114 protein-coding genes and 1 pseudogene (2 of these 115 only partly in view) are annotated in these 109902 nt (G+C 66.0%); 58 read left to right on the top strand and 57 right to left on the bottom strand.

The features are described from left to right. From ACFQPB_RS04490 to ACFQPB_RS04480, 3 genes are all read right to left on the bottom strand, one after another. Positions 1 to 352, bottom strand: partial view of a Bug family tripartite tricarboxylate transporter substrate binding protein gene (locus ACFQPB_RS04490; RefSeq protein ID WP_382220093.1) — the 5' portion only. 623 nt of this gene lie to the left of the window's left edge; 352 of the gene's 975 nt are visible here — the first part of the coding sequence; the start codon lies at positions 350 to 352; the stop codon falls past the left edge of the window. A 76-nt stretch (positions 353 to 428) separates the two neighbouring features. Beyond that, positions 429 to 770, bottom strand: coding sequence for an AtuA-related protein (locus ACFQPB_RS04485; RefSeq protein ID WP_382220091.1), 342 nt, complete (start codon positions 768 to 770; stop codon positions 429 to 431). Continuing rightward, positions 767 to 2107, bottom strand: coding sequence for an acyclic terpene utilization AtuA family protein (locus ACFQPB_RS04480; RefSeq protein ID WP_382220089.1), 1341 nt, complete (start codon positions 2105 to 2107; stop codon positions 767 to 769). The genes ACFQPB_RS04485 and ACFQPB_RS04480 overlap by 4 nt, the downstream gene beginning before the upstream one ends. Positions 2108 to 2193: 86 nt before the next feature. Between ACFQPB_RS04480 and ACFQPB_RS04475 the strand changes: the two genes are divergently transcribed. The 4 genes from ACFQPB_RS04475 (at position 2194) to ACFQPB_RS04460 (ending at position 7319) form a co-directional block, all read left to right on the top strand. Further along, positions 2194 to 2574 carry a rhodanese-like domain-containing protein gene (locus ACFQPB_RS04475; protein ID WP_382220087.1) on the top strand — a complete coding sequence of 127 codons (381 nt, stop codon included), beginning with the start codon at positions 2194 to 2196 and terminating at the stop codon, positions 2572 to 2574. Positions 2575 to 2582: 8 nt separating this feature from the next. After that, the gene (locus ACFQPB_RS04470) at positions 2583 to 4379 is read left to right on the top strand and encodes a diguanylate cyclase domain-containing protein (protein WP_382220085.1); all 1797 of its coding nucleotides are present in this window, start codon (positions 2583 to 2585) and stop codon (positions 4377 to 4379) included. 98 nt (positions 4380 to 4477) lie between these two features. Next, positions 4478 to 6280 carry an ATP-binding protein gene (locus tag ACFQPB_RS04465; RefSeq protein WP_382220083.1) on the top strand — a complete coding sequence of 601 codons (1803 nt, stop codon included), beginning with the start codon at positions 4478 to 4480 and terminating at the stop codon, positions 6278 to 6280. 19 nt (positions 6281 to 6299) lie between these two features. Further along, on the top strand, positions 6300 to 7319 hold the full coding sequence (locus tag ACFQPB_RS04460; RefSeq protein WP_382220081.1) for an HD-GYP domain-containing protein: 1020 nt from the start codon (positions 6300 to 6302) through the stop codon (positions 7317 to 7319). Here ACFQPB_RS04460 and ACFQPB_RS04455 read toward each other — a convergent pair. The 3 genes from ACFQPB_RS04455 to ACFQPB_RS04445 form a co-directional block, all read right to left on the bottom strand. Further along, positions 7300 to 7677, bottom strand: coding sequence for a SirB2 family protein (locus ACFQPB_RS04455; protein WP_382220079.1), 378 nt, complete (start codon positions 7675 to 7677; stop codon positions 7300 to 7302). The two genes, ACFQPB_RS04460 and ACFQPB_RS04455, sit on opposite strands and share 20 nt — an antisense overlap. Positions 7678 to 7687: 10 nt before the next feature. Beyond that, the gene (locus ACFQPB_RS04450; protein WP_382220077.1) at positions 7688 to 8341 is read right to left on the bottom strand and encodes a trimeric intracellular cation channel family protein; all 654 of its coding nucleotides are present in this window, start codon (positions 8339 to 8341) and stop codon (positions 7688 to 7690) included. Between the two features lie 146 nt (positions 8342 to 8487). Next, positions 8488 to 9423, bottom strand: a complete 936-nt coding sequence (locus ACFQPB_RS04445) for a LysR family transcriptional regulator (protein ID WP_382201363.1) — start codon at positions 9421 to 9423, stop codon at positions 8488 to 8490. A 211-nt stretch (positions 9424 to 9634) separates the two neighbouring features. Here ACFQPB_RS04445 and ACFQPB_RS04440 point away from each other — a divergent pair, with 211 nt between their 5' ends. Together ACFQPB_RS04440 and ACFQPB_RS04435 are read left to right on the top strand one after the other, a co-directional pair. Then, a complete protein-coding gene (locus ACFQPB_RS04440) occupies positions 9635 to 10048 on the top strand; it encodes a hypothetical protein (protein WP_382201361.1) in 414 nt (137 codons plus the stop codon). Between the two features lie 202 nt (positions 10049 to 10250). Next, positions 10251 to 10412 (top strand): pirin-like C-terminal cupin domain-containing protein, encoded by a 162-nt coding sequence (locus ACFQPB_RS04435; protein ID WP_382201358.1) that lies wholly within the window; start codon positions 10251 to 10253, stop codon positions 10410 to 10412. A gap of 3 nt (positions 10413 to 10415) precedes the next feature. On the opposite strand, the gene ACFQPB_RS04430 is transcribed toward ACFQPB_RS04435, so the two are convergent. From ACFQPB_RS04430 to ACFQPB_RS04335, 20 genes are all read right to left on the bottom strand, one after another. Then, a complete protein-coding gene (locus ACFQPB_RS04430; RefSeq protein ID WP_382220075.1) occupies positions 10416 to 11198 on the bottom strand; it encodes a GntR family transcriptional regulator in 783 nt (260 codons plus the stop codon). Next, on the bottom strand, positions 11195 to 12163 hold the full coding sequence (locus ACFQPB_RS04425; RefSeq protein WP_382220073.1) for a Bug family tripartite tricarboxylate transporter substrate binding protein: 969 nt from the start codon (positions 12161 to 12163) through the stop codon (positions 11195 to 11197). The genes ACFQPB_RS04430 and ACFQPB_RS04425 overlap by 4 nt, the downstream gene beginning before the upstream one ends. Positions 12164 to 12176: 13 nt before the next feature. After that, the gene (locus ACFQPB_RS04420) at positions 12177 to 13949 is read right to left on the bottom strand and encodes an acyclic terpene utilization AtuA family protein (protein WP_382220071.1); all 1773 of its coding nucleotides are present in this window, start codon (positions 13947 to 13949) and stop codon (positions 12177 to 12179) included. After that, a complete protein-coding gene (locus ACFQPB_RS04415; RefSeq protein WP_382220069.1) occupies positions 13946 to 14719 on the bottom strand; it encodes an enoyl-CoA hydratase-related protein in 774 nt (257 codons plus the stop codon). The genes ACFQPB_RS04420 and ACFQPB_RS04415 overlap by 4 nt, the downstream gene beginning before the upstream one ends. Before the next feature lie 19 nt (positions 14720 to 14738). Then, positions 14739 to 15956: a CaiB/BaiF CoA transferase family protein gene (locus tag ACFQPB_RS04410; RefSeq protein ID WP_382220067.1), complete on the bottom strand. Its 1218-nt coding sequence runs from the start codon at positions 15954 to 15956 to the stop codon at positions 14739 to 14741. A 115-nt stretch (positions 15957 to 16071) separates the two neighbouring features. Then, the gene (locus tag ACFQPB_RS04405) at positions 16072 to 17649 is read right to left on the bottom strand and encodes an MFS transporter (protein WP_382220065.1); all 1578 of its coding nucleotides are present in this window, start codon (positions 17647 to 17649) and stop codon (positions 16072 to 16074) included. Between the two features lie 96 nt (positions 17650 to 17745). After that, the gene (locus tag ACFQPB_RS04400; RefSeq protein ID WP_382220063.1) at positions 17746 to 18036 is read right to left on the bottom strand and encodes a muconolactone Delta-isomerase; all 291 of its coding nucleotides are present in this window, start codon (positions 18034 to 18036) and stop codon (positions 17746 to 17748) included. A gap of 7 nt (positions 18037 to 18043) precedes the next feature. After that, complete coding sequence (locus tag ACFQPB_RS04395) at positions 18044 to 18913, bottom strand: isocitrate lyase/PEP mutase family protein (protein ID WP_382220061.1); 870 nt, start codon at positions 18911 to 18913, stop codon at positions 18044 to 18046. A 10-nt stretch (positions 18914 to 18923) separates the two neighbouring features. After that, positions 18924 to 20327 (bottom strand): FAD-dependent oxidoreductase, encoded by a 1404-nt coding sequence (locus ACFQPB_RS04390; protein ID WP_382220059.1) that lies wholly within the window; start codon positions 20325 to 20327, stop codon positions 18924 to 18926. Then, positions 20324 to 20824 (bottom strand): LeuD/DmdB family oxidoreductase small subunit, encoded by a 501-nt coding sequence (locus tag ACFQPB_RS04385; RefSeq protein WP_382201338.1) that lies wholly within the window; start codon positions 20822 to 20824, stop codon positions 20324 to 20326. The genes ACFQPB_RS04390 and ACFQPB_RS04385 overlap by 4 nt, the downstream gene beginning before the upstream one ends. Further along, positions 20821 to 22113 carry a 3-isopropylmalate dehydratase large subunit gene (locus ACFQPB_RS04380; RefSeq protein ID WP_382220057.1) on the bottom strand — a complete coding sequence of 431 codons (1293 nt, stop codon included), beginning with the start codon at positions 22111 to 22113 and terminating at the stop codon, positions 20821 to 20823. Before ACFQPB_RS04380 ends, ACFQPB_RS04385 begins: the two co-directional genes overlap by 4 nt. A 13-nt stretch (positions 22114 to 22126) precedes the next feature. Then, positions 22127 to 22918 carry a GntR family transcriptional regulator gene (locus ACFQPB_RS04375; protein WP_382201333.1) on the bottom strand — a complete coding sequence of 264 codons (792 nt, stop codon included), beginning with the start codon at positions 22916 to 22918 and terminating at the stop codon, positions 22127 to 22129. A 16-nt stretch (positions 22919 to 22934) separates the two neighbouring features. Continuing rightward, positions 22935 to 24362, bottom strand: a complete 1428-nt coding sequence (locus ACFQPB_RS04370) for an acyclic terpene utilization AtuA family protein (RefSeq protein ID WP_382220055.1) — start codon at positions 24360 to 24362, stop codon at positions 22935 to 22937. Further along, positions 24359 to 24685 carry a DUF4387 domain-containing protein gene (locus ACFQPB_RS04365; protein WP_382220053.1) on the bottom strand — a complete coding sequence of 109 codons (327 nt, stop codon included), beginning with the start codon at positions 24683 to 24685 and terminating at the stop codon, positions 24359 to 24361. Before ACFQPB_RS04365 ends, ACFQPB_RS04370 begins: the two co-directional genes overlap by 4 nt. Position 24686: 1 nt before the next feature. Further along, positions 24687 to 25448: an SDR family NAD(P)-dependent oxidoreductase gene (locus ACFQPB_RS04360; RefSeq protein WP_382220051.1), complete on the bottom strand. Its 762-nt coding sequence runs from the start codon at positions 25446 to 25448 to the stop codon at positions 24687 to 24689. A gap of 5 nt (positions 25449 to 25453) precedes the next feature. Continuing rightward, positions 25454 to 26155, bottom strand: coding sequence for an ABC transporter ATP-binding protein (locus ACFQPB_RS04355; protein ID WP_382220049.1), 702 nt, complete (start codon positions 26153 to 26155; stop codon positions 25454 to 25456). Further along, the gene (locus ACFQPB_RS04350; RefSeq protein WP_382220047.1) at positions 26148 to 26900 is read right to left on the bottom strand and encodes an ABC transporter ATP-binding protein; all 753 of its coding nucleotides are present in this window, start codon (positions 26898 to 26900) and stop codon (positions 26148 to 26150) included. Before ACFQPB_RS04350 ends, ACFQPB_RS04355 begins: the two co-directional genes overlap by 8 nt. Then, on the bottom strand, positions 26900 to 27886 hold the full coding sequence (locus tag ACFQPB_RS04345; RefSeq protein ID WP_382220045.1) for a branched-chain amino acid ABC transporter permease: 987 nt from the start codon (positions 27884 to 27886) through the stop codon (positions 26900 to 26902). The genes ACFQPB_RS04350 and ACFQPB_RS04345 overlap by 1 nt, the downstream gene beginning before the upstream one ends. Further along, positions 27883 to 28752: a branched-chain amino acid ABC transporter permease gene (locus ACFQPB_RS04340; protein ID WP_382220043.1), complete on the bottom strand. Its 870-nt coding sequence runs from the start codon at positions 28750 to 28752 to the stop codon at positions 27883 to 27885. Before ACFQPB_RS04340 ends, ACFQPB_RS04345 begins: the two co-directional genes overlap by 4 nt. Positions 28753 to 28858: 106 nt before the next feature. Beyond that, positions 28859 to 30076: an ABC transporter substrate-binding protein gene (locus ACFQPB_RS04335; protein ID WP_382220041.1), complete on the bottom strand. Its 1218-nt coding sequence runs from the start codon at positions 30074 to 30076 to the stop codon at positions 28859 to 28861. Between the two features lie 125 nt (positions 30077 to 30201). Between ACFQPB_RS04335 and ACFQPB_RS04330 the strand changes: the two genes are divergently transcribed. The 11 genes from ACFQPB_RS04330 (at position 30202) to ACFQPB_RS04280 (ending at position 39784) form a co-directional block, all read left to right on the top strand. After that, on the top strand, positions 30202 to 31101 hold the full coding sequence (locus tag ACFQPB_RS04330; protein WP_382220039.1) for a polysaccharide deacetylase family protein: 900 nt from the start codon (positions 30202 to 30204) through the stop codon (positions 31099 to 31101). A gap of 10 nt (positions 31102 to 31111) precedes the next feature. Then, positions 31112 to 32473, top strand: a complete 1362-nt coding sequence (locus ACFQPB_RS04325; RefSeq protein WP_382220037.1) for an MmgE/PrpD family protein — start codon at positions 31112 to 31114, stop codon at positions 32471 to 32473. Positions 32474 to 32568: 95 nt separating this feature from the next. Further along, positions 32569 to 33255: an isochorismatase family protein gene (locus tag ACFQPB_RS04320; protein ID WP_382201309.1), complete on the top strand. Its 687-nt coding sequence runs from the start codon at positions 32569 to 32571 to the stop codon at positions 33253 to 33255. Positions 33256 to 33257: 2 nt separating this feature from the next. Continuing rightward, on the top strand, positions 33258 to 34175 hold the full coding sequence (locus tag ACFQPB_RS04315) for a polysaccharide deacetylase family protein (RefSeq protein ID WP_382220035.1): 918 nt from the start codon (positions 33258 to 33260) through the stop codon (positions 34173 to 34175). Beyond that, positions 34172 to 35110, top strand: coding sequence for a polysaccharide deacetylase family protein (locus tag ACFQPB_RS04310; protein WP_382220033.1), 939 nt, complete (start codon positions 34172 to 34174; stop codon positions 35108 to 35110). Before ACFQPB_RS04315 ends, ACFQPB_RS04310 begins: the two co-directional genes overlap by 4 nt. 13 nt (positions 35111 to 35123) lie before the next feature. Beyond that, complete coding sequence (locus ACFQPB_RS04305) at positions 35124 to 35684, top strand: nuclear transport factor 2 family protein (protein ID WP_382201303.1); 561 nt, start codon at positions 35124 to 35126, stop codon at positions 35682 to 35684. Next, complete coding sequence (locus ACFQPB_RS04300) at positions 35681 to 36577, top strand: polysaccharide deacetylase family protein (protein WP_382201301.1); 897 nt, start codon at positions 35681 to 35683, stop codon at positions 36575 to 36577. The genes ACFQPB_RS04305 and ACFQPB_RS04300 overlap by 4 nt, the downstream gene beginning before the upstream one ends. Continuing rightward, positions 36574 to 37251 (top strand): cysteine hydrolase family protein, encoded by a 678-nt coding sequence (locus tag ACFQPB_RS04295; protein ID WP_382201299.1) that lies wholly within the window; start codon positions 36574 to 36576, stop codon positions 37249 to 37251. The genes ACFQPB_RS04300 and ACFQPB_RS04295 overlap by 4 nt, the downstream gene beginning before the upstream one ends. Beyond that, a complete protein-coding gene (locus ACFQPB_RS04290) occupies positions 37244 to 38029 on the top strand; it encodes an aspartate/glutamate racemase family protein (protein WP_382220031.1) in 786 nt (261 codons plus the stop codon). The genes ACFQPB_RS04295 and ACFQPB_RS04290 overlap by 8 nt, the downstream gene beginning before the upstream one ends. Before the next feature lie 11 nt (positions 38030 to 38040). Next, entirely contained in the window at positions 38041 to 38862 is an 822-nt protein-coding gene (locus ACFQPB_RS04285; RefSeq protein ID WP_382220029.1) for a phytanoyl-CoA dioxygenase family protein, read from the top strand. A gap of 64 nt (positions 38863 to 38926) precedes the next feature. Further along, complete coding sequence (locus tag ACFQPB_RS04280; protein ID WP_382220131.1) at positions 38927 to 39784, top strand: pirin family protein; 858 nt, start codon at positions 38927 to 38929, stop codon at positions 39782 to 39784. Here the strand turns inward: ACFQPB_RS04280 and ACFQPB_RS04275 are convergent, their stop codons facing one another. Beyond that, positions 39785 to 42727: an L-glutamate gamma-semialdehyde dehydrogenase gene (locus ACFQPB_RS04275; RefSeq protein WP_382220027.1), complete on the bottom strand. Its 2943-nt coding sequence runs from the start codon at positions 42725 to 42727 to the stop codon at positions 39785 to 39787. 91 nt (positions 42728 to 42818) lie between these two features. Between ACFQPB_RS04275 and ACFQPB_RS04270 the strand changes: the two genes are divergently transcribed. Both ACFQPB_RS04270 and ACFQPB_RS04265 read left to right on the top strand, forming a co-directional pair. Beyond that, complete coding sequence (locus tag ACFQPB_RS04270; protein WP_382220025.1) at positions 42819 to 43280, top strand: Lrp/AsnC ligand binding domain-containing protein; 462 nt, start codon at positions 42819 to 42821, stop codon at positions 43278 to 43280. 48 nt (positions 43281 to 43328) lie between these two features. After that, positions 43329 to 43898: a DUF3617 domain-containing protein gene (locus ACFQPB_RS04265; RefSeq protein ID WP_382220023.1), complete on the top strand. Its 570-nt coding sequence runs from the start codon at positions 43329 to 43331 to the stop codon at positions 43896 to 43898. Between the two features lie 19 nt (positions 43899 to 43917). Here the strand turns inward: ACFQPB_RS04265 and ACFQPB_RS04260 are convergent, their stop codons facing one another. From ACFQPB_RS04260 to ACFQPB_RS04250, 3 genes are read right to left on the bottom strand one after another with little or no spacing between them, the layout of a single operon-like run. Next, a complete protein-coding gene (locus ACFQPB_RS04260) occupies positions 43918 to 44214 on the bottom strand; it encodes a BrnA antitoxin family protein (protein WP_382220021.1) in 297 nt (98 codons plus the stop codon). After that, positions 44198 to 44467, bottom strand: a complete 270-nt coding sequence (locus ACFQPB_RS04255) for a BrnT family toxin (RefSeq protein WP_382220019.1) — start codon at positions 44465 to 44467, stop codon at positions 44198 to 44200. Before ACFQPB_RS04255 ends, ACFQPB_RS04260 begins: the two co-directional genes overlap by 17 nt. A 43-nt stretch (positions 44468 to 44510) precedes the next feature. Then, positions 44511 to 45206: a YggS family pyridoxal phosphate-dependent enzyme gene (locus tag ACFQPB_RS04250; protein WP_382220017.1), complete on the bottom strand. Its 696-nt coding sequence runs from the start codon at positions 45204 to 45206 to the stop codon at positions 44511 to 44513. 42 nt (positions 45207 to 45248) lie between these two features. On the opposite strand from ACFQPB_RS04250, the gene ACFQPB_RS04245 reads away from it, so the two are divergent. The 10 genes from ACFQPB_RS04245 (at position 45249) to ACFQPB_RS04200 (ending at position 55678) form a co-directional block, all read left to right on the top strand. Beyond that, a complete protein-coding gene (locus ACFQPB_RS04245; RefSeq protein WP_382220015.1) occupies positions 45249 to 46292 on the top strand; it encodes a type IV pilus twitching motility protein PilT in 1044 nt (347 codons plus the stop codon). Between the two features lie 5 nt (positions 46293 to 46297). Then, a complete protein-coding gene (locus tag ACFQPB_RS04240) occupies positions 46298 to 47434 on the top strand; it encodes a PilT/PilU family type 4a pilus ATPase (protein ID WP_382220013.1) in 1137 nt (378 codons plus the stop codon). A gap of 181 nt (positions 47435 to 47615) precedes the next feature. After that, positions 47616 to 48218, top strand: a complete 603-nt coding sequence (locus tag ACFQPB_RS04235; protein WP_382220011.1) for a GspH/FimT family pseudopilin — start codon at positions 47616 to 47618, stop codon at positions 48216 to 48218. After that, positions 48184 to 48810, top strand: a complete 627-nt coding sequence (gene pilV, locus ACFQPB_RS04230; RefSeq protein WP_382220009.1) for a type IV pilus modification protein PilV — start codon at positions 48184 to 48186, stop codon at positions 48808 to 48810. Before ACFQPB_RS04235 ends, pilV begins: the two co-directional genes overlap by 35 nt. 53 nt (positions 48811 to 48863) lie before the next feature. Continuing rightward, positions 48864 to 49838, top strand: coding sequence for a PilW family protein (locus ACFQPB_RS04225; RefSeq protein WP_382220007.1), 975 nt, complete (start codon positions 48864 to 48866; stop codon positions 49836 to 49838). Further along, entirely contained in the window at positions 49838 to 50332 is a 495-nt protein-coding gene (locus tag ACFQPB_RS04220; RefSeq protein ID WP_382220129.1) for a pilus assembly PilX family protein, read from the top strand. The genes ACFQPB_RS04225 and ACFQPB_RS04220 overlap by 1 nt, the downstream gene beginning before the upstream one ends. A 28-nt stretch (positions 50333 to 50360) precedes the next feature. Beyond that, entirely contained in the window at positions 50361 to 53951 is a 3591-nt protein-coding gene (locus ACFQPB_RS04215; protein WP_382220005.1) for a pilus assembly protein, read from the top strand. 9 nt (positions 53952 to 53960) lie between these two features. Continuing rightward, positions 53961 to 54416 carry a type IV pilin protein gene (locus ACFQPB_RS04210; protein WP_382220003.1) on the top strand — a complete coding sequence of 152 codons (456 nt, stop codon included), beginning with the start codon at positions 53961 to 53963 and terminating at the stop codon, positions 54414 to 54416. Between the two features lie 14 nt (positions 54417 to 54430). Further along, positions 54431 to 54724, top strand: coding sequence for a hypothetical protein (locus ACFQPB_RS04205; RefSeq protein WP_382220001.1), 294 nt, complete (start codon positions 54431 to 54433; stop codon positions 54722 to 54724). A gap of 39 nt (positions 54725 to 54763) precedes the next feature. After that, complete coding sequence (locus ACFQPB_RS04200; protein WP_382219999.1) at positions 54764 to 55678, top strand: NAD(P)-dependent oxidoreductase; 915 nt, start codon at positions 54764 to 54766, stop codon at positions 55676 to 55678. A 438-nt stretch (positions 55679 to 56116) separates the two neighbouring features. On the opposite strand, the gene ACFQPB_RS04195 is transcribed toward ACFQPB_RS04200, so the two are convergent. The 5 genes from ACFQPB_RS04195 to ACFQPB_RS04175 all read right to left on the bottom strand — a co-directional run bounded on the left by ACFQPB_RS04195 (position 56117) and on the right by ACFQPB_RS04175 (position 58565). Then, positions 56117 to 56767, bottom strand: a complete 651-nt coding sequence (locus tag ACFQPB_RS04195; protein WP_382219997.1) for a BON domain-containing protein — start codon at positions 56765 to 56767, stop codon at positions 56117 to 56119. Next, positions 56764 to 57372: an SIS domain-containing protein gene (locus ACFQPB_RS04190; protein WP_382219995.1), complete on the bottom strand. Its 609-nt coding sequence runs from the start codon at positions 57370 to 57372 to the stop codon at positions 56764 to 56766. Before ACFQPB_RS04190 ends, ACFQPB_RS04195 begins: the two co-directional genes overlap by 4 nt. A 74-nt stretch (positions 57373 to 57446) precedes the next feature. Further along, positions 57447 to 57815: a HepT-like ribonuclease domain-containing protein gene (locus tag ACFQPB_RS04185; protein WP_382219993.1), complete on the bottom strand. Its 369-nt coding sequence runs from the start codon at positions 57813 to 57815 to the stop codon at positions 57447 to 57449. Continuing rightward, positions 57812 to 58102 carry a nucleotidyltransferase family protein gene (locus ACFQPB_RS04180; RefSeq protein WP_382219991.1) on the bottom strand — a complete coding sequence of 97 codons (291 nt, stop codon included), beginning with the start codon at positions 58100 to 58102 and terminating at the stop codon, positions 57812 to 57814. The genes ACFQPB_RS04185 and ACFQPB_RS04180 overlap by 4 nt, the downstream gene beginning before the upstream one ends. 40 nt (positions 58103 to 58142) lie before the next feature. Continuing rightward, positions 58143 to 58565, bottom strand: coding sequence for a YraN family protein (locus tag ACFQPB_RS04175; protein WP_382219989.1), 423 nt, complete (start codon positions 58563 to 58565; stop codon positions 58143 to 58145). Between ACFQPB_RS04175 and rsmI the strand changes: the two genes are divergently transcribed. Beyond that, complete coding sequence (rsmI, locus tag ACFQPB_RS04170) at positions 58565 to 59494, top strand: 16S rRNA (cytidine(1402)-2'-O)-methyltransferase (protein WP_382220127.1); 930 nt, start codon at positions 58565 to 58567, stop codon at positions 59492 to 59494. The two genes, ACFQPB_RS04175 and rsmI, sit on opposite strands and share 1 nt — an antisense overlap. On the opposite strand, the gene ACFQPB_RS04165 is transcribed toward rsmI, so the two are convergent. Beyond that, positions 59495 to 59830, bottom strand: coding sequence for a hypothetical protein (locus ACFQPB_RS04165; RefSeq protein WP_382219987.1), 336 nt, complete (start codon positions 59828 to 59830; stop codon positions 59495 to 59497). 141 nt (positions 59831 to 59971) lie between these two features. On the opposite strand from ACFQPB_RS04165, the gene ACFQPB_RS04160 reads away from it, so the two are divergent. From ACFQPB_RS04160 to ACFQPB_RS04135, 6 genes are all read left to right on the top strand, one after another. Continuing rightward, positions 59972 to 60568 (top strand): DUF502 domain-containing protein, encoded by a 597-nt coding sequence (locus tag ACFQPB_RS04160; protein ID WP_382201241.1) that lies wholly within the window; start codon positions 59972 to 59974, stop codon positions 60566 to 60568. Continuing rightward, a complete protein-coding gene (locus tag ACFQPB_RS04155; protein ID WP_382219985.1) occupies positions 60565 to 63240 on the top strand; it encodes a bifunctional acetate--CoA ligase family protein/GNAT family N-acetyltransferase in 2676 nt (891 codons plus the stop codon). Before ACFQPB_RS04160 ends, ACFQPB_RS04155 begins: the two co-directional genes overlap by 4 nt. A 46-nt stretch (positions 63241 to 63286) precedes the next feature. Further along, entirely contained in the window at positions 63287 to 63913 is a 627-nt protein-coding gene (locus tag ACFQPB_RS04150; RefSeq protein WP_382219983.1) for a dioxygenase family protein, read from the top strand. 44 nt (positions 63914 to 63957) lie between these two features. Further along, positions 63958 to 64974 (top strand): metal-dependent hydrolase, encoded by a 1017-nt coding sequence (locus ACFQPB_RS04145; protein WP_382219981.1) that lies wholly within the window; start codon positions 63958 to 63960, stop codon positions 64972 to 64974. Between the two features lie 175 nt (positions 64975 to 65149). Further along, entirely contained in the window at positions 65150 to 65680 is a 531-nt protein-coding gene (gene phaP / locus ACFQPB_RS04140; RefSeq protein WP_382219979.1) for a TIGR01841 family phasin, read from the top strand. Positions 65681 to 65835: 155 nt separating this feature from the next. Further along, positions 65836 to 67593, top strand: coding sequence for a carboxyl transferase domain-containing protein (locus ACFQPB_RS04135; protein WP_382220125.1), 1758 nt, complete (start codon positions 65836 to 65838; stop codon positions 67591 to 67593). A gap of 2 nt (positions 67594 to 67595) precedes the next feature. Here ACFQPB_RS04135 and ACFQPB_RS04130 read toward each other — a convergent pair whose 3' ends face one another. Both ACFQPB_RS04130 and ACFQPB_RS04125 read right to left on the bottom strand, forming a co-directional pair. Continuing rightward, positions 67596 to 70955, bottom strand: coding sequence for a tetratricopeptide repeat protein (locus tag ACFQPB_RS04130; RefSeq protein ID WP_382219977.1), 3360 nt, complete (start codon positions 70953 to 70955; stop codon positions 67596 to 67598). Positions 70956 to 70974: 19 nt separating this feature from the next. After that, a complete protein-coding gene (locus ACFQPB_RS04125) occupies positions 70975 to 72639 on the bottom strand; it encodes a sensor histidine kinase (RefSeq protein WP_382219975.1) in 1665 nt (554 codons plus the stop codon). A 143-nt stretch (positions 72640 to 72782) separates the two neighbouring features. On the opposite strand from ACFQPB_RS04125, the gene ACFQPB_RS04120 reads away from it, so the two are divergent. Next, positions 72783 to 73514 carry a M48 family metalloprotease gene (locus ACFQPB_RS04120; protein ID WP_382219973.1) on the top strand — a complete coding sequence of 244 codons (732 nt, stop codon included), beginning with the start codon at positions 72783 to 72785 and terminating at the stop codon, positions 73512 to 73514. A gap of 24 nt (positions 73515 to 73538) precedes the next feature. Here the strand turns inward: ACFQPB_RS04120 and ACFQPB_RS04115 are convergent, their stop codons facing one another. After that, positions 73539 to 75035 (bottom strand): FAD-linked oxidase C-terminal domain-containing protein, encoded by a 1497-nt coding sequence (locus ACFQPB_RS04115; RefSeq protein ID WP_382219971.1) that lies wholly within the window; start codon positions 75033 to 75035, stop codon positions 73539 to 73541. 161 nt (positions 75036 to 75196) lie between these two features. On the opposite strand from ACFQPB_RS04115, the gene ACFQPB_RS04110 reads away from it, so the two are divergent. Then, positions 75197 to 75619 carry an Hsp20/alpha crystallin family protein gene (locus ACFQPB_RS04110; RefSeq protein ID WP_382201225.1) on the top strand — a complete coding sequence of 141 codons (423 nt, stop codon included), beginning with the start codon at positions 75197 to 75199 and terminating at the stop codon, positions 75617 to 75619. 30 nt (positions 75620 to 75649) lie between these two features. On the opposite strand, the gene ACFQPB_RS04105 is transcribed toward ACFQPB_RS04110, so the two are convergent. Together ACFQPB_RS04105 and purU are read right to left on the bottom strand one after the other, a co-directional pair. Further along, positions 75650 to 76519 (bottom strand): LysR substrate-binding domain-containing protein, encoded by an 870-nt coding sequence (locus tag ACFQPB_RS04105; protein WP_382219969.1) that lies wholly within the window; start codon positions 76517 to 76519, stop codon positions 75650 to 75652. Further along, on the bottom strand, positions 76519 to 77367 hold the full coding sequence (gene purU / locus ACFQPB_RS04100) for a formyltetrahydrofolate deformylase (protein ID WP_382219967.1): 849 nt from the start codon (positions 77365 to 77367) through the stop codon (positions 76519 to 76521). The genes ACFQPB_RS04105 and purU overlap by 1 nt, the downstream gene beginning before the upstream one ends. A gap of 182 nt (positions 77368 to 77549) precedes the next feature. Between purU and aptA the strand changes: the two genes are divergently transcribed. Continuing rightward, positions 77550 to 78890, top strand: a complete 1341-nt coding sequence (gene aptA / locus ACFQPB_RS04095; RefSeq protein ID WP_382219965.1) for an omega-aminotransferase AptA — start codon at positions 77550 to 77552, stop codon at positions 78888 to 78890. Here the strand turns inward: aptA and ACFQPB_RS04090 are convergent, their stop codons facing one another. Then, positions 78891 to 79460 carry a ChaN family lipoprotein gene (locus ACFQPB_RS04090; RefSeq protein WP_382219963.1) on the bottom strand — a complete coding sequence of 190 codons (570 nt, stop codon included), beginning with the start codon at positions 79458 to 79460 and terminating at the stop codon, positions 78891 to 78893. A gap of 70 nt (positions 79461 to 79530) precedes the next feature. Next, positions 79531 to 79647, bottom strand: a pseudogene (locus ACFQPB_RS04085) (ChaN family lipoprotein); the annotation flags it as partial. A 162-nt stretch (positions 79648 to 79809) separates the two neighbouring features. On the opposite strand from ACFQPB_RS04085, the gene ACFQPB_RS04080 reads away from it, so the two are divergent. Continuing rightward, on the top strand, positions 79810 to 80892 hold the full coding sequence (locus ACFQPB_RS04080) for an AbrB family transcriptional regulator (protein ID WP_382219961.1): 1083 nt from the start codon (positions 79810 to 79812) through the stop codon (positions 80890 to 80892). A gap of 55 nt (positions 80893 to 80947) precedes the next feature. Here the strand turns inward: ACFQPB_RS04080 and ACFQPB_RS04075 are convergent, their stop codons facing one another. Both ACFQPB_RS04075 and ACFQPB_RS04070 read right to left on the bottom strand, forming a co-directional pair. Beyond that, the gene (locus tag ACFQPB_RS04075) at positions 80948 to 81229 is read right to left on the bottom strand and encodes a BTH_I0359 family protein (protein WP_382219959.1); all 282 of its coding nucleotides are present in this window, start codon (positions 81227 to 81229) and stop codon (positions 80948 to 80950) included. A 125-nt stretch (positions 81230 to 81354) separates the two neighbouring features. Beyond that, positions 81355 to 82425: a DUF3108 domain-containing protein gene (locus tag ACFQPB_RS04070; protein ID WP_382219957.1), complete on the bottom strand. Its 1071-nt coding sequence runs from the start codon at positions 82423 to 82425 to the stop codon at positions 81355 to 81357. A 41-nt stretch (positions 82426 to 82466) separates the two neighbouring features. Here ACFQPB_RS04070 and ACFQPB_RS04065 point away from each other — a divergent pair, with 41 nt between their 5' ends. The 6 genes from ACFQPB_RS04065 to ACFQPB_RS04040 are packed head-to-tail and all read left to right on the top strand — an operon-like array spanning position 82467 to position 89444. Continuing rightward, positions 82467 to 83480, top strand: coding sequence for a fumarylacetoacetate hydrolase family protein (locus ACFQPB_RS04065; protein ID WP_382219955.1), 1014 nt, complete (start codon positions 82467 to 82469; stop codon positions 83478 to 83480). A gap of 46 nt (positions 83481 to 83526) precedes the next feature. Next, positions 83527 to 84567 (top strand): SPFH domain-containing protein, encoded by a 1041-nt coding sequence (locus ACFQPB_RS04060; protein ID WP_382219953.1) that lies wholly within the window; start codon positions 83527 to 83529, stop codon positions 84565 to 84567. A gap of 15 nt (positions 84568 to 84582) precedes the next feature. Beyond that, entirely contained in the window at positions 84583 to 86079 is a 1497-nt protein-coding gene (locus ACFQPB_RS04055; protein WP_382220123.1) for a DUF4178 domain-containing protein, read from the top strand. Between the two features lie 32 nt (positions 86080 to 86111). Then, a complete protein-coding gene (locus ACFQPB_RS04050; RefSeq protein ID WP_382219951.1) occupies positions 86112 to 86333 on the top strand; it encodes a DUF350 domain-containing protein in 222 nt (73 codons plus the stop codon). After that, positions 86326 to 87870, top strand: coding sequence for a polyamine aminopropyltransferase (locus tag ACFQPB_RS04045; RefSeq protein WP_382219949.1), 1545 nt, complete (start codon positions 86326 to 86328; stop codon positions 87868 to 87870). The genes ACFQPB_RS04050 and ACFQPB_RS04045 overlap by 8 nt, the downstream gene beginning before the upstream one ends. 8 nt (positions 87871 to 87878) lie before the next feature. After that, complete coding sequence (locus tag ACFQPB_RS04040) at positions 87879 to 89444, top strand: FAD-dependent oxidoreductase (protein ID WP_382219947.1); 1566 nt, start codon at positions 87879 to 87881, stop codon at positions 89442 to 89444. Here ACFQPB_RS04040 and ACFQPB_RS04035 read toward each other — a convergent pair. The 4 genes from ACFQPB_RS04035 to ACFQPB_RS04020 are packed head-to-tail and all read right to left on the bottom strand — an operon-like array spanning position 89434 to position 91072. Beyond that, complete coding sequence (locus ACFQPB_RS04035) at positions 89434 to 89814, bottom strand: S-adenosylmethionine decarboxylase family protein (protein WP_382219945.1); 381 nt, start codon at positions 89812 to 89814, stop codon at positions 89434 to 89436. The two genes, ACFQPB_RS04040 and ACFQPB_RS04035, sit on opposite strands and share 11 nt — an antisense overlap. Positions 89815 to 89821: 7 nt before the next feature. Continuing rightward, entirely contained in the window at positions 89822 to 90244 is a 423-nt protein-coding gene (locus ACFQPB_RS04030) for a VOC family protein (RefSeq protein WP_382201195.1), read from the bottom strand. Between the two features lie 31 nt (positions 90245 to 90275). Further along, entirely contained in the window at positions 90276 to 90653 is a 378-nt protein-coding gene (locus ACFQPB_RS04025; protein WP_382219943.1) for a hypothetical protein, read from the bottom strand. A gap of 32 nt (positions 90654 to 90685) precedes the next feature. Further along, complete coding sequence (locus tag ACFQPB_RS04020) at positions 90686 to 91072, bottom strand: TraR/DksA family transcriptional regulator (RefSeq protein WP_382201190.1); 387 nt, start codon at positions 91070 to 91072, stop codon at positions 90686 to 90688. Positions 91073 to 91232: 160 nt separating this feature from the next. On the opposite strand from ACFQPB_RS04020, the gene ACFQPB_RS04015 reads away from it, so the two are divergent. After that, a complete protein-coding gene (locus tag ACFQPB_RS04015) occupies positions 91233 to 92228 on the top strand; it encodes a PhaM family polyhydroxyalkanoate granule multifunctional regulatory protein (protein ID WP_382219941.1) in 996 nt (331 codons plus the stop codon). A 1-nt stretch (position 92229) separates the two neighbouring features. Continuing rightward, entirely contained in the window at positions 92230 to 93513 is a 1284-nt protein-coding gene (locus ACFQPB_RS04010) for an FIST signal transduction protein (RefSeq protein ID WP_382219939.1), read from the top strand. A 22-nt stretch (positions 93514 to 93535) separates the two neighbouring features. Here the strand turns inward: ACFQPB_RS04010 and ACFQPB_RS04005 are convergent, their stop codons facing one another. Further along, a complete protein-coding gene (locus ACFQPB_RS04005; protein WP_382219937.1) occupies positions 93536 to 93814 on the bottom strand; it encodes a cupin domain-containing protein in 279 nt (92 codons plus the stop codon). A gap of 125 nt (positions 93815 to 93939) precedes the next feature. Between ACFQPB_RS04005 and ACFQPB_RS04000 the strand changes: the two genes are divergently transcribed. From ACFQPB_RS04000 to ACFQPB_RS03990, 3 genes are all read left to right on the top strand, one after another. Beyond that, positions 93940 to 94806, top strand: coding sequence for a transglutaminase-like domain-containing protein (locus ACFQPB_RS04000; protein ID WP_382219935.1), 867 nt, complete (start codon positions 93940 to 93942; stop codon positions 94804 to 94806). A gap of 63 nt (positions 94807 to 94869) precedes the next feature. After that, entirely contained in the window at positions 94870 to 95148 is a 279-nt protein-coding gene (locus ACFQPB_RS03995; RefSeq protein ID WP_382201182.1) for a YlcI/YnfO family protein, read from the top strand. Beyond that, positions 95148 to 95465, top strand: a complete 318-nt coding sequence (locus ACFQPB_RS03990) for a type II toxin-antitoxin system RelE/ParE family toxin (RefSeq protein WP_382219933.1) — start codon at positions 95148 to 95150, stop codon at positions 95463 to 95465. The genes ACFQPB_RS03995 and ACFQPB_RS03990 overlap by 1 nt, the downstream gene beginning before the upstream one ends. Positions 95466 to 95494: 29 nt before the next feature. Here ACFQPB_RS03990 and ACFQPB_RS03985 read toward each other — a convergent pair whose 3' ends face one another. Next, positions 95495 to 96493 (bottom strand): GNAT family N-acetyltransferase, encoded by a 999-nt coding sequence (locus tag ACFQPB_RS03985; protein WP_382219931.1) that lies wholly within the window; start codon positions 96491 to 96493, stop codon positions 95495 to 95497. 36 nt (positions 96494 to 96529) lie between these two features. After that, positions 96530 to 98551: an alpha/beta hydrolase family protein gene (locus ACFQPB_RS03980; protein ID WP_382219929.1), complete on the bottom strand. Its 2022-nt coding sequence runs from the start codon at positions 98549 to 98551 to the stop codon at positions 96530 to 96532. A gap of 96 nt (positions 98552 to 98647) precedes the next feature. Between ACFQPB_RS03980 and ACFQPB_RS03975 the strand changes: the two genes are divergently transcribed. The 3 genes from ACFQPB_RS03975 to ACFQPB_RS03965 all read left to right on the top strand — a co-directional run bounded on the left by ACFQPB_RS03975 (position 98648) and on the right by ACFQPB_RS03965 (position 101282). Beyond that, positions 98648 to 99304, top strand: coding sequence for a response regulator (locus ACFQPB_RS03975; protein ID WP_382201174.1), 657 nt, complete (start codon positions 98648 to 98650; stop codon positions 99302 to 99304). Then, positions 99301 to 100764 carry a sensor histidine kinase gene (locus ACFQPB_RS03970; protein WP_382219927.1) on the top strand — a complete coding sequence of 488 codons (1464 nt, stop codon included), beginning with the start codon at positions 99301 to 99303 and terminating at the stop codon, positions 100762 to 100764. The genes ACFQPB_RS03975 and ACFQPB_RS03970 overlap by 4 nt, the downstream gene beginning before the upstream one ends. A 137-nt stretch (positions 100765 to 100901) precedes the next feature. Continuing rightward, complete coding sequence (locus ACFQPB_RS03965; protein ID WP_382219925.1) at positions 100902 to 101282, top strand: cyclic nucleotide-binding domain-containing protein; 381 nt, start codon at positions 100902 to 100904, stop codon at positions 101280 to 101282. 1 nt (position 101283) lies between these two features. On the opposite strand, the gene ACFQPB_RS03960 is transcribed toward ACFQPB_RS03965, so the two are convergent. The 5 genes from ACFQPB_RS03960 to ACFQPB_RS03940 form a co-directional block, all read right to left on the bottom strand. Next, complete coding sequence (locus ACFQPB_RS03960; RefSeq protein WP_382201168.1) at positions 101284 to 101430, bottom strand: hypothetical protein; 147 nt, start codon at positions 101428 to 101430, stop codon at positions 101284 to 101286. 515 nt (positions 101431 to 101945) lie between these two features. After that, the gene (locus ACFQPB_RS03955) at positions 101946 to 102266 is read right to left on the bottom strand and encodes a helix-turn-helix domain-containing protein (protein ID WP_382219923.1); all 321 of its coding nucleotides are present in this window, start codon (positions 102264 to 102266) and stop codon (positions 101946 to 101948) included. Positions 102267 to 102271: 5 nt separating this feature from the next. Continuing rightward, positions 102272 to 103600: a type II toxin-antitoxin system HipA family toxin gene (locus tag ACFQPB_RS03950; protein WP_382219921.1), complete on the bottom strand. Its 1329-nt coding sequence runs from the start codon at positions 103598 to 103600 to the stop codon at positions 102272 to 102274. Positions 103601 to 103679: 79 nt separating this feature from the next. Further along, positions 103680 to 104363, bottom strand: a complete 684-nt coding sequence (locus tag ACFQPB_RS03945) for a ProQ/FINO family protein (RefSeq protein ID WP_382219919.1) — start codon at positions 104361 to 104363, stop codon at positions 103680 to 103682. A 208-nt stretch (positions 104364 to 104571) separates the two neighbouring features. Beyond that, the gene (locus ACFQPB_RS03940) at positions 104572 to 105303 is read right to left on the bottom strand and encodes a helix-turn-helix domain-containing protein (protein ID WP_382219917.1); all 732 of its coding nucleotides are present in this window, start codon (positions 105301 to 105303) and stop codon (positions 104572 to 104574) included. A 122-nt stretch (positions 105304 to 105425) separates the two neighbouring features. Here ACFQPB_RS03940 and ACFQPB_RS03935 point away from each other — a divergent pair, with 122 nt between their 5' ends. The 4 genes from ACFQPB_RS03935 to ACFQPB_RS03920 form a co-directional block, all read left to right on the top strand. Beyond that, positions 105426 to 106187, top strand: a complete 762-nt coding sequence (locus ACFQPB_RS03935; RefSeq protein ID WP_382203053.1) for a sterol desaturase family protein — start codon at positions 105426 to 105428, stop codon at positions 106185 to 106187. 29 nt (positions 106188 to 106216) lie between these two features. Continuing rightward, complete coding sequence (locus ACFQPB_RS03930; protein WP_382219915.1) at positions 106217 to 108166, top strand: MFS transporter; 1950 nt, start codon at positions 106217 to 106219, stop codon at positions 108164 to 108166. 170 nt (positions 108167 to 108336) lie between these two features. Continuing rightward, a complete protein-coding gene (locus ACFQPB_RS03925) occupies positions 108337 to 108885 on the top strand; it encodes a hypothetical protein (RefSeq protein ID WP_382219913.1) in 549 nt (182 codons plus the stop codon). 135 nt (positions 108886 to 109020) lie between these two features. Then, positions 109021 to 109902: the 5' portion of a serine endopeptidase gene (locus ACFQPB_RS03920; protein WP_382219911.1), read on the top strand. It continues 204 nt past the right edge of the window; the window shows 882 of its 1086 coding nt (coding positions 1-882); its start codon is at positions 109021 to 109023; the stop codon falls past the right edge of the window.

Below are 109902 nucleotides of genomic sequence, written 5' to 3'. Positions count from 1 at the left end.
CAAACGCGGTGTCCTGGTCGTAGGGCAGTTGTTTCATCAGGAACTTGAGTGCCGCGTTGGTGCTGTTGGTGCCCAGCAAAAAGGTGTAGCCATCGGGCGCGGCCTTGGCCACGTCGGCCGCACCCAGCATGCCGTTGACGCCCGGCTTGTTCTCCACCACCACGGTCTGTCCCAGGGTCTCGGAGACCTTGGCCATGAAGGCGCGACCGATCTGGTCGGTGGCGCTGCCAGGGGCAAAGGGCACCACCACCCGGATGGGTTTGCTGGGGTAGCTCTGGGCCTGGGCCAGTGGTGCAGCGAAACAGGCTGCAACGGCGGTGGCCATGGCGAGGCGGCGGGTCAACTGGGGCATGCGTGTGTCTCCGTGTGTTTTTGGTGAAAAATTCACATTTGAGTGTAGTGGCTGCCGAACGTGTGTGCTCTCATGGTTAGTGCGGAGGCCCATCGCCGATGGTGATGGCCATCGCCAGCAGCAGAAAGCCAAATGACTTGCCGTGGGCGTCGAGGTTGAGCGACGCGTTGACGCCGCCCTCCAGCGCCTCGTGGAACACGAAGTTGATGCCGTGCAGGTGGGGCAGCTCAAAGCGCTCGATGGCACCGCGCCACAAGCTGGGGTGCGTGGCCTTCAGGCGTTCCACGGTGAGCGCGGCCTTGACCGCTTCATAGTGGTGTGGCTCGTACACCCACACGCACACGTTGGAGATGTTGCCTTTGTCGCCGGAGCGCGCGCCTGCAATCTCGCGCAGGGCCACGGTGTGTGTGTGGGTCATGATGTCAGCACCTCGATGTTGAGCGCGATCGCCTCGCGGTCCACGTACATGGGTTGGGTGGTCACCGAGGGCGTGATGTGGCCCCGGTAGCCACCGCCGCCGGCCGGGCCGCCCAGCCACAGGCTTTCCACCTCTTCGAGCAGGTTCTCGGCCATGGCGCGCGAGGGGGTGCGCAGCGCCGCCCGCAGGCGCACGTCGGTGCACAAGGCGGCGTGGGCGGGCAGGCCGTTCATGGCCGTGCCATGCAGGGCGTTGAGGCCGATGAGGTCCAGCCGCAGCGGCTCGGTGTTGCCATGCACCTGGGCCATGCGTTCGCGCACGATCTCGGCCGCCAGCTGCGCGCGGGCGGCGGCACCCGGGCCGGCGTAGCTGATCTCGCCCTCGACCAGAAAACCGCCGTCAAAGCCGACGATGGCCTTGAGCTGGCGCGGCCGTTCGCGCCCGCCCACGCCGCGCACGGCCACGCGGTCGGCACCGACCTGCGCGATGCGCGCGGTGGAAAAGTCGGCCGCCACATCGGGTGTGAGGTAGGCGGCCGGGTCGTGCACCTCGTACATCAGTTGCTCCTTCACGGTCAGCTCGCTCACCAGGCCGCCGGTGCCGTCGAGTTTGGTGATGACCGCGCTGCCATCGGCCGCCACCTCGGCCAGCGGAAAACCCAGCTGCGCGATGTTCGGCACCATCTTGTGCGGCGGGTCGGCAAAGTAGCCACCGGTCACCTGCATGCTGCACTCCAGCAAATGCCCCACGGCCGTGCCTGCGCCCAGGCGCGCCCAGTCGTCGCGCGCCCAGCCCAGGCGGTGCACCAGCGGCGCCAGAAACAGCGAGGGATCGGCCACACGTCCCGTGATCACCAGGTGCGGCTGCTCGTCGAGCGCGGGCAACAGGGCATCGATGCCGAGGTAGGCGTTGGCGCCAACCACGCGCTGGCCGTGCTCGCGCAAGGTCTTGCCCATCTCGGGCAGCCAGGTGTCGCCGTTCACCTGCGTGGTCACGTCATCGCCCGTGACCACCGCGATGCGGATCTTCAGGCCCAGCCGCTGCGCCAGTGCCTGGGCGGCGTGCCCGGCCGCGCGCGGGTTGGCCACGCCCATGTTGGTGACGATGGTGGTGCCGTGTTGCACACAGGCCGGCAGCACCGCGCCCAGGCGTTTGTCGAGCGCGGTGTGAAAACCCTTGTCCGGGTCGGCCGCGCGTTGCAGGTGGCCGTAGGCCAGGGTGCGTTCGGCCAGGCATTCGAAGGCGATGAAGTCGAGCCGGCCACGCTCGGCCAGGTCGCGGGCGGGGGCGATGCGGTCGCCGGCAAAACCGGCGCCCGCGCCAATGCGCAGGGTCATGGGGCGTCCTCTGGGTGTGCCTATGGGGGTATGCACCGGCATTGTGCCTGCCCACCTAGAATGTCAAAAAAACATTGGAGATCCACATGAAGTCTGCCCACGATCTGGTGGTTGCCGCCAAAAGCCGAGTCATCGAAGTGCCGCTGGAGCAGGCGGAGCAGGCCATCCGCGAGGCCGATGTGCTGATCGACGTGCGCGAGGCCGACGAATACGCGGCCGGCCACCTGCCCGGCGCGGTCCACATCTCGCGCGGTTTGCTGGAGTTCAAGCTCAGCGGCACGCCGGCCCTGGCCGCGCGCGACCAGAAGGTGGTGCTGTACTGCAAGACCAGTGGCCGTGCCGCCCTGGCCGCTTGCGCCATGGCCGACATGGGTTACCTGAACGTGGTGTCGCTGGCCGGGGGCTTTGACGCCTGGCTGGCGGCAGGCAAGCCGGTGCAGCGGCCGGTGCCGCCGTCCTTCGATTGAGCCCGTCTGTGCTGGTGCCGCGCTTGCGCTTGTTGCCTGCCCGGTGGCTGGCCTGGGTGGTGGGGTGGTGCCTGGGGGCCGCGCTGTGGGGTGTGGCGGCGTCGGCCGTGGCACAAACCCCGACGCCGTCGGTGCAAGGGCCTCCGGCCGAACTGGTGCTTGGGCCCAGCGCGCCTTCGGTCGCCGTGTGGCCGGCGCTGCGCCGCTACCAGGGCGACACGCCCTTGCGCGACTGGACGCAGGCCAGCCTGTTGCGCGACAACTTTGTGCCCATGCCAGGCACCAATGCCACGCTGGGCCTGCAGCCGGAGCCGGTGTGGCTGCACCTGCCGCTGCGTGTGTTGCCCGGCGCCGAGGGCGTGTGGGTGCTGGACATCGACTACCCGCCGCTGAACCAGGTGTCGGTGTACCTCGTGCGCAACGACATGGTGGTGGCGCAAGACAAGATCGGCAGCCGCATCCCACGCGATGAACGGCGGCAACCCGCGCGCTCACCGACCACCCAGCTCACCCTGAGCGAAGGCCAGTACGACCTCTGGCTGCAAGTGCAGACCAGCGGCGCCATGGTGCTGCCCATGACGCTGAGCCGCCCGGCGGTGTTTTATGCCCGCGCGCTCGACGAGCAGATGCTCCAGGGCCTGCTCACCGGCCTGGCCCTGTGCCTGCTCTGCTACAGCCTGGCGCAATGGCTTTCCTTGCGCGACAGCCTGTTCCTCAAATACGGGTTGCTGTTGAGTGGCAGCCTGGCGTTTTCGCTGCACATGTTCGGCGTGGGTCGCCAGTACGTGTGGGGCGCCTGGCCTGGGGTGGAGGTCTATGCCTCTGGGGTGGCGGCGCTGGCGGCGGCGGCAGGCTCGTTTCTGTTCATCGAACACACGCTGCGCGGGTTGGGTCAGGCCCGCTGGTGGCGCCTGGCCATGCGCGGTGGGGCGGTCTTGTGTGGGGCCGTGGCGCTCGCCTATGTGTTCGGGCTGCTGCCGCTGAAGGTGGTCACCGCGGTCATGAGCGTGCTGGGCGTGGTGCCCGCGCTCATGGGGCTGCGCGGGGCTTTTCGTCTCGCCCGTGCGGGCGATCAGGTCGGCCTGACCCTGCTGCTGGCCTGGGCGGTGTACGGGCTGGGCACGGCGGTGATGATTGGCGTCATTCGCGGCTGGATGCCGGTGAATTTCTGGACCCAGCACGCCTTCCAGTTCAGTGCCACGCTGGACATGTTGCTGTTCATGCGCGTGCTCGGGTTGCGCACCCACGCCATGGCGCAGGCCGCCCACCAGGCGCGGCACGACCTGGGCGTGATGGCCTCGCTGGCCCATACCGACCCCCTCACCGGGCTGCCCAACCGGCGTGGGCTCAATGCGGCGCTGGCCGAGGTGTTGCCCCACGCCAACCCTGGCCGGCTGGTGGCCGTGTACGTGCTGGACCTAGACGGTTTCAAACCCGTCAACGACCGCTTCGGCCACGATGTGGGCGACGAGCTGCTGGTGGCGGTGGCGCAACGCCTGCGCGCCCACATCCGCAGCAGCGATCTGGTGGCCCGTGTGGGCGGCGACGAATTTGTGCTGGTGGCCCACGGCTTGCCCGACGAGCGCAGCGCCCACGAGCTGGGCCTCAAGCTGTGCGACGCCTTTGTGCCCGCCTTCGAGGTGGTGGGCGCGCCGGTGCGGGTGGGCCTGACTGCCGGTTATGCGCTGGCGCCGGTGGACGGCCACGACGCGGTGGACCTCCTCAGACGCGCCGATGCCGCCATGTACGCCGGCAAGCAGGCGGGCAAACAGCGGCTGGTGCGGGCCCAGCCGGCGCCGGTTTGATGTGGCAAAAATATGCCAATTTGAACTTGAAATTGACAATAAATTGATAATTTATTACATTTTCGGTTTGTGCCGGGTGGTCCGGCCCGCCCGCCCCCATGCCAGATTCCCCTCCCACGCCTGAGCCGGCTTCGGCAGACGATCCGCTTCGCGTGCAACGGGAGCGCGAGTTGCAGTTGGCGCGCGCGTTGATCGCCGGCTCCAACGACGCCATCGTGGCGCAGTCGCTCGACGGCATGATCGAGTCGTGGAACCCGGGCGCCGAGCGCCTGTACGGCTACAGCGCACAGGAGGCCATCGGCCGCCACATCCAGCTGCTGCTGCTGCTGCCGCAAGACCACGCGGCCGAGAGCCGGCTGCTGAGCCGGGTGCGCAAGGGCGAGGTCGTGCCCAACTACGAAGCCACCCGGCGGCGCAAGGACGGCAGCCTGGTCGAGGTGTCCATCAACGTGTCGCCCATGCGCGACGATGCGGGGCAGGTGGTGGGTGTGTCCAAGATCGCCCGCGATGTGGGCTACCGCCGCGTCCGGGCCGAGTTGGAGCAGGCGCGCGAGCGCGCTGAGCAGATGGCCGCCACACGCTCCGCCTTCCTGGCCACCATGAGCCACGAACTGCGCACACCCATGAACGCCGTGCTGGGTTTCACCAGCCTGCTCATGGACACGCCGCTGAACGAGGTGCAACGCGGCCACCTCGTCACGGTGCAAAACGCCGCACGCAGCCTGCTGCGCCTGCTCAACGACATCCTGGACGTGGCGCGCCTGGAAAAAGGCAAGCTGCAGCTGGAGGAGAAAGACCACGACCTGCACGAACTGCTCAACGGCCTGCGCCACGACTTTGGTGCCATCGCCCAGGCCAAGGGCCTGACCTTGTCGGTCCAGGTGCGGCCCGCCGTGCCCCAACGCGTGCATGGCGATGCCGTGCGGGTGGGGCAGATCCTGAGCAACCTGTTGGACAACGCGATCAAGTTCACTGCGACCGGGCAGGTGCAGCTGCGCGCGCAGGTGCTGGATGGTCAGTTGTGTTTCGAGGTCAGCGACACCGGGCCGGGCATGGCGCCCGACCAACTGGCCCGCCTGTTTGAACCTTTCACACAGGGCGATGCTTCGCTGGACCGCCGATTTGGCGGTACCGGCCTGGGCACCGCCTTGTGCAAACAACTGGCCACCCTCATGGGCGGCGACGTGGGCGTGCGCAGCACCCCCGGCGAGGGCAGCGTGTTCACCGTGCGCCTGCCGCTGCGCCATGCAGCGGCAGCGGCGGCGGCCGAGAGCACCCCATCGGTTTTTTTGGCCGAAGACCTGCCGCTGGTGAACGAGGCCGAGGCGCTGGAGATTTGGGGCGACATGCGCGATGTCTGGGTCGATGGCCTGACGCTGTTTGTGGAGCACCTGCCGGGGCACCGCGCCAACATTTTGGCCGCCTTGGGCAACAACGACCTGAGCGCCGCCGTGGCCCCGGTGCACGCCCTGCGCGGCAGTGCCGCCACGCTGGGCTTGCAGGCCCTGAGCCAGTTGCTCGCCATCGTCGAACACGCCTTGCGGCATGGCGACATCGCGCACGCCCAGGCCTTTGCCGCCGAACTCGGCCCCCTGCTGGACCGCACCGAGCAGGCGGTGTTGCCCTTGCTGGCGCCCCCACAGAACCAGGCGCTGGACGTGCTGGGCGCGCCGCCTCGTGTCGTCGACGCGCTGGCTGCCATCGACCAGGTGGTGAGCACCTTGCAACGCGGCGAAGCCCCGCTGCGCCAGGTCGAGGTGCTCAAGGACGCCCTGGGGGCCGGCGTCGGGCAGGCCAGTTGGCAGGCGGCGGCCAAAGCGCTGGACAACTTCGAATTTGACCGCGCCGAGCTGGCCCTGGCAGACTTGCGTGCTTGGCTGACCCAGCAGCCGCAGACCTGACGTTCACACGGAGATGCACATGGTTGCGCCAGCAGAACAAGACGCCCGCAAGCTGTTGCTGCTCGTGGATGACGAAGCGGTCAACCTCAGGCTGTTGCAGCAAATCCTGCAGGACGACTACCGCTTGCTGATCGCCAAGGACGGCGCGCGGGCGCTGGAGCTGGCCACCAGCGCTTTGCCCGACCTCATCCTGCTCGACGTGATGATGCCGGGCATGACCGGCCACGAGGTGTGCGAACGCCTCAAGGCGAGCGACGCCACACGCCACATCCCGGTGATCTTCGTGACCGCGCTCAGCGACGAGACCGACGAAACCCGGGGCTTTGCACTGGGGGCGGTGGACTACATTACCAAGCCCTTCAGCAACCCGGTGGTGCGCGCGCGCATCAAAACCCAGCTCTCGCTGGTGCGTGCCGAGGTGCTGCTGGCCACCCGCCAGCAGGTGGTGCAATGCCTGGGCGCAGCGGCGGAATTCAAGGACAACGAAACCGGCCTGCACGTGGTGCGCATGAGCCACTACTCGCGCCTGATTGGTCAGGCGCTGGGCATGCCCAAGGTTTTGCTCGAAGACCTGTTCAGTGCCGCGCCCATGCACGACGTGGGCAAGATCGGCATCCCGGACGCCATTCTGCGCAAGCCGGGGCGGCTGGACGAGGACGAGCTGCTGGTGATGCGCCAGCACCCCGAAATTGGCGCCCGCATCATTGGCCAGCACCAGGACGGCATGTTGGCCATGGCCCACCGCATCGCGCTCTACCACCACGAAAAGTGGGATGGCAGTGGCTACCCCTTCGGCCTGGCCGGCGAGGCCATTCCGCTGGAAGCGCGCATTGTGGCGATCGCCGATGTGTTCGACGCACTCACCAGCGTGCGACCTTACAAACGTGCCTGGACCTTCGACGAGGCACTGGGCCTGCTGCGCCAGGAGGCGGGCCGGCATTTCGATCCGAGCCTGGTGGCCGTGTTCCTGGGCCTGCTGCCGCAGGTGGCGGCGGTGGCGGCCGAATTCGGCGAGCCGCTCAACCACCCCAGCGCGTGAGCGCCAACGTCACCATGCTGCCCACGCAGACCAGGGCCAGCGCAAACCACGGGGTTTGGTGTTTGGCCGGCATGCCGGCGCGCAGGGCTTGTTTGCCCGCCACGATGTAGACCAGCAACAGCACCAGCTTGGCCGCCAGCCAGGGGTGCTGGGCGCCGGGGTACTGGGCGCTCCACACCATCAGCCCCACGCCGGCCGCCATCAGCACGCTGTCGTTGGCATGGGGCAGCCAGCGCAGCACCGGCCAGCGGCGCCGCCAGTCCACGCCCCACAGCCCCAAGCCACCGCGCAGCACAAACAGCGTGACCGACACCACCACACAGGTGAGGTGCAGGTGGCGCAACGCCAGGTAGCTCATCGTGCAGGTTTCAACGGTGGATGCGCAGGTCCGGCAGCCGCCAGTCGCGCCACATGGCCAGCAGGCGCAGGCCGCTGGCGGCCGACGCACCCAGGGCCAGGGCGATGCCACTGTCCAGCGCGAGAAAGTAGCACGCCACCACCACCCAGCCGCCGGCAAACGCGCACACTGCGTAGGGCTGGTGGCCGTGGAAGGCCGAGGGGATTTCGTTGCACACCACGTCGCGCAGCACACCACCAAACACGGCCGTCATCACGCCCATCAGCACCGCGATGAGCGGGGGCATGTGGGCGGCCAGCGCGATCTGTGTGCCGCTGGCCGCAAACAGGCCCAAGCCCAAGGCATCGGGCCACTGCATGGCGCGTTCGGTGAGCGCAAGGTGGTGGCCACGCAGCCACGCGCCTGTCGCCACACACAGGCCCAGCACCGCCCACACGTACCAACTGTGCTCGACCCAGAAGAAGGGCCGGCGGTCGAGCAGCACGTCGCGCAGCGTGCCACCGCCGAAGGCCGCCAGAAAAGCCACCACCGTCATGCCGACCACGTCCAGCTTTTTGCGCACGGCTTCCAGGATGCCGGAGAGCGCAAAGGCCGCCGTGGCCGCGATCTCGATGGCGATCTGTGCGGTTGTCAGCGTCTGGGTGACCAGCGGGTTCAGCGTCATACGGCCCGATGGTAGTCGGGGATGACCATGCCGGGGTGGTGAAGGGGCCGTCAAGTGCGCGCGCCAGCGGCGAGTCGGCCGAGTGTGGCGAGCCCAACAAGGCCGTGCTTTTGTCGGCCTGATCCGCGTCCACTTCAGCGCTCTGTTCAGCCCTCGCCGCAGCCCAGCTTCTGCGCCAGCGCAATGCGCTGGCGCATCTGGGTGACCAGGTGGTCCAGAAACGCGCGGCTGCGCGCCGGCATGAACTTGCGGCTGGGCAGGGCGGCATAGAGCTCCAGGCGGGCCGTGATCCAGGGCGACAACACGCGCACCAGGTCGCCGTTGCAAAGGTGTTCGGCAATCAGTTCGATGGGCTGCGAACTGATGCCCGCGCCCTCCAGCGTGGCGCGCAGCAGGGTGTCGGTGTGGTCGGCCAGAAAGGCCGGGCTCACCTCCTGTTCCACCACCCGGTCGCCTTCTAGCGGGTGCATCAGCCGCCACGGCGCCAAGCGCGCACCCGGCGTGCGCAGCCGCAGGCATTGGTGTAGCGCCAGGTCTTCGGGGGTTTGGGGCGCGCCGTGTTGGGCGATGTAGCTGGCCGAGGCGCAGACCACCGCCTCGCTGGAGGCCACATGCCGCGCCACCACCTGCTCGCCCAACTGATCGGTGGAGCCCACCAGGGTGATGTCGTGGTCCTCGACCGACAGCTCGTAGGCGGTTTCGACGTGCAGGTCGATGGTGATGCGCGGGTACTGGGCGCGAAAGCCTGCCACCAGCGGAGCCACGATGTTGACTGCCAGCACCGGAGGCGCCAGCACGCGCAACACACCCGACAGCTCCGAGGTGTGCGACTGCGTGACCGCAAAGGCCTCGTCTACATCCTGCAGGATGTGCCGGCTGCGCTTGAGCAGTGCATCACCGGCATCGGTCAGCGAAACCCGGCGCGTGGTTCGCTGCAGCAGCCGTGTGCCCAGGTGTTCTTCGAGGTCGGCCACCAGGCGGGTGACGCCGGCGGGGGCCATGTCCAGGGCGCGCGCGGCGGCCGCAAAGCCGCCTTCATCCACCACTTTCTGGAAGGCGCGCAGGCTTTGGAGTCGGTCCATGGGAGGGCTTTCGGTTTTTCAAGGTCTCTATTATTTCAAAATCAACAATAGAAAATTGAAAATGTGGATATTTATCTCGAAATAAAACGGTAATAAAGTACACCCCATCGATGAGGCAAACACCAGCGCGACTCACCGAGCAACGGGCAACCAGACGCTGTACCGGCGGATCAAGCCCGAAGGAAACACCCTCAACCTTCTAGGAAATACCATGAACATGACTTCGAAAATCACCTCTGCCATCGTTTTGTCTTTTGCCGCACTGGGTGCCGGCCATGCCATGGCTGTTGAAGGCGGCGACCGTGGCGTGGGTCTGGCCCAACACTTTGCCGCCACCAGCAATCAGACCCGCGACGCCGTTCGCGCCGAGTACCTGCGTGCCGCCGCTGCCGGCGAAGTGGTGGCCAGCGGCGACCGCGCCAGCCGCCTGGCAGCGCCGGTGGTGGCCCAGACCAACACCACCCGCGAGCAGGTGCGTGCCGAATACTTCCGCGCTGTGCGCAGCGGCGACATCGTTCAAAGCGGCGACGCTGGCGTCAAGCTCAATGAACTGTATCCCTCGCAATACCCCCAGGCCGAGCGCGCCAGCCGCGTGGCCGGTACGGCAACTGCCACCCAGCTGTAATCCGCACTTGTGTTTTGAGGCACGGGGGTGATCCCGCCGTGCCCTCGCCACACCCACGGCGCCGGTCATCCCCGGCGCCGTTCGTGTTTGTGGGGCGCCGTTTTATCGTTTTCCATCCAGCATGCGCACGGCCTGGTGTTGCAGCAGGTGCCGGCACAACACATGGCGTTGCTGGCCAAACGGCGCTGCGGCCGATGGGGTGGTGATCACCGCCAGCTCCGAGACCTGGTTGTTGCTGATCGCGGGCCAGCAGCTGCAAGAGCCCATCGTGCAGTACGGCCCGTTCGTGATGAACACGCAGCAGGAGATCTGGCAGGCGCTGAGTGATTTTTTGCGCCGGGCGCTTGGGCAACCAGCGGGTTGAGTGTCATGGCCCGCGATGGTAGTCGGGGATGACCATGCCGGGGTGGTGCAACCACACGTCGAAGGGGATGGACTGGTCCATCACGAAGCGGTCGCCCCGGTACCAGAAGCGACCGGCCAGCACCACCTGGCCTTGGCGGTCGAGCACACGGCGCGTCATCTGCAGCACCGGTGTGCCGAAGGGGCAGTCGAGCGCGCGCGACAGTGGCAGGTCGGCCGGGGCCACGCTCAGCGTCTGTTGCACCTCGTGCAGCCGGCCGGGCGCGTGCTGGTTGATCAGCCAAGCGATCTTGTGGCGTTTTTCAGCGCCACGTGGAAACAGCGCGCGCACGCTGCTGTCCACGTGCATTTCGATCAGGCAGAAGGGCTCACCCTGGTGGATGTGGCGCTTCTTCACCATGTCGTAGCTGGCGCAAGGCTTGAAAGGGCCCAGCAGATCGGCCGGCAGCGGTTGGCGGCGTTGTTGCTCGATCAGGTCGATGCGCAGCTCGGCAGCGGCGGGGTCGTTGATGGCCGCGCGCAGGTGGGCGTCCAGCCCGGCGCCACGCTGCGTGGGCGCGTCGGCCACAAAGGTGCCGCGCCCACGCGCGCTGTGCACCAGACCTTCGCGCGCGAGCACGCCGTAGGCCTGGCGCGCGGTGATGCGGGCCACGCCGTGGGCCTCGGCCAGCTCGGCCACGGTGGGCAGACGGGAGCCTGCGGGGATTTCGCCTTGGGCGATCTGGTGGCGCAGCACACTGGCCAGTTGCGCGTACTGCGCCACACCGGCGTCCACCGCCGTTTTCATGAGGTCTCGATGTTCATGGCGCGCACAAAAGGCACCCAGCGCGCGCGTTCGCGCTGGCCAAAGCTGTCGGCATCGGTGGGCGTGCTGGGGCCCAGGGCCTCGGAGCCGCCTTGCGCCAGCCGTTGCAACAAACCCGGTTGCGCCAGGGCCTGGTTGAGCGCGCGGTTGAGGCGGTCGATCACCGGCTGCGGCGTGGCGGCGGGCGCGAACAGGTTGTTCCAGGTGTAGGCCTGGTAGTCGGGCAAACCGGCCTCAGCAAAGGTGGGCACCTGTGGGCCCATGGCACTGCGCTGGGGCGCCGAGAGCGCGAGGATATGCGCCTTGCCTTGTTGCACCAGCGGGTTGGTGGCGAGGAAACCGTCGAACAGCAGGTCCACGTGGCCGCCGGCCAGGTCGGCCAACGCCGGGCCGTTGCCCTTGTAGGGCACGTGCAGCAACGAAATGCCTGCCGCCTTGGCAAAGGCCTCGCCCACGATGTGGCTGATGGAACCCGGCCCGCCCGAGCCGTAGGTGATCTTGCCCGGTTGTGCCTTGGCCTGGGCCATGAGCCCGGCCAACGTGGGCGGCATCTTGCTGCTGGCCACCAGGATCATGCCGGTGCGTGCCACCAGGCCGATGCTTCGCAGATCGCGCTCCACGTCGAAGGGCAGCGTTTTGTACAGGCCCACGTTCATCACCATCTGAGAGCTGGTGCCCAGGCCGATGGTGTAACCGTCGGCAGGCGCCTTGGCCACCGCGTCGGTGCCTACCGAGCCGCCTCCGCCAGGGCGGTTTTCCACCACCACCGGCTGGCCCAGGGACTCGCTCATGTGTTTGGACAACTCGCGCGCGATCAGGTCGTTGCCGCTGCCGGCGCCAAAGGCCACGATCAGCTTGATGGGTTTGCTGGGAAAGTCCTGCGCCCACGAGGTGGCGGGCGCAAGCGTGCTGGCGAGCAGGGCAGCGAGGGTTTGGCGGCGGTCCATGGGGCTTGTCTCCTTACAGCAGGTTGGGCGGAACACGTATGGGCATGGAAAGAAGGATCTGGGCCATGCCTTTGCCCAGCGGGTCGTTGCGCAGCGAGGCCATGCCTCCGCCACCCAGCGCCTGTTCGCACACGAAGTTGAAGGCGTGGATGCCCGGCACTTCGAAGCGCACGACCGGCCCCTGCACAAGGTGGGCCAGCCACTGCGCCACACGCTGAGGTGTGAGCTGCGCGCGCAGCAGCGGCAGCAACTCGGGCCGTCGCGCAATCACGCCGATGTTGGAGGTGTCGCCCTTGTCGCCGCTGCGCGCCCAGGCCAGGCGCACCAGGGGCACGTCCACCGCGTCGGCGCCGGCGTCGAGTGTGTGGCTGTTGTGTGTGGGTTCGGGCGGTGTGATGGGGGTGCCGGCGGGCACCGTCACGGCGATCATTTCGCCATCGAGATGCACCTGCGGCGTGACACGCGCCTTGTCCACCAGGAACGCGTACTGCCGGATAGAGGGTGACACCGAGGGCCGCCCGGCCGCGCCCGTGGTGCCGGGCGACCACGAGGTGCCGGCCGGTGCGATTTCGCGCGCAAACAGTTCCAGCGCCTCTTTGCTGCGGTGGGTCACGGTCAGGCGCAGGATGGCCTCGCGCGTGTCGGCGTGGCGCGCGTGTGGGCCGTAGCAGGACTCGGCGCCCAGCACCTCCAGGTGGTGTTCCTTGAAGGCGCCCAGGCCCAGCGCGGTCAGCATTTCACCGGTGCGGATCAGGATGGCTTCGCCCGTGCGGCGCGCCTTGGCCACGGCGTCGATGCCGACGATGGTGAGCTGCGCCGAACAACGGAAGCCCGCCATGTGCGTGGCGCTGACCTTGTAAAACGGGGTGGGTGGCTGGCCGCGCGCACCTTCCACGCGCACGCGGTGTTCGCCGGTCTGCGCCGTGTGCACCTGGGTGAAGTCGCACACCACGTCGGGCAGCAGGTAGGCGGCGGGGTCGCCAATCTCGTACAACATTTGCTCGGCCACCACGGCGGGCACCACCAGGCCGCCGGTGCCCGTGGGTTTGGTCACCGTGAAGGCGCCGTTGGCCTCGCATTCCACGATGGGGTAGCCGATGTGTGCCCAGTCGGGCACACGGTCCCAGTCGGTGTGCAGGCCGCCCGTGCCCTGGGCGCCACATTCGATGATGTGGCCGGCCAGCGCGCCGGCGGCCAGCAGGTCGTGCTGCTCGGGTGCCCAACCGAATTCGTGCATCAGCACGCCCAAGGTCACGGCCGAATCCACGCAGCGCCCGGTGATGACCACCTGCGCGCCCGCATCGAGCGCGGCCTTGACCGGCAGGGCACCCAGGTAGGCGTTGGCGCTGACCAGCTTTTCGGGCAACGGCGCGCCGCTTTGAAGCTCGCGCACGGGTGGCTGGGCTTCGCGCAGTGCGCCCACCTGGGGCATCAGGTCATCGCCGGTGACGACCGCGATTTTCAGCGCCACACCTTGCTCGGCAGCCAACGCCGCCAACGCGTCAGCGCAGCCTTGTGGGTTCACGCCACCGGCGTTGCTGACCACACGTATGCCCTGATCCACCACGTCTTTGAGAACTTGTTTCATGGCCACCGTCACGAAGTCGGTGGCGTAGCCCAGCTCCGGCTTCTTCAGGCGCGCGCCGGCCAGCAGCGACATGGTGAGTTCGGCCAGGTAGTCGAACACCAGGTAGTCGATCTGGCCACTGCGCACGAGCTGTGGGGCGCCCACGGCGCTGTCGCCCCAGAAGCCGCTGGCGCCGCCTATGCGTACCACTTTGCTCATCGGCCACTCCAGTTGGGTTGTCGTTTTTCGCGGAAAGCGGCCTGGCCTTCGGCGGCGTCCTCGGTCAACGCAAACAGCGCAATCTGGCTTTCGGTGAAGGCCATCGATTGTTCGAAACTCATGTGCTCGGTGTGTTTGAGCGTGTAGAGGCCGCGCCGGATGGCGGCAGGCGATTTGTCGAGCAACTTGTTCAGCACGGTTTCCAGCGCCTCGTCCACGTCGTCGGACACGCCGTTGATCAGGCCAACGTTCAACGCGCGTTCCGCGCTGAACGGTTCGCCCGTGAGGCACAGTTCGTTGAGCACACGCCGGGGCAACAGATCGCCCAGCACGCTGAGCACCTGGGCCGGGAACACGCCCACCTTGACCTCGGGCAGACCAAAAATGGCGTGGCGTGCGGCCACCACCAAATCGCACATGCCCATGAGGCCCATGCCACCGGCCATGCAGGCGCCGTTGACGCGGGCGATCAGCGGCACGTTGCTGGCGCGCGCCTGCCGCAGCACATTCGCAAAGCCTTGGTGTGGCTCTGAGTAGTCGAACTTGAACGAACTGCCGGTCTGCAAATCGGCCCCGGCACAAAAGGCCTTGCTGCCCGCGCCGGTGATGACGATGGCCCGCGCCTCGCGTGTCTGGTTGACACGGGCGATGGCCGCGCCGATACCGTTCAGCACGGTCGCATTCATCGCGTTGCGGCGTTCTTCGCGTTGGATGGTCAGCCACAACACGTCGCCGCGTTGTTCTTCCTGCAGTTCGGGGATGTTGCTCATGGTTGTCCTTGTCAAGAAGTCATTCGCGCAGTGCGCCGCTGGCCAGCAGGGCGTTGATGCGCGTGTCGTCAAATCCGGCCTCGCGCAGCACGCTGCGGCTGTGTTCACCCGCGCGCGGCGCCGGCGTGGCCGGGCCGGGTGGTGTGCCCGACCACTCGCTCGGCACGGCGGTGTTGCGCACCGCGCCCACTTGCGGGTGTTCAAGCTCATTGAAGAAGCCGATGTCTTGCAGGTGGGGGTCGCCCAGCACCGACTCAAAGGTGTGCATGGGAAACACCGGGATGTCGGTGCCGCTCAGCAGCGCCTGGAGCTCGGCCGTGCTGCGCTGCGCGATTTCGTCTGATACCCACTGGTACAGCTCGGTGATGTGGCGGGTGCGGGTGCCGATGTTGGCCAGGCGCGGGTCGGTGTCAAAGGCCTCGGGCTGGCCGATGGCGTTGAGGAACTGGCGCCACTGCTGGTCGGTGTAAATCAGGCAACACACATGGCCATCGCGCGTGGCGTAGGGCCGGCGTTCGGGCGACAGCAGGCGTGGGTAGCCAAAACCACCCTGGGCCGGCACAAAGGTCTGGCCGTACAGGTGGTCGCCCAGCACCTGCGGCAGCAGCGTTTCGAACATCGGCACGTCCACCCGTTGGCCCACGCCGGTTTGTTCGCGGGCGTACAGCGCCGCGCAGATCACACCGAAGGCGTGTTGTCCCACCATGCGGTCGGCCAGGGTGAAGGGCACGTAACGTGGCACGTCGCCGCTGCCCAGGGCCACGGCCTGGGGCAGGGCACAGGCCGCCTGGATCAGGTCGTCAAAGGCCGCGTTGCCAGCGTAGCGGCCGCGTTCGGAGAAGCCGAACATGCCCACATAGATGAGCTGCGGGTACAACGCCGCCAGCGTTTCAAAGTCCAGCCCCAGGCGGCGCATGGCGGGCGGGCGCACGTTGTAGGTCAAGACGTCGGCGTCGGCCAGCAGGTCCAGCAAAGCCTGTTTGCCCTCGGGGTGTTTCACGTCCAGCACCACACTGCGCTTGTTGCGGTTCAACCCCAGGAAGAGCGGCCCCAAACCTTGCGCGCCTTGCGGGCCAATGCCGCGAATCACATCGCCGCCCGGCGCTTCGACCTTGATCACGTCGGCCCCCAGGTCGGCCAGCATCTGCGTGGCCGACGGGCCCATGAACACGGCCGTCATGTCGATGACGCGCACGCCTGAGAGTGGGCCGGCGCGGGGTGGTTCTGAGGGTTTCAATGCTGCACCTAAAAACCTATCAATAGGTTTAATGGGTGCATGTTATGAGGCGCTGGGGAACTCGCGCTTTAGGGGAAACCCGAGCCAGGCTCCAAGGCCCAGCGAGATCGGCGTCTCACCGCTCCGCAATGTAGTGCGTCATCTTCGCACTCTCACCCTCGGCCAGAAAGGCGCGCAACTGGGCTTCGAGTGACTGGTCGGCCACGGTGGCGCGGGCGCGCTGGTGCAGGTAGTCGGCCCAGGACTCGACGATGAAGCGTTCGGTGTAGCGCGCGGGTTGGCCCAGGTCTTTGTAGATGCGCCAGAAGGTGGCGCCGTCGCGTTTGCGGGGTGCGCGCAGGCGGGCTGCGGCGTCCAGAAAGGCTTCGTCGGTGCCGGGGCGTATGCGGTAGCTGATCTCTACCGCGATGGGGCCGGCCTCGGGCGCAGGTTCGGCTTCGATGAAGAGTTCGTCCCAGGGCGTGCTCTGGGTCACCTCGTGTGTATCGCCCACACGCAGCGGGAAGGGTTTGACCAGCAGCAGGCCGGCGGCCATGAGGGCGGCGGCGCTCAGCAGGGCGGTGTTCAGCCCGAGGATGTCGGACACCGCGCCCCAAAAGGCCGAACCCATGGCGTAGGCGCCCAGAGCGGCCACCATGTGCAAGGCCACGGCGCGCGAGCGCACCCAGGGCGGCGCGCTGGCCTGGGTGGCGCTGTTGAAGATGGACATGGAGGTCATCCATGCCGCACCACCGGCGCCCATGGCCAGGTAGATCAGCCAGGGCACACGCACCAGCGCCGACAGTGTGAGCACCAGCGCAAACACCACGACGGTCACGATGACGATGCGGTCGAGCGAGAAGCGGGCGCGCAAGCGGCCCGCCACCATGCCAGCCATCACCGCGCCGGAACCCATGCAGCCCATCAGCAGGCCAAAGCCCTCGGCGCCGGTGCCCATGCGCTGGGCAATGGTGGGCAACAGCGCCCACAGGGCCGAACCCGCCGCGCCATAGGCCATCACGCGCACCAGCTGCGCCAGGATGATGCGCGAGTGCCAGGCGAAGCGCAGCCCGCTGAGCGTGCCACCCCACAGGCGCTCGGCCGGCAGGCGGCTGGGCGGGTGGGGTTTGGGTGGCCAGCGGCGGGTGGCTTCCCACATGAGTGCGGTGGTGAGCACCGTGACCAGAAACACCCAGCCCGCCCCCAAGCGGGTGAACATGAGGCCGGCCAGCGTGGGACCGACAGCGCGTGCGGCGTTGTAAGCGATGCTGATGACGGTGATGGCTTGCGGCCATTCCTCGCGCGGCACCGGGTCCACCACCGAGGAGTTCCAGGCCGGCGTGAGCATGGCCAGGCAGCAGCCGCAAACAAACACCAGGAACAGAACCGAAGCCGGCCCACCCCAGTGCCCCAGGGCCAACACGGCCAACAGGGCGCTGGCCACCAGTTGCGCCACCAGCGAGATGCTGATGAGGCGGCGGCGGTCGGTGGTGTCGGCCAGTACGCCGGCCGGCAATGCAAGCACAAACATGGGCAGGAACACGGCGGTCTGTACCAGCGCGGCCAGGAACGACGAGCCGCTGAGTTCCATCATCAGCCAGGCCGCCACCATGGCCTGCATGCCGTTGCCGATGAAGAAGGCGGCGCCACACAACCACAGGCCTCGGAAGGCGGGTTGGCGCAGGGGGCTCCAGATGGACGTGGCGGTGGACATGGCCTGATTATTCATCGGCCAGCCGCCGCCATTCGATCAAACTGAAAATTGCCGGGCGCCGTGGACCGGCAGCCAGATTGGTGGTCAGGTGCCCCTTCAGAGACCCAGCGCCCGCGGATCGTTGGGGTGCTCGGCCAAAGCGTGGACCTGGATATTCATCCACGGGTACAGCGGCAGCGAGGTCAGGCAGGCGTGCAGTTCGGTGGCGTCGGCCACGTCGTACAGGCTCCAGTTGGCCCATCGGCCAGGGATGCGCCACAAGCGCTTGAGCTTGCCGTCGCGTGCCAGCTTCTGGCCTTGCAGCAACTCGGCGGCAAAAATTTCTTCCTTGAGCTTAGGGTCGTTCCCGGGTGGCCACTCAATTTCGATGTGCACCAGAAATTCCATGCTTGCCTCAGCTTTCGTAGGTTTTACCCAGCGCCAACAACTCGGGCGTGCCGATCAGCTCGTTGAGCTGGTCGAAGTCCAGCATTTCGTCCTTGAAGGGTGCGGTGGTGCGGTGCTGGTGCAGGCTGCCGTAGTAGCGGCGCAGGGTGTGCGCCACGGCGCGAGCGGTACCGCCGGGGAAGATGACGATGCGGTAGCCGATCTCGCCCAGCAGGTCGGCGCTCTGCACCGGCGTCTTGCCGCCTTCGACCATGTTGGCCAGCATCGGGATGCGGTGGGCAAAACGGCCGCAGGCGGCGTCCATCTGCTCGCGGCTGCGAACGGCTTCGATGAACAGCGCGTCCACGCCGCAGGCCAAGTAGGCCTCGGCGCGTTCCATCGCGGCATCAAAGCCTTCCACTGCCACCGCGTCGGTGCGTGCGAGGATGAGTGTCTGGTCCGACTGGCGCGCATCCAGCGCGGCGCGCAGCTTGCCGCACATCTCGGCCACGGGCACCACGCCCTTGCCGTCCAGGTGGCCGCAGCGTTTTGGGAAGGTCTGGTCTTCGAGCTGAATCATCGCGGCGCCTGCGCGCTCGAAGGCGCGCACGGTGCGCTGGGTGTTGAGCGCGTTGCCAAAGCCGGTGTCGGCATCCACGATCACCGGTGTGCGCACCCGCTCGGTAATGCGCGCCAGCGTGTCGGCCACCTCGGTGGCGGTGGTCAGGCCGATGTCGGAGCGGCCCAGGCGCGTGTAGGCGATGGAGGCACCCGAAAGGTACAGGGCCTCAAAGCCGGCCTGCTCGGCCACCAGAGCGGTGAAGGCGTCGTAGATGCCCGGGGCCAGCACTGCGCCGGGTTGTTGGAGGCGTTGTTTGAAAGGGGTGGGGGTGTTCATGGCGTTGGCATCAGGCCTGGAGTTGTTCAATGAGCGTGGTGGCCGCCACCCAGCCGCCGCCCACGGCGCTGAGCAGCCCGTTGCCGGCCAGGTAGCCCCAGGCGTCGTTGCCCGAGACACCGCGCGCCGCACCGCCCGCGGCCAGCAGGTTGGGCAGCACCGAGCCATCGGCGCGGCGCACGCGGCAATGGGCGTCGATGTCGAGGCCGCCCTGGGTGTGGAACAGCGCGCCGGTGACCTTGACCACGTAATAGGGCGCTTGCAGGCGGCGCTTGAACCGGCGCCCCAGCGGATCGGGCCGGGCCGGGTCCACGCAGTCCAGCGTGGCTTGCAGCGTGGCCTCGTCGCAGCCAATGATCGCCGCGAGCTGAGCCACGTCGTCGGCGCGCTTGAGGGCGCCGGCGGCTTCGGCCGGAACGAAGTCCGGGAAGCTGCGGGTCAGCGGCAGCAGCGCTTCGTCAAACACCTCCCAGGCCACGCTGCCGGGCTGGTGCAGCACGTGCACGGCCGCTTCCGAGTAGCCCTGTGACTCGTCCTGAAAACGCTCGCCCCGCGCATTGACCTGGATGCCGCCTTCCATGATGGTGGCCCAGCTCATCAACGCGCCCTGCGGTGTGATCCACGAGCCGTGGCCCTGGTAGCCGTGCAGGTCGGCGAGCGCCGCGCCGAGGCCGCGGCCCCAGGCGATGGCGCTGCCGTCGTTGCCCACATGGCCGCCGAAAGCGGCATCGGCCATCGGGGGCAGCAGTTCGCGCACCATGTCGGCGTTGCCGCCAAAGCCGTTGCAGGCCAGCACCACCGCGCGGCAGGCCAGGTGCTCGAGGCTGCCGTCTGGGCGCTGATAGCCCACGCCGATCACGCGGTCGTTGTCATCGGCCCAGACCTCGCGCACCAGCGCTTCGGTCAGCAGGTCGGCGCCCAGGCCGGTGGCGGTGCGCTCCAGCGCCGCCATCAGCGCAGCACCGGTGTGTTCGGGCACGCCGTGCATGCGCCGCACGCGGTGACCGGGGTACAAAAAACCGTCCTGTACCTCAAACGCAATGCCCAGCGACTCCAGCGTGTCCAGCGCCTGCGGCACCGCGGCCACGTAGGCCTGCACCAGGTGTGCGGGCGCCTCGCCATCGGTCTTGGTGATGATGTCCTCGGCCAGCATCGCCAGCGAATCATCAATGCCCAGCGACTGTTGCAGCCGCGTGCCCGCCGCCGGGATCAGCCCCGAGGACAGCGCGGTCGAGCCGCTGGGCAGCGCGTCGCGCTCCAGCAACACACAGTCGATGCCGGCCTGGCGCAGGCGGATGGCGGTGGTCAGGCCGCAGGCGCCAGCGCCGACGATGGCCACGGCCACCTCGGGCGCATCGGCGGGCATGGTGGTGGCGCGCACCACGCGCGGGGCAGAAGTCGTGTCCTGGGTCATGCGGGGGTTTGCAGTCGCTGTCGGAGTTGGTTGAGCAGGCCGCCGGCCTCGACCATGTCGAGCAGGAAGCCTGGAATGGGTTCGCACGGCAGGCGGCTGCCGTTGGCGCGCAGCACGCGGATGTCGGGCAGGTGCTGCAGGTCCAGCGCCACCTGTTCGCCTTCCTGCAGTTGTTCGGCCTCAGCGCAGGTCAGCAGCAGCAGGCCCAGGTTGAACGCATTGCGGAAATACAGCCCGCTGAACGAAGGCGCAATCACCGCCTTGACGCCCAGCTTCACCAGCGCGCCCACAGCTTGTTCGCGCGAGGAGCCGATGCCGAAGTTGGGCCCGGCCGCGATCACGTCACCCGGCTGCACTTGCGCTGCAAATTCAGGCCGCACACCTTCAAGGCAATGCGGCGCAATGCCTTCAATGCCCAGCTTCATGTAAGCGCCGGGCGCGAGCTGGTCGGTGTCGATGTCGGCGCCGAGCTTCCATACCTTGTGTGCCGTGTTCATGCCATCACCTCGCGGGGGTCGGCGATGCGCCCGCGCAGAGCGGACGCCGCCACGGTGTAGGGCGAAGCCAGGTACACCTGCGCGGTGGCCGAGCCCATGCGGCCCTTGAAGTTGCGCGCGGTGGTGGCGATCACGTTGGCGCCGTCCGGTATGTTGCCGCCGTAGCCCGAACAGGCGCCGCAGGCGGTGGGCAGCAGTTCGGCGCCGGCCTCGCGCAGCACGCCCATCACGCCTTCGGCCTCAGCCTGTTGCTGGTCTTGCTGGCTGGCCGGTGCCACCATCAGGCGCACCCCGCTGGCCACGCGCTGGCCGCGAAACACGTGGGCTGCGGCGCGCAGGTCGTCTAGCTTGGCACCGGTGCAGGCGCCGATGTAGGCCACCTGCACGGCAACGTCATCGAAATGGCCGACCGGGTGCGTGTTGGCCGGGCTGTGGGGCGCGGCCACCTGGGGCGCCAGCGTGCTGGCATCAAAGCGCCAGGTGCGTGCGTCGGCTTCGCCCACGTCGTCGTCGGTGAACCAGGGCGTGGTGTCGATGGCGTCGGCTGGCACGCCGGTGCCCAGCAGCCAGTCGCGGGTGACGTCGTCGGGTGCGATCAGCCCGGCCTGGGCGCCCAGTTCGGCGCTCATGTTCGAGAGCGTCATGCGCTCCTGCATCGACAGCGCGATCACGGCCGGCCCGCCAAATTCCACCGCTTGGTAGGCGCCGCCGTTCATGCCAAAGCGGCCAATCATGTGCAGCATCATGTCCTTGGCGCTCACGCCCGCGGGCAGGCGGCCGTCCCACCACATGCGGTAGGTCTGCGGCACGCGCACCCAGAGCTCGCCGGTCACCACCACGCCCAGCATTTCGGTGCTGCCGATGCCGAACATGTAGGCGCCAAACGCACCGCCGGTGGGCGAATGCGAGTCGCCACCGACGCAGAACATGCCGGGGCGCAGGTGTCCTCTTTGCGGCAGCACCACATGGCAAATGCCCTGGCTGTCGTACACGTGCGGCAGGCGCTGCTCGGCGGCCCAGTCGCGCGCGATGCGCACGATGCGGCGCGAGTCGTCGTCCTGCTCGGGCACGTAGTGGTCCATCACCAGCACCACGCGGTTCTTGTCCCAGATCTGTGCGCCCAGCTCCTCCAGCATGGGCTTGAGGCGGCGCGGGCCGGACGAGTCGTGGAACATGGCCAGATCGACTTTGCAGCTCACGATCTCACCGGTGGCCACATGGTCGCGGCCACAGGCTTTGGCAATGAGTTTCTGGGCCAGCGTCTGGGCCGGCCGCCGTGGGGTGTTCATGAGAGGCACCTTGTCATGGGAGGATTTCCTTGGCGACGATGCGCGCGTCGATGGCGCCGACCTGCGACAGCTCCATCTGGTATTCGTAGCGGTCCGGGCGGTACAGGCCGTGCAGCAACTGCACCGGGCGGTCCTGCGTGTCGAACACCAGGCGGCGCACCTGCAGCAGCGCGGTGCCCACGGCCACCTGCAGCTCGGCAGCCACTTGCGCGTCGGCCTGGCGGGCCGAGATGGTCTGGCGGGCGCGGCCCGGCACGATGCCGGATTCCTCCAGCAGTTGCAGCATGGGCTTGACCGCCAGCTCTTTGCGGCCGTAGCCGCGCACCAGTTCGTCGGGCACGTAGGTGGTGATCAGCGACACCGGGCCGGCGCTGGCGCTGCGCCGGCGCACGGCCTTGCGCAGCTTGGTGCCCTCGGGCACCTGCAGGGCCTGCGCCATGTCGGGCGAGGCCTGGATGATGCGCCAGTCCAATACCTTGACCGAGGTGCTGCGGCTGACCTGCACCAGGTTCTCCAGCAGCCCGTTCAGGCGCGAGCCGGAGTGCTCCAGCGGCGCTTGCGCGGGCGGGTTGCGGCCCTGCTCGGCGCGGGTGGTGGGGCGCGTGCCGCGGCCCGCCTCGCGCACGATCAGGCCCTCGTCCACCAGTTGCTCCAGCGCGCGCCGCACCGTCACCCGGCCGACGCCAAATTGTTTGGTCAGCTCCAGCTCGCCTGGCAGGCCATGCACAAAACGGCCCTCTTCCAGTTGTTCGCGCAGTACCAGGTAGATCTGGTGGTATTTGGTCAGTGGCAGCGATGCCGGCATGTGTTTCCCTCCCTTTTCAGTGTGTCGTACTGCCGTTGATGTCTTCAACGGTCACGGGGAAGAGATTGTCCAGGGGCGCCTGCGCCATCACGTGGTAGAGCACAAAGCGGTGGCTGTCGTGGGCGTCCATCTCGCTGGGCGTGAAGGCAAAGGCCAGGTTGCCGGCGGTGCTCACGCGCCCTGGGTAGCCGTGGTGCAACAGGTTCTGTTTGAACACCGCCGCCACCGTACGTGCCAGTTCGGAGTCGGGCGCGATGCATTCCACCACCAACCCCGCCTCGTGCTGGCTGCGGTGCTCGGGCGGCAGCGGGCGCACCGCGCCATGGCCGTACACATGCGGGAACAGTTGCCATGGGCCGGGCACCAGCTCGCGCACTTTGGCCTCCACGGCCGCCAGCACCGGCTCGATGTGCTGCAGCAGCGTGGGATCGGCCACACCGGCCACCAGCACCGCGCGCGTGCCCACGCGGGCCGCGCCTTCGATCTTGAGGCTGGGCAACGCGCGTGGCACAAAACGCGCACCGCTGACACGGGTGCGGTGTTCGTCGAGCGCGGTGTAGCGGGCTTCGCGCAAATCCAGCGTGCCTTCGGGCTCTTCCACAAAGTGCGGGTCGGACTGTTCGTACAAGGCATGCGCCGCCACCGACGCCGGTGTGGCGTGGCGCTGCGGGTGCATGCTCTCCAGCGTGAAACCGTCCATGTCCAACTCTGCCAGCATGGCGTCGCGCCCGCCGGGCACGCAGCACAACGAGGTGCATTCGATGATCTTGGCCATGTGCAGCGCCAGCGCCAGCGGGTAGCCCAGCAACTGCGGCAGCGCGGCAAAGATGGCGGTGTCGCAGGCGCGGCCGGCAATCAGCACGTCGGGGTCGGTCTGCAGCGCGCGGGCCAGGGCGTCGGTGCCGCACTGGGCCACGATGTGGCGGCAGGCGCGGATGTCGGCTTCGCTGGGCTCGACCATGGGGCCGATGGGCGCGAGCCGGCCTTCGTTCAGCGCCTGCACCACGGTGTTGGCCGGCACGTCGCTGTGCACGGTGGCCAGGCGCAGGCGCAGGCCGCGCTCGGCCGCCAGCTCGCGCACCACGGCCACGGTGGCGGCCAGGTGCGGCGCAGCGCCTGCGGTGCCGGCACTGCCGATCACCAGCGGAATGCCCGCACTCAGCGCGGCTTCCAGCACCAGGGCCAGATCGCGCTTGACCATGCTCAGCGGCGCAGCAAGGGTGCCCGAGCCCAGGTAGTGCGGCCCGGGGTCGATGGAGCCCATGTCGGCGCCGATGCAATGCGGTTGGCGTGCCATGCCGCGCGCCAGGCTGTCGGCTGGAATGCCATAGCCCAGTTGGCCCGAGGCCGACAACACCCGCAGCGGCTCGGCACCCGGGCGGTGCCCTTGCAGCAGGCGCTGTGTGGCGCGGGTTGCGCGGGCAGTGGGCAGCGCTGCGTTCAAAGCCACACCTCCAGCAAGGGGCCATGCTGCTGCGCGCCGTACACATCGCCGTCGCCTGGCGAGCCGGCGCACACTCGGCGCGGCAAGGTGAACTTGATCGCGCCCATGCCGGGCAAGGCAAAGCGCTGCACCGCCTGCGCCGGGCAGCGGTACAGATGCGCCACCGCATCGGCCTGCAAGGCAGGGCTGCTGGCCGCGCGCTCGAACGCCTGCGCGTCGCGGAAGAAGAGGTCCAGCGTGAGCAAGGTCGGGCCCGCGTTTTTGCTGCGGATCACCGGCGCGAGTTCGGTGAGGGCCACGAGAGCGGTGGTGGGCTCAGTCATGTCAGCGGGCCGTGAAGCCGCCATCGGCACAGATGAGCTGGCCGGTGATGAAGGACGCACGGCTGGAGAGCAGGAAGCTCACCAGTTCGGCAATCTCTTGCGGCTGCCCCAGGCGCGCCATGGGAATGCTGGCCTGCATGGCGGCCAGCGCGGCGGGGTCGGCCTTGGCCGCTGCCACCATGGGCGTGTCCACCGGGCCGGGGCCCACCGCGTTGATGCGCACACCTTCGGCCGCCCACTCCAGCGCCAGCGAACGCACCATGCCGTTGATGCCCGCCTTGGACGCGGCGTAGGCCGCACCGCGCGCATGGCCCACGTGGCCGATCTGGCTGCTGATGACCACCACGCTGGGATCGGCCACTCGCTGGGCGCGCATGTGGGCGATGGCCGCGCGACTCAGCACAAAGCTGCTCGTCAGGTTCAGCTCCAGCGTGTGCCGCCATTCGTCGAGCGAGGTGTCGTCAGAGCCCTTTTTGTAGAAGATGCCGGCGCAACAGGCCAGGCCGTCGAGGCCGCCCAGGACTTGGGCGGCGCGCTCGGGCAGGGCGGCCGTGCCGGCCTCGTCCAGCAGGTCTTGCACCAGCACCACGGCGCCGGGCGCGGCGGCCTGCACCACAGCGCGTTGGGCAACGTGCTGCACCACCGCAGCCACCTCGGCCCCGCGTGTCCGGGCCGCCGCCGCGCAGGCCAGGCCAATGCCCGAGCCGGCGCCCGTCACCAGAACGCGGCGGCCTTGCAGTTCGAGGGGGGGCGTTGTGCGCATCGGGGTCACAGGCCGAGGTAGTTCTTGCGCAGGTCGGGGTCGTGGATCAGGTCCGTCGCCTTGCCCTGCATGGCCACATGCCCGTTTTCGATGATGTAGGCGCGGTTGGCAATCGCCAGCGTCTGTACCGCGTTCTGTTCCATCAGCAAGATGGACTGGCCTTCGCGGTTGATCTTCTGGATAAGCGCAAACATCTCCTCCACCAGCAAGGGCGACAGGCCCAGCGAGGGCTCGTCCATGATCAGCAGCTCGGGCTCGCTCATCAGACCGCGGCCGATGGCCACCATCTGCTGCTCGCCGCCCGACAGCGTGCCCGCCAGCTGCGTGAAGCGTTCTTTGAGGCGCGGGAAGATGCTCACCACATGCTCGATGTTCTGCTTGCGCCGCGCCGTGCCGCGCACCAGGCTGCCGAGTTCGAGGTTCTCCAGCACGTTGAGGTTGGGGAAGATGCGCCGGCCTTCGGGCACGTGGATCACACCGCGCTTGACGATGTCGGTCGAGCTTCGCCCCACCAGTTCTTCGCCCTTGAAGCGGATCGAGCCCGAAAACGGCCGGTACAGGGCCGAGATGTTGTTGTTCAGCGTGGACTTGCCCACGCCGTTGCTGCCCAGCACGGCCACGATCTCGCCCTGGCCGACATCGAGGTCGATGCCGCGCAGAATTTCCACCGAACCGTAGCCGGCCCGCAGGCCGCGAATTTCAAGCATGGGAAGCCTCCACATGGCCGGCGGCCATCTTCTCGGCCGCACCGCGGCCCAGGTAGGCTTCGATCACGGCCGGGTTGCTCACCACCTCGCGTGGCGCCCCCTCGGCAATGATCTTGCCGTAGGACAAGACGTAGATGTGTTCGGACAGGCTCATCACCGCCTGCATCACGTGCTCGATCAGCAGCACGGTCACGCCGCTGGCGCGGATCTTCTGGATGATCTCGATGATCTCGACGATCTCGGAGGGATTCAGGCCCGCCATCACCTCGTCGAGCAGGAGCAGCTTCGGGCCGGTGGCCAGGGTGCGCGCCAGTTCCAGGCGCTTGCGCCCAGCCACCGTCAGGTCGGCCGCCGGCTGCTCCAGCATGGCGCCCATGCCCACCTGCTCGCCGATGCGGCGCGCGTGTTCCCAGGCCTCATCGCGGCGCGGAAAGCGCTGGTAGGCGCCCACGGCGATGTTCTCGTGCACGCTGAGCTTGGCAAACGGCTGCGTGATCTGGAAGGTGCGCACCATGCCGCGGCGCGCGATGTCGTGCACCGCCATGCCGGTGATGTCCTGCCCCAGCAGCGTGACCTTGCCCGAGTTGGGTTTGTGAAAGCCGGCGATGGACGCGAACAGCGTGGTCTTGCCGGCGCCGTTGGGGCCGATCAGCGCCACGATGCGGCCTTCGGGCACCTCCAGGCTGGCGTTGTCCACCGCCCGCAGGCCGCCGAAGATTTTGGTCAGTCCTTCTACCTTGAGCATCATTTCTCCCCTTGGCGCGGCGCTGCTTGGCTGCGTTTGAACATGCGCTGGAACAGGTCGATCAGGCCGTTGGGCAGGAAGGCGATGATGATCACCAGCAAGGTGCCGTAAATCACCAGCGACAGGCCCTGCACGTTGGTCAGCACGCGGGCACCATCGCCCACGGCGGCCAGCAGCACCGCGCCGATCAGCGGGCCGTACACCGTGCCCGCACCACCCACCATGCTGACCAGCAGCATCTCGACCGACTTGTCCACACCGAACACGATCATCGGGTCGATGTAGAGGAAGTACTGCGCAAAGAACGCGCCGCCCATGCCGCACATGGCACCCGAGAGGATGAGCACCTTGACCTTTTCCTGGAAGATGTTGATGCCCAGGGCACGCGCGGCGTCTTCGTTCTCGCGGATCGCGGCCAGTTGCGCGCCAAAGCGCGAATGCTTGAGCCACACCGCCACCGCAATCGAGCCCACGGTCAGCACCAGAATCACCCAGTAGAAGCCAATGCGTTCGGGGAACTGGAAGTTGGCTGCGCTGGGCTTGGCCGGAATCAGCATGCCCAGGCCGCCACCGGTGATTTCCACCGAGTTGGCGACGATGCGCAGCACCTCGGCAAAGGCCAGTGTGATGAGTGCAAAGTACGAGCCCTTGAGCCCGGCACGGAAGGACATGAAGGCGATCACGAAGCCCACCACACCGCCGGCCACGGCGCTGGCCGGCAGGCCCCACCAGGGGTTGAAGCCGAAGCGGATTTGCAGAATGGTGGACGCGTATGCTCCGGCACCAAAGAACACCACATGGCCGAAGGAAAGTTGCCCGGCAAAGCCGCCGGCGATGTTCCACGACTGCCCGATGAAGGCGTAGAACAGCGCCAGCACGCCGAAGTTGACCCAGAAGGGCGACGAAAAAACCAGGGGAAAGGCGATGGCGACGGCCAGCAGGCCACCGTGCAGCATCCAGCCCTGGCTGCGGTTGAGCGTGTTCATTGTTTGGCTCCAAACAGGCCCGACGGACGGAACAGCAGGATGAGGATGAAGATGAGCGAAATGCCGATCTGGCCCAGGCTCTCACCCAGGAACAGGCCGCCAAAGGACTCGGTCAGGCCCACCAGCAGGCCGCCCACCACCGCGCCCACGAAGCTGCCCATGCCGCCCAGCACCACCACGGTGAAGGCCACCAGCACGAACACATGGCCGGTGGAGGGCGAGACGTAGAAGATGGGCATCAGCAGGCAGGCTGCGGCACCCAGCGTGGCCAGGCCAATGCCGTAGGAGATGGCAAACACCTTGTCCACATCAATGCCCACCAGGCGCGCGCCCACGCGCTCCTTGGCCACGGCGCGGATGGCCTTGCCCACGTCGGTGCGCTGGATCACCAGGCCCAGGATCAGGCACAGCAGCATGGCCGCGCCGAACGAAATCAGCTTGGGCAGCGACACCAGGTGCGGGCCGAGTTCGACCATGGTGTCGGAGTACGAGACCGAGATGGTGCGGGTGTCGCCCTTGAAAAACATCAGCGCCAGGTTCTCGATCAGGATGGACAGGCCCAAGGTGATCAGCAGGATGTTTTCGTCCTTGCCCTTGGCCAGCTTGCCGATCAGGAATTTGTAGAGCAGGTAGCCGACCGCAAACATCAGCGGCACCATCACCAGCAGTGACAGGTAAGGGTCGATGCCCAGTTTGGTCAGCAGGTAATAGACACCGAACATCGCCAGCATGAGCATGCTGCCGTGGGCGAAGTTGATGATATGCAGCACGCCGTAGATCAGCGTCAGCCCGGAGGCCACCAGGGTGTAGATGCCCCCGATGAGCAGGCCGTTGAGGGCGGCCGAAACAAGTATGGTCAGGTCCACGTGCAGTTCCCGATGGTGTAGGGGCGCAATAGGCCACCGCCCGCTGGCGTGAGCGGGCTGGTGGTCTTGAATATCAGATGCGCCCGGGCGGCCGGGCGCTCGGGGGTCAGCTCAGCTTGGGGCGCGGGAAGACCGCCTTGGCCGAGGCGAACTGATTGGGCCACACGGTTTCGATGTCGGTGGTGCTGGCCTGCAGCAGCACGCCGGTGCCGCCGGTGTTCTGGCCGTTGACGAACTTGGTGGCGCCGTAGGGCATGAAGTGGTTGGACCAGGTGCTGCTTTCCAGCGCAGCGATGGCCTTTTCTTTGTCGGCGGTGCCGGCACGCTCCAGCGCATCGGCGTAGAGCATGACCGAGTTCCAGCCGCAGTACACCTCGAAGGTGAACAGGTTGCCGGTGGCTTCGACCTTGCGCTTCATCTCCAGCGCCTTGGGGTTCTTGGGGTCGAACCAGTGGTTGAAGTCCATCATGTGCTGGGCCACCTGTGGCTGCTCCTTGACCAAGCGGTAGTTGAAGCCGCCGCCCAGCACGCTGAACATGGCCGCCACGTCGATGCGCTGCTGGTGCAGCGTGCGCGCCAGCAGCACGTACTCGTTCTGGTAGTTGCTCATGATCACGACATCGGGCTTGAGGCTGCGGATGCGCAGCGCCACGTTGGAGAAGTCGCGCGTGGGGTTGGCGTGCTTGATCGTTTCGATCGGCTGGATGTTGATGGAGGGCAGCTTGCCGGCCAGCAGGCGGGCGGTGCCGGTGCCGAATTCCGACTCTTCGTGGATGAGCACAGCGGTCTTGGCCACGTTACTGGCGGCGCCGTTGACCTGGCCCAGCGCCACGATGGCATCGTCCACACATTTGCCGAAGCCGGGTGCCAGGCGGAACACGTTCTTGAGGCCGCGGTTGACGATGTTGTCGGACACGCCCACGTCGATCAGGAATGGGGTGTTGTACTTGGCTGCCGCCTGGGTGGCCGGCAGTGCGATGGCGCTTGAGAAGCAGCCCACGTAGGCCGACACGCCGTCCTGGTGCAGGCGCTCAACTTCGGACACGCCCACTTCGGGACGCGACTGCGAATCCCCCAGCGCCGCTTCCAGCTTGGCGCCGCCCATGGACTTGATGCCGCCGGCCGCGTTGATGGCGTCGATGGCCAACTGGCAACCCAGGCGACCCTGCCCGCCGCTGTAAGCCAGGCCCCCGCTCACCGGGTGAACCAGGCCGATCTTGATGGGCTTGGCCTGCGCGAACAGGAGGCCGGGCGCACCCAGCACGGAGGTGGCTGCACCGGCCTGTAGCACCAGGCGACGAGAAAAGCGGGCTTGGGAAGTCATGGCGTGTCCTCGGAAATGGGATGTGGATTAATTGTTCTAAACATAGAACAATTGGGCTAGACTATGAATCGATGACAACGCGGTGTCAAGACCCGCGAACAAAAAACCCCCCAATTGGTTGGCCCATGGATCACGCCCACTACGGCTACTCGGCTTTGCCACATCGCCCGGCGGCGACGTTTCCGCACGGGCCCAGGCTGCACGCCTTTGTGGTGCTGTGCCTGGAGCACTGGGATGCCGAGCCGCGCCCCGATGCGGTGCGCGACCCGCGTTTTGTGGGCGAGTTCGGCAGCTTCAGTCCCGACTACCGCAGCTGGACGCAACGCGAATACGGCTTGCGCATCGGGCTGTTCCGGGTGCTCGGTGTGCTGCGCGAGCACGGCATCACCCCGGCCGTGGCGGCCAACGCGCAAGCGCTGCATCGCCTGCCCGAACTGGCGCGGCAACTCGCGGCGCAAGGCTGCGAGTTCATCGGGCATGGCCTGGCGGCCAACGACCTCATGCATGGCGACATGCCGCTCGACACACAGCGCGACCACATCGCGCGCAGCCTGGTCGCGTTTGATGATGTGCTGGGCCAGTGCCCCACCGGCTGGCTGAGCCAGGACTGGGGCACCAGCCCCGACACCTTCGAGCTGCTGGCTCAGGCCGGCTTGCGCTACACGCTGGACTGGTGCAACGATGACCAGCCCTACCAGCTGAACACCACCCCGGCGCTGACGGCGGTGCCGCTGTCGGCCGAATGGGACGACGTGCAATGCCAATGGTTGCGCCAGATGGCGCCGCACGACCACGCCACGCTGGCGCAGCAGGCGTTCGATCGGCTGCACCACGAATGTGCCGCGCACCGCCGCGGTGCGGTGTTCGGGCTGGCCCTGCACCCCTGGGTGTGCGGCATGGCCAGCCGCATCGGCGCATTGCGCGTTTTGCTTCAAACGCTGCGTGGGCGCGACGGCGTGGCGTGGGGCCAGCCGGGCGAACTCGTGCTGCCCGACCTGCCGCCTTTTTCCAACACCTCTGTCTGAGCACGATACCGTGAACACCTCTGTCGATACCTTGCAAACCTTGAGCGAGTGGGCGGCCAGCCTGCGTTACGAGGCCTTGCCCGCCGACGTGCACACCCACACCGGCTGGATCCTGGCCGACACGGTCGCGGCCATCGTGGGCGGCTCGGCCGAACCCGAGTTGCGCCGCTGGGTGGCGCGGCAGACCGGCGGCGGCAGCGCCACGCTGGTGGGCTTGGGCCAGCGCACACAGGCAGCCACTGCGGCACTGATCAATGGCACGGCCGGCACCTTCCTGGAGATGGACGAAGGCAACCGTTTTTCGCGCGGTCACCCTGCCGTGCATGTGCTGCCCGCGCTGTTGGCCCTGGCTGACACCCAACGCCTGGCGCGTGCCGACTTTCTGGCCGCGCTGGTGGTGGGCTACGAGGTGGGATCGCGCATTGGAGCCGCCTCACAACTGCGCGGCGCCATGCACCCTCACGGCACCTGGGGCACCATCGGCGCGGCCGCCGCCAGCGCGCGCGCCCACGGCTACAGCGCTACCTTGATGAAGGAGACCATCAACGTCAGCGCCTCCATGACCATCGCCACCTCCAAAAAGACCATGCTCGAAGGTGGCCTGGTGCGCAACCTGTACGCCGGTCTGAGCAACCACAACGGCCTGCTGGCGGCACAACTGGCGGCCTGCGGCTTCACCGGCGAGCGCGACGGTGTGGCCTCGCTGTTCGGGCAGATCGTCTCCGAGCGCTACGACAGCGCCGAGGTGCTGCGCGACCTGGGCGCCGACTGGCACCTGATGCACAACTACTTCAAGCGCCACTCCTGCTGCCGCTACAACCACGGCACGCTGGACGCGCTGGACCTGCTGGCGCAGCGCGAAGGCTTGCCCGCCCCTGAGCAGATCGCGAAGGTTGAGGTGCGCACCTACGGCCTGGCGGCGGAACTGATCGACCCCGCGCCGCGCAACACGCTGGCGGCCAAGTTTTCGGTGCCGTTTGCGGTGGCCACCCGCATCGTTCGGGGCAGCAGCGGCCTGGCCAGCTTCACCTGGGAGGCGGTGCGCGACGAGCGCGTCTTGGCGCTGGCCCAGCGTGTGACCGTGACCGAAGACACCGCCATGACCGCGCGGCTGCCGCAGGAGCGCCCGGCGCAGGTCCGCATCACCACCACCGATGGGCGCGTGTGGCAGGCCGAGGTCGGCGTCAACCGCGGCGACGATGCCTCGCCCTACACACCACAAGAGCTGAGCGCCAAGTTCATCGAGCTGTGCACCCGCGTGTGGCCCACGGCCCATGCTGAGCAGGTGCTGCACACCACGCTGTCGCTGGCCCAGGACGACGGCACGCTGGACGACTGGTTGCAACTGCTGCGGCACCCGCCTTTGCAGTAACGCCGTTGTCAAATGTTCTATTGACAGAACAAATAGAGGCATGCAGTATGCCCAACCACTTCGACGCCTGATTGTTTCATTCGAAAGTTCCAGCCATGCAAACCTCCGACAAAACCGCCCGGCAACTGTTTGCCGAAGTGAAAGCCAACCCCACCCGCAAGCGCTTCGGCTTTGGCCGCATGCCGGCGCTCATCAACGTGGACCCGCAAAAGGCCTACACCTGCGTGGGCGAGTTCGCCACTGCGTACGAAACCGATCCGCGCCAGCTGGAGTACATCAACGCGCTGGCGGCCGAGTTCCGCGCGCGCGGCTTTCCGGTGGTTTGGACCTACGTGGCCTACATGGATTCAGGTGAAGACTGCGGCGTGTGGGGCACGCGCAGCAACACGCCCGATTCGCTGCAGAACATCAAGGTCGGCAGCCGCCGTTCGGAGTTTGACGACCGCCTGGTGATTGACCACAAGCGTGACATCATCATCAACAAGCGCATGGCCTCGGCCTTCTTCGAGACCAATCTCGGCTCCATCTTCACCTATCACGGGGTGGACACGGTGGTGGTCACCGGCGGCTCCACTTCGGGCTGTGTGCGCGCCACCGTGGTGGACAGCCTGCAGCGCAGCTTCCGCACCATCGTGCCCGAGGAATGTGTGGCCGACAAACACGAAAGCCCGCACTTCGCCAACCTCTACGACATGGCCCTGAAGTACGCCGACGTGCTTACGTTCGAAGAGACCATGGCACAGCTCAAGCAGGTGCCTGCGCGCGCCGCCACCGGAGGCTGACCATGGCCCGCGATCCCGGCTTCTACGACTACCTGCCCTACGACGACCGCCGCCCGCCCATCCGATGGCCCGGTGGCGCGCGTGTGGCCTTCTGGGTGGCGCCCAACGTGGAGTTCTACGAGCTCAATCCGCCACGCAATCCGGCTCGCGCACCCTGGGCGCGCCCGGCACCTGACGTGCAGAACTACAGCTACCGCGACTACGGCAACCGCGTGGGTTTCTGGCGCATGCTCGACGCCATGAAGCGCTGCAACATGCGCGGCAGCGTGTCGCTCAACGTGGCGGTGTGCGAGCACCACCCCGAGGTTATCGAGGCCTGCGCCGAGAACGGCTGGGAGTTCTACTCGCACGGCACCTACAACACGCGCTACCTGATGGGCATGACCGAGGCGCAGGAGCGCGCGGTGATTCAGGATTCGATCGACACCATCAAGAAGCACACGGGCCAGAAGCTCGACGGCTGGCTGGCGCCGGCGCTGACCTACACCGAGCGCACCATGGACCTGGTGGCCGAGATGGGTCTGACCTATGTGTGCGACCTGTTCCATGACGACCAGCCCGGCCCGGTGAGGGTGAAAAAGGGCAAGCTCACCAGCATCCCCTATTCGCTGGAGATGAACGACACCATCGTTTACAACGTCAACCTGGTGTCGCCGCGGCGTTATGCCGACATCCTCAAGCGCCAGTTCGACCGGCTGTACGCCGAAGGCGAAAAGTCGGGCACGGTGATGTGCATTCCGCTGCACCCCTACCTGATCGGTCAGCCCTACCGGCTGGCGGCGTTTGAAGAAGCGCTGTCCTACATCACCAGCCACGACAAGGTGTGGCTGGCCACCGGCCGCGAGATCGCCGCCCATTACAACGAGCATTACCACGACGCGTTTGCCGCTGCGGCGCTGCCGGTCGGAGAAGCCCCATGAGCGCTGTGTTGCCCAACGACTACCTTGAGTACCCCCTGCGCCGCCATGGCATGGACCACGAGCGTTACGACTGGTCGATGTTGCCGCGCCGAGCGCCCGTGCGTTGGCCCGGCGGCGCGCGCATCGCCCTCTGGGTGGTGCCGGCGCTGGAGTGGTTTCCGCTGGACATGAAGGGCCAGCCCTTCAAGCCGCCAGGCGCCATGCAGACCGCCTACCCCGACTTGCGCCACTACACGCTGCGCGATTACGGCAACCGCGTGGGCATTTTCCGCATCATGCAGGCGCTGGAGCGCCACGGCATCCCGGCCACGGCGGCGGTCAATGCGGCGGTGGCCGTGCGCTACCCCTCGCTGATCGAGGCCTGCGTGCAGCGCGGCTGGGAGATCATCGGCAACGGCCTGGACATGGACCACCTGCACCACGGTGGGCTCGACCCCGAGCAGGAGCGCGCCTGGATTGCGCAGACGCTGGACATCCTGAATCGGGCCACTGGCCAGAAAGTGCGCGGCTGGCTCTCGCCCGCCAAGTCCGAGTCCTTCAAGACGCCCGATCTGCTGGCCCAGGCCGGCCTGGACTACCTGTGCGACTGGGTCAACGACGACATGCCCTACGCCATGCGCACCGAGCACGGCCCGCTGGTGGCCATGCCGCACCCCATCGACATCGACGACACCACCATCCTGGTGCAGAACCACCACACCGAGGACGACTTCCGCGATGCGCTGATCGACCAGTTCGACCTGCTCTACCGCGAAGCCAGCGAGGACAACGGCCGCGTCATGGCGATCTCGCTGCACCCCTGGGTGATCGGCCAGCCTTACCGCATCGGCGCGCTCGAGGAAGCGCTGGCCCACATCATGCGCCACCGCGGCGTGTGGGCCACCACCGGCAGCCAGATCCTCGACGCCTGGCGCGCGGCGCAACCCCAGACCTGAACAGGAGCAAGCCATGCCCGTGATCGACATCACCCTGCTGCCCGGCTACGGCCCTGAGGTGGAGGGTCGGCTGGTGCAGCGTGTGGCGCAGGCCACGCGCTCGGTCATCGCCGCGCAGGCGGCGGGCACGGTGGTGTTTGTGCGCAACGCCAGCACCTACCAGCGCGACGGCCGCGTGTTCAGCGGCGGAGGCCCGGCGCGGCCCGATGCGTCGGCTCTGGTGCGGCGCTTTCTGGAAACCATGCAGGCGCGCGACCTGCCCGCCGCGCAGCAGATGCTGGCGCCGGGGTTCGTGATGCATTTTCCCGGTGCAGTGCCCATGCAGCGCCTGGAAGAACTGGTGGCCTGGGGCCGGGGCCGCTACCAGCGTGTGGGCAAGACCTACGAACGTTTCGATGAGAGCTGGGGCGACGAGGCCACGGTGGTCTATTGCAGCGGCACACTGCACGGCGTGTGGCTCGATGGCAGCGCGTTCGAGGGCATTCGCTTCATGGACCGTTTCGAGATCGTGGACGGCCTCATCACGCGCCAGGACGTGTGGAACGACCTGGCCGAAGTGCGGTCCCGAGCTTGATCGAGGACGCCGCCGTGGTGGCCATGCACGAGCGCATCGCCTACTCGGCCTGGCCTGAGCGTGCGCCCATCGTCTGGCCCCAGGGCGCACGCATCGCGCTGTGGGTGGCGCCCAACATCGAGCACTACGAGTACCTGCCGCAGGTGGTGCGCGTGCGCAACCCCTGGCCGCGCGTGCCACACCCCGACATCCTGGGCTACGGCCTGCGCGATTACGGCAACCGCGTGGGCGTGTGGCGGCTGATGGACGTGTTCGATCGCTTCGACCTGCGCTGCACTGTGTCGCTCTCGATGGCGGTGCTCGACATGTACCCCGACATCGCCGAAGCCATGCTGGCTCGCCGGTGGGAGTTCATGTCGCATGGCCTCTACAACACGCGCTACCACTGGGGCATGAGCGAGGACGAGGAGCGTGCTGCCATCGACGAATGCCAGGCCATCCACCGCCGCCACACCGGGCGCGATTTGCCGGGCTGGTTTTCGCCGGCGGCGTCCAACACGCTGCTCACGCCCGATCTGGTGGCCGAGGCCGGCATCGCCTACCTCTGCGACCTCTACCACGACGATCAGCCCACACCCATCCGCGTGCGCCGTGGCGAGCTGTTCTCGCTGCCGTACAGCATGGAAATCAACGACAGCATCGCCTGGCGCCGTGGCATGGAAGGCGCAGCGTTCGCGCAAAAAATATGCGACGAGTTCGACACCCTCTATGCCGAAGGCGGGCAGGTGATGAACATCGCAGTCCACCCTTTCATCATGGGCCAGCCGCACCGCATCGAACACCTGGCACGCGCGCTGGAATACATCCTGGGCCACAGCGGCGTGTGGTGCGCCACCGGCTCGCAAATCATCGACTGCTACCGGCAGCAAACCACCGCGACACCCACGACATGAGCACCTCCAACGACTACATCCGCGCCTACCAGGCCGAACGCACGGTGGAAGCCGCGCGCGCCGCCCTGGTCATCATCGACATGCAGTACGCCACCGGCTCGCGCCAGGGCGCGCTGGCGCGCAAGCTGTTGGCCGAAGGCTCCAGCGTGGGCGATTACCGGTTTGACCGCATCGAACGCTTTGTGCTGCCCCACACGCTGCGCCTGCGCGAGCACTTTGCCGCGCTGGGCCGCCCGGTGCTGCACGTGACGGTGGGCGCCGCGCTGCCCGACGCCAGCGACGCCCCGCTGCACATGCGCAAGCTGTTCGTGGAGTTCAAGAACCACCTGGGCAGCCGCGAGCACGAGATCGTGGACGAACTCAAACCCCGACCCGGCGAGCACGTGCTGCGCAAGACCACCATCGGTGCCTTCGCCTCCACCAACATCGACAGCCTGCTGCGCGCGCTGGGCTGTGAGCAGCTCTACATGACGGGTGTCTCCACCAACATGTGTGTGGAGACCACCGCCCGCGAGGCCGCCGATCGCGGCTACGGTGTGACGCTGGTGGAAGACGCCTGCGGCACCACTCACGAAGATCTGCACCACAACACCATGCGCAACTTCCAGCGCCTGTTTGGCCGCGTGCGCAGCACCGCCGAATCGCTGGCCGAACTGGGGGCAGCCCATGTCTGAAGGCACGGTTCAGCGCGTGCTGGTGGTCGTGCCATTTGCCATGTCGGCCGACAACCTGTTGCTGCGCCAGGCGCAGTTGCAGGGCCTGTCGTTCGGTGACGGCATCCGTTTTGAGTACCGTGCGGTCAAGGCCGGCCCGCTCAACTATTCCAGCCACCACGACTTTGTGCTGGCCGATGCCGCCAACTTCGAGGCCGGCTGTCGCGCGCAGGCCGAAGGCTTTGACGCGGTGTGCATCGACACCATGAGCGATTCGGGCGTGGCCGCACTGCGCTCGGTGCTCGACATCCCGGTGTTCGGGCCCGGTAAAACATCGATGCTGGCCGCGCTCATGCTGGGCGACCGTTTCTCCATCCTCACCATGGCCAGCCGCTGGAAGCCGCTGTACAAAAAGGCGCTGGACGAACTGGGCCTGCACCACAAGTGCGCTTCGGTGCGCGCCATCGAGGTGCCGCCCGACAACCAGAACCTGCTCTCGGGCAAAGAGGAAGACGTTTTCCCGCTGCTGGAGGCCGCCGGTCGCCGCGCCATCGAGGAAGACGGCGCCGAGGTGCTGATCCTCGGATCGACCACCATGCACCAGTCGCACGCCTACCTGAGCGCGCGCCTGCCGGTGCCCGTCATCAACCCCGGCCCGCTGAGCTACAAGATGGCCGAAGCCGCGCTGGCGCTGGGCCTGCGCCACAGCCGCGTGGGCTACCCGGCGCCCATGCACCCGCGGCTGGACATGCTGCACCACATGTTCGATGCCGCCCAGACCTGGGCACCCAAGCCCTGAGGAGCGCCCCCATGCCCCGACTGCTGAGCGATGCACAGGTGGCCGCCTACGCGCGCGACGGCTCTGTGTTCCCCATCGACGTGCTCACCCCCGACGAGGTGCGCAGTTACCGCGGCGAACTGCAAGCCTGGGAGGCAGCGCAGGGCAAGCCCATCGACTTTCCGGAAAAGTCCAAGTCCTACCTGCTGTTCAACTGGGCCGACCAGTTGGTGCACCACCCCAAGGTGCTGGACGCGGTGGAGGACGTGATCGGCCCGGACATCCTGGTCTATCACTCGACGCTGTTTCTGAAGGAAGCCCACACGCCGGCCTACGTGCGCTGGCACCAGGACAGCACCTACTTCTATCTTGAGCCGCACCTGCACGTGACCGCCTGGGTGGCCTTGTCCGACGCCACCGAGCAGGCCGGCTGCATGCGCGTGCTGCCGGGCAGCCACACCTGGGGCGCCTTCGCGCACGACGACCGGCCTGAGCCGATGAACATGATCCGCCGGGGCCAGGGCATCAGCGACCGCTTTGACCACGAGACCGGCACCTTCATGCCGGTGCGGGCCGGGCAGATGTCGCTGCACCACACCGACCTGGTGCACGCCAGCGGATCGAACGACAGCGACGATCGACGCATTGGGTTTGCCATCAGCTACATCCCCGCCCATGTGCGGCCCACCGGCCATGTCCGGCCTTCAGCCTTGTGCGTTCGTGGACGCGACCACGGCCATTTCGTGCCCGAGCTACGCTTGGGCACCCCGCTGTCCGAAGAGGCCCGGCGCGCCCATGCCGAAGCGCTGGCCCACTTTCGCGCACTGCAGGACGCCGGTTTTGCGCCACACTAGCACCTGAAGGCGCGTCCGAGCGGGCGCATCGCTGAACGTTCATGAGGACACCGACGTGCTGCAGATGCTGATCACGGCCCGCGAGGGCGACCTGGGAAATGGCCTGAAAGTGCGCCGCGTGTTGCCCTACGCCAAGCGCCGCATGGTGGGGCCTTTTGTGTTTTTTGACCACGCTGGCCCGGTGACCTTGCCGCCCGAGGCGGTGCGTGCGGCCGACGTGCGGCCCCACCCTCACATTGGCCTGTCCACCATGAGCTACCTGCTCAGTGGCGAGATCGTGCACCGCGACAGCCTGGGCGTGGTGCAGCGCATCCGCCCGGCCGAGGTCAACTGGATGACCGCCGGGCGTGGCATTTCGCATTCCGAGCGTTTCGAACACCCGGCGTCGTTTGCAGGCGGTGGCCTGGAGCTGATGCAGTTCTGGGTGGCCCTGCCCGAGATCGACGAGGAGTGCGAGCCCACCTTCACCCACTATGGCAGCGAGGCGCTGCCGGTGATCGAGCGGCCCGGCCTGCATTGCCGCGTGCTCGCGGGTGAGACCATGGGCCAGCGCAGCGCAGTGCGCACCTCATCACCCTTGTTTTGTGCCCATGTGGCGCTGAGCGCCGGCACGCGTTTCACCCTGGACGGTGTGTACCCCGAGCAAGCGGTGTACGTGGCGCGTGGTGCCGTTGCCAGCGGCGGCCAGATCGCCGAGCCGGGGCAGCTGATGGTGTTCAACCAGGGTGCCGATGAGGTGTTGGCCGAGCAGGACAGCGTGCTCATGCTGCTGGGCGGCGAACCCGTGGGGCCACGCCACATCTTCTGGAACTTCGTCTCGTCGCGCCCCGAGCGCATCGAGCAAGCCAAGGGCGATTGGCGTGCCGGGCGCATCCCGCTGCCGCCCGACGACCACGACGAATTCATCCCGTTGCCCGGCTGATCACAGGCCCGCCAGCAACGTGGCGTTGCCACCTGCCGCCGTCGTGTTCACCGTGACGGTTTGTTCGGCGCAGAAGCGCAGCAGGTAGTGGGGGCCGCCGGCCTTGGGGCCGGTGCCACTCAGCCCTTCGCCACCGAATGGCTGCACACCCACCACCGCGCCAATGATGTTGCGGTTCACATAGACGTTGCCGACGTGGGCGCGTGTGGCCAGGGCCTGGGCGCGGCTGTCGATGCGGGTTTGTATGCCCAACGTGAGGCCGTAGCCCAGCGCGTTGATCTGGTCGATCACCGCTTCGGGTTCGCCGCGCCAGCGCAACACGTGCAGCACCGGACCAAAGATTTCCTGTGTCATGTCGGCCACGGCCTTCACCTCGAACATGCGCGGTGGCACCAGGTGCACGGGCTCGGCCGGCAACGCCTGGGGTGGCAGCAGATCGTGTGCTTCGCGCGCCAGCCGGGCCACATGGCGCTCGATGTTGTCGAAGGCTTCGCGGTCGATCACGGGCCCCACATCGGTGGCCAACTGGGCTGGATCGCCCACCACCAGCTCGCGCGCGGCGCCGCGGATCATCTCGATCACGCCATCGGCAATCGCCTCATGCACACACAGCAGCCGCAAGGCCGAGCAGCGTTGGCCGGCGCTGCGGAACGCGCTTTGCACCACCGCGTCGGCCACCTGCTCGGGCAGGGCGGTGCTGTCCACCAGCATGGCGTTGATGCCGCCGGTTTCGGCGATCAGCGGCACGATGGGGCCGTCTTTGGCGGCCAGGGCGCGCTGGATGATTTTGGCCACCTGGGTGGAGCCGGTGAATACCACACCGGCCACGCCGGGTTGCGCCACCAGGGCGGCGCCCACCGTTTCGCCCGCGCCGTGGTGCAGTTGCAGCACGTCGCTTGGCACGCCGTGGCGGTGCAGCAGATCGACCATGGCTTGGGCCACCGCAGGGGTTTGTTCGGCCGGTTTGGCCAGCACGCCGTTGCCGGTGGCCAAGGCCGCTGCCACCTGGCCGGCGAAGATGGCGAGCGGAAAGTTCCAGGGGCTGATGCAGACCCACACGCCGCGCGCGGTGAGAAGCAAGGTGTTGCTTTCGCCGGTGGGGCCGGGCAGTTCGATGGGCGCCATCACGCGCTCGGCTTCGACCGCGTAGTAACGCAAAAAGTCCACCGCCTCGCGCACCTCGGCCACCGCGTCGCCCCAGGTTTTGAAGGCTTCTTGCACCAGCAGGGCGCAGAAGCGGGGCAGTTCGGCTTCGAGCGCATCGGCACTCCGGCGCAAGGCCTGGGCACGTTCGCCCACCGGCGTGTTGCGCCAGATGCGGGCGGCCGTTGCACATCGCTGGAAGGCAGCGGGCAGGGCGGCCGGGGCGGTTTCGGGCACGGTGGGCACAGGTGTGGTGGCCAGCGCATCGAGCATGGGCTGGCGCTCGTTGGCCACCGTCAGGTCCACGCCCGCGCTGTTGGCGCGTTGGGCGCCGAACAAGGCGTGTGGCAGCGGTTGGCTGGGCTCGGGCACCAGGTGCAGGGGCGAGACCAGCAGGTCTTCCAGGCCCACCGAGGGATCGGCCAACTGGTGCACAAAAGAGGAGTTGGCGCCGTTCTCCAGCAGGCGGCGCACCAGGTAGGCCAGCAGGTCGCGGTGGGCGCCCACGGGGGCGTACACGCGGCAACGCACCAGTGGGTTTTTGAGTACCTCGCGGTACACGCCTTCGCCCATGCCGTGGAGTCTTTGAAATTCAAATGGCGTTCCTGCTTTGGCAGCCATTTGTTGTATGGCCGCAATCGTTGCGGCGTTGTGCGTGGCGAACTGGGGGTAGATGGCGTCACTCGCATCCAGCAATGCGCGTGCGCAGGCCAGGTAAGAGATGTCGGTGTGGTGTTTGTGGGTGAACACCGGGTAGTGCGGCAGGCCCCATTCCTGGGCGCGTTTGATTTCGGCGTCCCAGTAGGCGCCTTTGACCAGGCGGCACATCAGGCGCACGCGGTGCTGCCGTGCGAGCAGGGTGACATGTTGGATCAGCTCCAGCGCGCGGGTCTGGTAGGCCTGCAGCGCCAGGCCAAAACCGGTCCACTGTGGCTGCTGCTTGGCCACGCGGGCCAGCAGGACGTTGAACACATCCAGCGAGAGTTCCAGCCGGTCCACCTCTTCCGCGTCAATGGTGAGGTTGATGCGCGCTTGGGCCGCCTGCTCGCACAAAGCCCACACGCGGGGCACCAGTTCGGCCATCACACGCGCGTGTTGCGCGTCTTCGTAGCGCGGGTGCAGGGCACTCAGTTTGATGCTGATGCCGTCGTTGTTGCGCTCGTCACCATCCGCTTGCGATGCGATGGCCGCGATGGCTTGCTGGTAGCTGTGGAAGTAACGCTCGGCGTCGTCCGCCGTGCGCGCCCCTTCGCCCAGCATGTCGTAGCTGAACGTCAGGCTGGGCGTGTCCTTTCGGGCCTGGGCTGCCGTCTTCATGGCCGATTGGATGGTTTCACCCAACACAAACTGGTGGCCCAGCAACTGCACCGCCCGCAGCGTGGCGGCCACCACGGTGCGGGCGCCCAGTTTGCCCAGCAAGCCACCCGATTCACCGCCGGGCAAAAAGCGCTTGCTCAGACCGATGGCGCTGGAGGACAGCCGTGCGAGCGCCGGGTGGCCGGCGGCATCAAAGTCGGCGCGCCCCAACTGGTCGGCGGTGAGGGCGATGGCGGTTTCGGCGTCGGGCACGCGCAACAAGGCTTCGGCCAGGCGCATCAAAGCCAGGCCCTCGGCGCTGCTGATGGGGTATTCCTTGAGCAGGCTTTCCATGGCCCAGAAAGGCGGCGGGTTGTCGCGCACGGCCTGCACCCAGGGCGCGGCCACGCGCGCGGCGGCGTGCCAGTCGAGCCGGCCATCCAGCTGGGCCAGGCGGTGGACGACGGTCTCCGCCTCGGGGCGGTAGGGGGTGGGCAGGCGCATGACAGAACTCCGTGAATTTGGTGAATGAACGGATGTTCTGCGTTTTGTTGGTGAATAATTCACCAAAAAATGGCCATGATGCAGTTAAAAAATGGAAAACCTAGACCGCACCGACCGCCGCATCCTGCACCTGCTGCAGCAGGACGGGCGCATCAGCAACCTCAAGCTGGCCGAGGCCGTGGCGCTGTCGCCCACGGCGGTGCTGGCCCGCACCCAGCGGCTGGCGCGCGAGGGCTACATCCTGGGTTACGAGGCGCGGTTGGACCCGCTCAAGCTGGGCCGGGGCATGCTGGTGTTTGTGGAGGTGCTGCTGGACCGCACCACGCCCAACGTGTTCGAGCAGTTCAAGGCGGCGGTGCAGGTGCGCGACGAAATCATGGAATGCCACATGGTGGCCGGCGGCTTTGACTACCTGCTCAAGACCCGCGTGGCCGACATGGCCGCCTACCGCGACTTTGCGGGCACCGTGTTGTGGCAGCTGCCCGGCGTGCGCGAAACCCGCACCTACGCGGTGATGGAGGAGGTGAAAAACAGCACGCGGCTGGCGTTTTGAGCTGTCGAACGCCAGAATGGGGCTCTGTCGAACTGTGAGGAACTGCGCATGAACACATCACGCCCCATCGCCGTGGCCGGTTTGGCACTGCTGCTGGCCAGCGGCGCCGCCTGGGCCCAAAGCACCAAACCCGGCCTGTGGGAAATTCAGCACAAAATGGGCGGTAACCCCGAGATGGACAAGGCCATGGCCGAGATGCAAAAGCAGCTGGCAGCCATGCCGCCCGAGCAGCGCAAGATGATGCAGGACATGATGGCCAAACAGGGCGGTGCCATGCCCACCGTGGGCGCGGGCGGCGGCATGGCCCTGAAGATCTGCATCACCACCGAGATGGCCGCGCGCAACGACATGCCCCAACAAACCGAAGGCGACTGCACCACCACCGTCACTTCGCGCAGCGGCAACACCATGAAGATGAAGTTCGTTTGCACCAACCCGCCCTCCAGCGGCGAAGGCACCTACACTTTCAACGGCGACACCGCTTACAGCATGAAGATGGTGATGACCAGCCAGCACCAGGGCAAGCCACAAAACATGACGATGGAAGGCCAAGGCAAGTGGCTTGCGGCCGACTGCGGCAACGTCAAGCCCATGCAAGGGCCTGGGCCGAAAAAGTGACGGGGCCGCGTCAGGCCGCTCAGGCCTGCAGCTTGCCCCTTTTCACTGCCTCGCGCAGCAACGCGTTCACGCGGGTTTGCCAGCCGTCGCCGCTGGATTTGATGGACTCCAGCACGTCGGCATCCACCCGCATGGTCATCAAGGCCTTGGGGCGCTCCATCTTGGGCCGGCCCACCTTGCGCAGCGGTTGCATGCGAGCCAGCACCTCTTGGGTCACTTCAAAGGTGTCGGGATCGGCCGCGATACCGGCCTGAATCGCGCCGTCTTCGGCTGCCGTGGGGACCACGGGTTTCCTGGGTTCATTGTGCTTGGCCATACAACTTCACCTCGCGCGAATTGGCTTTGCGCAGGCTGATGACGCGCATCACATCGCCGCGCTGAACAAATACCACCACGTACAGCCTGTCACCGATCAGGGCAAAACCGATTTCACGCAACTCGCCGTAGTCGGCTCGGGTGTCTGGTGTACACAGGACCTCGCTCCATTCGATGGCTTGCGCCAACGCCATGGACACACCATGTTTCTCAACGTTCGCCGCATCTTTTGCGGGGTCGAAGCTGATCTTCACTTCTAATTATTGTAATAACAAAAATTAAATTTGCGCAGCGGTGTCAGATGGCGTAGCTCCGCGCGCCAAACACCCCCCGCCCCACCCGCACCATGGTGCTGCCGGCGGCCACGGCGGGTTCCAGGTCGTCGCTCATGCCCATGGACAGTGTGTCCAGGCCCAAACCTTGTGTGTTGAGCGCCTCGAACAGCACGCGCACCTGGGCAAACACCGCTCGCGCTGACGCGGCGTCGGGGGCGGGCTCGGGTATGGCCATGAGCCCGCGCAGCTTCAGGCGCGGCAAGGCGGCCACGGCGCTGGCCAACGCGGGCAGTTCGGCCGGGGTGACGCCGGATTTGTTGGCTCCGCCATCCACGTTGACCTGGATGCACACCTGCAGGGGTGCCAGGTGTGTGGGGCGTTGCTCGCTCAGGCGCTGGGCAATTTTGAGCCGGTCCACGGATTGCACCCAGTCGAAGTGTTCGGCCACGGGGCGCGTCTTGTTGCTTTGTAGGGGGCCGATGCAGTGCCATTCGATGCCCGGCACAGCACCCACCGCAGCGATCTTGTCCACCCCCTCTTGCACGTAGTTCTCGCCGAAAGCGAGTTGACCGGCCGCCAGTGCATCGCGCACGGCGTCGGGCCCGAAGGTCTTGCTCACCGCCAACAGCCGCACCGCATCAGGCGGCCGCCCGGCTTGTTCGCACGCACGCCACAGCCGTGCGCGCTGGCTTTGGAGATTGTCGCCAATCGTGGTCATAATGGGATTGTCAAAAACAATTTGAGGATGGGGCCCTAGGGAATGGACATCACCCAACTGCTCGCGTTCAGCGTCAAGAACAAGGCGTCGGACCTGCACCTCTCGGCCGGCTTGCCGCCGATGATACGGGTGCACGGCGACGTGCGGCGCATCAACGTGGATGCCCTCGACCACAAGCAGGTGCATGCCATGGTGTACGACATCATGAACGACACCCAGCGCAAACACTACGAGGAATTCCTCGAAGTGGACTTCTCGTTCGAGATCGATGGCTTGGCGCGTTTTCGCGTCAACGCCTTCAACCAGAACCGGGGTGCGGCGGCGGTGTTCCGCACCATTCCGAGCAAGATCCTGACGCTGGAACAGCTCAACGCGCCCAAAATTTTTGCCGACCTGGCGCTCAAGCCGCGTGGGTTGGTGCTGGTGACCGGGCCCACGGGTTCGGGCAAGTCCACCACGCTGGCGGCCATGGTGAACTACCTCAACGAAAACGAGTACGGCCACATCCTCACGGTGGAAGACCCGATCGAATTCGTGCACGAATCCAAGAAGTGCCTGATCAACCAGCGCGAAGTGGGGCAGATGACGCTGAGCTTCGCGGCCGCGCTCAAGTCGGCGCTGCGCGAAGACCCGGACGCCATCCTGGTGGGCGAAATGCGCGATCTGGAGACCATCCGCCTGGCCATGACGGCCGCCGAAACCGGCCACCTGGTGTTCGGCACCCTGCACACGTCGAGTGCCGCCAAAACCATCGACCGCATCATCGACGTGTTCCCCGCCGAGGAAAAAGAGATGGTGCGGGCGATGTTGTCCGAATCGCTGCAGGCCGTCATCTCGCAGACGTTGTGCAAGACCAAGGACGGTCAGGGCCGCGTGGCGGCGCACGAGATCATGATTGGCACACCTGCCATCCGCAACCTCATCCGCGAGGCCAAGGTGGCGCAGATGTATTCGGCCATCCAGACCGGCAATTCGGCCGGCATGATGACCCTGGACCAAAACCTGACCGAGCTGGTGCGCCGCAATGTCATCAGCGCCGCCGAGGCACGCAGCAAGGCCAAGATCCCTGAAAACTTTCCTGGGTGACCGTTATGGAACGCGATCAAGCCACCAAGTTCATCAACGACCTGCTCAAGCTCATGGTGAGCCGCAACGGCAGCGACCTGTTTTTGACGGCCGAATTTCCGCCCGCCATCAAGGTGGATGGCAAGATCACCAAGGTTTCGCCGCAGCCGCTGACGGGGGTGCACACCCAGGCGCTGGCGCGTTCCATCATGAGCGACAAGCAGGCGGCCGAGTTTGAGCGCACCAAGGAGTGCAACTTCGCCATCGCGCCCGGTGGCATCGGTCGTTTTCGCGTCAACGCTCTGGTGCAGATGGGCAAGGTGGGGTTGGTGTTGCGCACCATTCCCAACACCATTCCCACGCTGGATGGGCTGGGCCTGCCGCAGATTCTCAAAGACATCGCCATGACCAAGCGCGGTCTGTGCATCTTTGTGGGCGCCACCGGCTCGGGCAAATCCACCTCGCTGGCGGCCATGGTGGATTGGCGCAACGAGAACAGCTTTGGCCACATCATCACCGTGGAAGACCCGGTGGAATTTGTGCACCCGCACAAGAACTGCGTGGTAACCCAACGCGAAGTGGGCGTGGACACCGACGACTGGGAAATCGCGCTCAAGAACACCTTGCGCCAGGCACCCGATGTGATTTTGATGGGCGAAATCCGCGACCGCGAAACCATGGAGCACGCCATCCAGTTTGCCGAAACCGGCCACCTGTGCCTGGCCACGCTGCACGCCAACAACGCCAACCAGGCGTTTGACCGCATCGTCAACTTCTTCCCCGAAGAAAAGCGCGCTCAGTTGCTGATGGACTTGTCACTCAACACCCGCGCCTTCATCTCGCAGCGCCTCATCCCCAAACAGGATGGCAAGGGCCGCACGGCCGTGATCGAAGTCATGCTCAACAGCCCGCTGATCGCCGATCTGGTGCTCAAGGGCGAGCTGACCGAAATCAAGGAGGTGATGAAAAAGAGCCGCAACATCGGCATGCAGACCTTCGACCAGGCGCTCTACGACGCCTTCGAAAACAACCTCATCAGCTACGACGAGGCCATCCGCAACGCCGACTCGGCCAACGACCTGCGCCTGCACATCAAGCTCAACAGCCAGCGCGCCCGTTCCATGGACCTGGCGGCAGGCACAGAGCACATGACAATCGTCTGAGTTTTTGGTCAAAGCAGATTGAGTTCCTGCGCGTTGTAGCCGTCTGTCTCATAGAAAAGACCGATCGTCATAACAAATTGACATTTCTTTGACTTGCCTGGCGGCACTCCCTAGCATAAAGAGACAATAGTTCACGTTTGAAGCCTTGTGAAGGCTCGCGTGTTCTCCCTCAAGGCTTTGGATGTTTGCTGAACGCAGGTTGCCCACGCAGATGGCTGGTTTCACCCTCCTCGAGTTGATGGTGACGCTGACGATTGCTGCGATCCTGCTCACCGTTGGGGTGCCGGGGCTGACCACGTTCATTGCCAACAACCGCATGGTTGGGCAAGTCAACAGCATGGTCGGGTTGCTCAATGCTGCGCGGGTAGAGGCCATTGCCCAGCGACGCACAGTCACGGTTTGCGGTAGCGCCGATGGCATGACTTGCAACGGAGGGTGGAGCGCGACCTGGCTGGCGTTCATCGACCGCGATGGCGATGGGGTCATCGATGTCAGCGTGCCCGCCGTGGCGACGGATGACGTAGTCATTCGCAGCGTTCAGGTGCCCACCACGTTGAACGTGGCCCTGTTGCCCAACACCAAAACCACGGTTCAGTTCAACGCGCAGGGCTTCTCGGCAGACGGTGCCGGTGCCACGTTCCGCTTTTGTGACGGGCGTGGCAACACCTTTGCGCGCGGATCCATTTTGTTGGCCAGTGGCCGCATCGCTGTTGCAACCGACACCAACAGCACCAAGGACAACATCGTCAATGGACATGACAATGCCAATCTCGCCTGTCCCTGATTGCGGGCCAACACAAGGCCGGAGATCTCGCCAGCGCGGCGTTGGCCTGCTGGAAGTGATGGTCACGGTCATTGTGGTCTCGGTTGGCCTCATAGGTATGGCCGGACTGCAGGTGGCTACCAAACGCGCGGGCTTTCAAGCTTCCCAGCGCACCCTGGCGCTCTCGCTGGCGAACGACATGATGCAGCGCATCACGCTAAATCCCGTCAGTTTGACAGCCTACGCGACGGGGTCTGCTCCGGTTGGCAGTGGGAGTATCGCTTCTGCTCCCACCAAATGTCTGGGCGGTGCCGCTGCTGCCAGTTGTACGGCTGCGCAACTGGTGGCCTGGGACATGTGGGAGTGGGAGCAGCGAATCGACGGGGCATCTACGCTCAACAAAGACGCGAGCAACGCCAACGCTGGTGGTTTGGTGTCGCCCAGTGGGTGTGTGGTTGTCAACGGCACTCAAGTGCGGGTAATCATCAACTGGCGTGGCCTGGTGGCCACCACCGACCCCGCTGATGCCAACACATCTTGCGGCACTTGGGCCACAGCCGATTTGCCCTATCGCCAGCAAGTCGTCATCAACAGTGTGATGTCAGCGCTATGAGCCTCCGCCTGTTTCCCCACCGAGCCCTCCCGCTAGCCCAGCGCGGGGTGTCCATGCTGGAGTTGCTGGTGGCCATGTTCATTGGCCTCTTCCTCATCGGTGGGGTGTCGGCCATCTATATCGTTTCTAAGCGCGGCTACACGGAAACCGAAAACGTCTCGCGGGTCAACGAAAGCGCGCGCTTCGCGCTTTACCTGTTGTCCAACAATCTAGCCCACCTGGGGTTTTTTGGTGGTGCGAACCCTAACCCCCCTAGTTTGTTGAACAGCTTGGCCGCCATCACAGGAGACTGCACCGGAACAGCCAGCGTTGTTGATACAGCCAACCACTTCCGTGTCGTCAAAGCCACGTCTGCCACGCCCGTCAGTTGCATCGCCGACGCACAGTCTGACTCTGACGTGTTGATCATCAAGTCGGTGCGGCCTGTACCATTTTCCGATGGTGCGCTCGACGACCTTAGCGATAACGATGGCACGGTAGATGCGCCCGAGGCGTTGAATGCCAACCGCGTGTACCTGTGGGCCAGCCGACTTGGCAGCGATGGGCAACTGTTCAGGGGCAACGTACAGCCTGACCTGACGCGAATTTCCGACGGCGTGGCCTGGGAATACCTCGCCAACATTTACTACGTGCGCAACGTGGCAGGCCGAGAGCCCACACTCAGCCGCAAGGCGCTCAGATGGAATGGCACGGCTTTGGTGGTAGACACCGAAGACTTGGTTGAGGGGGTGGAGCGCTTGCGCGTGGTGCCCGGCGTGTTGGGTGGCAATTACGTGACCCCTCAGGTCAAGTACATGGAAACCGCCGACATGACCACATCCGACTGGGTCAGCGTCGCCTCGGTGCAACTGCGATTGTTGGTGCGCAGCGCAGATATTGATCCTGGTGGTGTGTCCCGAAACCTGAGGTATGTGCTACTGGAAGGCAACGAAGCCGGTTACGACTATTTCGAACCGGGCGCTGGAGACCGTCGCTACCGGACGGTGGTGCAAGAAACCGTCAATGTGCGCAATTTTGTCTATCCGTGATGATGAAAACGAATTTGCCTTTGCCAAGCATGCGCCGACAGAGAGGGGCTGTGCTGGCCATTAGCATGATCTTTCTGATCATCGTGACGCTGATTGGCGTGTACGCCGCCAACACCGCAACCATGGATGTGCGCATGGCGCGCAACATGCAGGCGCATATGGAGTCGGAGCACGCAGCCGAGGCAGGGTTGAATGCCGCGTTGGAAACGCTGGCGCCTGCCACCGGGGATGTATTGTTCACGTCGGTTGCCACGCCGACGGCGCTGAGCACTGGGGCTTTGTTAGACAACCTCAATACCGGCGCCTCCAGCGTGACGGTTTCGATTGCCTACATGGGGCGGTCCCTTGTGCCCGATACCCAGAGCCCTACCGGGCAAGCTGGCGGCAACTCGACCACGGTGGGCTTTCATTTACACCGGGTGGTGTCTGCCCATGAAACCGCCGATGCCAACACCTCCGTGGGTGTGCGTGTGAAGCAGGCCATCTTGGAGTGAGGCGGTCCTTGTCTCCTCGCAAACGAACATGAACAACTCCACTCTTTTCAAACATGCGAGGTCCATCATGAAGCTCGTTGTGCATGACAAACGCAGCGCCCGTTTGGGCTTGCGGGCGCTATGTGGCGCCACCGTTTTGGGCATTCTTTCTGTGGTGGGCGCCCCTGCCCATGCCGACGAAACCGAGATTTTCCGAGCGTCGTTCGATACTTCCGGGGCCCGGCCCAAGGTGCTGATCGTGTTCGACAACTCGGGCAGCATGGACACCAAGGCGCAGAACAAGCCGGCCTACGACCCCAGCCAGACTTACCCCAACGTGGGCAACATCCAGAGCGGCCGACTTTACTGGGCCGATGGCAACAGTGGCAACCCGCCGTCTGCCAGCACGAGCCAGTGGTTCAACCAACAGAAGAACCGTTGTGGGTCGTCCTACACTCCTCTTGCGCAGCAAGGGTTCTACATCAACCGTTGGGCACGCTGGAACACATCGAGTAGCAGCGGCTGGTCCGAGGGCTTGGATAAGAACCGGCAGGACCCCCTTCACGTGGAATGTCGGCAAGACGTGGTGGACTCGAACAACGACAACGGAACCGGCACCTCAAACCCCGGAAACGGGTATCCGCGCAGCAGCACACCTCGCCCTTATGGCAGCAACCGGCAGACGTCGGTGGACGACGACTGGGACAGCACCCAGCGCGTTTACACCGCGAATTACATGAATTGGCATCACAGCACCGAGTTGACCGACCGGTCCAGAATGGACGTGGCGCGCACCGTGATTTCCAGCATCATCCAGGCCAATCCCGGCATCGATTTCGGTTTGGCGGTGTTCAACGACAACGCAAGCACCACTTACAACGGTGGACGGATTGTGCGTCGCATCATCGAGAACAGCACCGATGCCCAGAGAACGGCGCTGGTCAACATGGTCAACGGCTTGAGTCCGGACACATGGACACCCTTGTGTGAATCTATGTACGAAGCGTACCGCTATCTGTCGGGTTCCACGCTGGTCTACGGCAACCGCTCCAACGGCAACGATGGCCCCGTCAAGGACAGTGCAGCGGAGAGCCCCTCGGGTACCTATGCCAGCCCCGCAGGGGATTGCCAGTATCTCTACGTCATCCTCATGACCGACGGTGAACCCACCTACGACACCAGTGCCAACTCGGCCATCGAAACGCTGACCGGCAAGACATGCAAGAGCTACGCCGACGGCAACGGCGGCACCAAAAAGAACTGCCTGCCGGTGCTCACCGAGCACATGTACACGCAGGACCTGGACGGCAACGCCAGCAACGGTACACAAAAAGCCATCACGTACACCATCGGTTTTGCAACCAACCAGACGCTGCTCAGCGATGCGGCTGCCAATGGCGGCGGCAAGTACTACACCGCCTACAACACCGAGGAGTTGACGTCGGCCTTCCAGGGCGCCATCACCGACATCCTTTCCACGAGTTCGTCCTTCACGTCGCCTGCGGTCGCGGTGGACAGCTTCAGCCGTACCCAGAGTCTGGACTCGGTGTTTCTTGCCATGTTCCTCCCCAAGGCCACGACCGACTGGCCCGGCAACATCAAGAAGATCAAGGTCGCGGTCAATGCGTCGGGTGTGGCCAGCTACGTGGACGCAAACGGTGTGGCTGCGTTGGACAACGCAACTGGACAACTTAAGACCAGCGCTGTGACCTTCTGGGGGACTACCCAGGACGGACCTGTGGTCAACAAGGGCGGGGTGGGCGACCTGCTGTTGGCACGCGATATGGACGGGCGGGTCATCAAGTTCGACAACGCCGCCGGCAACCTTGCCGACCTGACCACGAGTGGGGTGACAGCCACTAATTTTGGGGTTGCCAATGATGCAGCACTGTTCAGTGCCTTTGGCGTGAGCAGCCAGACCGAACTCAATGATTTGTTGGCTTGGGCCCGGGGTTGGACGAGCAGTGCGAAGACGTCGAAGCGCGCCTGGGTCATGGGCGACATTCTGAACAGCCGGCCTGTTGCCATCAACTACGGCGCACGCGGCAGCTACACCCAGAGCAACCCGGATCTGCGCCTGATTGTGGGCACTAATGCAGGCTTCTTGCACATGTTCAGTGGTGACACCGGGGCAGAATCCTGGGCCTTCATGCCGAGGCCGATGGCTCGTATCCAGGCGCTCAGGCAGGACAACGCCGAGAGCGTGGATGCCATTTACGGGGTGGACGCGCCACCAGTCGTCTACCGCCATGACGCCAACAGCGATGGCACCATCAAGGCGTCGGACAACGACAAAGTGTACGCATTCTTAGGACTGCGCCGTGGTGGTCGGGCGTTGTATGCCTTGGATTTGACCAATCCCGACAGCCCAGCCTTCATGTGGAAAATCGACAACACGACCACGGGCTTCAGCGAGTTGGGGCAGACCTGGTCGGTGCCCACCGTGACGCGTGTCAAAGGCCACACCAACCCCGTGTTGGTTTTTGCCGCCGGCTACGACACCTCATTTGATGACAAGACCACACTGGCCAGTGGCACATCGGCCGCCATGGGGCGCGGCATCTATGTGGTCGATGCGGTCACTGGCGCATTGCTGTGGAGTGCCACGCCCGGTGCGGCAAGCACTAAGAACAAGCAGGTTTCGGCGTTTACTTACCCCATGCCGGCCCCTGTTACGGTGATGGATAGCAATGGTGACGGCTATGCGGATCGCATTTATATCGCGGATGTGGGGGGCAACATCTGGCGTGTGGATCTGGCAGGTGATTCGATTCCTTCCACCGATCACTCGGCGTGGCGGGTGTTGCAGATGGCTGAGCTGGCCGAGGCCAACCACGCCGGGGACCGCCGTTTTTTCAGCGCCGTCGAAGTGGCCCGTGCGGTGGAGGGCACCACCCCGTTTGATGCATTGATGCTGGGCAGTGGCGATCGCAGCAACCCCAACGCCACCGACAACTCAGATCGTCTCTATATGGTGCGTGACTACAAGACTGGCATCTACACCACCAACCCGCCGAGCAAACCCTGTGCGGTTCCATCGTCAGACCCCAGATGTGTGTTGCCAGTGACCCACAGCAACTTGTATAACGCATCGGCCAACCTCATACAGGTGGGGTCTGAGACGGAAAAGGTGGCTGCCAAGAGTACGCTGGACGCGGCCGCAGGGTGGTATGTCAATTTGACGGCGGCCAGCGGTGAAAAGTCGTTGGCAACGTCGCGCACAATCGCTGGCACGGTCTATTTCACGACATTCTCTCCAGGAGGCAGCGCGCTCAGCGCCAACCAATGCGTCCCGACCGCAGGGACCAGCCGCTTGTATGCACTCAACATGTTTGACGCCAGCGCCAAACTCGATTTCAACGGCAGCAACTCCCTGACGCTGAGCGACCGCAGTGTGGTGACGGGATCGATGATCACTGACACGCCGTCCATCTATGCGGGCCCCGATCGGGTCATCCAATTGATGCTCCCGCCGGGCAGCGTGCCAAAAACAACCACACCGGGAACGATTTTTGGAGGTGGTTTTGGAAGAACAGCGCAAACCACAGGGTTGCAGACCAAAATCCCCCGCAACGCCAATGAAAGCTATGTGCCAGGCCGTGACTCCGGTCGCTATTGGTACTTGCCTGACCGACGCTGAGAGGACCACATGCAAACCGCATTTTGTAGAAAGCGCCACCAGGGTGGGTTTACGCTCATTGAGGTGATGATCACCGTGGTAATTGTGGGCATCCTGTCAGCCGTCGCCTTGCCGGCTTATACGAGCTACATCCAAAAGAGCAGGCGCACCGAGGCGCGGACCGTGCTCATGGATGCTGCGAGCAAACAGGAGCAGTACATCCTGAACTTTCGTACCTACACCACCAGCATGACGGCGCTGGGGTATGCGGCCAACCCGGCTTTGTCAGAGACGGGTTTGTATTCCGTTGCTGCTGCAGCCGGTGCGTGTGGCAGCATCGCCCGCTGCTACACCCTCACGGCCACTGCCGTCGCAGGCAAAGGACAGGACAAGGACATCAAGTGCAAGAGCTTCAGCCTGGACTCCACCGGGGCCAAGACGTCGAAAAATTCGTCTGACGCCGCCACCACGGACTGTTGGAACTGAACAAGGAGATGGGCATGAAACTGTTGCATTTGTCTACCCTGTGCGGAATGGTCGCTCTGCCGATTTGGGCGTCGGCTGCTGATGTAGAGTACGACTGCCATGTCGTTCTTTCGAACAATGCAGCACAGATCGTATTTGTGGAAGCGCCCAATCGGATGCGTGCAGAGGCTGTGGCCTCGCGCGTGCGCATCAAGCTTGGTCAGGGGCGAACCGCTGGCGTCAAACAGGTCAAGCAATGCGTGCTGAGCAAGTCCGAATCGCTTGCCGATCCTGCTGCGGAAGCGCAACGCAAAACGAAGCCGCGCTGAAGCGCAAACTTATGTTTATAGGCGGCTAAACTGCGCTGCATGAACGCTACCTCCACTCGCCTCTACGACCCCACCCCCTCCAAATCCGTCGCCTTCCTGGGCCTCGGCGTCATGGGCCACCCCATGGCCGGGCACCTGGTGTCGGCCGGGCACCGTGTCACCGTCTACAACCGCTCGGCCGCCAAAGCCCAGGCGTTTGTGGCCGAGTTCGGCTCCACCGGCCGTGCCACCAGTGCCGCCACGCCACGCGAGGCCGCTGCCGGCGCCGACATCGTGTTTTGCTGCGTGGGCAACGACAACGATTTGCGCTCGGTGGTGCTGGGGGCCAACGGTGCCCTGGCCGGCATGAAACCGGGCGCGGTGTTGGTGGACCACACCACCGCTTCGGCTGACGTGGCGCGTGAGCTTTACACGGCGGCCCGCAACCTGGGTCTGCAATTTGTGGATGCGCCGGTGTCGGGTGGTCAGGCGGGTGCGCAAAACGGTGCGCTTACGGTGATGTGTGGGGGCGATGCCGCTGCGTTTGACGCGGTGAGGCCGGTGGCCATGGCTTTTTCGCGCGCCTTCACGCTGATGGGGGCCAGCGGCGCTGGCCAGCTGACCAAGATGGTCAACCAGATTTGTATCGCCGGGCTGGTGCAAGGCCTGAGCGAGGCGGTGGCCTTTGGCCAAAACGCTGGCCTGGACATGAACCAGGTGCTGGACGTGATTGGCAAGGGCGCGGCCCAGAGCTGGCAGATGGACAACCGGGGCAAGACCATGGTGGCCGACCGGTTCGACTTCGGTTTTGCCGTGGACTGGATGCGCAAAGACCTGGGTCTGGTGCTGGACGAGGCCAAGCGCAACGGTTCGCGCCTGCCGGTCACGGCGCTGGTGGACCAGTTTTATGCCGACGTGCAGCGCATGGGCGGCCACCGGTGGGACACGTCCAGCCTGATCAAGCGCTTGAAGTGAGGCCCTTGGGGCTGATGTGGCGTGAACACACTCAAATGTCACAGATGCGGATGTTTGATTTAACCGAAGCACCTACAGTTGAGCCCAAGGGAGCAAGAACAAGAAGCACCAAAAAACGGCAGACCGACACAGCGCACACAGGGAGTGGACACAACAACAGCGCGTGACCGGGCAAGCCCAGACAAGCAGGGAGTTGGGGTTGGGAAGTCAGGGAGAAGGAAACGGAAGGCGCCGCAGAGCGACCGAAATCACAAGAAGCTCAGGGAGAAAAAGTGAGGCACCGCAGAGTGCCACAAGAAGCAGCAGGGATACAGGCGGGCTGCCACGGGAGCCGGTGGATGTGAACGACATCGACCGAACTCCGGGAGGCGTGGCGGACCCGCCCTGATCCTGGCCTGGTGTTCAGACTGTGGCCCCAGCGGCCAAGCCCAAACAACCTTACTGCAGGGGTCGGTTTTCCACCGGCGCCTGCGTGGCGGTGCCCGCCTGGATGCGGCGCAGCTCGTCGTCGCTGATGATTTCCAGCACGCGCACCACACGCGACACACCGGTGATGTTGCGGGCCACTTCGGTGGCTTTGTCGGCTTCGCGTTGTGTCACCCGTCCCATGAGGTACACCGAGCCGCGTTCCGTGATGACCTTGAATGCGCTGGCCGACAGGTCTTTGGCGTCCACCAGGCCGGCTTTGACCTTGCCGGTGGTCAGTGTGTCGTTGGCTTGCTGGGTCAGCGTCGGGCTGGCGGTGATGGACAGCTCGTTCACCAGGCCTTGCACGTTGTCCACCTGCGAGACGATTTCTTCGGCCAAGGCTTTGTCGCGGGCGTTGGCCACTTCGCCGGTCAGCAGCACACGGCGGTTGTAGCTGGTCACGCTGATGCGGGCGCGGGTGCCGATCTGATCACGCAGGCGGTTGGCCGCGCGCAGTTCAATGCCCTGGTCTTCCAACTGTGCGCCCGAGGTGCGGCGGTCGGTGGCCACCAGTACACCAGTGCCCACGGCACCGCCCACCAGCAGGGGGGCGCAGGCGCTCAGGGCCGCACCCAGCAGGGTGGCGGTCAACACAGAACGAAAAGGAAATTTCAGGCTCATGCGGAGGTCTCCGGTTCCGGGCTGTCGCCCAACAGTTGTGCATCGACGCCGTCAAGCAGGCAGTGCAAGGTGAGCAACTGCACTTCCTGGGCGCGTGCCAGGCGGTCGTGTGGCACGCTGACCAGCACGTCGGTGTCTTTGAGCAAGGCGCCCATGGGGCCGGGGCGTGGGCCGGTGATGGCCACCACGGTCATGTCGCGTTCGTGGGCGGCACTCACGGCGTCGCGCAGCGATTCGCCATTGCTGCCCACGGCCAACACCAGCAGCAGGTCGCCGGTCTGGCCCATGGCGCGCACCTGACGGGCAAACACCGCCCGCGGCTCAAAACCCTGGGCCAGTGCGGTCAGCACCGTGGTGTCGGCGCTGAGGGCGGTGGCGGCGAGTTCCGGGCGGTCGCGTTCGAAGCGGCCCACAAAACTGGCGGTGAAGTACTGCGCCGCTGCGGCCGAGCCACCCAGGCCACAGGCCAGCACCTTGCCGCCGCTGGTCACACAGGCCAGCAGCGCATGGACGGCCGCCTCCACCGGGGCGGCCAGCAACTGGGCGCATTGGTAGTTGAGATCGGCGCTGTCGATGAAGTGCTGTTGTATGCGTTGGGAAAGCATGTTGGGGTGGAGCGGCAAAGGTGGGACGAGGCGCTGCTGCGCCGCCGCAAAACTGGGAATGATAGCGGTGGCGGCTATGGGTCCTGAAAGAGCGCCTGCAGCGCCTGTACTTGAGCATCCAGTGTGGGCAGATCGTGTGTGACGGTTGTCCAGACGATAGGCAGGTCCACCGTGAAGTAGCCGTGGGCGAGTGCATTGCGCATTTCGTACGCAAACCCCCAAGGCACCTGTGGGTGAAGTTGCGCAAACGCCGGGTCGCGCTTGAGCACGTTGTGGCACGCCTCGCCAATGATCTCCAGATTGCGAATCACGGCGTCTTGCGTTTTGCGGTCGCCCAAGAAGCCGCTGGCGTCCATGCCTGCGGTGTAGGTTTGGATGAGGGCGATGGCCTCAGCAATGTGGGACAGGTAGTCGGGTGTGCGCAAGGGCCGAGCGCGTGTCACAAGCGAACCGCCTCACGCAGCACTTGTTCGCGAAACTTGCCTGGCAAGGCTGCGGGCGTCAACACGTCCACGTCCATGCCGAGCAGTGCCTTCAATTCATGGCGGATGGCCCCAATGTCCAACAAGGTGGTGGCCTCGGTGGGGTCCACAAGCACATCCAGGTCGCTGCCTTCTGTGTCGTCGCCGTGGATGGCCGAGCCAAACACACTCACGCCAGCCACACGGTGGCGCAACGCGATTTCGCGTATTTGCAAGCGGTGCCGGGACAGTGCTTCGGAGGGGCGCATGGCGGTAGTCTAAGTGGTGGTTTTCACTTGGAAACCGATTCTATGCAGCGTCGGCGTCAAACGCGGCGCGTATCCAGTCAAGCGACGGTAAAGCCTGGTGACCGTTTGCATCGCCCTGCACCAGCACCACGTCAAACCGGCAGGGCGGCACCTGGCCCAGGCGCAGCAGGTAGTGCCGCGCGGCAAACACGATGCGGCGCTGCTTGGTGGCGCCCACGCTGGCGGCTGCGCCGCCATGTGTGCTGCTCGCGCGCCGGCGCACCTCCACAAACACCAGCGTGCCGTCGCGCTCGCGCATAATCAAATCGATCTCGCCGCCGCCCCGTCCGGGTGTGCGGAAGTTGCGCGCCACCAGCCGCAAACCAGCCGCTTGCAGATGCGCCAGCGCCGCGTCTTCGGCGGCGTCGCCCACCGCCTTGGTGCTGGGGCCGTTGTTTTTTGTCTTGAACCGGGGCCATGCCATTGTCTGCCGCCTTCCTCCCTGCCCGCAGTGCCGCCGAGGCCGCTGCCGGTGCCCAGCATTATCCGCAGGCCAGCGTCTACATGGTGGCCACACCCATCGGCAACCTGGCCGACCTGAGCCTGCGCGCCCTGCATGTGCTGGGCCTGGTGGACGCCATCGCCTGTGAAGACACGCGCCACACGGCCGGGCTGTTGCAAGCCTTTGGCCTGCACAAGCCCTTGCTCGCCCTGCACCAGCACAACGAACGCGAGGCCGCCCAACAGGTGCTTGAACGCCTGCGCCGGGGCGAGCGCGTGGCCTTCGTCAGCGACGCCGGCACGCCCGGTGTGAGCGACCCCGGCGCGCGCCTGTGCGCCGAGGCGCAGGCGCAAGGTTTTCGTTGTGTGCCGGTGCCGGGCGCCAGCAGCGTGACCACCTTGCTCAGCGTGGCCGGCCTCACCGAGGGCGAGGGGCGGTTTGCTTTTGTGGGCTTTTTGCCCGCCAAAGGGGCGGACCGGCAGCGGGCATTGGATCAGCTCGCCCAACAGCCGCTGGCCAGCGTGTTGCTGGAGGCGCCGCACCGCATGGCCTCACTGGCCAAAGACCTGGCCGCGCTGGGCGAGCGCCGCCTGACCGTGGGGCGCGAGCTGACCAAACAGTTTGAACAGGTGGTGCACCTGCCGTGTGGTGGCTTGGCGGCATGGTTGTCGGCCGATGCCTCGCATGGTCGAGGCGAATTTGCCCTCTTGCTGCACCCGCCCGTGGCCGCCGGTGAGGACGCCGAGGCCGCCTTGCCCCCTGCCACAACGCGTGCCCTGGATTTGTTGTTGCAGGAACTCCCCCTGAAAACCGCCGTGCGGCTGTGTGCCGATATCACCGGCACGCCCCGCAACGCGGTGTACCAGGCGGCGCTGGCGCGGCGCCAGCAGGCAGGCGAACAAGACGCCTGATCAGCGGTCGGTGGCGGGGGTGGCCGGCGGCAGGCTGTGCCCGCCCGTGTTGTCGTGCACCTCGCGCGCCTGCACGTCCACCACTTCATCGGTGGTGGCTGGGGTGGCACCACGGCGGCCGGGCCACACGCGTTCGCGGGCGTAGGTCTGGAACTGGTGTACGTACACCGGCCGCACCGGGCGGCGCCCGCGCAGCATGGCCCACACCACGCCGACCAGCAGCAGCACGGCCACCACGCCCGCCAGCAGCAGGCCCAGCGCGGCAGCAAACAGCCAGAAGATCAGGCCCAGCGCGGCGCTGAACAGGCGGCCCAGCGCGTTGAATAAATCGTTCATCAAGTCCGGCGCCTCAGCGGCGCGTCAAAAGGGCACGGAATGTGCAACACGGGGAATGCAATTGTGGGCGAAAAGCGCCTTCTCAAGCACCGCCCGTCATGTCATGACCCGCTGCTATGCTCAATGCTCCCTGGAGCCCCCATGAAACGCCTGTCCCAGTACTTTCTTCGTGGCCTGGTCACCATCCTGCCGGTGGGCGTGACCCTCTACCTGCTCTACATCTTCCTGGCCTGGTCCGAGGCGTTGGCCATGTGGGTCATCCGCCCGATGGTGGGCGACTTCTACCTGCCCGGCATGGGCCTGGTGCTGGGCGTGTTGGCCATTCTGGTGCTGGGTTTTGTGGTGTCGCAGCCCTTCATGGGCCGGCTGCTCACCTTGTTCGAATTCCCCTTCACCAACCTGCCGGTGGTCAAGAGCATTTACTCCTCGCTCAAGAGTTTTGCCGACTACTTTTCGCCCAGCCACGAACAAAGCCCGCAGCAGGTGGTGGCGCTGCGTTTGCCCGACCACCCGTTGGAGATCGTGGGCATGGTCACGCGGCAGTCGCTGGACGACCTGCCCGATGGCCTGCTGCGCGGCGACCGGGTGGCGGTGTATTTGCCCATGGGCTACATGATCGGCGGCTACACCGTGTTTGTGCCGCGCGCGTGGGTCACGCCCATGGATATGTCGGTCGAAGAAGCCATGCGCCAGTCGCTGATCGCCTGGATGGCCTTGAAACAAGGAAAACCCACATGAGCATCCGCAACCTCGACGCCTTGTTTGCCCCCAACACCGTGGCTGTGTTCGGGGCGTCGGAGCGCCCCGGCAGCGTGGGCGCCACCATCTGGCGCAACCTGCGCGCGGAATTCAGCGGCCAGCTGCTGGGCGTCAACCCCAAACGCCGCGAGATCGATGGCGTGCCGGTGTATCCCAGTGCCGCCGCGCTGCCCGCCGTGCCCGACCTGGCCGTGATCTGCACGCCCGCCGCCACCGTGCCCGGTCTCATCGAGGAACTCGGCCGCCTAGGCACACGCGCCGCCGTGGTGGTCACCGCCGGGTTGGACAAGGCGCAGAAGCAGCGCATGCTGGACGCCGCGCGCCGCCATACCCTGCGCATCCTCGGGCCCAACTGCATCGGCATGCTGGTGCCGCACTGGGGGCTGAACGCCAGCTTCGCGCACATCGGCGCACAAAAGGGCGACATCGCCTTCGTGTCGCAGTCGGGCGCGCTGGTGACGGCCATGCTCGACTGGGCCGGCTCGCGTGGCATCGGTTTCTCGCACTTCGTCTCGCTGGGTGAACACGCCGATGTGGACTTTGGCGACATGCTGGACTACCTCGGCAGCGACCCGCGCACCCGCGCCATCCTGCTCTACATCGAGAGCATCGAGGCGCCGCGCAAGTTCATGTCGGCCGCGCGTGCGGCGGCACGCAACAAGCCGGTCATTGTGGTCAAGGCCGGGCGCTCGGCCCAAGGCCAGAAGGCGGCGGCCTCGCACACCGGCGCGCTGGCGGGGTCCGACGACGTGTTCGACGCCGCCATCTCGCGCGCCGGCATGCTGCGCGTGTTCACCTTGCAGCACCTCTTCCTGGCGGCCGAGCTGCTGGCGCGTTTTCGCGACAACAAGAGCGAGCGCATGGTCATCCTCACCAACGGCGGCGGCGCCGGTGTGATGGCGGCCGACGCCGCCGCGCACGCGGGTGTGGAGCTGACCGAACTCGACGAGGCCATGCTGGCCAGGCTCGATGCGGTGCTGCCCGCCAACTGGTCGCGGGGCAACCCGGTGGACATCATTGGCGACGCGCCTGGCCAACGTTATGTGGATGCGCTCACCGCCCTGCGCGAAGACCGACACAGCGCCATCCTGTTTGTGCAGGCGCCCACCGCCATCGTGCCCAGCACCGACATCGCACGTGCCCTGCTGCCACTGGCCACGCTCAAGCCCTCGCGCCTCATGGGCTGCTGGCTGGGCTTTGATGCGGTGAACGAGGCGCGTGCCATCTTCCGCGGTGCCGGCGTGCCCGACTACGACACGCCCGAAGAAGCCGTGCGCGCCTTCAGCTTTCTGCAAGCCTACCGCCGTCACCAGGAAGAGCTGCTGCAAACGCCATCGTCAGCGCCGCTGGGCCCGGTGGCCGATCTGGCCGCCATCCGCGCCATCGTGAACGACGTGCTGGGCAGCGGGCGCGAGCTGCTGAGCGAACCCGAGGCCAAGGCCTTGCTGCACGCCGCTGGCCTGCCGGTGGTGCCCACCCACATCGCTGCCGCCGACGCGGAAGCCGCCGTGCGCGCGGCCCAGGCGGTGGGGTTTCCGGTGGTCATCAAAATCCTGTCCCACCAGATCTCGCACAAGTCCGACGTGGGCGGCGTGCGCCTGAACCTGGCGAACGCCGACGAAGTGCGCGAGGCCGCCCGCGCCATGCTGGCCCGCGTGGCCGCCGAGCGACCCGGCGCGTTGGTGGACGGCTTCACCGTGCAGCCCATGGTCAAACTGCGCCAGTCGCACGAGCTGATTGTGGGCGCCAGCGTCGACCCGCTGTTTGGCCCGGTCATCCTGTTCGGGCAGGGCGGCGTGTCGGTGGAGGTGGTGGCCGACCGTGCGCTGGCGCTGCCGCCGCTCAACGGCCCGCTGGCGCAGGCACTGATTGCGCGCACGCGTGTGGCCAAGCTGCTGCGTGGTTACCGCGACCAGCCCGCCGCTGACATGGCCGCCATCGAGCGCGTGCTGGTGGCCATCTCGCAACTGTTGGCCGACGTGCCCGAAATCGCCGAACTCGACATCAACCCGCTGGTGGTGAACGCCGACGGCGCGGTGGCGCTGGATGCGCGGGTGCGCCTGAGCGCCCAGCGCCCGGCGGGCGCGGCCAACTTCGCCATCCGCCCTTACCCGGTGGAGCAGGAAGAGCGCATCACCCACCTGGGTCGTGAACTGCTGCTGCGCCCCATCCGTCCTGAAGACGAGTTGCAGCACCGCGCCTTCATCGAAAAACTCTCGCCCGAGGACGTGCGGCTGCGCGTGTTCTACAGCCGCCGCACCATCGAACATTCCGAGCTGGCGCGGCTGACCCAGATCGACTACGCCCGCGAGGTGGCCTTCATCGCCGAAGGCGAGTTGCCCGACGGTGGGCACGAGACCCTGGGCACCGTGCGTGCCGGCATCGACCCAGACAACGACAGCGCCGAGTTCGGCGTCATCGTGCGTTCCGACATCAAGGGCGGTGGTCTGGGCCACATGCTGATGGACAAGCTGGTTCGCACCTTGCGCGCCCACGGCACGCGCCGTATCGTGGGCACGGTGCTCAAGGAAAACAGCCGCATGCGGCTGCTGGCCAAGCGCCTGGGTTTTGCCGAGTCGCCGTCGGACGACGACCCGGGGCTGGTCCACATCGAACTGCCGCTGCACACCACAGGCGCCCAGGAACCCTGAGCGGCGAACGGAGTCGCACCGGCTTCCACCCCGTCGGAGTGTTGCCATGAACCTGTTGTTGTCCCGCCGCCGTTTGCTGGGGGGTGTTGCGTCCGTGGTGGCCGCGCCCGCACTGCTCACACCTGCGCTGGCCCAGGCCCGGCGCCTGCCCACGCCGGCACAGACTGAAGGTCCGTTCTACCCGCTGGATTTGCCCGACGACACCGACTTTGACCTGCTGCGCAACGGCACCGCCACCTACGCGCAGGGCACACCTGCCTGGGTGGAAGGCGTGGTGACCGACACAGCCGGCGTGCCGGTGCGCGGCGCTCAGGTCGAGATCTGGCAGTGTGATCACCAGGGTCACTACCACCACCCCGGTGACGGTGGGCGCGCCGACCAGGCCTTCCAGGGGTTTGGCCGCGTGGCGGTGGACGCGCGAGGCGCCTACCGCTTCCGCACGATGCGCCCGGTCGCCTACAGCTCGCGCACGCCGCACATCCACGTCAAGGTCAAGCTGGGCGAACGCGCTGTGCTGACCACCCAGCTGTATGTGCAAGGCGACCCCGGCAACGAGCGCGACTTTTTGTGGCGCCGTCTGCGCAGCGATGCCGAACGCGCCGCGCTGACCGTGCCTTTTGTGCCCGGGGCCGACGGGCAGCACGCCCGTTTCCCCATCGTGTTGGCACTTTGACCCCGCGTCACATAGGTTCACGCCGAGCCTGAGAAGATCGGCGCATGGATTCCTTGTCTCAACTGGCGCTGGGCGCCGCTGTGGGTGTGGCGGTGATGGGCCGGCGCACCGCCGTGTGGAAATCGGCCGCCTGGGGCGCCGTGCTGGGCACGCTGCCCGATCTGGACGTGGTCATCGACCACGGCGACGCCCTGCTCAACATGGTGTTGCACCGTGCCGAAACGCACGCCTTGTTCTGGCTCACGCTGCTGGCGCCGCTGGTGGGCGCGGCCATTGCGCGCTTGCATGGCGAGTGGGCACATTGGCGGTGCTGGTGGCTGGCGGCCTGGCTGGTGCTCGTCACCCACCCCCTGCTGGACACCATGACGGTGTATGGCACCCAACTCGCGCTGCCGTTCAGCAACCACCCGTTTGGCGTGGGCAGCATCTTCATCATCGACCCGCTCTACACCCTGCCGCTGTTGGTGGGCGTGCTGGTGGCCTTGGGGCTGGCGCGTCGGCGGCCGGTGGGCGCCTTGCGTGCCAATGCCTGGGGCTTGGCATTGAGCACCGCCTACCTGGCCTGGGGTGTGGCGGCGCAGCAGCACGTCACATCCATTGCCCAGGCCTCGCTGGCGCGCCAAGGCATTCAGGCGCAGGCGCTGCTGGTCACGCCCACCGCCTTCAACACCGTGTTGTGGCGGGTGGTGGCCACCACGCCCACGCACTACCACGAGGGTTTTTATTCGCTGCTCGACACCGGGCCCGAGCCGCAGTGGGACGTGTTTGACCGTGGTCCTGCGTTGCTGGCCGCGTACGCGCGCGACCCGGCCTTCCAGCGTCTGAACACCTTTGCCAAAGGCCTGGTGGCCATGCACGCTGTGGATGGCCGCGCGCACGTGAGCGACCTGCGCATGGGCCAGACACCCACCTTCAGTTTCACCTTCGACATCGGGCCGGCGGCTGGCCCCGCGCCTGATCCCCAGCCCGCGCTGCCGCGCGGTGGGCGCCCCGACGTGGACCGGGCGTTGCCCTGGTTGTGGGCCCGTATCCAGGGCCAGGTGTTGCCGCCGCCCCGCTGAGGACGGGCCATGGTTTGGAGTCCACCCCCTAATTCATTTGCTGCACTGCAGCAAAAAACGCTTGCATGTGCCTAGGGGTATCCCTATACTTCGAGTCATGTTGCAGTGCAGCAAAGCCGAATCCCCGGCGATGAACGCGAAGCAACACCCTCAACCCCTTTTGAAGGAAAACACCATGCTGACCGTTGAACAAATCGCCGCCGCCCAACAAGCCCAACTGAACACCCTGTTTGGTTTTGGTGCCAAGGCCGTGGAAAGCGCTGAAAAAGTGATCGAGCTGAACCTGCAAGCCTCCAAGGCCCTGCTGGCCGACAGCGCCGAGTACACCAAGAGCCTGCTGTCTGCCAAGGACGCACAGGAATTCCTGAAGGTTCAGACCGGCTTTGTGCAGCCCCTGGCCGAGAAGTCGGCTGCCTACGGCCGCCACCTGTACGACATCGCCGCTGGCGCCAACGCCGAGTTCACCCAGGCCGCCGAAGCCCAGACCGCCAGCGCCCAGAAGCAGTTCGCTTCGGCCGTGGAAGCCGCTGTGAAGAACGTGCCCCAAGGTGGCGAAGCCGCCGTGGCCGCCCTCAAGAACGCCATGACCGGCGCCAACAGCGCTTTCGAGCAAGTGCAAAAAGTGGTGAAACAAGCCACCGAAGTGGCCGAGTCCAACTTCAAGGCCGTGACCGCCACCGCCACCAAGGCCGCCAAGGCCAAGTGAGCGTGAAGCGCCGCTCGCGGCGCTGTGCATTCCAAGGTTGAAGAAGCCGCATCCTGAAAGGGGTGCGGCTTTTTTTTCGTGCGGCGACGCGTGGGCTGTCGCCTCCCCGACGCGCCACGGGCGGGCCGCGCCACACAATCCCGCGCATGATCGAACTGCGCGCCCCCTTGCAAGCCCAACTCGTGTCCTGGCTGGTCAAACCCGGTGACACGGTGGCCGCCGGCCAGCCTCTGGTGATTCTCGAAGCCATGAAGATGGAACACGAGCTGCGGGCCGAAGGCGCGGTGCGGGTGACGGACATCTTGCTGGCCGAAGGTGAAACGGTGCAGGAGGGCGAGCTTTTGATGCGTGCCGCGCCAGCGACGCTGGCCGACAACCTGGCAGCCAATTCTGCACAAACTGGTGCCGCCACCCAGCCAGACACCGGCCCGCGCCCCGATCTGCAGGCGGTGCTGGACCGCCACGCCTTCACGTTGGACGCCGCCCGCCCCGAGGCCATGGCCAAACGCCACGGCCTGGGGCAGCGCAGTGCGCGCGAGTTCATCGCCAGCGTGTGCGAGCCCGACAGTTTCATCGAATACGGCGCCCTCGCGGTGGCCGCCCAGCGCAGCCGCCGCAGTGACGCCGATTTGCAGAAGAACACCCCGGCCGACGGTTTGGTGGGTGGCATTGGCCAAGTGGGCGCAGCGTCGGCCGTGGTGATGGCCTACGACGCCACCGTGCTGGCCGGCACCCAGGGCATGCGTAACCACCAGAAGACCGACCGCCTGCTGGGTGTGGCGCTGGCGCAAAAGCTGCCGGTGCTGCTGTGGGCCGAAGGGGGTGGTGGCCGGCCGGGCGACGTGGACATGCCCATCGTCGCCGGCCTGCACGTGGGCACCTTTGCGGCGTTGGCGCGTTTGAGTGGCCAGGTGCCGCTGATCGGCGCCACCGGCGGGCGCTGTTTTGCGGGCAACGCGGCCCTGCTGGGTTGTTGCGACATCGTGATCGCCACCCGCGCGAGCAACATCGGCATGGGCGGCCCGGCCATGGTGGAAGGCGGGGGCCTGGGCGTGTTCAAGCCCGACCAGATCGGACCCAGCGATGTGCAGCACGCCAACGGCGTGATCGACGTGTTGGTAGACGACGAGGTCCAGGCCGCCGCCGTCGCGCGCCAGGCCTTGTCGTACTTTCAAGGGATGCAGCCGGCCGGCGAGGCGCCGGATCCACAGGCCCTGCGCGATGTGGTGCCTGAAAACCGCTTGCGCGCCTACGACAGCCGTGCTGCTGTGACGGGCCTGGCCGATGTTGGCTCGGTGTTGTGGCTGCGCGAGGGCTACGGCCGCAGCCTGCACACCGCGCTGGCGCGTGTGGCCGGCAGGCCGGTGGGTGTGGTGGCCAGCAACCCTCAGCACCTGGGCGGTGCGGTGGATGCCGATGCGGCCGAAAAACTCACCCGCTTCTTGCGCCTGTGCGACACCCATGGCCTGCCCGTTGTGAGCCTGGTGGACACCCCCGGCTTCATGGTCGGCCCCGATGCCGAAGCCACCGGCCTGGTGCGCCGGGTGGGCGATTTGTTCAACCAGACCGCTCGCCTGCGTGTGCCCTACCTGGCGGTGGTGCTGCGCAAAGGCTACGGTCTGGGCGCCATGGGCCTGACGGCCGGGGGTTTTCACGCACCCGTTTTCACTGTGGCCTGGCCCACCGGTGAGTTTGGGGCCATGGGCTTGGAGGGCGCGGTGCGCCTGGGTTTTCGCAAAGAGTTGGAGGGGGTGCCCGAAGGGCCAGCGCGCGAGGCCTTGTTTGAGCAACTGCTGGCCCAGCAGTACGCGGCCGGCAGCGCCACAAACATGGCCGCCACGCTGGAGATCGACGCGGTGATCGACCCGGCCGACACGCGCCGCTGGGTGGAGCGCGCTTTGGGCGCGCGCTGAATTCAGGGGCGCCAGCGCACCAGCAGCCAGTAGCTCGGGTCGGTGTCTTTTCTGGCCAGACCGAGAGCGGCCGCCACCAGGCTCCAGCGCCGGTCGGCCGATTCCCAGCCCCACGCCACCGCCGCGCCCCAGCCCGCTGGCCTTTGGAGGGTGTTGTCGGCATCGGCCCAGCGTGTGCCGCGCCACGTGGCGCGCAACAGGGCGAAATGGCGTGGGCCCAGTGCGTAGGTGGTTTGTGCGAGCACCGTGTGGCGGGCGAAGTCGGGCAGTTGCAGACCCTCCCGGCCGGGTGCGGTGTTGCGGGCTTGGGTATGGATGTAGCTGCCCAACAGGCTCCAGCGTGGTGACAGCACCCGATTGATGCTGGCCGACCATTCGCGGAGATCGCCGCTGGCAAACAGCGCGTTGCCCTCATGGTGGGACAGCGTGGTTTGTGAGTTCAACCGCACCGGCGCGATGGAGGTGACGGCATCGAGCATGGCGCCGGCGTCTTGTGCGTACAGCCGACCGGCGCTGTTGGTGGCGTTGCGCACCTGCAGGTCTTGTGCGCGCAGGCCCAGGAAGGTCGCACCATCGATTTCCCAGTCGAGCTGCAGCACGTTGCGCCGGGCGTGGCTGCCGGGCAGGGTGTGGGTGTTGTCCAGTGCGATGCCACCCGTCTGGGTGGGGGACAGCGTGTGCGTGCCCGGTGCCCTGATGTGCTGCTGGTGCGCCCAGTGCAAGGCGCGCGCCGCGCCCCAGCGGTAGCTCAGGCCGGCGCGGGGCAGTGCCTTGGAGGGCGCCCGGTAGGCCTGCGACTGTGGGCTCACAAGGTCTTCGTTGGTGAGGCTGTCGGTGAAGCGGTCGAGTTGTGAGAAGCGCAGGCGTGGCCAGTAGGCCTCCAGCGCCAGGCTCCAGGGGCCGCTGCGCCACTCGCCGGCCACCCAGGGCATGTGGTAGTCGGCGGTGTTCGTGCGTGGGCTGGCCACCAGCGGGTCGCTGATGTTGCTGTGCACGGTCTGCCGCACCGCCTCCCAGCCCAGGCTCAGGCGGTGTGACCCGAAGAGGTGGGTGTGGCGCAGAAACTGCCCATGTTCACGCGAGTGGAAACGGTAGTCCTGCGGGCCCCACTGCATGTCGTCGAGCGTCAGCGCCGAGCGGCTGTGAGCCCCATGCAGCTTGAACCAGGTCTGGGCGTGGCTGCCCCAGCGCCACGACAGGCCGGCATCCAGCCGTTGGGCGCGGTTGCGCGCCACCTCGCCAAAACTGACGCCGTTGCCCAAGTCCAGGGGCGCGTCGAACTGGTAACGCAGGGGCGTGGTGTTGGCCAGCACAAACAGCGCCAGGCGCTCGGTGGGGCGCATGCCCACTGCCAAGTCCAGCCCCGGGGAACTGAGGCGGTATTGGGTGGCGGCCGGGCCCTCGCGCGGCCGGTACTCGACGTCGGACGTGCGCAACAGCCACGCGGTGGGCGATGGCGCCAGCGTCAGGCCACGCCAGCTCAGATCGGTGGTGAGTGTGTGCCGCAGGCCTTCTTGCCCCACGCTGCCCGCCATGGACACCTGTTGCTGAGGTTGCAGCATCAGCGGCGGCAACTTTTCTGACGCACCGAGCGCCAGCGGGTCGGTCAGGTAGCCCTGGAACAGCTCGGACTTGCGGTCGTGGTCATTTTCGGCGCGGTCGGCCAGGAAGAAGTGGCTGCCGCCCCACAGCGGGTAGTACGACGCCTGGGCATAGGCGCGTGCCCAATGTTCCAGGCCAAAGTCGCCCAGCGCCTTGCCCAGGTTGGTCGATCCCTGGCTGTCGGTGGCCAGGGCGTTGAGCGATTTGAGGTAAGGCAGGCGCACCAGCGCTTCGCGCGATGCGGCAATGGCCTCGGCCGGGCGACCCTGGTCGTTGAGCACGATGGCCCGCATCTGCCAGGGCAGGGGGTCCAACGGGTCGGCCAGGCTGGCACGCGCCAGCGAATCCAACGCCGCGTTCACATGGCCCAGTTGCAGTTCGGCCACCGCCAGCCAGACCTGGGCGCGGGCGTGGCGCGGCTCGATCAGCGTTGCCTTGAGCAAATCCTGTCGTGCCTGTTCTGCATCGCCCGCCCGCAGTGCCACCTGGCCGGCGCTGGCCAGGCTCAGGTAGTCGTCGCCGGTGTGTTGCAGGGCGCGTTCCAGCAGCGCGCGTGCCGGCGTCAGTTGCCAGGCTTCGGCCAGCGCGGTGGCCCGTTCGCCCATCACCGGCGGGTGGTTTGGGTGTTCTTGGTCGGCTTGCGCCAGCAGTTGCAGGGCCTGGGTGAGGTCGCCGCGCTCACCGAGCGCGCTGCCCCAACGGGCCAGCAGTTGTGCACGCAGTGGGGCATCGTCGGCGGGCACCTGGTCCACCGCTTGCCGGTAGCGCGTCAACGCGTCGTCGCCCCGGCCTTGCAGGCGCAGCAGCTCGGCTTGTGTGGCCAGCAGTTCGGGGGCGTTGGGATGGCGCTGCAGCGCTTGGTCGAGCAAGCTTGCGGCGCCGTCGGTGTCGTCCAGTGCCAGCAGCAGCTCGGCGCGGCGCGCGGCCACGCGGCCTTCGGCGTGTTGGTCCCAGCGCTGGCCCAGCAGGGCTGCCGCAGCGGCCGGGTCGCCGGACTGGGCCAGCAGGTCGGCCCGCAACAGGTGCAACACCTCGGGGGCACCGGGTTCGCGTAAGCGGGTGTCGATCAGGGCGCGGGCGCGGGCAAGGTCGGCGCCCGCCAGCGTCTGTGCGATGGCGGCCAGCGCCGGGTCAAGGGGCGTGGTGCGGAATTCGCGGTAGCGCGTGGCCGCCACTGGCCACGCCGCCACCCATTGCACGCGTTCGCGCGGGCGCACCAGCATGCGTTTGATGGGCGCCTGGCCGGGCCGCACTTCGGCCTGCTCGGACGCGCCCACCACCACCGAGCCTTGTGGGTTGCTCACGTCGATTTGGCCGGACAACACCGTGAGCAAGGTGCGGCCATCGGCATCCACTTCCACGTCCCAGTCGGTGCCCCGCACGGCGGCCACGGCGGCGGGTGTGCGCAGCTCCAGGTCCGCCGGTTCGCGTTTGGTGCGCGACCACAGCCGGCCCACGCTGAGTTCGAGCGCTGTTTTGCCCTGGGGCTGCGGGTTCAGCCGCAACAGCGACAGCGGCCCCAGGCGCAGCTGGGTGCGGTCGGCCAGCAGCAAAGCAGCCGACGACTGCGCCAAGGTGCGCATGTCGGCGCCGGTGTCCAGCGTCTGGCGCAACTGCGCCGCTTGCCAGGGGCTGCTGGCGGCGGGCCGGCTCTCGCCTTGGCCGCTGAGGCTGACGATTTCGGCCGCTGGCTGCGCCCACGCGCTGCCCATGCCGCCCCAGAAAACCGCAACCAGCCAGGGGGTGTGTTTGTGGCGCATGGCCCAACGATAGGTCAGCTCAGGGCGGCAGGCAAGCGCCGCCGCCGGGCGGGAGTGCGAAGTAAAAACAACTGCCTTCGCCGGGCGTGCTTTCGGCCCAGATGTGGCCGCCATGGCGCTCCAGGATGCGGCGGCACAAGGCCAGGCCAATGCCGGTGCCTTCGAACTCGCTGGCGCGGTGCAGGCGCTGGAACACACCAAACAGCCGGTGCGCCTGCCGGGGCTCGAAGCCCACACCGTTGTCGCGCACCCAGTACACACAGCCCCGCTCCGCATCGGGGTGCCAGCCCACCTGCACCACCGAGCGCTCGCGCTGGCGCGAGTACTTCAGCGCGTTGCTCAGCAGGTTGTCCCACACCTGGCTGATCAGCAGCGGGTCGCCCAGCACCGCAGGCAAATCGGGTGCGACGGTCCAGTCCACCTGCTGGGCGCCGATGTCGTGGGTCAGGCGGTTGATGCTGGCGCTGACCTGGGTGGCCATGCCCACTTCGCGCTTTTGCAGCGGTGCCAGGCCCAGCCTCGAAAAGGCCAGCAGGCCTTCGATGAGCGCGCCCATGCGCTGGGCGGCGTCTGCAATGGTGTTGAGGTGTTTGCGGGTGGTGTCGTCGGCCTGCTCTGCCAGGTGCTCTTGCAGGATGGCGATGAAGCTCGTGATGTGGCGCAGCGGCGCGCGCAAGTCGTGTGAGACCGAACTGGAAAACGATTCGAGATCGCGGTTGGCTTCCAGCAACTGACGGGTGCGATCCTGCACGCGCACCTCCAGGGTCTGGTTCAGGTCCTGGAGCAATTCCTGCAGGCGGCGCACCTCGGTCATGTCGCGTGTGAGGGCCGAAAAACCCAAGGGTTCGCCATCGGCGCCACGCAGCGCGGTCAACACCGTGTGGCCCCAGAAGCGGCTGCCATCCTGGCGCTGTCGCCAGCCCGTGCTTTCGAATTGCCCAAACAGCGCGGCCCGCTCCAGCGCCAGCTCGGCGTCCAGGCGTTCGTCCTCGCGCACATCGGGGGCGTCGAAGCGGCGCGCGTCGGTGCCCAACACATCGTGGGCGGGGTGGCCCAGCAGCCGCTCGGCACTGGATGTCCATTCGCTCACGCGGCCCTCGGTGTCCAGAAAATACACGGCGTGGTCGCGCAGCCCATCCAGCATCAGGCGCAGGCGGCGTTCGCCATCCGAGAGGTGCTCGCCCAGGGTCTGCGTGGGCGGCGTGAGCGGTGCCGCCGGGGCATCGGGCAGGCGTTCTGCGCTGATGTCGGCGATGTGGCAGTACAGCCCCAGCACGCGATCACCGTCCACATCGGGCACCAGTTGCCCGCTGGCCACCCAGTGGCCACGTTGGGCATGGCCCACACGCGCCTCAAAGGCCTGTGGCACGCCGCGCAAGGCCTGTGCCAGCCCGGGCAGCATGGCCTCCAGCAGCTCGGGCACAAACACCTGCTGCACCGCCAGGCCCACCGCGCTGTCGGCCGGGTGCGGCAGGTGGCGCAGCTGCGCGTGGTTGGCGTAGTGGCACACCAGGTGGTGATCGAAATAGCTCACCAGCCCCGGCAGGTGATCCAGCACCCGGGTCAGAAACCCGGCCCCACGCAAGCGCTCGTTTTCGGCCGCCGACAGCGCCGCCGCCGGCTCGTTGAACAGCTCGGTGAAAAAGTCCTCGGGCAGGTGATCGGCTGCTTCGGGCAGGCTCATGGCGGAGACTGTAACCGACGTGTTGCTGGCATGTGAAAAAATGTCAAATATGGGAAATGTATGAATGGGAAATGTATGATTTTGGCGCCGTACACAACGGTGAACACAACATGCAACAGGGAAAAACAATGATGAAATTTGGGATGAAATGCGCCGTGGCCTCGGCTGTGCTGGCTTTGACCGCTTGCAAAACCATGGACGTCGGGTCGGCGGTGGGTGCAGCCACCAACTTGGGTAAGGCGGCCACCATGACCGATGAGGAGGTGATCGGCATGTCCAACCAAGCCTGCGAGCAGCAAGACAAGGCGAACCGGATTGCCGGCGGCAAGCATGCCCAGCGCTTGGCCAAACTCACGGCCAACCACCGCAATGAAGATGGGCTGAATTTGAACTTCAAGGCCTATCAAGATGCCGACGTGAACGCCTGGGCCATGGCCAACGGTTGTATCCGCGTTTACACCGGCCTGATGGACAAAATGACCGACGACGAATTGCGTGGCGTCATCGGGCACGAAATCGGCCACGTCAAGCTGGGCCACACCAAAAATGCCATGCGCACGGCCTATGCGGCTTCAGCGGCGCGCCAGGCCGCAGCCGCCAGCGGCAACGCGGCCGTGGCGGTGCTGTCTTCATCGCAGCTTGGCGATTTGGCCGAAAAGCTCATCAACGCGCAGTTCTCGCAGTCGCAAGAGTCCGACTCGGATCAGTACGCACTGGGCTTCATGCGCAAGCACAAGTACAAGCCCGAAGCCCTGGTCAGCGCGTTCAACAAGCTGGCCCAACTCGATGGTGGCGCCAAGGCCGGCATGATGGACAGCCACCCCGGTTCTGCCGACCGCGCGCGGCGGATTCAGAGCGAGATTGCGGGCAAGTGAGCACTGTGCTGGGCCGGGCGTGTCTCAGAAGCGCGGCAAATCCCCGAACCTGAGCTGCCCGCCCCGCACCAGTTCCTTGCCGTATTCGGCGCAGCGGTGCAGCGTGGGGATGACCTTGCCCGGGTTGAGCAACTCGGCAGGATCGAAGGCGCGTTTGACGGCGAACATCTGTTCGTTCTCGGCGGCGCTGAACTGCACACACATGCTGTTGAGTTTTTCCACGCCCACACCGTGTTCGCCGGTGACGGTGCCGCCCATGGCCACGCTGGTTTCCAGGATGTCGGCGCCGAACAACTCGCAGCGGTGCAGCTGGTCGGGGTCGTTGGCGTCGAACAGGATCAGCGGGTGCAGGTTGCCGTCACCCGCGTGGAAGACGTTGGCGCAGCGCAGGCCGTACTTCTTTTCCATCTCGGCAATCGCCAGCAGGATGTCGGCCAGGCGCTTGCGCGGGATGGTGGAATCCATGCACATGTAGTCGGGGCTGATGCGCCCACTGGCGGGGAAGGCGTTCTTGCGCCCGCTCCAGAACTTCAGGCGCTCGGCCTCGCTGTTGCTGACCGCAATGGCGGTGGCGCCGCAGCCACGCAGCACATCGCTCATGCGGCCGATTTCCTCTTCCACCTCCTCGGGCGTGCCGTCGCTTTCGCACAGCAGGATGGCTTCGGCCGTGAGGTCGTAGCCGGCGTGCACAAAGTCTTCCACGGCGGCGGTCATGGGTTTGTCCATCATCTCCAGCCCGGCCGGGATGATGCCGGCGGCAATCACCGCCGCCACCGCATCGCCGGCTTTGCGCACGTCGTCGAAGCTGGCCATGATGCAACGCGCCAGTTGGGGTTTGGGCACCAGTTTGACGGTGACTTCAGTGGTCACGGCCAGCATGCCTTCGCTGCCGATGAGCAGGCTCAGCAGGTCGTAGCCGGGCACGTCCAGCGCATCGCTGCCGAACTCAATGGGTTCGCCTTCGACGGTGAAGCCGCGCACCTTGAGCACGTTGTGCACGGTGAGGCCGTACTTGAGGCAGTGCACGCCGCCGGAGTTCTCGGCCACGTTGCCGCCGATGGTGCAGGCGATCTGGCTGCTGGGGTCGGGTGCGTAGTAGAGGCCAAAGGGCGCGGCGGCCTCGCTGATGGCCAGGTTGCGCACGCCTGCTTGCACGATGGCCGTGCGCGAGACCGGATCGATCTTCACGATTTTGTTGAACTTGGCCAGCGACAGCGTGACGCCCAGCGGGTGTGGCATGGCGCCGCCGGAGAGGCCGGTGCCCGCGCCGCGTGCCACCACCGGCGCGCCCACCGCGTGGCAGGCCTTGAGCACAGCGGCCACTTGCGCCTCGGTTTCGGGCAGTGCCACCACCAACGGGCGCTGGCGGTAGGCGGTCAGACCGTCGCATTCGTAGGGCGTGGTGTCCTCGTCGCGCCACAGCAGGGCGTGGGCAGGCAGGGCGGCCTGCAGGGCGGCCACGATCTGGCGCTGGCGCGCGGCGGTGTCCTGAAGGGCGGCGGGGTCGGCGACGGTGTTCATGGCGGGCAGTTTAGGCCAAGGCCGCGGCGCATGGTGTTGAAGAAAACCATGGCCTCTTGAAATCTTCTTGGGTCGTCGCTATTTGATGTGTACAGGGCAGCGATGCCCGCCTGGCCAGGGCAAATCACCATTGTTTTCACTCAAGCACTGAGGAGTTTGTCATGAACCAACTGATCGCCCGTTCCGGCTTGCTCGACGACTTTTTCAAGGACGTTGCGCCCGGCTTTTTTGTCAAGCCGCTGCACGGCGAAGGGCTGCCGGCCCAGATCCGTGTCGACGTGAAAGAGACGCCTGAGGCCTACCAGCTTTCGGCCGAAATTCCGGGGGTGAACAAGGAGGACATCCATGTTCACATCGACGGCAACATGGTCAGCTTGCGTGCCGAAGTGAAACAACAGGACGCCCAGACCGACAACGGCAAGCTGCTGCGCAGCGAGCGGTATTACGGTGCGGTGTCGCGCAGCTTTCAGCTGCCGGTGGACATCGACAACACCACCGCCCGGGCACGCTACGACAACGGCATCCTCAACCTCACGCTGCCCAAAAAGGGCGCCAGCGTCAGCCAGCGGCTGGCGGTGGAGTGATCAGAGGGGCCCACCGCCGGGCCGTGGGGGCTAGAGGGCCTTCGTGATCCAGTCCGCAAACGCCGCGCATTCCCAGCGGTCCATGTTGCCGGGGCGCCAGCACAGGTAGTGCGCGTGGGGGCTGGGCACGTTGCGGTCGAACAGGCGCACCAGGGTGCCGTTTTGCAGCCAGGGCGCGCCCAATTTCAGTCGCACCAGGGCCACACCCAGGTGGTAGGCGGCGGCGTCACACATCAGGCCCACGTCGTTGAACTGCGAGCCGTCGCTGGGTTCGGGCCAGTCGAGTTCGTGGGCGGCAAACCAGGTGCGCCAGGGCTCCAGCGGCGAACACAACAGAGGCACACCCTGCAGGTCCTGGGTGTTCTCGAAGGGCCCATGTTCTTCGATGAAGGCGGGTGATGCCAGCGGGGTCACCTCGTCTTTGAGCAGGCACACGTGCTCCACATCGGTGTAACGCCCCACACCAAAACGGATGGTCAGGTCGGCGTCTTCGGCCACCACGTCCAGTTTTGGGATGCTGACCTGATGCAGCACCAGGTCCACTTCCGGGTGCAGCTGGGCAAACTGCTTGAGGCGTGGCATCAGGATGCTGCGCGCAAAGGTGCTGGTGACGGCCACCCGCAGTTTGCGCCGGCCGCTGCCGCGCGCGCTGCTGGGGAATTTTTGCAGCGTGGCCAAGCCATCGCACACGTGGGCCAGGTACTCGACCCCTTCGGGCGTGAGCGAAAAATCGGCCCGCGCAAACAGCGGCGTGCCCAGGATTTGCTCCAGCTGCTTGACGCGGTGGCTCACCGCGCTGGGCGTCACGTGCAGCTCTTCCGCCGCCTGCGTCACGCTGCGCAGGCGCGCCAGCGCCTCAAATGTCAGCAGGCACTGGATGGGCGGAATGCGGATGGCCATTACTTGAAAATCACCGTTTTGTGGCCGTTCAAAAGCACCCGGTGCTCGCTGTGCCATTTCACGGCACGCGCCAGCACCTGGCTTTCGGTGTCGCGACCCATGGCTGTCAGGTCTTCCACGGTTTTGCTGTGGTCGGCGCGGGCCACGTCCTGCTCGATGATGGGGCCTTCGTCCAGGTCGGCCGTCACGTAGTGGGCGGTGGCGCCGATCAGCTTCACGCCACGGTCGTGTGCCTGGTAGTAGGGCTTGGCGCCCTTGAAGCTGGGCAGGAAGCTGTGGTGGATGTTGATCGCGCGGCCGGCCAGCTTTTTGCACAGGTCGTCGCTCAGGATTTGCATGTAGCGCGCCAGCACCACCAGCTCGGCCTGTTCGTTCTGGATGATTTCGAATTGCTTCGCTTCGGCCTGCGCCTTGGTGGCCGCCGTCACCGGAATGTGGTGGAAGGGCACGTTGTAGCTGGCCGCCAACTGGTAGAACTCGCGGTGGTTGCTGATGATGGCGCGGATGTCCAGCGGCAGCAGGCCACTTTTCCAGCGGAACAGCAGGTCGTTGAGGCAGTGGCCTTCCTTGCTGACCAGCAGCACAGTGCGCATGGGCGCGCTCAGGGGGTGCAGTCCCCAGTTCATGCTGAAGCCATCGGCAAACTGGGCCAGTTGGGTGCGCAGCGCTTCTTCGCTCAACTGGTCGCAGGCGAATTGCACCCGCATGAAAAACAGGCCGGTGTCGTGGTCGTTGTACTGGGCGGCTTCTTCGATGTTGCCGCCGCGCTCGAACAGGAACCCTGACACCGCGTGCACGATGCCGGGCCGGTCGGGGCAGGACAGGGTGAGGACATAGGTGTGTTGCATGGGGCGTGATTGTCGCAGGGTGGCGGAATGTTCCCCCCGCGCCGCCTTCGGCGTCACCCCCCAGGGGGCGATGCCAGCCGACTGGCAGAGCCAGATCGGCGGCACCCCCCGGCCGCTGACCCCTGCGTGCCCAAAGTGCCACAATGGCCGACGTTTCAATGTTTTCACCGCAGGAGACACCCATGGCCTACAACGATTTCCGCATGGACAACCACTGGTTGCCGTTCACCCCCAACCGCGGCTTCAAGGACGACCCCCGGGTTTTTGTCGCCGCCGACGGCATGCACTTCACCACCCACGACGGCCGCCAGGTCATCGACGGCATTTCCAGCCTGTGGTGTGTGGGCGCCGGCCACAACCGCAAGCCCATCAACGAAGCCATCAAGAAGCAGCTCGACACGCTGGACTACGGCACCGCTTTCAACGTCACCAACGACAAGGCTTTCCGCGCAGCGGAAATGATTGCCGCCATGGCGCCGGGTGATCTCAACAAGGTGCTGTTCTGCAACTCGGGCTCTGAAGCCGCCGACACCTCCATGAAGGTGGCACTGGCCTACCACCGCGCGCGCGGCGAAGGCCACCGCAACGTCTTCATCGGCCGCGAACGTGGCTACCACGGCGTGGGGTTTGGGGGCATGAGCGTGGGCGGCATTCCGGCCAACCGCAAAGCCTTTGGCACCGCGCTGCTGCCGCGTGTGGACCACATGCGTTTCATCCACGACCCGGTCAACCACGCCTACATCCACAACGCGGAGCCGGTGTGGCAGGAAGACATCCTGACCGAACTGGAAAACCGCATCCTGCCGCTGCACGACCCGAGCAACGTGGCGGCGGTGATCGTGGAGCCCGTGGCCGGCAGCGCCGGCTGGTACTTGCCGCCACAGGGCTACCTCAAGCGCCTGCGCGAGATTTGCGACAAACATGGCATCTTGCTGATTTTTGACGAGGTCATCACCGGTTTTGGTCGCATGGGCACCAACTTTGCGGCCGACTTCTATGGTGTCGTGCCCGACATGCTCAACTTCGCCAAGTGCGTCACCAACGGCGTCATCCCGCTGGGCGGCGTGATCTGCCGCGACCACATCTACGAAACGATGATGGGCGCGCACAGCAAGGCGCCCGAGCACGCCATCGAGTTCTTCCACGGCTACACCTACAGCGGCCACCCCGTGGCTTGCGCGGCCGCCATCGCCACGCTGGAGCTTTTCCAGCAGGAAAACCTGTTTGCCCGCGCCGGCGAAATGGGCAAAGTGTTGGGTGATGCCATGCACAGCGCCCTCAAAGACTTGCCCAACGTCATCGGCATCCGCAGCCTGGGTCTTGCCGCTGTGGTGGAGCTCGCGCCCGTTCCCGGTCTGCCCGGCAAACGCGCCTTCGACGTCTTCATGGATTGCTACCACAAGGGCGTGCTGGTGCGCAGCGCCGGCGACAACCTGGTGTTCGCCCCGCCCTACATCGTTGAGAAGTCGCACATCGAGACCATGGTCTCGGTGTTGGCCGAGGCGGTCAAGGCACGGGCCTGATCAAGGCGCCGCCGGTTCGCCCCAGCGCCGACGCAGCTCGGCGCAGTGATCTTGCGGGGCGGTGGCTGAGGTGATCCACAACCGGTCAACACCCAGACGCGCGTTGGCGTCGGGTGGCCCACTGTGCATCACCACCACCCAACTGTCCGCGTGGTCCCGAGCCGACCAGTGGGCTGGTACCCCCAGGCTGCGCCGCACGTGCTCGGTGCCGGCGACCAGCACCACCACCCCGCTGGCGCTGGCGGCCTGCGCCATGGTCTGAGCCATGCTCAGGTCGCGCGCGATTTGGATGCGTGCCATGGGTGTCAGTTGGCTCGCTGGCAGCAGGCCGCAGTGGCCGTCGCGGATGTTGTCGCGTTGGCGCGCCAGGGCCTGCGGCGTCAGCCGCGCGTCCAGCGAAGCATCGGCCATCGCCGCCCGCATTTCGTTGCGGGGCAGGTTGCCACCGAGCACGGGCACACCAGCGCGCACGGCCGTCATCACCACCGGCCCGTAACGCGTCCAGGGCCAACCAGCGTCGTCCCACGCCAGTCGGGACCGAACATCCGCTTCCGTGGCGTCCGCGGCCAAGCCATGTGTGTGTACCCCGCTCGGCCATTTCCAGCACCAGCGCGGTCAAGCGTTCGGATTGCGCCAAGTGGGCCACGGTGGCACGCTCCAGCGCCTGATGGGCGTCGGCGTCGTGCTGTTCACCCAGCAACAGCAAGCGTGCGGGCGCGAGCTTGCGCAGTGTGGCTGGCACGTCGGCGGGGGACATCATGGCGCCCAGGGGCTGGTGGGCGGCACAGCCTGCCATGGCCAGGGCCAGCAGCAGGCACGGAAGGTGCGTCATGACGCGAAGGCGTTTCATGGTCCGATACTATCGGGCCAGTCTGGCGGCGCGCTGCCGCCGTCCCTTTGATTTCCCCTGTACTTCATGATGTTTTCGCGTGCCCCGCGCGTGGGTTTTGCTGTTCGTGTGTTGGGCACATTGGCCCTGGCGGCGGCCGCCGCCGTGATGTGTGTTCGGCTGCACACCCCCATTCCCTGGATGCTCGGGCCCTTGGTGGTCACCGCTGTGGCCTCGCTGGCCGGGGCACGTACCGCCAGTTGGGCGCCCTTGCGCAACGGTGGGCAGTGGGTGATTGGCACCGCGTTGGGTCTGTACTTCACGCCGCAGGTGGGCACGCTGGTGGCCGGGCTGTGGTGGGCGATTGCGCTGGGCATCGCCTGGGCGCTGGTGCTGGGTTGGGGCTTTGGGCGGTGGTTGCAGTGGGTTCACGCGCGCCATCTGGCCGACGTGTCGCCCGCCGGCTTGCGTGCCACCACCTACTTCTCGGGGGCCATCGGCGGAGCTTCCGAAATGACCCTGCTGGCCGAGCGCGCCGGTGCCCGCACCGATCTGGTGGCGTCTGCCCACAGCCTGCGCGTGCTGATGGTGACCATTTGCCTGCCCTTCGGCATGCTGTTCTGGGGCGTACATGGGCTGGACCTGTCGCCGCCCGCCATCCGCGACGTGTCCGGGACCGGGTTGCTGTTGCTGGCCACGCTCACCTTGGTAGGTGCACTGGTGGCACAGCGCCTGGGACGCGCCAACCCCTGGTTCATGGGGGCGCTGGTGGTGACCATGGGGCTGACACTCAGCGGTCAGGTGTTGTCGGCCATTCCCACGGCGGTGTCCAACGCCGCACAACTGGCGATTGGTGTGAGCCTCGGCGTGCGCTTCACCCCGGCTTTTTTGCACACCGCACCGCGCTGGCTGGGCTCGGTGGCGCTGGCATCGGTGGTGATGATGGCCATCTGCGCCGTGTTTGGCTGGGGCCTGGCGCGGCTGATCGGGCAGCACCCCGCCACCTTGATCCTGGGCACCTCGCCGGGCGGCATTGCCGAGATGTCCATCACCGCCAAGGTGTTGCAGCTCGGTGTGCCGGTGGTCACGGCATTCCAGGTGTGCCGCCTGGTGGCGGTGCTGGTGCTGGCCGAGCCCCTGTACCGCTGGTGGACGGCGCGTTCGCCGCTTTGATACAGAAACAACAACGCCGGCACGGGGCCGGCGTTGTTGTGGGGCGAAAGGCGTGTCAATGCATCACGACGGGCATTTGGGCCAGCACCGCATAGCCTTCCAGCGTGTCTTCCACCTCCTCTTGGCTGGGGGTGTTCTGCTGCCAGGCGCTGATGCGCTGCTGGAACATTTCGGCCCACGAACCATCGAGGTAAATTTCTTTGCCCGAGCGCTTGTCCACGATTTCAAAGCCGTGGCGGGCCAGCTGCGGGCCGGCGGGCGCGGCGTCGTTGTCCATCAACGCGTCGGCCTGGATGTGGACCACCGCGAAGGATTCAGAGTCGTAGAGCATGTGCATGGATGAAATGTCCTTGAAACTCGACCAATCTGCTGACGGGATGCTGATGTCCTTTGTAAGGATATCGGCATTCAGCATACCGGCTATATGGGCCGTTCGGCGGAAATTTCAAGTTCCCGGCGGGATCATGGGGTGATCAGTCGCTGGTCGGCCACATTGCCGTTGGCCTCCTGCAGGCGCATGCGCACCGGCAGGTGGCCCAGCGCGGGCGCCAACCACACGTCCACCGTGGTGTCGAATTCTTTGCGCGGCAGGCGGCGCAGGTGCAGTGTGGCCAGGTCGCCGTGGGGCAGCGCAATGGTTTCCGTGCCCTTCACTTCGAAGACCCAGGTTTCCGAATCGCGCACCCCGCTGGTGGGCATGTGGATGGTGTGCCCAGCCGGAAAACGCTCGGGTCGCGCGTGCACCAGGCCGGCGAGCTGCATAAACACGCTCAAGCGGTCCTGGTGTCCGGGCAGCAAGGGGGCGTCAGGCGTGTTGGCGCTGTAGCGGATGCGGGCGCCCGCTTCGTCGAAATGGGCCGCACGTTCGCTGCGGGTTTTTTCTGAAAAACGTTGCGGGTGTATGCCATGGCGGCCCAGCCGGCCTTCGCTGAGCTGCACCCGGCTGCCCAGAAAAGGCATGGCCACCGCCATGTGCAGGCGGTAGCGCTCGCCATCGTGTTGCCAGTCCAGGGTGCCGTTGAGGGTTTGGTGCACACCCCGGTATTCCACGGCCACGTCGTAGTTCAGGCGGGCGGTGGGTGGTGGCGAAAAGGGCACCGCTGCGGGCTCTGCCGCAGGTGGGCCACCATCACCTGACGTTGCGGCGACCACGTCCTCCGCCACCGGTGTGCTTGCCACGGTCTCGACCGAAGGGGCTTCGGGCAGGGCCTCGGCGGTAACCGATTCGTCAGGTGCCGCCACCGGCTCAGGTGTGGGTGTGGTGGGCACCAGCGATGCGGGCGCGGTGAATGGCTGAGCGCGGGGGCGTGCCACCTGTCGAGGGGCGCGCGGTACCGTTGGCGCAGGGCCGGTCGCCACAGCAGGCGCGAGGGACACGGTGCGTGTCTGCAAGGGGCGCGGCGCGTTCAACGGCGGCGGTGCGTCGGACGCGGGCAGCAAAGGCGAGGCCAGCAGCCAGGCGTGCGCGGCCAGCACCGCGCCGGCCAGGCCGGCCAGGCGCCAATGGGCAGAACGTGGAGCGCAAGCGTGCATGGTGGCCCACCTAGAATACCAAACGACCTGCTTGGAGCCCCATGAAACTCGCCACCTACAAGGACGGCTCGCGCGACGGCCAACTGGTTGTTGTCTCGCGCGACCTCAGCACCGCCCACTACGCCACCGGTATCGCCAACACCTTGCAGCAGGCGCTGGACGACTGGAACTTCATCGCCCCGCAGTTGCAGGATTTGTATGTCACGCTCAACCACGGCAAGGCGCGCCACAGCTTCAACTTCGACCCGCGTCTGTGCGCCGCGCCCTTGCCGCGCGCCTTCCAGTGGGCAGATGGTTCGGCCTACATCAACCATGTGGAGCTGGTGCGCCGCGCGCGCGGCGCCGAGGTGCCGACCAGTTTCTACACCGACCCGCTGATGTACCAGGGTGGCAGCGACGACCTGCTGGGCGCTTGCGACCCGGTGGTGGTGCCCAGCGAAGCCATGGGCATCGATTTCGAGGCGGAGATCGCCGTCGTCACTGGCGACGTGCCCATGGGCGCTGACGCCGATGCGGCCCTGGCCGGCGTGCGCCTGCTGATGTTGGCCAACGACGTCAGCCTGCGCAACCTCATCCCCAACGAGCTGGCCAAAGGCTTTGGTTTCTTCCAGAGCAAGCCCGCCACCGCCTTCAGCCCTGTGGCCGTCACGCCCGACGAGCTGGGCGATGCCTGGCAGGGTGGGCGCGTGCACCTCACGGTGCAAAGCACGTGGAACGGCCGCAAGGTCGGCATGTGCGACGCCGGCCCCGACATGACGTTCCACTTTGGGCAGCTCATCGCCCACATCTGCAAGACGCGCCGCGTGCGCGCCGGCTCCATCGTGGGCAGCGGCACCGTGAGCAACCCGGGTGTGGCGCAGGACGGCCGCATGGACTGGCCCAAGGGCTACAGCTGCATCGCCGAAAAACGCGCCATCGAGACGATTCAAGACGGTGCGCCCAAGACCGAGTACATGAAGTTTGGCGACACCATCCGCATCGAGATGAAAGGCAAAGACGGCCAGAGCATTTTTGGCGCCATCGATCAGGAGATCGCACCGCTGAACGCTGGCTGACGCGTATCATTTCCAGCGCACCCACACTTTCGCGAGGAGGCGAACCATGGCGTTGATGGATTTCATCAAGAAGCAGTTCATTGACATCATTCAATGGACGGAAGAGGGCGATGGGACGCTGGCCTGGCGTTTTCCCATGCGCGACATGGAAATCCAGAACGGCGCTTCGCTCACGGTGCGCGAGTCGCAGCTGGCGGTGTTCGTCAACGAAGGCCAGGTGGCCGACGTGTTTGGCCCCGGCATGTACAAGCTCACCACCCAGACGCTGCCGATGCTGACCTACCTCAAGAACTGGGACAAGCTGTTCGAGTCGCCGTTCAAGAGCGATGTGTATTTCTTCAGCACCCGCCAGCAGGTGAACCAGAAGTGGGGCACGCCCCAGCCCATCACCGTGCGCGACCCCGACTTTGGTGCCGTCCGCCTGCGTGCCTTTGGCAACTACGCCTACCGCGTGGCCGATCCCAAGCGCTTCCACACCGACATTTCGGGCACACGCGAGACCTACACCGTGGCCGATCTGGACGGCCAGCTGCGCGGCCTGGTGTTGCAGAACATCAGCAACGCCATCGCGTCCAGCGGCATCGCATTTCTGGACTTGGCGGCCAACCAGCTGGCTTTCGCCCAGGCACTGAGCACCCAGCTTGCGCCCGAGTTCGAGAAGATCGGCCTCAAGCTCGAAGGCATGACGGTGCAGAACGTGTCGCTGCCCGAAGAGCTGCAGAAAATCCTGGACCAGAAAATTGGCATGGGCATGGTCGGCAACGACATGGGCAAGTTCATGCAGTACCAGACGGCGCAGGCCATTCCCAAGTTTGCCGAAGGGGCGGGCGGTGGCAGCGGCATTGCCGGTGACGCCATGGGCCTGGGCGCCGGCGTGGCCCTGGGCCAGGTGTTGGCGCAAAACCTGGCGCAAGGCCTCAACCCGGCCGCCCAGTCGCCGGCCGCTGCGGCCGCCGCGCCAGTGGGTGTCAAACCCGACGAGGTGATGGTGCTGCTCGAAAAACTCGCCGACCTCAAGGCCAAGGGCATCCTCACGGCCGAGGAGTTCGACGCCAAAAAGGCCGAGCTGCTGAAGAAGCTGGTCTGACGGTCTGTCTTGTCTGTGGCCGACACCAACGCCCAGCGCAGCTACCGCGCGCCCTGTCCGGGGTGTGGTGCGCCGGTTGAATTCCGCAGCGCCCAGTCCACCCACGCGGTGTGCGGCTTTTGCCGCTCCACCGTGGTGCGCGAGGGCGACCACCTGGCCCGTCTGGGCAAAATGGCGGATGTGTTCAGCGACTTCAGTCCGCTGCAATTGCTGGCCAGCGGGCGCTGGGCTGAACGTGGCTTCACCGTGGTGGGACGCCTGGCCTACCGCTACGAGGGCGGCAGCTGGACCGAGTGGCAGATCGCTTTTGACGACGGTGGCACCGGCACGCTGAGCGAGGACAACGGTGCTTTTGTGTTCAGCGAGCCGCTGGACGCCGGGCGCGACCTGCCCGACCCCGCGCACCTGCGCGTGGGCGCGCAGACCGCCATCCACGGCGCCACCTACACAGTGGCATTCAACCAGTCGGTGTCGCTGGCGGCGGCCGAGGGCGAGTTGTCGCACCTGCCGCCCATTGGACAGCCCTTTGCTTTGGTGGAATTGCGCAGCGCCAGTGGCGAGGTCTGTGGTCTCGACTGGGGCACCCAGCCGCCCAGCGCGTCGCTGGGGCGCGAGGTGCGGCTCGAAGACCTGGCGCTCCAGGGGCTGCGCAGCGAATCCACTCGGGACGACAAGGGCCGCCACTTCAATTGCCCGCATTGCGGCGCGCCGGTGGACGTGGCGCTGGAGCAAAGCCAAAGTGTCACCTGCGCATCCTGCAACAGCATCATCGACCTCAGCGCCGGCCTGGGGCACGAGCTGCTCAAGGCCGCGCAAGACGAGCCGGTGCGCCCGCTCATCGCGCTGGGCAGCAGCGGCCAGTTGCAAGGGGTGCATTGGCAGGTGGTGGGTTTCCAGCACCGCATGGGCCAGGCGCCGGGCGATGACGAGCACTTTGGCTGGAGCGAGTACCTGCTGTTCAACCGCAAGCGCGGGTTTTGCTTCTTGGTGGACGCAGAGGACGGCTGGAGCGTGGTCAAACCCACCACCGGCGCACCCGTCATGACCGGCAACGGCCAGAGCGCGAGCTACCTGGGCACCCACTACAAACTGCAATACGCCTACAACGCCGAAACCACCTACGTGGCCGGTGAGTTTTACTGGAAGGTCGAGCGCGGGCAGAAAAGTTTCCACCGCGATTTCGCCCATGGCCCGGCCTTGTTGTCCCTGGAGCAGACGCAGAACGAACTGACTTGGTCCAGCGGCAACCGCCTCAGCGCCGACACCGTGGCCAAGGCCTTTGGCCTGGCGGCGCAAAAAGGGCTGTTTGAACGCGCCGATGCCTCGCCGGTGAGTCGGAGCGTGGGCAGCAACTTCCGCACCTTTGTCATCATCGTCGTGGTGCTTGTTCTGCTGTCCATGCTGGAAAGCCGCTGCAGCAGCTGCGACCCGGCGGTGGAAAACTGCAGCAGCAGCTACCGCAGCTCGGGCGGTTCGTTTGGCGGCTGGTCCAGCGGTGGGGGCCACAAATGAACGTTTCAACAACTTTTTGACTGGAGGTCCACATGGGCATGGAATGGTTGAGAGCCGGTGCCGTTTTTGGCTCCATCTTGTACGCGCTGATCGGCGTGCTGGTGTTCTGGCTCAGCTTCATCGTCATCGACAAACTCACGCCCTACAACCTGTGGGAAGAGCTGGTGGAAAAACAGAACGTGGCACTGGGCGTGGTGGTGGGCGCGATGTGCCTGGGCATTTCCGTCATCGTCGCTGCAGCGATTCATGGGTAGTTCCGAGCGCGCCCCGCCGCGCCCGGTCGAGGTTGCGCTGCTGGCCAGCGTGTTTGTGGTGGCGGCCTGTGGGCTGGTGTACGAACTCGCGGCCGGCGCCCTGGCGTCTTATGTGCTGGGCGACTCGGTGCTGCAGTTCTCCACCGTCATCGGCACGTATTTGTTTGCCATGGGCATCGGCTCGTGGCTGTCGCGGTTTTTCGAGCGCCAGCTGCCGGCGCATTTCCTGCGCATTGAACTGCTGGTCGCACTGATCGGTGGGCTGCTGCCGGCCACGCTGTTTCTGGCCAACGCGTTTGTGCCCGACAGCTTCCGTTTCCTGCTCTACGGCCTGGTGCTGGTGGTGGGCACGTTGGTGGGGCTGGAGATCCCGCTGGTCATGCGCATCCTCAAGCGCAACGTGGCGCTCAAAGACCTGGTCTCGCAGGTGCTCACCTTCGACTATCTGGGCGCACTGGCCGTGTCCGTCGTCTTCCCGCTGTGGCTGGTGCCACAGCTGGGCCTGGTTCGCACCGGGCTGCTGTTTGGGCTGATGAACGCGGCTGTGGCGCTGTGGGCCTGGTGGCTGTTTCGCCACGAGCTGCCACACCGCCTGGCCCACCTGGCCGCTGCCGTGTTGACGCTGGGCGCGCTCACCACCGGCTGGTTCGGCGCGCAGCAACTCACCACCTTGGCCGAAGACCGCTTCTACCAGGACCGTATCGTGTTGGCCGAGTCGTCTGACTGGCAGCGCATCGTGTTGACACACGGCCGCGCCGGCCACCGGCTCTACCTCAACGGCAACCTGCAGTTTGCCGAGCGCGATGAATACCGTTACCACGAAGCCCTGGTGCACCCGGCCATGGCCGCTTTTGCGCAGGGCGGCGGCACACCGCGCCGCGTGGCGGTGCTGGGTGGTGGCGACGGCATGGCGGTGCGCGAGGTGCTGCGTTACCCCGGTGTCGAGTCCGTTACCCTGGTGGAGTTAGACCCGCACATGACGCGCCTGTTCTCGCAGAACCCGGCGCTGCGCGCGCTCAACGCCGACGCCCTGCATTCGCCCAAGCTCAGCATCGTCAACACCGACGCGTTCAAGTGGCTGGAGCAGGACGGCGACAGCTTCGACGTCATCGTGGTGGACTTCCCCGACCCCACCAATTTTTCCATTGGCAAGCTCTACACCAACGCCTTTTTTGCCAGCCTGCAACGGCGCCTGTCGGCCAGCGGTTTTGCGGTCATGCAGACGACCTCGCCGCTGGTGGCGCGCCAGAGCTTCTGGACCGTGGTGACCACCATGGAGTCGGTGGGCCTGCGCACCGCGCCCTACCACGCCCACGTGCCCAGTTTTGGTGAATGGGGCTTTGTGATCGCCAGCCGCCGGCCCTACACGCCCCCTGCGCAGTTGCCGCCAGGCCTGCGCTTCCTCACGCCCGAGACGCTGCGCCTGCTGTTCGATTTTCCGGCCGACATGGCCCGCGTGCCTACTGAGGTGAACCGCCTGTCCAACCAGGTGCTGGTGCACACCTACGAGCAGGAATGGGGCCGGGCGCTGCCGTGACACGCCACATGACGCTGCGTCGGCGCGACTTGTTGGGTGCTGCGGGCGCGTTGGCCCTGGCGGGTTGCGGCGAAACACCCGAGATCACCGGCGGTTTTGTGGGCACCCATCCCGAGCGCGGCCATGTGCTGCGCGAGCCCACCACACGCACGCCAGACCGCACCCGCCGCACCCGCGTGCTGATCGCTGGCGGCGGTGTGGCCGGCCTGGCCGCCGCGCGCGCACTTCGGCTGGGTGGTGTGGACGACTTTGCCCTGTTGGAGCTGGAAGACCAAGCCGGCGGCAACGCCCGCGCCGGCCTCATGGACGGCCTGGCCTGCCCGCTGGGCGCGCACTACCTGCCACTGCCCGGTGACAACGCCCATGAGGTGCAAGACCTGCTGGAAGAACTCGGCCTGCGCCAGCGGGTGGCCGGCCGGTGGGTGTACGACGAACGCCACCTGTGCCACAGCCCGCAGGAGCGGCTGTTTTTTCAGGGCCAATGGCAAGAAGGCCTGCTGCCCTTGGACGGTGTGCCGCCCGACACCCTGGCGCAGTACCGCCGTTTTGCGCACCTCGTGCGCGAGGCGATGGCGCAGACGCGGTTTGCCATGCCCACGTTGCGTGCGCCCATCACACCGTTGACGCAGGCTTTGTCGGGCCAGACCTTTGCGCATTGGCTCGACCGCGAAGGGTTGACCGACCGTCACCTGCGCTGGTACCTCGATTACGCCTGCCGCGACGACTACGGTGCTGGCACCGTCGTGGTGTCGGCCTGGGCCGGTTTGCACTACTTTGCCAGCCGGCACGGCTTTCACGCGCCGGGTGAGCGCGACACCGACGCGGAGCCGGTGCTCACCTGGCCCGAAGGCAACGCCTGGCTGACGCAGCGCCTGGCCTTGTCCTGCGCCGAACGCATCCACACGGGGCGCACGGTCCTGCGCATCGAGGCGCACCCACACGGCGTGGCGGTGGATGCGCTGGACCACGCCACAGGCCACACTGAACGCTGGCTGGCCGAGCGTTGTGTGGTGGCCTTGCCGGTGTTGGTGGCGGCGCGTGTGTTGCAGAACCCGCCGGACTTTGTGCGCCAGGCCGCTCAGCGTCTGACCTATGCACCCTGGCTGGTGGCCAACCTGCGCTTGCGCGCGCCGCTGCGCGACCGCCCTGGCGCACCCCCCAGCTGGGACAACGTGTTGTTTGGGAGCGCCGGCCTGGGCTATGTGGACGCGAGCCACCAGTCGCTCAACCCACGCCGGGGCGCCACGGTGCTGACCTGGTACCTGCCGCTGGGCGACGCCGCTGCGGCGGCGCGGCGTGCCTTGCTGGACAAGCCCTGGACACACTGGCGCGACCAGGCGCTGGCCGAGTTGTCTGTGGCCCACCCCGACCTGCGTGAACCGTTGCAGCGCGTGGACATCACCCGCTACGGCCACGCCATGGCCATGCCCACGCCGGGCGCGCAGGTGGTGTGGCCCACACGCGCGGGCCGGCTGCACTTTGCGCAAAGCGACTGGTCGGGCTATTCGGTGTTTGAGGAGGCCTTCACGCGCGGGCACTTGGCGGGCGCTGCCATCGCTGGGTTCAAGGGCTGACGCTGCCGCGCTGCAACGCCTGCTGCTGCACCTGCTCTGCATCGAACAGCACCAGCAGCGATGACAACAGCTGGTGCGCCTTGGCCGAATGGTCGGCGCCCAGGTTGCACACGTAGACGTCCAGCGTGGCGCCGCGCTGCTCGGGCCAGGTGTGCACACACAGATGGGATTCGGCCAGCAGCACCGTGGCTGTCACGCCGCCGGGGCCATGTGTTGTGGCGGGGAAGGTGTGCGCGAGTTGCGCCACCGCTTGCAGGCCAGCCGTTTGCACCAATGCCACACAACGCGCCAGCAGTCGGTCCGCGTCGGTCAGCCAGGTGCCGTCGCAGCGGCAGCCGCGCAAATCGGCGGTGAGGTGCAGGCCGTCCACCGCAACCTCAGGTGGCGTACACCGTGTCCAGCGAGGCGAAGCCCTTGACCTCGATCGGGTTGCCAAAGGGGTCGCGGAAGAACATGGTCCACTGTTCGCCGGGCTGGCCGGCAAAACGCAGCTGGGGCGGCAGCACGAAGTCGGTGCCGGCGGCGCTCAGGCGGTCGGCCAGCGCCTGCCAAGTGGCTTGTTCCAGGATCAGGCCGAAGTGTGGCATGGGCACCAGCTTGTCGCCCACGTGGCCGGTGTTGGCGGTGGGGAAGGGCTGGCCCAGGTGCAGCGAGATCTGGTGGCCGAAGAAATCGAAATCCACCCAGGTGTCGGTGCTCCGGCCCTCGGTGCAGCCCAGCACACCGCCGTAAAAGCGGCGCGCGGTGTCGAGGTCGGTGACGTTGAAGGCGAAGTGGAACAGGCTGCGTGGGGTGTTCATGCGCCCAAGGATAGCGCAGCCTGTGCCGCGCTCAGCGCTGTGTCGGGTCGGCGGCCTTCTGGTCGAACTTCACGAAATACTGGCGCGCCATGGCCACCAGTTGGGCGTCGGTGGGGTGGTCGGCCGTCACCACGTCGACGATGGCTTTGTCCACCGCGTGGGCGTGGTGTTTGCAGAAGTCGCGAAACTCGATCTTGGCGTTGGCCGGGCCGGTCACCAGCACTTCGCTCACGCCTTGCAGGGCCTGGGCAACGTCTTCAAAAAAGGCCTTGTCGGCGCCCACGTGGCCGTGTTTGGGGGTGTGTTGGCTGCGTGCCTTGACGCGCTGGGCTTCAACGTGCTCGCGGTCGAACATCAACACGTGGGCTTGGGTGTGGTCGATCCAGACAACGGCGTGGAAAGTGGTCATTCAATGGGCTCCTGTTTCAACAAAAAATCGGGTCACATCTTGGGGGCGTTCACGCCGCCTTGGGCGTGTTCGGCCTTGTCCTGGCAGGCCACGCAGCGTTGAGCGGTGGGGTTGGCGTGCAGGCGGGCGGTGGCGATCGACACGCCGCAGTCCACACACAGGCCGTAGCTGCCGTCGGCGATGCGCTTGAGTGCGGCGTCGATGGCCACCAGCTCGGCGGATTCGCGTTCTTCCAGCGCGATGCTGAGGTCGCGTTCGGCATCGGCCTGCGCCCAGTCATCGCCCACGTTGTCGCGCGCTTCGGCTGCGGCTTCGGCGCGGCCAATGCGCCCGCCGCGCTGGGCGCGCAGCTGGGCCAACACATCGCTGCGCATCTGGCGCAACTGGTCGCCAAAGGTGTCGGATATCGGGGTGCTCATCGGGTCTCCTGAAGGTGTTTGCTGCTTGGGTTTCATCATGCGCCGCCGGTGCGTTGGTCGCTTTGACACACGTCAACCGCATCCGGGATAAGTCCCCCATGGTCAGCGCTTCTCGCTTGCGGTAAGCTGGCTCCACGCAGCAAACAACGCGGAGCAAGTCATGAGCGATCCCCTGGGTTTTGGCAAATACGTGCCGGGTTTCGATTTCCTGCAGAGCCTGGCCAAACAGGCCGCAGGGGGTGTGGCACAGGGGGTGCAGCAAAACCTGCCGCAAATGCCCGCGCTGGGCAACTGGATCGCGCCTACCTTCAACGTGGAGGAGCTGGACAAACGCATCGACGAACTCAAGGCGGTGCATTTCTGGCTCGATCAGAACAGCAAGGCCCTGGGCGCCACCATTCAGGCGCTGGAGGTGCAGAAGATGACGCTGGCCACTTTGAAGGGCATGAACTTCAGCCTGGGCGACGTGGCCAACGCGCTCAAGATCAAGGCGGCCGACACCGTGGCCGGTGTGGCCTCGGGTGTGGCCAGCACCGCCCACAGCGTGGCCGGCCGCACGCCTACCCAGTTTGCCGGGCTGGAAATACCGCCCAGCGCCTACCACGCGCAGGCGCCTGCGGTGCACGTCGATGCCCCGGCGCCAGAACCCGTGCCCGAACCGGAGCCGGCACCACCGCCCGCGCCGCGCAAAGCCACAGCCAAAAAACCCCATGCCCCCAGCGCGGACGCGCCGGCCATGCCCGGCGTGGTCGATCCCATGCAATGGTGGGGGGCGCTGAGCCAGCAGTTCCAGACCATCGCTGGCAACGCACTGAAAGACGCCGCCAAACAGTCGAGCCTGGACGTGACCCGCAACGTGGCCAGCGGCTTGACCGGTGAGGCCATGAAGGCAGCCACCGGCATGGCCGGCAACGTGGCCAAGACGGTGTCGGACACAGTGGGCGCTGCCGCCGCGCTGGGCAAGGCCGTCACGGGCGTGGGTGGGCGGGGCCGTGGCAACGCGCTCAAGTCTGCCGCCTGGCCGATTCCCGGCGCCGTGTCGCCCGAGCTGGACAAGCCTGCCGCCAAGAAGCCGGCCCGCAAGGCAGCCGCCAACAAGGCGCCCGCCAAAAAAGCCACGGCCAAAAAAGCCGCAGTCAAAAAGCGCCCGGGGTGACATGAAACGTTTTGCGCTGGCCCATGCCACCCACCCGCAATGGCGCATGGCCGCCGCGCTGGTGCTGGCCCAACTGCGTGCGCAACTGGCCCTGCCTGAGCATGCCGGTGCGCCCGGCCTGGCTCTGCTCTACATCACGGACCACTACGCCGAGGCCGCGCACGACATCCTCGACCACCTGAGCGCCGAGCTGCCCGAGGTGACGGATTGGGCGGGTACCGTGGGCGTGGGCATTGCCGCCACCAACGTCGAGTACTTTGACGAACCGGCCATGGCCGTGATGTTGTGCGATCTGGCGCCCGACCAGTACCGCGTGTTCAGTGGCGTGGCGCCCTTGCCCGCAGCCCATGGCGGCGCAGGCGGTTTTGTGGCCCACACCGCCTTGCTGCACGCCGACGCCCAGACGCCTGACGTGGCCGAACTGATCGCAGAAATGGCCGAGCGCACCGCCAGCGGCTATGTGTTTGGCGGCCTGGCCTCCAGCCGCAGCGACACCGTGCAGTTTGCGCTGGGCAGTGGCGGCCACCTGAGCGGGCAGGGTGCGGCCGGCGGGGTGTTCCATGGCGGGTTGAGTGGTGTGGCTTTTGGCCCTGACGTGGCGCTGGTGTCGCGGGTGACCCAAGGCGCCCACCCGGTGGGACGCACCCACCGCGTGACCGCCGCCGACCGCAACGTGGTGCTGAGCCTGGACGGTGAGCCTGCGCTGGACGTGCTCTTGAGCGCGTTGGGTGTCTCGCTGGACGAGCCGCAGGTGGCCATGACGCGGCTGCGCCAAACCCTGGTCGGGCTCACGCTGGACGAACCCCAGGGCGCAGGCATCACCCCGCAGCGCCCAGGCGCATTTGGCCCCGAAGTGCTGGTGCGTCACCTGATTGGCCTGGACCCGATGCGCCGTGGCATTGCGGTGGCCGATGTGGCACCCGTGGGCGCACAACTGAGCTTTTGTGAGCGCCACGTTGGCGCCGCACGCGCCGACCTGATCCGGGTGTGTGCCGAGGTGCGCGAGGAACTGGAGCCGGAACTGCTGAGCGTTGAGGCGGCGGCCATGGCGGGCGCGGCCGGCGCCGAAGGCCCGCAGGCGCCGCCGCGCATGCGCGGTGCGGTCTACGTGAGCTGCACCGGGCGCGGGGGGCTGCATTTTGGTGGTCCCAGCGCCGAGTTGCAGATCATCCGACGCGCGTTGGGCGACGTGCCCCTGGTGGGGTTCTTCGCCGCAGGCGAAATTGCCCACCACCGGCTCTACGGTTATACCGGCGTGCTGACGGTGTTTGCCGACACCGCCTGAGGCCACTTGAGGTGTGGCCGGCTCAGCTCTTGCGGGCCACCCAATAGGTGGCGCCCTCGGGGCCGTAGCGCTCGGTGTGGGGCGCGTCGCGGTCCAACGCAAAGGTGTCGCCGGGGCGCAGGTGCAAGGTCTTGCCGTTCACACCCAGCCACATCTCGCCGCGCGTCACCAACGCTTGCGCCACAAAGGGGTGCGAATGGGTTTCCAGCACCGTGCCGGGTGCCCAGTCGCGCTCCAGCACCTCGTCAAAACCGTGTGCCAGCCAATGGGCCTTGAATGCCTCGAAGGATTCGGTGTTCATGGCGCGATTTTGTGCCCCGCGCCTCATCCCTGCTGGCGGCGCGGGCATGGCCTTTGCATGCACAGGCGCATACTCAACGCTTTACGTTAGGAGGGCCTCAGCGACCCGCGCGCTGCGCCCACACCATGATCCGCCTCGACCTGCGCATCGAACTGAACTACGACATCGATGCCTTCGGTGCCGACTTCATTCTCAACATCCACCCCGCACTCACATCGCAACAGCGTGTGCTGAACGAAAACCTGTGGCTGAGCCAGCCGCTGGCGCCACTGCTGCAGACAGACCGCCACACCGGCAACCGCCTGCTGCGCCTGCGCGCCGGCCCTGGGCCGCTCAAGCTGGTCTACACCGCGCTGGTCGAGATCGACCACCACAGCGTGCTGCCCACCCAGTTGCCCGAGGTGCCGGTGGCGCAACTGCCACCCGAGGTGCTGGGCTACATCTACCCCAGCCGCTACTGCCAGTCGGACCGCCTGGGCCGCCTGGCCAACCAGGCTTTTGGCACCTTGTGGCAGGGACATGGCCGTGTGCTGGCGGTGCAACAGTGGGTGCAGCGCCACGTCACCTTCACCTCCAACACCACCAACGGCAACACCTCGGCGGTGGACACGCTGATCGAACAGGTGGGCGTGTGCCGCGATTTTGCGCACCTGATGATCGCGCTGCTGCGCGCGCTCAACATCCCCGCGCGCATCGCCACCGGCACCGACTACGGCGCCGATCCCGCCCTGGGCCCACCCGACTTCCACGCCTACGTGGAGGTCTATCTGGGCGGGCGCTGGTACATCTTCGACCCCTCGGGCACCGGCATCCCCATGGGTTTTGTGCGCATCGGCACCGGGCGAGATGCCGCCGATGTCGCCTTCGCCACGATTTTTGGCGGTGTCAAGACGCAGGCACCCGTCATCAGCGCCGTGCCTGTGGCCGGCAGCCCGGTGCCCATCCACAGTGCCTACGCGCTGTCCACCGATGCGGGGGTGGTGCTGCCTTGATGTGCGAGAGGCTGTGCCTGCAGATGCCTGTGATGTGCATTGCATATGCAATACATTTGAGGCATGAAAACCGCCTCACTCCCTCCCGTGCGTGTTGCGCCCGAATTCCGGCAAGAGCTAGAAGGCGTGCTGGAAGATGGCGAAACGCTGTCGCAATTTGTCGAGAGTGCGGTGCGCAGCGTGGTCGAAAAGCGCAAGCACCAGGCTGAGTTTGTGCGACGTGGCATCGCGGCCATTCAGGACACCCAGCGCACCGGCGCCGGTGTGCCGGCCGACGAGATGCTGACTCGCCTACAAACGCATTTGGATGCGGCCAAGTTGGCTCGTGCGCAGCGCGGCTGATGTCCTTTCGGGTGATTTTCAGCGAGGCGGCGGCCCGTGACTTGGAGGTGCTGTTCGATTTTGCGCTGCAGCGCGAACTTGACAGCGAAACCGGCGATTTCGACATCCCCGCCCGTGCGCTGCGAGCCATCCGGGACGGCCTCGCGCTGTTGGAGCGGTCCCCGTTCGCGTGCCGCAAGGCTGGTAGCAACCCGTTTCTGCGCGAACTCGTCATTCCATTCGGTGGGTCGGGTTATGTGGTCTTGTTCGAGATCGTGGACCAACGTCGCGTGATCGTGGGTGCTGTGCGCCATCAACGCGAGGACGATTACCACTGACGCGCCCCGTTCACTGGCTCAACTCAGCGTCATTCGCTTGTGCTCCACTGAATCGGTTTTCGGTAGACACAGTTGCGGCGCGTGACCACAAATCCGCAGTCTTCGTAGACGCGGTTCGCGCCACTGCCGTTCTGGCTGTTCACCCCCAGTGCCGACTCGGTCATGCCTGCCGCCGCCTGGGCGCGAAGGCTGCGGGAAATGAGTGCTCGCGCGAGACCTCGGCGGCGCCAGGGTTCGCCTACGCTGACGAATTCTGTCCAACCCCGTAGACGGCCGTTCCCCGCGTTCCATGTGTCGTCGATGTACGCGCGAACCTGACCCGCCACCTGGTTGGTTTGCGCATCCCAGGCCACCTGCCACAGGTGCGGCTGGAACACCTGACTCACCAGCCAGCGCTGGTAGTCGGCTTCGTCGGGTGGGCAGTAGCCCCAGTGGGTTTGGAACGCTTTCGTGTGGGCATCCCAGATGGCGTGGTGGTGTTCGGGTTGCACCGGCCGAACTTCCAGTCCATCGGGCAGGGAGAAGTCGGCAATGTCATGGAGCGAGGCGCGCTCCATGGTGAAGAAATAGCGTTCAGGCCGGTAGCCGGACTTCTCCAGCAAGGCCGCACGTGCAATTTCGCCTTGAGTGACGAACGCATGGTGGGCATGCCGCAGATGGGGGCCGTGTGCTTTTGCCATCTCACGCTGACGCGACTCCAGCCATGCGTGCAAAGCTTTACCGATGCCCTGGCGGCGCCACTGCGGTGCCACAACGGCAAATTGGGAGTACAGCTGCAGACCGTCTGCCTGTGCCCAGTGCCAGGCACGCACGTAACCGGCGATTTCGTCGCCAGCGTCAGCGATCCAAACATCTCGCTCTGGCACGCAGGTGGTGAATGCGGCGTAATCCCGCGCCACGTCTTCGACCCGTCGAAACCATCCGGTCTGGTCTGCGGCAAAACTTGCGTTGGCGCAGGCCACCATGGCCTCGAAGTCCGAAGGCCCTGCAAAGGCGCGGTACATCAGTTTATGGGCTGGGTGGTGCATCGTTCTTTCTCCCGTTTCACGCCTTCTCTGCCCATTTCAGAACGCCCACGCTGCCAACTGGTAGTAGTCGAACCCGCGGTTGCGCCCACCCAGGCATCGCGCCAGGAAGTCCTCCGTCTTGCGGTACATGGTGAGGTTGTTCGGCCAGCGCTGGTTGTTGTGGCCGTCGCCCTGGAAGGTAAAGAACTCCACTGGGCGACCCGCTTTGCGCAGGGCCTCGACCATCAGCTCGGACTGCTCCAGCCGCACGCGCACGTCGTTCACGCCATGCATGATGAGCAGCGGACGCGTCTCGGGACCGACCCTGAAAAGGGGCGATTTGGCATCCATCACACGGCGCTCGTCGGGCTTGGCTGGGTTGCCCACGTAGCGGTGCCAGCCGATGATGCCCATCTCCCAGTAGGGCGGTGCCTTCTCCAGAGACAAGGCCAGGTGAGACACGCCCACCACGCTCACAGCGCAGGCGAACACCTCGGGCGTGAAGGTGGCGCCCACCAGAGCCGAGTAGCCGCCATAACTGGCTCCATAGATGGCCACGCGCGTGGGGTCGGCAATGCCCCGCTGCACGGCCCAGCGCACGCCGTCGACCAGATCGTCGTGCATGCGGCCGGCGAACTCGCCTATCGCCTTTTCCATGAAGGCGCGGCCATAGCCGGTCGAGCCCCGGTAGTTGATCTGCAGCACCGCATAGCCTCGGTTGGCCAGAAACTGCTGCATCGACCGGCTGGCGGGACCGGCCGTCCAGCGGTCGCGCGACCAGGGGCCTCCGTGCACCAGCAGCACCAGAGGCAGTCTGTTTGGCTGCACACCTTCGGGCAGGGTGAGGTAGCCGTGCAATGGCAGGCCGTCGCGCGCGGCCAGTGTGATGGGCCGGCTGCGCGCCAACTGACCGCTGATCAGGCTCAGGCCGCTTTCCCCCAGCAGCTGGGCAGGGCCGTCGGCTGGCAGCAGGTAGCTGCGCCGGCCGCGTTCGGTGGCCACCACGGCCGTCATGGTGCGTTCGCTGTCGTCCATGCTGGTGATGGACACTTCGGCCGGCTCGCCGCCGACCAGCGCGTCCAGCCGCTCGCGCAGCGCGGCATCGAATACCTCACGGCGCGGGTAGCCGGGCATGGAATAGGCCACCAGCGGCTGGTGCGTGCGGCGGCTGATGAGGGCGTGGTCCAAATCCACGTCGTCCGTGGCGTGCACCACGGTCTCGGCCCCGTCGCTCAGGCGCAGGCGCACCAGGGCCGACTTGTCCCGCCCGCGGGAGGACATGGCCCACACCGCCTCGGCATCGTCGTCCAGCTCCAGCAGGCGCACAAAGTCGAAGCGGCTCCATTGCACTGCATCGCTCCAGCCACCGGGTGTTGTTGTATGAGGCCGTTGCAACGTGGCCTGATCGCCAGCCACCGCCACGCGAGCGCGCAGGCGGCCCCGGTGGTCCACGATCCAGGCGCTCACGTTGCCGGGGTTGGTGGCTTCCACTGTGTGCGCGCCGGTATGTGGGTTCACCCGGTGGAGGTCAAAGACCTTTTGATCACGCCGATTGGTGGCGACCATCAGGTCAGAGCTGCCCGCCACCGTCTGAACAATGTGGCTTGCGACCTTGTCGAACGGCGTCAGATCAACCCAGGCGGCGTCCGCCTGGTCCACGGCAACGGCGTGGATGTGGCTGTTCTCGTCGCCAGTGGCGTCAACGGTGGCGGCCAGGTAGCGGCTGTCGGCGGTCCAGCGAAAGCCGCGGGCGCGAATCGGGTAGGCGCGGGCATCGTCTTGGCCCATGGTGCGTACCCAGATGGCGGGGTGCGTGCCCTTTGCCCCCATCCATGCCAGGCGGGTGCCGTCGGGCGACACGCGGTAGTTCCCCGTGCCCTCCAGACTGGTCACGAAGTCGCGCACTGGAATCAGTTCGGGCAGTTGCGCTCCCGCCAGGGCTGGATGTGTGGGGCCTGTGGCGCAGCCTGACAGAACCAACAAGCTTCCCAGCGCAGCCAGCGTGATGGTGGGCAGCCAGCCCCCTCGGGATGCAACGGCGTCCCCTCGGAATATCGTGTGCGTATCGCGGTCGTTCATGCAGGCATTGTGCAAATGCCTTCCTTAACGCAAGCCAAAGGCACGCACGCGGCGGCCATCACCAACCGCAGGCGCCGCGCCACAATAGGCCTCACCATGCACATCCTGTTGATCGAAGACGACCTGGACCTGGGGCGGGCGTTGCAGTCTGCGTTGAAGGTGGAGGGCCTGACCAGCGAATGGTTGCGCCGCGCCGTGGACGCGCCGGCTTCTGTGGATGCCACGATGGTGGACTGTGTGCTGCTGGACCTGAGCTTGCCCGACGGCAGCGGGTTCGAGTTGCTCGCCCGCTGGCGTGCGCAGGGCGCGCAGGTGCCCATCATTCTGGTCACCGCTCGCTCGGCGGTGGAGGACCGATTGGCGGGACTCGACGGTGGGGCGGATGATTTTGTGGTCAAGCCATTCGCCATGGCCGAATTGATGTCGCGCATTCGCGCCGTGCTGCGGCGCAGTGCCCGTCAGGCCAGCGAGCGCTGGGCAGTGGGTGAGTTGGTGATCGAACCCCGACGGCACCAGGTGCGTCGTGGCGGTGTGGCGCTGGATCTGTCTCCGCGCGAGTTCCAGTTGCTGCTGGAGCTGGCACGCGAGCCCGGTTCCGTGGTGCCCAAGGGCGTGCTGGCGCAGCGGTTGGACCCGCTGGGCGATCCCGTGGATTTCGGCGCGATCGAGGTGCACGTGTCCAATCTGCGGCGCAAGATCGGAGCAGAGTGGATCCGAACGGTGCGTGGCGTGGGCTACCTGCTGCAAGCATGAACACGAACGTGACGCCAGCGCCTTCCCGGTCGAGCCGGCTGCGTGTGTTGTGGTCGCGTCTGGCCGAGCCGACCTTGGTGCGCCGCAGCGTGGCCTCCGTCATGGTGGCCTTCGTGCTGGTGTGGGCTGTGCTGTTGGGTTACAACTACCATAGGTACAAGCAGGCCATCACCTACGATCCCGGCTTGCTCAAGTACGGTGACGCCGTGCTGGCGTCGCTGGCTGGCATGACTGACGCGGCACATGCGGCCGCGGCGCTCGCTTCCACCGACCACTGGACCAATGTGCGCCGCCGCCAGAGTGGGCTGCTGCCCGGCACGCTTCTGCACGAGCTGCAGGACCGTGCGTCGGGCAGAACGCTTTATGCCGCCAGTGGCCTGCAGGACAAGCAACTGCCACCGGCCACCGTCGGCCCCGATTCAGGTCTTGTCGAAGCGACGGTTCAGGGGCGGCCCTATCGCATCTACACCGGGCAAAACGGGCGCTGGGTGCTGCGTATCCTGGAGCCCAAGCGCGCCGATGCCGACTACTTGCTCTACAACGGACGTTACTTGCTTCCCTACCTTTTGCTGGCCTCGCCGTTCGTGCTGCTGCCCGTGTGGCTGTCGGTACGCAACGGGCTGCGGCCGTTGCAACAACTGGCTGACCGCATCGCTCAACGAAGTGGCGACGAGCTGCAGCCTGTGGGTTTCAATGCCCGACACCGCGAACTCAAACCGCTGGAGCAGTCGTTGGATGCCATGCTGGCCCAGCTGCGCCAGAAGGTCGAGCGCGAACGTGCCTTTGTGCAGGACGCAGCTCACGAAATCCGCACCCCATTGGCCGTGATCAGCGCACAGGTGCATGTGATGGCTCGCGCTTCAAGCGAGCAAGAGCGCACCCGGGCGCAGGCACACATGGAGGAGGCCATTGCCCGTACTTCGCATTTGACACAGCAACTGCTGGACCTCGCTGCCCTTGATGAAGCACAGCGCCCTGTTCCTCGCCATCTGGACCTTGCTCAGTGGCTGCGGACCGCCATGGCGCACGCTGCACCCCGGGCCATGGCACGGTGGGTCGAGCTGTCATTGGATGCGCCTGACAAGCTGCCGGCCAGGCTGGACCTGTTCGCGTGGGAGTCTATCGTGCACAACCTCATCGACAACGCCCTGCGCTACGTCCAAGAGGGAGGTAACGTGTCTGTCGGACTGAAGCAGGAAGACGGTCAACTCCGTTTGGTGATTCAGGACGATGGCCCCGGGATTGCCCCGGCCGAGCACCAGCGCATCTTCGAGCGCTTCTATCGCGGCGTGGGTCATTCCGCCAATGGGTCGGGCCTCGGCTTGGCCATTGTTCGGCAGGCAGCCTGGCGGATGGGTGGCCAGGTACAGGTGGGCCCCGGCCTGGGTGGGTCGGGTGGCCCGGGGGTCGGGTTTTTCGTGAGCTTGCCGCTCGATCGCATGATTGAATTGACGGCATGAATGGTTCCAGAGTGGGTTTCACGTACCATGGTTTCAATGAAGAATCTGCTGGAACGCTTCCACCACCTGCCCGAGCACACGTTCGCGGCCGTTGACACGGTGGTGCGCGAAGGTGGCCCGTCGGGGGCATCTGGATCTTGGGAAGTGGTGCGCTGCAGGTGCGCAAGGGCTGCGAGCTGGTCAATGCGGTCAACCGCCCGGGCGCCATGATTGGCGAGGTCTCGGTGTTGCTGAACAAGGCCTACGACGCCACCGTCGAGGCCACGGCCCCCAGTGTGCTGCGCCACGCCGCCGACCGCCAGGCCTTTCTCGCCATCGACCCCGAGATCAGCCGCCTGGTGGCCGTGGACCTGGCCGAGCTGCTTAATTTTGTGTCCAGCTATCTGTCTGACCTCAAGCACCAGTATGGCGACGCGCCGGGTCTGGCCATGGTGTCGGACGTGCTCAAGCAACTGGCGCTGCGCCAGGCGCCCCTGGCCCGCCCCGGATCCGCGCGCGACCCCGATCCGGATTCCTGACTCAGAACACCGTGCGTGGCGGTCGGGCCGTGTCGTACAGGCGCAGGGTTTCCATGCCCATCATGGACTTCCAGACGGCGTCTCCCGCACCCAGGTCGATTTCGATGTGTGCCGGCACTGGCCCAATCTGGCGCCCGGCGTTGAACACCAGGTCTGGCTCGGGCGGTCGGCCCAGGCGCCGTTGGGCTTGAAGGGCGATTCGTGCACGTGGCCGGTGAGCACCATGTTAGGCCGGTGCTGGGCGATCCAGCCGCCGATGTCCGCATTACCATAGTCGCGGCGACCCGTCCAGCAGGTGGGCGAGCCCAGCGGTGGCCAGTGGTAGATCCACACCCAGCGTGCGCCTCGGTCTGCCACAGCGCGGCCTGCTCGCCCTGCGCATTGGGCCCCGTCAGGTCGTGGTTGCCCGAGCTGATCACTACCCGCCCGAGCGCCTGCAGCAGCGAGAGGTAGCGTCGGATGACCACCGACTGGGTGTCCAGCGCCACCGCTGAACTGATGCCCAGCTGGTCCCCAGCCAGCACACCAGATCAAAAGCCGGCGCAACCCGAACCACCCAGTCGAGTTGCGGCAGGGTGTAGTGCAGATCGGAGACGAGCAGGATGCGCACGGTGCGGGTGGGTCTGGCCTGAGCGGGTGTGCTGGAGGCTCACCAGAATGCCGTCAAAGCGGTAATCGGGTGTCGTCGGGGCTGTCGATTTCTCTCGTCATCCGCCCCACACTCAACTTGAGCCCCAACATGCCAAAGATGCGGTTCATGGTCTGCACACTGCCGTCGCTGCGTTCCTGTTCGATGTCCTGGAGGGTACGGTAGGCGACGCCAGAGAGCTTGGCCATTTCGGCGGTGGTCAGGCGCATGGTTTTTTTGAGGTGGCGCACGGCCTGTGGCAACGACCATTCGGGGTGGGCCAGCACGTCTTCGATGGCTTGTTGGCGCAGGGCCAATTGGTCTGCCACCGGAATGGGGTTGAAGCGTTTGTCCATGGTTTTCAGCTCAGCGCGGCCAGTTCTTGTGCACGGGCCAGAATGCCTGGGCGCAGGTGCTGGAGCAGCCCAGGCTCCAAACCCATGGTTTCACCTTCTGCGGCGATGCGCTCCAGTGTGGGCACCATGGTTTTCAGGCCTTGAACCAGTGGCTTGCGCTGCACCAACTCCGGGCCTTTTCTGCGCTGTTCTTTGTGCACTTGCGCGCTCAGTTCGCAGACGCGGTCGAGCACGCGGCGCCAGTCGGGCTGGCCACCATCGTTGCCTTCCCAGCGGATGCGCCGCGCGATGCCGTCGGAGTGCAGGTACATGGGCGCAAAGTCGAACAGCGGCGTCAGCGCGATTTGGCCCTTGAAGTCTCGTTGGATGGCGGTGTTGCGGGCATGGTTGTCTTTGTTGCCCAAGGCCAGGTTGGCCACGTCGCGTTTGAGGTACTCCAGCACCTCGGTTTGTGGGTTTGTGCAGTGCCGCAGGAGGGCCAGGCACACCTGGTCGTGGCTGGGCACCCCATCAAAGCCGGGCAGGCCGGTCAGGGTGGCGATGCTTTCCTGCGCCAGGCGTGTCACCCCACCGGGGTGTACCTGCCGGTCAAACCGGGGGATGAACAGTGCGCGCTGGCGCAGCGTCAGGGGCGCGTGCACGCGCAGGCCCAGTTGTCGGGCAGCGGCCATGTAGGGCGCTTCGTGCCGCAGGATGCTGGCGAGCTGTGGGTCGGTGCCGCGTCCAAACTTGACGATCAGGTGTTCGACCGCGCGCTCGTCTGGCAGGGTGTGGTCCAGGTAGAGCAGGCCGTCGTCGGCCCGTGTGAGCAGCACCTTGGGCCATTCGCCCTGCACGCCCGACGAGCCGGCGACAAACAGACCGTGTGAGGCCAGGTGCTCGGCGAAGTGGTCGCCGCGTTGCGCCACCTCGTCGTCGGTGAAGCCACGCGTTGCACCCGCGTTGGCGTTGAGCCAGTCGGCCGCTTCCTTGACCCGCAGGTGACCTATGGGGTTGCCGGCGCCGGCCTGGAGCAAGGGCCCGTCGGCCACCAGACCGGCGCTGGCCGGCAGGCCGATGCGTTGCAACAGCTCTTGCCGGCCAAAGCCTTGCGGCAGCATGTCGATGAGAAACATCGGCCAGTGCGCCGCCTGCAGTGGTTGGAGGCCAACAGGCCATGCGGCGCAAAGTGCGTGTGCGTCGGTGGTGCCAGCGTGCTCAACCGCCCATTCGACCGCATACCCCGAGTAGGTGTGGGCCCGCCAACCGTCGTTCTCGGACCCATGCAGGTGCACGCTGGCAGCGTCGTGCCAGGCACCGTTTGCAAACAGCTGTACCGTGCATGTGCGTTGCATACGCACGAAATTTTAGCTAAATCAAGCCGAAATTCGACTTTTTCTGCGCAGTTTTTCGTGTAAATGAGGGTGGGGCGGATCAGGCTGCCGCCCGCCCCAGCGCCCGCATCACCTCGCGCAGCGGCATGCCGTAGCTGCTGGCGAAGTCGGCTTCGCTCAAACCGCTGGCGCTGAACGCGCGGCGCAGGGCTTCGTCGCGTGCTTGGCGACTGGCCACTTCGGCCAGGGCTTCGAGGGTCAGCGCGTTGACTTGCTCGTCGCGGCCCAGCACCTTTTCGGCATAGGCCTCGCGGCTCAGGCCTGATTGCTCGAAGGCCTGTTCCACACGCTGGCGGAACTTGGGGCTCAGGTCTTCGGCCGTGCGCGTCTGGCGGCGGCGGAACACCTCCACCAGCGCGTGGTGTACCTGTTCGGGCAGCAGCGCTTCCACCGGTTGGCCGCTCAGGTCGTGGCGTTGTGCGCCGCTGGCCACGGCTGAGAGGTAGCGGGTGGAGCGCGTATGCAGCGCCAGCGCAGCCTTCAGGCCTTCTTTGTCCAGCACTTCGGGCTGGGCGTCCAGCAGGTCCTGGAAGATGCCGCGCTTGAGCGGGCGCAGCACCTCGCCAAACAAGGCGGGGTAAAGCTCGGCCAGTTGGGCCAGCACAGGGTGCAGCGGCTTGGGCGGTGTCGCTTCGCGGGCTGGGCGGGCGCCCGAGGGGCGGCGGCGATTGCCAGGGGCGGTGCGATGGTGGGTCGGCGGTGCCGGGGAGTCGGTGTGTTGCATGGGGGACGGGCCGTCGAACGGGGTGTCAAGGGGGTCGATTGTGACCGTTTTGCGGGCGGGGCTTTACGCGGATCGTTCGTCGCGCCACAGCGGACGCAGGGCCCACAGCCTCAGTGCCGGGCCGATGGCCAGGCCAGTGAGCAGCCAGTGCAGGGGCCAGGTCCGAGTGAGTTCGACGAACATGTGGGTGGGTGCTGCGCGCCGTGCGTTATTTCCGAAGCTGGGCGAAGGCCTCGAACTCCCATCGGCGCATGGCCAGCACCAGGGTGTAGCCTTCCCGCTCCTTGGCGGCGAGTTTCTGATCGGTTTGGTGCTGCTGGGCAAAGTCCTGCGCCACGCGCTGCAGGCGTTCCAGAAACACAGGCGCCAAGGCGCGGCTGATGGAGCCGTGCACCAGCATCACGCCTTCGCCGTCGGCATCGAAACCCCCGGCGAAGTAGTCCAGCACGGCGTGGTCGCGGAAGTAGTTCATCACCGGCCCGTGCGGGCGCCAACGGAAGGTTTTGGCCAGCTTGAGGCGGTAGCGGTTGAGCGGGCGCAGCTCGATGATGCCGATGCGGTCCAACTGCGCGAGGTACTTCACGCATTCGGGCTCGCTCAGGCGGTAGGCGGCGGTCATTTGCTCCAGCGTCCATTGGCTGAGCACACAGATGGCCACCAGCAGCAGTTTTTTATCGGCCACCACGGCACGTTCCTGCTCGGCGGTCATCTCCTTGAGCAGCGGTTGTGTGTCGGCCACGCGCCGCGCCAACTCGGCGAAGTCCAGCTTGAGGGCGCGGCAAATGTCGTCCACCCTGGACAAGGACATGTCGCCTTTGGCCAGCATGCGCTTGACGCTCGACTCAGCCATGCCCATGGCCTGGGCCAGGTCGGCGTAGGTCATCTGAGCGGCTTTCAGTTCCTTCTTGACGGCGGTGACGAGATCGAGGGTGGTGCTCATGGTGACATGGTATCGATAACCGATACCGTCGGCGCACTCTGGCGGCGATCTGATGGTTGTTGCATGCGCCTTGTGTGGCCCCCTCTACAGTGCGTCGCATCCCATTTTTCAAGAGGTCCACGATGCTGCCGGTCATCCTTGTCACATTTGTTTTTTGCATTGTTATTGAACGGTTGCGTCCGGGCTGGCGTTTGCCGCGCGTGCCCACTTGGCCGTTGCGCGTGCTCGCGATGAATGCGTGTCAGTTGGGGGTTGTGCTGCTCGCTGGGGTGAGTTGGGAGCGCTGGCTTTCGGGCGCCTCGCTGTTTCGCCTGTCGGACCATGTGTCGCCTGCGGCGGGTGGCCTGATCGCCTACTTCATTGCCACCTTCATTTTCTACTGGTGGCATCGCGTGCGTCATACCAACGACACGCTCTGGCGGCTGTTCCACCAGATCCATCACAGCCCCCAGCGGCTGGAGGTGATCACGTCCTTCTACAAGCACCCGGCTGAAATGGTGGTCAATTCCCTCATCGGGAGCCTGTTGGTTTTTGCCACGCTGGGCCTGTCGGCAGAGGCCGGTGCGGTGTACACGCTGTGCACGGCATTGGGTGAATTTTTCTACCACACCAACCTCAAGACACCACGTTGGGTGGGGTTTGTCTTCCAGCGTCCCGAAATGCACCGCATTCATCACCAGCACGATCGGCACAAGAACAACTACGGCGACATCACCTGGTGGGACATGCTGTTTGGCACGTACGAGAACCCGAGCGAATGGACTCACAGCTGTGGATTTGATGCCGCCCGGGAGGAGCGCCTGTGGGACATGTTGTGCTGGCGCGATGTGCACGCCGAGCCTGCACGGGCGGTGCAGCACAATCGCGAAAACCATTCCCAGTGAAACCCGGGACGAACAGGAGGAGCGCAGAGATGTCAAGCCAAGTTGCGGCAACCACGGCGGATCGCACGCCACCCAGCCACACCAACCAGTTCGCCTTGCTCGCGCAGCGCCGTTTCGGCCCCTTCTTCTGGGTGCAATTTTTGGGCGCCGGCAACGACAATGTGTTCAAGTTCGCCTTCACGGTTCTGGTCACCTACCAAGTGCAGTTGCAGTGGCTGCCTCCCGCCCTGGCAGGGCTGGTGATCGGGGCATTGTTCATCCTCCCTTTTCTGCTGTTTTCGGCCACCAGCGGGCAACTGGCCGACAAGTACCCCAAAGAGGTGCTGATCCGCTTTGTTAAGAACCTGGAGATCGCCATCATGTTGCTGGCCGGCTGGGGCTTTGTACAGCAGCACGTGCCGGTGTTGTTGATGTGCGTGTTCCTCATGGGCGCGCACAGCACGCTGTTCGGGCCAGTGAAGTTTGCCTACCTGCCGCAGCACCTCACCGAGCGCGAACTCACGGGTGGCAATGGCATGGTGGAAATGGGCACCTTCGTGGCCATCCTGCTGGGCAATGTGGCCGGTGGCTTGTTGATCGCCCTGCCGCTGGTGGGACCCGCGTATGTGGCCGCCGCGTGCCTGGGGCTGGCGGTGCTGGGGCGCGTGCTGGCCCAGGCGGTGCCTGTCTCTCCAGCCACCGACCCCGCGTTGCAGATCAATTGGAACCCGTTCACCGAAACCAGGCGCAACCTCAAGCTCGCGCATGCCAACGTGGTGGTGTTTCGATCCCTGCTTGGCATCAGCTGGATGTGGTTCTTTGGGGCGGTGTTTCTGGCCAACTTCCCTGCCTTTGCCCGAGACGTGCTGCACGGCAACGAGCAGGTGGCGTCGTTGCTGCTCGTGGTGTTTTCCATTGGCATTGGCGCGGGCGCGCTGATGTGCGAAGTGCTCAGCCGGCGTCATGTGGAAATCGGGCTGGTGCCCTTGGGCGCCTTCGGCATGACGGTGTTTTCGGTGGATCTGTATTTCGCCTCGCGTGGACTGCCGCCCACCGGCGCGGCGTTCACGCTCGGGTCGTTTCTGGCGCAGGCTGCCCACTGGCGCATTCTGGCCGATCTGGCGTTGCTGTCGCTGTTTGCTGGCATCTACAGCGTGCCCATGTACGCGTTGATCCAGATGCGCAGCCAGCCCACCCACCGCGCCCGCATCATTGCCGCCAACAACATCCTCAACGCCCTGTTCATGATCGCCAGCTCGCTGCTGGCGGGGGCTTTGCTTGGGGCTGGTTTCAGCATCAGCGAGCTGTTCCTGTTCATTGGCATCGCGAACGCCGTGGTGGCTTTCTACATCTTCATGCTGGTGCCTGAATACCTGCTGCGTTTTGTGGCCTGGCTGGCATCGCGCCTGGTCTACCGTTTTCGGGTGCAGGGCGATCTGCACATTCCCACCGAAGGCGCTGCGGTGCTCGCCTGCAACCATGTGAGCTACGTGGACGCCGTGTTGCTCATGGCCGCCAGCCCCCGGCCCATCCGCTTTCTGATGGACCACCGGATTTTCAAGGTGCCGGTGCTGGGCTGGCTGTTCCGCTTGGCCAAGGCGATTCCGGTGGCGCCGCAAAAGGACGACGCTGCCGCCTACGAAGCGGCTTTCGAGGCGGCCGCCCAGGTGCTGCGAGAAGGCGATCTGCTGGGCATCTTTCCCGAAGGTGGCATCACCCAGAACGGCGAGCTTCAGCCCTTCAAAGGGGGCATTGCCAAGATACTGTCGCGGGCCCAGCAGGAGGGCGAGTCGGTGGCGGTGGTGCCCATGGCGCTGACCAACCTGTGGGGGTCTTACTTCAGCCGCGTGGAAGTCCGCAACGGTGACCGGGTGGCGATGGTGCGCCCATTTCGCCGTGGCGTGTTCAGCCGAGTGGGCCTGAATGTGGGACAAGCGATCGCAGCAAAAAGTGTCACTTTGGAAGGCTTGCGGGAGCAGGTTGCGGGACTGGCGCGCTAGGCCCCGTACCAGAGCTTTGCAAAACTGGGGGTAAGCAGTTGCCGGCGTCTCTCATGCCGCCGTGTTGACCCTTCGCCAAAAGACACCTTCGGCGGACTTGGCGGTTGTTCAGCTGCGTCAGTGGTATCTCTGAACGGTGCGTTGGGTGGCGTTTTGGGCTACTTTGCTCGTTGCTGGGGATTGCTTTTGCCCGAATCACTCAACATCGTGCCACCAGCATGTGCTGGGGCATGAAAGTGAATATGCGTTTGTTGTCCCTCTATCGTTCTTCTATCCCACGCGCCGTGTCCGCCCTGGGGCTGGTGTCGATCACCGTCGCGCTGACCGGTTGTTATGTGGTGCCAATTGACACGCGCACAGGGCAGCCCGCCTCTTTGCCCAGCAGCGCGCCGGCGGCAGCGCCTGCTCCGGCAGTGCCATTGATTTTTCCAGCGCGGCTTTACCCTGCCAACGAACTGGCCAGCGGCTACGGGCTCGTCCACGCCACGGTCAGCAACGATTTGAAAGGGCGGGGCACTTTCAACGCCGCCATCGCAGGTGAGAGTTTTGTCGGCGAGGCCACGCGAAGGGCTGGGTCCAACCGAGACGGCGTGGCCAATGGCGCGGGCAACCGGGGCGCCTACCTGAGCTGTCAGTACACGATGAACTCAGCCACCCAAGGCACTGGCACCTGCCGCCTGAACAACGGCGCGGAGTTCACCATGCACGTGGGCAATTGAGCCTGCGCGAGGTGATCCAGTGCCCGCCAGTGGCTTGATCCACCGACGGCGTCGGTGGATTCGGTAGGCTGGCCCGCAACGGCGCTGTGCACGGGGCCGCCATGGCCCCAACCAATTTGATCTGGAGGAAACAAGATGAGCAAAACCCTGCGTCTGTCTGAAAAATGGTTCCACCGCGGCTTGTGGCTGGTCGCGTTCCTGTTTGCGTGGTTTTTGGTGGGCCTGGGCAGCACCGTCGTGGGCGATCTGCCGCAGGTGGAGGAGCGCCGGTCGCTGGACGACCACCTGGACCCTGCCCGCGCGCCGGTGGTGAAGAACGCGATCCTCGTTGCGCAGAAAAACGCCAAGGATGCGCAGGACGCACTGGATCAGGCACAGCTGCGCCAACAGTCAGCCGAGGCCAACAACCGCGCCGCGCGCGAAACCTTCAGCAACTGGCTGGCCACGCGCAAGGTCACGGCCCGGCAGGACCAGGATGAAGAGCTGATTGCCCGCACGAAACAACTGGACGAACTGCGCCAGGCCGAGCGCGACGCGTTGGCCCAGGTGGAGAAGCAGCAGCAGGCCGCGCTGGACGCACGTCAGGCCGCAGAGCGCGCCCAGAACGAACTGCATAGCCTGCAAGACAGCGCGCGAGCTGAGTTTCTGGGCGAGCAGCGTGCGCAGGAGCTGCGCGTGTTCGGCTACCGGCTGCTGCTCACGTTGCCGCTGCTGGCGGTGGCAGGTTGGCTGTTCGCCAAGAAGCGCAAGACCCCTTCGTGGCCTTTTGTGTGGGGGTTCATTTTTTTCGCCTTGTTTGCGTTTTTCGTGGAGCTGGTGCCCTATCTGCCCAGCTACGGTGGCTATGTGCGCTACATCGTGGGCATCGTGCTCACGGTGATCGGCGGGCGGTATGCCATACAGGCGCTGCAGCGCTATCTGGAGCAGCAGAAGCTGGCTGAAGCCCAGCCCGCCCAGGCGCGCCAGCGCGACATGGACTACGACCAGGCACAGGCCCGCATGACGAGCAGCATATGC

Origin of the sequence: Hydrogenophaga atypica (assembly GCF_042665215.1) — a bacterium.
In the GTDB taxonomy this organism is placed as follows: Bacteria; Pseudomonadota; Gammaproteobacteria; order Burkholderiales; family Burkholderiaceae_C; genus Hydrogenophaga; species Hydrogenophaga defluvii_A.
The sequence above is the reverse complement of the archived record's forward strand: the minus strand, read 5'-3'. Positions and strand labels throughout refer to the sequence as shown.

Coding starts and splice junctions, on each gene's coding strand:
- ACFQPB_RS04485 (WP_382220091.1), bottom strand. CDS start 770: ATGACCCACACACACACCGTGGCCCTGCGCGAGATTGCAGGCGCGCGC.
- ACFQPB_RS04480 (WP_382220089.1), bottom strand. CDS start 2,107: ATGACCCTGCGCATTGGCGCGGGCGCCGGTTTTGCCGGCGACCGCATC.
- ACFQPB_RS04475 (WP_382220087.1), top strand. CDS start 2,194: ATGAAGTCTGCCCACGATCTGGTGGTTGCCGCCAAAAGCCGAGTCATC.
- ACFQPB_RS04465 (WP_382220083.1), top strand. CDS start 4,478: ATGCCAGATTCCCCTCCCACGCCTGAGCCGGCTTCGGCAGACGATCCG.
- ACFQPB_RS04460 (WP_382220081.1), top strand. CDS start 6,300: ATGGTTGCGCCAGCAGAACAAGACGCCCGCAAGCTGTTGCTGCTCGTG.
- ACFQPB_RS04455 (WP_382220079.1), bottom strand. CDS start 7,677: ATGAGCTACCTGGCGTTGCGCCACCTGCACCTCACCTGTGTGGTGGTG.
- ACFQPB_RS04450 (WP_382220077.1), bottom strand. CDS start 8,341: ATGACGCTGAACCCGCTGGTCACCCAGACGCTGACAACCGCACAGATC.
- ACFQPB_RS04445 (WP_382201363.1), bottom strand. CDS start 9,423: ATGGACCGACTCCAAAGCCTGCGCGCCTTCCAGAAAGTGGTGGATGAA.
- ACFQPB_RS04440 (WP_382201361.1), top strand. CDS start 9,635: ATGAACATGACTTCGAAAATCACCTCTGCCATCGTTTTGTCTTTTGCC.
- ACFQPB_RS04430 (WP_382220075.1), bottom strand. CDS start 11,198: ATGAAAACGGCGGTGGACGCCGGTGTGGCGCAGTACGCGCAACTGGCC.
- ACFQPB_RS04425 (WP_382220073.1), bottom strand. CDS start 12,163: ATGGACCGCCGCCAAACCCTCGCTGCCCTGCTCGCCAGCACGCTTGCG.
- ACFQPB_RS04420 (WP_382220071.1), bottom strand. CDS start 13,949: ATGAGCAAAGTGGTACGCATAGGCGGCGCCAGCGGCTTCTGGGGCGAC.
- ACFQPB_RS04415 (WP_382220069.1), bottom strand. CDS start 14,719: ATGAGCAACATCCCCGAACTGCAGGAAGAACAACGCGGCGACGTGTTG.
- ACFQPB_RS04405 (WP_382220065.1), bottom strand. CDS start 17,649: ATGTCCACCGCCACGTCCATCTGGAGCCCCCTGCGCCAACCCGCCTTC.
- ACFQPB_RS04400 (WP_382220063.1), bottom strand. CDS start 18,036: ATGGAATTTCTGGTGCACATCGAAATTGAGTGGCCACCCGGGAACGAC.
- ACFQPB_RS04395 (WP_382220061.1), bottom strand. CDS start 18,913: ATGAACACCCCCACCCCTTTCAAACAACGCCTCCAACAACCCGGCGCA.
- ACFQPB_RS04390 (WP_382220059.1), bottom strand. CDS start 20,327: ATGACCCAGGACACGACTTCTGCCCCGCGCGTGGTGCGCGCCACCACC.
- ACFQPB_RS04385 (WP_382201338.1), bottom strand. CDS start 20,824: ATGAACACGGCACACAAGGTATGGAAGCTCGGCGCCGACATCGACACC.
- ACFQPB_RS04380 (WP_382220057.1), bottom strand. CDS start 22,113: ATGAACACCCCACGGCGGCCGGCCCAGACGCTGGCCCAGAAACTCATT.
- ACFQPB_RS04375 (WP_382201333.1), bottom strand. CDS start 22,918: ATGCCGGCATCGCTGCCACTGACCAAATACCACCAGATCTACCTGGTA.
- ACFQPB_RS04365 (WP_382220053.1), bottom strand. CDS start 24,685: ATGACTGAGCCCACCACCGCTCTCGTGGCCCTCACCGAACTCGCGCCG.
- ACFQPB_RS04360 (WP_382220051.1), bottom strand. CDS start 25,448: ATGCGCACAACGCCCCCCCTCGAACTGCAAGGCCGCCGCGTTCTGGTG.
- ACFQPB_RS04355 (WP_382220049.1), bottom strand. CDS start 26,155: ATGCTTGAAATTCGCGGCCTGCGGGCCGGCTACGGTTCGGTGGAAATT.
- ACFQPB_RS04350 (WP_382220047.1), bottom strand. CDS start 26,900: ATGCTCAAGGTAGAAGGACTGACCAAAATCTTCGGCGGCCTGCGGGCG.
- ACFQPB_RS04345 (WP_382220045.1), bottom strand. CDS start 27,886: ATGAACACGCTCAACCGCAGCCAGGGCTGGATGCTGCACGGTGGCCTG.
- ACFQPB_RS04335 (WP_382220041.1), bottom strand. CDS start 30,076: ATGACTTCCCAAGCCCGCTTTTCTCGTCGCCTGGTGCTACAGGCCGGT.
- ACFQPB_RS04330 (WP_382220039.1), top strand. CDS start 30,202: ATGGATCACGCCCACTACGGCTACTCGGCTTTGCCACATCGCCCGGCG.
- ACFQPB_RS04320 (WP_382201309.1), top strand. CDS start 32,569: ATGCAAACCTCCGACAAAACCGCCCGGCAACTGTTTGCCGAAGTGAAA.
- ACFQPB_RS04315 (WP_382220035.1), top strand. CDS start 33,258: ATGGCCCGCGATCCCGGCTTCTACGACTACCTGCCCTACGACGACCGC.
- ACFQPB_RS04310 (WP_382220033.1), top strand. CDS start 34,172: ATGAGCGCTGTGTTGCCCAACGACTACCTTGAGTACCCCCTGCGCCGC.
- ACFQPB_RS04305 (WP_382201303.1), top strand. CDS start 35,124: ATGCCCGTGATCGACATCACCCTGCTGCCCGGCTACGGCCCTGAGGTG.
- ACFQPB_RS04295 (WP_382201299.1), top strand. CDS start 36,574: ATGAGCACCTCCAACGACTACATCCGCGCCTACCAGGCCGAACGCACG.
- ACFQPB_RS04290 (WP_382220031.1), top strand. CDS start 37,244: ATGTCTGAAGGCACGGTTCAGCGCGTGCTGGTGGTCGTGCCATTTGCC.
- ACFQPB_RS04285 (WP_382220029.1), top strand. CDS start 38,041: ATGCCCCGACTGCTGAGCGATGCACAGGTGGCCGCCTACGCGCGCGAC.
- ACFQPB_RS04280 (WP_382220131.1), top strand. CDS start 38,927: ATGCTGATCACGGCCCGCGAGGGCGACCTGGGAAATGGCCTGAAAGTG.
- ACFQPB_RS04275 (WP_382220027.1), bottom strand. CDS start 42,727: ATGCGCCTGCCCACCCCCTACCGCCCCGAGGCGGAGACCGTCGTCCAC.
- ACFQPB_RS04270 (WP_382220025.1), top strand. CDS start 42,819: ATGGAAAACCTAGACCGCACCGACCGCCGCATCCTGCACCTGCTGCAG.
- ACFQPB_RS04265 (WP_382220023.1), top strand. CDS start 43,329: ATGAACACATCACGCCCCATCGCCGTGGCCGGTTTGGCACTGCTGCTG.
- ACFQPB_RS04260 (WP_382220021.1), bottom strand. CDS start 44,214: ATGGCCAAGCACAATGAACCCAGGAAACCCGTGGTCCCCACGGCAGCC.
- ACFQPB_RS04250 (WP_382220017.1), bottom strand. CDS start 45,206: ATGACCACGATTGGCGACAATCTCCAAAGCCAGCGCGCACGGCTGTGG.
- ACFQPB_RS04245 (WP_382220015.1), top strand. CDS start 45,249: ATGGACATCACCCAACTGCTCGCGTTCAGCGTCAAGAACAAGGCGTCG.
- ACFQPB_RS04240 (WP_382220013.1), top strand. CDS start 46,298: ATGGAACGCGATCAAGCCACCAAGTTCATCAACGACCTGCTCAAGCTC.
- ACFQPB_RS04235 (WP_382220011.1), top strand. CDS start 47,616: ATGTTTGCTGAACGCAGGTTGCCCACGCAGATGGCTGGTTTCACCCTC.
- pilV (WP_382220009.1), top strand. CDS start 48,184: ATGGACATGACAATGCCAATCTCGCCTGTCCCTGATTGCGGGCCAACA.
- ACFQPB_RS04225 (WP_382220007.1), top strand. CDS start 48,864: ATGCTGGAGTTGCTGGTGGCCATGTTCATTGGCCTCTTCCTCATCGGT.
- ACFQPB_RS04220 (WP_382220129.1), top strand. CDS start 49,838: ATGATGAAAACGAATTTGCCTTTGCCAAGCATGCGCCGACAGAGAGGG.
- ACFQPB_RS04215 (WP_382220005.1), top strand. CDS start 50,361: ATGAACAACTCCACTCTTTTCAAACATGCGAGGTCCATCATGAAGCTC.
- ACFQPB_RS04210 (WP_382220003.1), top strand. CDS start 53,961: ATGCAAACCGCATTTTGTAGAAAGCGCCACCAGGGTGGGTTTACGCTC.
- ACFQPB_RS04205 (WP_382220001.1), top strand. CDS start 54,431: ATGAAACTGTTGCATTTGTCTACCCTGTGCGGAATGGTCGCTCTGCCG.
- ACFQPB_RS04200 (WP_382219999.1), top strand. CDS start 54,764: ATGAACGCTACCTCCACTCGCCTCTACGACCCCACCCCCTCCAAATCC.
- ACFQPB_RS04195 (WP_382219997.1), bottom strand. CDS start 56,767: ATGAGCCTGAAATTTCCTTTTCGTTCTGTGTTGACCGCCACCCTGCTG.
- ACFQPB_RS04190 (WP_382219995.1), bottom strand. CDS start 57,372: ATGCTTTCCCAACGCATACAACAGCACTTCATCGACAGCGCCGATCTC.
- ACFQPB_RS04180 (WP_382219991.1), bottom strand. CDS start 58,102: ATGCGCCCCTCCGAAGCACTGTCCCGGCACCGCTTGCAAATACGCGAA.
- ACFQPB_RS04175 (WP_382219989.1), bottom strand. CDS start 58,565: ATGGCATGGCCCCGGTTCAAGACAAAAAACAACGGCCCCAGCACCAAG.
- ACFQPB_RS04165 (WP_382219987.1), bottom strand. CDS start 59,830: ATGAACGATTTATTCAACGCGCTGGGCCGCCTGTTCAGCGCCGCGCTG.
- ACFQPB_RS04160 (WP_382201241.1), top strand. CDS start 59,972: ATGAAACGCCTGTCCCAGTACTTTCTTCGTGGCCTGGTCACCATCCTG.
- ACFQPB_RS04155 (WP_382219985.1), top strand. CDS start 60,565: ATGAGCATCCGCAACCTCGACGCCTTGTTTGCCCCCAACACCGTGGCT.
- ACFQPB_RS04150 (WP_382219983.1), top strand. CDS start 63,287: ATGAACCTGTTGTTGTCCCGCCGCCGTTTGCTGGGGGGTGTTGCGTCC.
- ACFQPB_RS04145 (WP_382219981.1), top strand. CDS start 63,958: ATGGATTCCTTGTCTCAACTGGCGCTGGGCGCCGCTGTGGGTGTGGCG.
- phaP (WP_382219979.1), top strand. CDS start 65,150: ATGCTGACCGTTGAACAAATCGCCGCCGCCCAACAAGCCCAACTGAAC.
- ACFQPB_RS04130 (WP_382219977.1), bottom strand. CDS start 70,955: ATGCGCCACAAACACACCCCCTGGCTGGTTGCGGTTTTCTGGGGCGGC.
- ACFQPB_RS04125 (WP_382219975.1), bottom strand. CDS start 72,639: ATGAGCCTGCCCGAAGCAGCCGATCACCTGCCCGAGGACTTTTTCACC.
- ACFQPB_RS04120 (WP_382219973.1), top strand. CDS start 72,783: ATGAAATGCGCCGTGGCCTCGGCTGTGCTGGCTTTGACCGCTTGCAAA.
- ACFQPB_RS04115 (WP_382219971.1), bottom strand. CDS start 75,035: ATGAACACCGTCGCCGACCCCGCCGCCCTTCAGGACACCGCCGCGCGC.
- ACFQPB_RS04110 (WP_382201225.1), top strand. CDS start 75,197: ATGAACCAACTGATCGCCCGTTCCGGCTTGCTCGACGACTTTTTCAAG.
- ACFQPB_RS04105 (WP_382219969.1), bottom strand. CDS start 76,519: ATGGCCATCCGCATTCCGCCCATCCAGTGCCTGCTGACATTTGAGGCG.
- purU (WP_382219967.1), bottom strand. CDS start 77,367: ATGCAACACACCTATGTCCTCACCCTGTCCTGCCCCGACCGGCCCGGC.
- aptA (WP_382219965.1), top strand. CDS start 77,550: ATGGCCTACAACGATTTCCGCATGGACAACCACTGGTTGCCGTTCACC.
- ACFQPB_RS04080 (WP_382219961.1), top strand. CDS start 79,810: ATGTTTTCGCGTGCCCCGCGCGTGGGTTTTGCTGTTCGTGTGTTGGGC.
- ACFQPB_RS04075 (WP_382219959.1), bottom strand. CDS start 81,229: ATGCACATGCTCTACGACTCTGAATCCTTCGCGGTGGTCCACATCCAG.
- ACFQPB_RS04070 (WP_382219957.1), bottom strand. CDS start 82,425: ATGCACGCTTGCGCTCCACGTTCTGCCCATTGGCGCCTGGCCGGCCTG.
- ACFQPB_RS04065 (WP_382219955.1), top strand. CDS start 82,467: ATGAAACTCGCCACCTACAAGGACGGCTCGCGCGACGGCCAACTGGTT.
- ACFQPB_RS04060 (WP_382219953.1), top strand. CDS start 83,527: ATGGCGTTGATGGATTTCATCAAGAAGCAGTTCATTGACATCATTCAA.
- ACFQPB_RS04050 (WP_382219951.1), top strand. CDS start 86,112: ATGGGCATGGAATGGTTGAGAGCCGGTGCCGTTTTTGGCTCCATCTTG.
- ACFQPB_RS04045 (WP_382219949.1), top strand. CDS start 86,326: ATGGGTAGTTCCGAGCGCGCCCCGCCGCGCCCGGTCGAGGTTGCGCTG.
- ACFQPB_RS04040 (WP_382219947.1), top strand. CDS start 87,879: ATGACGCTGCGTCGGCGCGACTTGTTGGGTGCTGCGGGCGCGTTGGCC.
- ACFQPB_RS04030 (WP_382201195.1), bottom strand. CDS start 90,244: ATGAACACCCCACGCAGCCTGTTCCACTTCGCCTTCAACGTCACCGAC.
- ACFQPB_RS04025 (WP_382219943.1), bottom strand. CDS start 90,653: ATGACCACTTTCCACGCCGTTGTCTGGATCGACCACACCCAAGCCCAC.
- ACFQPB_RS04020 (WP_382201190.1), bottom strand. CDS start 91,072: ATGAGCACCCCGATATCCGACACCTTTGGCGACCAGTTGCGCCAGATG.
- ACFQPB_RS04015 (WP_382219941.1), top strand. CDS start 91,233: ATGAGCGATCCCCTGGGTTTTGGCAAATACGTGCCGGGTTTCGATTTC.
- ACFQPB_RS04010 (WP_382219939.1), top strand. CDS start 92,230: ATGAAACGTTTTGCGCTGGCCCATGCCACCCACCCGCAATGGCGCATG.
- ACFQPB_RS04005 (WP_382219937.1), bottom strand. CDS start 93,814: ATGAACACCGAATCCTTCGAGGCATTCAAGGCCCATTGGCTGGCACAC.
- ACFQPB_RS04000 (WP_382219935.1), top strand. CDS start 93,940: ATGATCCGCCTCGACCTGCGCATCGAACTGAACTACGACATCGATGCC.
- ACFQPB_RS03995 (WP_382201182.1), top strand. CDS start 94,870: ATGAAAACCGCCTCACTCCCTCCCGTGCGTGTTGCGCCCGAATTCCGG.
- ACFQPB_RS03990 (WP_382219933.1), top strand. CDS start 95,148: ATGTCCTTTCGGGTGATTTTCAGCGAGGCGGCGGCCCGTGACTTGGAG.
- ACFQPB_RS03985 (WP_382219931.1), bottom strand. CDS start 96,493: ATGCACCACCCAGCCCATAAACTGATGTACCGCGCCTTTGCAGGGCCT.
- ACFQPB_RS03980 (WP_382219929.1), bottom strand. CDS start 98,551: ATGAACGACCGCGATACGCACACGATATTCCGAGGGGACGCCGTTGCA.
- ACFQPB_RS03975 (WP_382201174.1), top strand. CDS start 98,648: ATGCACATCCTGTTGATCGAAGACGACCTGGACCTGGGGCGGGCGTTG.
- ACFQPB_RS03970 (WP_382219927.1), top strand. CDS start 99,301: ATGAACACGAACGTGACGCCAGCGCCTTCCCGGTCGAGCCGGCTGCGT.
- ACFQPB_RS03955 (WP_382219923.1), bottom strand. CDS start 102,266: ATGGACAAACGCTTCAACCCCATTCCGGTGGCAGACCAATTGGCCCTG.
- ACFQPB_RS03950 (WP_382219921.1), bottom strand. CDS start 103,600: ATGCAACGCACATGCACGGTACAGCTGTTTGCAAACGGTGCCTGGCAC.
- ACFQPB_RS03945 (WP_382219919.1), bottom strand. CDS start 104,363: ATGCAACACACCGACTCCCCGGCACCGCCGACCCACCATCGCACCGCC.
- ACFQPB_RS03940 (WP_382219917.1), bottom strand. CDS start 105,303: ATGAGCACCACCCTCGATCTCGTCACCGCCGTCAAGAAGGAACTGAAA.
- ACFQPB_RS03935 (WP_382203053.1), top strand. CDS start 105,426: ATGCTGCCGGTCATCCTTGTCACATTTGTTTTTTGCATTGTTATTGAA.
- ACFQPB_RS03930 (WP_382219915.1), top strand. CDS start 106,217: ATGTCAAGCCAAGTTGCGGCAACCACGGCGGATCGCACGCCACCCAGC.